Source organism: Pseudoduganella sp. UC29_71, assembly GCF_042693265.1.
Classification (GTDB): Bacteria; Pseudomonadota; Gammaproteobacteria; order Burkholderiales; family Burkholderiaceae_D; genus Rugamonas.
The window spans coordinates 115,343-225,374 of the sequence record NZ_CP170549.1 but is presented as its reverse complement, the minus strand read 5'-3'; the positions used below and the strand labels follow the sequence as shown (position 1 = coordinate 225,374).

The window sequence follows — 110,032 nt, the reverse complement described above, 5'->3', positions numbered from 1 at the left end:
GCTGGTGCAAAGCATGCTGTTCGGCTACGCCGCCACCTTCGACCTGACCGACGCGCCCTATGTGCTGCTGGACCAGAGCCGCAGCGCCGCCTCCACCGAGCTGGTGGCCAGGCTGGAAGGCAGCGGCGTGTTCCGCCGCGTGGCCACCTTGCGCAGCCAGGAAGGCATGGCGCGCGCCATCGAAACGCACCAGGCCATGCTGGCCGTGCAGATCGGCCCGCGCTTCGAACAGCAGCTGTACGCCGGCGAAGCCGCCCCGGTACAACTGATACTGGACGGCCGCAACTCCAACACGGCCGGATCGGCCGCCGGCTTCGTCAGCCAGGTGGTAGCAGCCTACAACGCCGACTGGGCGCGGCGCCACGGCGGCAGCGGCGCCGCGCTCACCGTGGACGCGCGTGCCTGGTACAACCCCAACCTGGAAACGCGCTGGAACATGCTGCCCGGGATGGTGGCGGCGCTCAGCATGCTGCAAACGCTGCTGCTGTCGGCGCTGTCGGTGGCGCGCGAGCGCGAACAGGGCAGCTTCGACCAGCTGCTGGTCACGCCCATGTCGCCGCTGGAAATCATGGCCGGCAAGGCGCTGGCGCCGGTGCTGATCGGCCTGGCGCAATCGACCATCATCCTGCTGGTGACGGCGCTGTGGTTCAAGGTGCCGCTGGCTGGCTCGCTGCTCACGCTGTACGCGGGCCTGGGCCTGTTCACGCTGGCCAGCGTCGGCATCGGCCTGTCGATCTCGGCGGTGTCGCTCAATATGCAGCAGGCCATGCTGTACACCTTCGTGCTCATCATGCCGATGATGCTGCTGTCCGGCCTCACCACGCCGGTGCGCAACATGCCGCCGCTGCTGCAGACGCTCACGCTGGCCAACCCGCTGCGCTTCGCCATCGACCTGGTGCAGCGCGTCTACCTCGAAGGCGTGGGCCTGCGCGTGGTGGCGCTGGACCTGCTGCCCATGCTCGTCATCGCCGCGCTGACGCTGCCGCTGGCGGCCTGGCTGTTCCGCAACCGGCTCGCCTAGGACCGTGGCCGAAAGGCAATTTTGCGCCCGGATCGCCCGCGTCGGATAAGATGTAGGTTTCAACTACGGTCGCGCAAGCGATTTATATGGCTAATTTACTGCTGGTCCTGTTGGCGCTATTCCTGGTGGCGCTGAACGGTTTCTTTGTTGCCGCCGAATTCGGCATCGTCACTTTGCGCCGCACCCGCGTGCGCGCCATCGCCAAGACGCAAGGCCTGCGCGGCCGCATCCTGGCCAAGGTCCACGGTGAACTCGATGCCTATCTGTCGGCCTGCCAGCTGGGCATCACCCTCGCATCGCTGGGCCTGGGCTGGGTCGGCGAACCGGCTTTCGCCTCGCTGCTGGAGCCGGTGTTCTCGGCCCTCGGCGTCACCTCCCCGCAGCTGATTCATGGCGTGTCCTTCGTGTTCGCCTTCGTCACCATCTCCTTCCTGCACATCGTGGTGGGCGAGCTGGCGCCCAAATCGCTGGCCATCCGCCTGCCCGAAGCGGTGGGACTGTGGAGCGCCATCCCGCTGTACGGCTTCTACTGGGCGATGTACCCGGCCATCTGGGTGCTCAACGCCAGCGCCAACATGGTGCTGCGTCTGGCTGGCCTGTCCGGCGCCGGCCACGGCGATTCGCACTATTCAACCGAGGAGCTGAAGCTGATCCTGCGCACCAGCCAGCCCGGTGAAAAATTCAACAAGGACGAGCGCAACATCCTGGCGCACTCGCTCGACTTCAGCCAGCTGTCCGTGTCTGACCTGATGCGCCCCATCCATGAGGTGATCGCGCTGCACGCGTCCAAGTCCATGGAAGAAAACCTGCAGACCGTGGTGCGCAACCGCTTCAGCCGCTATCCGTACTACGACGAGGACGGCGAGACCGTGCTGGGCATGGTGCACCTGAAGGACCTGTTCTTCGCCGAGCAGTCCGGCAAGGCCATCACCTCGATGGCGCCCTTCCTGCGCCCGGTGGAAACCTATTCGGCGCGCACCCCGGCGCTGGAACTGTTCCGCCGCTTCAAGGACGGCGCGCCGCACTTCGCCCTGATCGGCGAGAAGGGCAAGCGTCCGGTGGGCTTCCTGACGCTGGACAACCTGCTGGGCGCCATGGTGGGCGAGATCCACGATGAGTTCCGCCTCAACGAAAACGACTGGCTCAAGCAGCCGGACGGCGCGCTGGTCGGCAAGGCCAGCCTGCCCATCGTGTCGCTGGAACGCGCGCTGGGCCTGGACATCGAAAACGAGGAGATGGGCCTGGAAGACATCGAATCGGTGGGCGGCATGGTGATGCTGAAGCTGGGCGACATTCCGAAACAGGGCCAGCGGGTGGAATTCAACGGCTTCGACATCGTGGTCAAGAAAATGACCGGCCCGCGCATCCTGCTGGTGAAGGTCATCCCGCGCCAGGCCCGCCACAGCGAGTCCGACGAACAGGATTAAACCCTACGCCGCGGTGCGTTCGTGATGTTCGAACGCGCTGGCCAGCACGCCCAGCACATGGGCGTCGTCGTCCGGCGTGGCAATGAATTTGAACACCGCGCCCAGATTGATGGCGTCGGCCAGCATGGCGGCGCTGTCGTCCCCCGTCAGCAGCACCCGCGCGGCGCGCGGATAGAGGCGCTTGATGCGTTCGAAGAAGTCCACCCCGCTGCCGCCCTCCGGCCCCTGCCCCGACACCACCACCCCGATTTCCCGGCTGGCCAGGATCTCGTATGCGTCCTCCAGCTTGCGCGCCGACAGCAGCTCGTACGGCGTGCCGTCCAGCAGGCGGCGGAAATGCGCCTGCACGCGCGGCTCGTGGTCCACCAGCAGCACCATGCGGTGCTTGCTGCGCTGCCCCATCAGCGGCAGTTCCAGCGCGGCGCCGCTGCGCAGCATGGCCACGATGCCGGGTTCGGCCAGCGGGCGGCTGAAGTAATAGCCCTGGATCTCGTCGCAACCCTGGCGCGCCAGCAGCTGCACCTGCCCTTCCGTCTCCACGCCCTCGGCAATGGCGCGCAAGCCCAGGCTGTGCGCCAGCCGTATCACCGAGGTCACGATGGAGCGGTCTTCCGGGTCGCTGGCCACGCCGCGCGTGAAGGACTGGTCGATCTTGAGCTTGTCGACCGGGAAGCGCTTCAGGTAGCTCAGGTTGGAATAGCCGGTGCCGAAATCGTCGATCGACATGGTGATGCCGATCCGCTTCAGGCGGTGCATCAGCGCGATCGACGCTTCCGGGTCCACCATGGACAGGCTCTCGGTCAGCTCGAATTCGATCAGCCCCGGTTCCAGGCGGTGGCGCTCCAGCACGTCGCACAGCATCTTTTCCAGGTCCTGGTGCGCGAACTGCGTGGCCGCCACGTTCACCGCCACCGGCACCACCGGCACGCCGGCGTCGATCCAGCCGCGCAGCGTGGCGCACACCTTGTCCAGCACCCAGCTGCCGATGGCGGTGATCAGGTTGCTTTCCTCGGCCACCGGGATGAACTGCATCGGCGGCACCAGGCCCAGTTCGGGCGACTGCCAGCGCAGCAGCGCCTCCAGGCCGATCACCTTGCCGGTGGCCAGTTCCACCTGCGGCTGGTAGTGCAGCACGAATTCGTCGCGCTGCAGGGCGCGCATCAGGCCCTGCTCCAGCGACACGCGCGCGTCCAGGCGCTGCTGCATCTCCTGCGTGAAGAACTGGAAACCGTTGCGGCCGGCCTCCTTGGCGCGGTACATGGCGATATCGGCTTGGCGCAGCAGGTCCTCGGCCTGGTCGCCGTCCTCCGGGTACAGGCTCAGGCCCATGCTGCCGGTAATGACGTGCTCCTGCCCGGCCAGCATCACCGGCCGCGCCAGCTGGTCGCCGATGCGTTCGGCGATCATGCCGGGCGTGGTGTCGCCCAGCGGGCTGTCAAGCAGCAGCACGAACTCGTCGCCGCCCAGGCGCGCCACGGTGTCGAAGTCGCGCACGCTGTGGCGCAAGGTCGAGGCCACCAGGCGCAGCAGCTGGTCGCCCACCGCGTGGCCCAGCGTGTCGTTGACCTGCTTGAATTTATCCAGGTCGAGGAAGACCACGGCCAGCCGCTCCTTGCGGCGCTCGGCGCGCCGGATGGCGTGCGCCAGGCGGTCCAGGAACAGCGCGCGGTTCGGCAGGCCGGTCAGCTGGTCGTGCGTGGCCTGGTGTTCCACGGCCTTCTGCTGCTGGCGGCGCTCCGTCACGTCGTGCGCCACGCTCATCACCGACTCGGCGTTGTTGAACCACAGGCGGCAGCCGAAATACTCCACGTCCACCAGCGAGCCGTCCAGGCGCAGCAGCTGCACCGCGCTGCGGGGCTGTTGCTGCGCCAGCGCGATATCGCTGTACAGGCCTTCGGCCAGCTGCGCGCGGAACTCGGCGGGAACGCGCGCCTCCGCCGCCGTGCCGAGCAGGCTATCCGCCGACGCGGCGCCGAACAGCAGCTGCGCGGCAGGGTTCATGAAAACGATGGTGCCGCCGCTGTGTATCCAGATCGCGTCGGGGATCAGTTCCACCAGCGAGCGGTAGCGCGCTTCGCTTTCCTCGATGTGGCTATTGAGCTGGCGCAGGTTCTGGTTGATGTCGTACAGCTCGCGGCTCTTCTGTTCGAGCAGCGCTTCCGCTTCCTTGCGCGCGGCGCGTTCGCGCAGCAGGCTGCGCGAAGCGACGGTGCTGACCGGCGTATCCGGCTGCATCACGCTGCCGCAACGGCCATGTGGAAGCGCGTGCGGTGCAGATTGTCTTGCCTCGGCAGGTCGGTGCGCGTGACGGTGATCGATTCGCCGAAGTGGGCGATGCAGCCGTCGATCAGGCCTGCGGCGAGGTCGGCGAAGCCGCGCGGGGAACTGTACAGCAACACCAGTTCGCCCGGCGCCGGCCGCTCGCAGGCCAGCTTGGGCAGCTCGGCGTCCGGATACAGCTTGCGCACTTCAACATGGATCACCTCGTCGATGCGGCTCAGGAAGTCGTAGGCATTCGTGGCGTCGGCGAACAGCGCCGGGTAGCCCACCGAGAAGCGCTGGAACAGGTGCTGGCCGAACATGTGCACCAGCGCCGGGATGGCCAGCCCGGTGGCGCTGGACAGCGCCATCACCAGCCGCACCAGCTCCGCGTGGTCGTAGGTGCCGACCGAGGTGTAGGCGCCGTCGTTGGGCAGCTGCGCTTCGGTGATGATGCGGTCCAGCATGTCGAGCCCCATGCGGGACTCGACCAGCTCCATAAATTCGGTGAATACGACGCCTTTCATGCGGCCTCCGGGTGCGAAACAGCGCCAAGTATAAACCGTGATTTAACAATCTGTCAGACCGGACGTCAGGCGGGCTTGCCGGTCCAGTTGCGCAGCAGCCCAAGCGCCACCGCCAGCAGCGTCGGCCCGATGAACAGGCCGACAAAGCCGAAGGCCAGCACGCCGCCCATGACGCCCAGCAGCACCAGCAAAAACGGCAGGCTGGAGCCGCGGCTGATCAGCATGGGCTTGACCACGTTGTCCACCCCGCTGATCAGGAACATGCCCCACACCAGCATGAAGATGCCCCAGCCGGTGCTGCCCTGGTTGAACAGCCAGATGGCGGCGCCGCCCCAGATCAGCGGCGGGCCGACCGGCACCAGCGAGAACAAGAAGGTGGCCACCGACAGCAGCGCCACGGCCGGCACGCCGGCGATCAGGAAGCCGATGCAGGCCACGGCCGCCTGCGCCAGCGCGGTGCCCAGCAGGCCGTACATCACGCCGCGCACGGTGCGGCTGACGGTGTCGGCCACCTCCACCGCGTGCTCGCCCATGATCTTTTCCATGCCCACGCGCAGCGCGCCGAGGATGGCGGCGCCGTCGCGGTACAGGAAGAAGCTGACGAAGGCGGCCAGGCTGACCTGGGCCACGCCGGTGCCCAGCACCACGCCGCTGCCCAGCAGGAAGTGGCGCGCCGGCTCCATGTAGCGCTTGGCCAGCGCCACCAGCTCCTCGCGGCTGCCGATGATCTTGCGCACGTAGGCGTCCGCCGCCTCGCCCACCATCGGAATCTCGCGCAGCCAGGCAGGCGGCGCCACGGTGCCGTCTTCCATGGCGGTGCGCAGGTGCTCGTATACTTCGCGCGCGCTGTCGGCAATGTTCCAGGTGACCAGGGCCAGCGGCAGGATGATGACCAGGATCAGCGACAAGGTCATGACGATGGCCGACAGCGTGTGCCGCTGGCGGCAGCGCCCCAGCAGCATCTGGTACAAGGGCCAGCTGGAGATGGTGATGGCGGCGGCGAACAGGATCGCGGCCAGGAAGGGGCGCAGCACCGCCAGGCAGCCGATCACCAGGAAGACGATCGCGGCCAGGCGGGTGTATGGTTGAAAGCGTTTTTCCATCGAGCCCCCGAAATGTTGTATCGGGGGCTAGCTTATCAGGAAAGCAGAAGTTTCAGGTCATGCGCGATAGGGGCAGGCCCCTGGCCGTGGCGCAGGAACAGGCGGATCTTGCCGTTCTTGTCGAAGACATAGCTGCCGGCGGTGTGGTCGATGGTGTAGCTGTCCGGGGTCTTGCCTTCCACCTTGTTGTAGATGACCTTGAATTCCTTGGCCACCTTGGCGGTCTGCTCGGGGGTGCCGTACAGGCCGACGAAGCGCGGATCGAAGGTCGGCGCGTACTGGGCCAGCAGTTCCTTGGTGTCGCGCGCCGGGTCCAGGGTGATGAACAGCACCTGCACCTGGTCGGCCTGCGGGCCGAGTTCCTTCATCACGCCGGCCATCTCGGCCATGGTGGTCGGGCACACGTCCGGGCACTGGGTGTAGCCGAAGAAGACCACCACCACCTTGCCCTTGTAGCTCTCCAGCGTGACCGGCTTGCCGGTGTGGTCGTTCAGCGAAAAACCCTGCGCGTAGCTCAGGCCCGTCAGGTCGGTGTTCTTGAAGGCCAGGCCGGAACCGGGGGCCTGTTTCTGGCAGCCGCCCAGGGCGAGCGCGATGCACAGCACGGCGAATAGTTTTTTCATGCTCAGATCTTCACGTAATGGTCCACCAGCAGCGCGGCGAACAGCAGGGACAGATAGATGATGGACCAGGTGAACGCCTTGCGCGCCACCAGGTCGGTGTAGTGACGGTGCACGCGCCAGCTGTGCCACAGGAACACCACGTTCAGCGCCACCGCGCTCACCAGGTAAATCACGCCGCTCATCTTCACGGCGAACGGCAGCAAGGTGGTGGCGGCCAGCGCGATCGAATACAGCCACACGTGGAAGCCGGTGAAGGTCATGCCGTGCGTGACGGGCAGCATCGGCAGGCCGGACTTGGCGTAGTCGTCGCGGCGGTACATGGCCAGCGCCCAGAAGTGCGGCGGGGTCCAGATGAAAATGATCATCACCAGCAGCCAGGCCTGCATCGGCACGTCGTTGGCCACAGCGGCCCAGCCCAGCGCCGGCGGCATGGCGCCGGACAGGCCGCCGATGACGATGTTCTGCGGCGTGGCCGGCTTCAGGATCATGGTGTAAATGACAGCGTAGCCGACGAAGGTGACGAAGGTCAGCCACATGGTGAGCGGGTTTACCAGCGCATACAGTATCCACATGCCCAGGCCGCCGATCACGGCGGAGAACACGGCGGTCTGCGCCACGCTGATTTCGCCCTGCGCCATTGGACGGCGCGCGGTGCGCGCCATGCGCGCGTCGATCTCGCGCTCGGCCAGGCAGTTCACGGCGAAGGCGGCGCCGGCCAGCAGCCAGATGCCGAAGGTGGCCGCCACCACCACGCGCCAGCTGGGCAGCTCGTCGGTGGCAAGGAACATGCCGATCACGGCGCAGAACACCGCCAGCTGCGTAACGCGCGGCTTGGTCAGCGCCCAGTACTGGGCGATGCGGTTGGTCGGTTTATGGAGGGCTGTGTGGGTCGTCATTGGCGGTGTCTGGCTGGCGCAGCGCCTTGCTGTGCCGTGTCGTATTGGTGCTTAGCCCGATAGTTTAACATGGTAAGCAAAAGCACCAGCAGCGCCGCCCCGGCGTTATGCAGCACGGCGATGGCGAGCGGGAAGCTGAAGTAAATGGTGGACAGGCCGCTGGCCATCTGCAGCGCCAGCACGGCGGCGATGCCGCGCGCCAGCCTGGTCATGCCGGCCAGATTCCACGCGCGCCAGGCCGCGTAGCCGGCCAGCAGCAGCACCACGAAGGCGAAATTGCGGTGCACCCAGTGGATCGCGGTCAGCGCGGAAAACGGCAGGTAGTGGCCGGCGGCGGTCTTGCCCAGCTCGCGCCACAGGTGGAAGCCGTGCTCGAAGTCCATCTCGGGCACCAGCTTGCCGGCGCACAGCGGGAACTCGGTGCAGGCCAGGGTGGCGTAGTTAGTGCTCACCCACCCGCCCAGCGCCAGCTGCGCCAGCAGCGCGGCGGCGGCCGCCAGCGCCAGCCAGCGGATGGTGCGCAGCACCGGCAGCGGCGCGATCGGCCCCGCGTGCGCGGCCGCGCGGCGCGGCGGCATGGATGGCTGCTGAGGCGCCGCGCCGGCGGCCAGCAGCGCATGGTGCACCGTATCCTGGCGGCAGCCGAACCAGACCAGCATGGCCAGCAGGCCCATGCCCAGCAGCAGGTGCATGGTGACGATGACCGGCTGCAGCTTGAGCGTGACGGTCCAGGCGCCGAACGCGCCCTGCAGGCAGACGAAGAAGAACAGCGCCACCGGCAGGCCGGGCGCGTAGGCCCAGCGCATGGCGGCCGCGTTGGCGACGGCGGCCGCGGTGGCGGCGGCGCCCTGCTGCGCCGGCTGCGCCGCCAGCCTGCGCGCCTTGCGCGACTGCAGCAGCGCCACCGCCATCATGGCCACGATCAGCACGCCGATGCCCATGGCCAGGTAGCGGTGGATCATCTCCACCCAGGCCTTGAACACGGTGACCGGGCCGGTCGGCTGCAGGGCCTCGGCGGCGGTGATCTCCGCGTGCGCCAGGAAGGGGTTGGCCAGGCCGTAGCAGCCCGGCCAGTCCGGGCAGCCCAGGCCGGAGTCGGTCAGGCGCGTGAAGGCGCCGAACACGATCAGGTCGAAGGTCAGGAAGACGCTGATCCAGACCAGCTTGCGGTACTTGTTCTCGTCCGACGACACCCAGACCATGGACAGCGGCAGCAGCGCCACCAGCAGTCCGGTGACGGCCATCTGGGCCAGCGTGGTGCTATGCATCGCGCCCCCTCAACCGATGGCCGAAGCCTTGAGCACCTTGGCGATATCCTTCTTCACCTTGCTCGGGTCCGGGTCTTTCGGGAAGCGCATCATCAGGTTGCCCAGCGGGTCGATCAGGTAGATATGGTCGGACGCCTGGCCGCCCTGCTCCACCGGCAGCCATTTCGCCACCGCGTCGGCCGGGGCGCGCAGCATGCGGGTGCCGTCGTTCACGCGCAGCAGCACCGTCTCCAGCGGCTGGTTGTCGGTGATCAGCCAAACGCGCTCGATGCGCTCCATCTCCTTGCCCTGCATGGTGCGCAGCTGGCGCATGGCGAACAGCTGGTCCTGGCAGGCCTGCTGGCAGTCCGAGCCGCCCACCTTGAGCATGATCCACTTGCCCTTGTAGGCATCGAGCCCGGTGGGCTTGCCGTCCAGCGTGGCGCTGGCCATGGCCGGGATGGGATGCTGGCGCGGGTCGATCAGCGCGCCGTAGTTGGTGCGGCCCTCGGGCTTGATGAAATAGTAGGTGATATACGATGCGATCAGCGGCGCCGCGCACACGGCCAGCACCGCCATCAGTTTCCAGCGGCCGCGGCCGCGCGATTGCTCAGTTTTGTTTTCCACGTCTGAATCCCGTTACGACGAAAAAGAGTGCGGCCATGGCTGCCAGCGCATACCACTGGAAGGCATAGCCGCGATGTTTGTCCACGCCCGATGCGGGCGCCGGCCAGTCGTGCGACAGGCCGCTGTCCTGCGCGCCGGCGGGCGCGCTTTGCTCGATGATGAAAGGCTGCAGGCGCAGGCCGGCGGCGGCGGCCACGCCGTCCACGCTGGCGTTCTGCACGATGGCGCCCGGCTTGAGCGGCGGCGCGGTCCCCAGCTGCATCACATGGCCGGGGTTCAGGCGCGCCACGCCTTCCAGCGTGACGGTGCCGGACGGCGTGCCGTACAGCGGCAGCTGTTCGCGCACCGCCATATTGCGCGGCAGCCAGCCGCGCGCCACCAGCACGTGGCGGTCGGTGCCGGCGATGTGGAAAGGCATCAGCAGGTAGAAGCCCACGCCCCTGGCGGAGGGGCGGTTGTCCAGGTACAGCGGCCAGTCGGCGACGAATTCGCCGGTCACGCGCACGCGGCGGAATTCCGCTTCGGCGGCCGGCACGGTGGCCGCGCCCAGCACCAGCGGTTCTCCCGCCAGGCCGGCCTGCAGGCGCGCCTCGGCCGCGCTCTTTTCGGCGGCGCGGCGGTCCTGCCACTGGCCCAGCGACACGCCCAGCGCCACCAGCAGCACGGTGGCTGCGAAGGGAACCCATTTGAAGCGGAAGGCCATTACAATGGGGCCTTATTCCCGACCTGCGGTGCTGCCAATTCCATGAAAATCCTCGTTGCCATTGCCTTCATCCTGATCCTTGCCAGCCTGGGTTCGGCCCTGTACTACATGATGCGCCAAAAGGGCAAAAACGACCAGCGCATGGTGCGCTCGCTGGCCATGCGGGTCGGCTTCTCGATCGCGCTGTTCATCCTGATCCTGGTGGCGCACAAGCTGGGCTACATCCAGCCGACCGGCATCCGCTAAGAAAAAAGCCGTACGCGGGCTGACCCTGCGTACGGCTTTTTTCCTGCTGCGGCAGCGGCGGGCCGGAGCCCCGGCCGCCGCCGATTATACCGCTTACAACCAGTAGACGACGACGTACAGGCCGAGCCAGACCACGTCCACAAAGTGCCAGTACCAGGCCGCGCCTTCGAAGCCGAAGTGGTGCTCCGGCGTGAAGTGGCCCTTCATGACGCGGAACATCACCACCGCCAGCATGATGGCGCCCATGGTCACGTGGAAGCCGTGGAAGCCGGTCAGCAGGAAGAAGGTGGAACCGTAGATGCCCGAGGTCAGCTTCAGGTTCAGTTCGCTGTAGGCGTGCATGTACTCGTATACCTGGAAGCACATGAAGATCGCGCCCAGCGCCACGGTGGCGGCCATCCAGCCGACGGTCTTGGCGCGCTTGCCCGCGATCAGCGCGTGGTGGGCGATGGTCAGGGTCAGGCCGGACAGCAGCAGCAGCGCGGTGTTGAGGGTCGGGATGGGGAACGGACCCATGGAGGTGAACGGTTCCACCACGCCGGCCGGGGTGTTGCCCCACTGCGCGTTGAAGTCGGGCCAGATGAATTTGTGGTCCAGGTCGCCCAGCCATGGCAGGGTGATGGTGCGGGCGTAGAACAGCGCGCCGAAGAAGGCGCCGAAGAACATCACTTCCGAGAAAATGAACCAGCCCATGGACCAGCGGTAGGAGTGGTCGATGCGCTTGCTGTACAAGCCGCCTTCCGATTCCCTGATGGCGTCGCCGAACCAGAAGTACAGCACCACCAGCGTGGACAGGATGCCGATGATGTTGACGGTGGAACCCCAGGAAGCGTCGTTGACCCAGGCCGACGCGCCTACCATGGTGATGAGCAGCGAAATGCCGGCCAGCATGGGCCAGCGGGACGGACCAGGCACGAAGTAGTACGGTGCCGCGTTATGTGAACTCATCTTCATCTCCTAATAATCTTAAACAGTTACTGTGAAACTGCGAACTTCACTATTGTTATCAGCAAGCCGATGAACAGCGCCACGCCTATCAGGGCAGCGATGATGACGTGGAAGGGGTCCAGCTTGGCCCCGTCCTGGTCAAAATCCTTCTTCCTGCGCAGGCCGAAAAACGACCAGATCACCGCTTTCATCGAATACATGAACGAAGCCTTTTGCTTCTTCTCTTCCATCGTCGCCACCCCTTAGTTGGAGGCCAGCCCTGCAATCTCGAAGAACGTGTACGACAAGGTGATGGTCTTCACGTCCTTCGGCAGCGCCGGGTCGATGAAGAACACCACCGGCATCTGCCGCGCCTCGTTCGCCTTCATGGTCTGCTGCTTGAAGCAGAAGCACTCCACCTTCTTGAAATACGGCGTCACGCTGTTAGGCGCGTAGCTCGGGATGGCTTGCGCGTTCACCGTGCGCGGCTGCGTGTTGACCACTTCGTACACCACCGTGGCCAGCTCGCCCGGATGGACCTGGATGCTGCGCTGGGTGGCGCGGAAACGCCATGGGCCGTGCGCATTGCTGTCCAGCTCCACCGTCACCAGCCGGCTGCTGTCGACCTGGGTGTTCGTCGGGTCCAGCGACACCGTGCCGTCCTTCTGGGTGATCATGTTAATCCCGAGTACTTCGCAGATATGCTTGTACACCGGGATCAGCAGGTAGCCGAAGCCGAACATCATCACCGCGATGATGATCAGCTTGCGCAGCATGCGCAGGTTCTCGGCCTTGACGCCGCCCATGCTCATCTCAGCCCAGCCAGCTGCGCTTGATGAACACGGACGCGAAGAACACCAGCGCGATGGACGCCAGGATCAGTGCCAGCCGCAGGTTGCCCTGCTTTTTAGGGTGGGCCATGATTATTTCACGTGCGGTGGCGTTTCAAAGGTGTGGAACGGCGCCGGCGACGGCACGGTCCACTCCAGGCCTTCGGCGCCTTCCCAGGGCTTGTCGCCCGCAGGCTTGCCGCCGCGGATGGTCGGCAGCACCACGAAGAACAGGAAGAACACCTGCGACAGGCCGAAACCGAAGGCGCCGATCGAGGCGATGGCGTTGAAGTCGGTGAACTGCGCCGCGTAGTCGGCGTAGCGGCGCGGCATGCCGGCCAGGCCCAGGAAGTGCATCGGGAAGAAGGTGATGTTGAAGGTGATCAGCGACAGCCAGAAGTGGGTCTTGCCCATGGTCTCGTTGTACATGTGGCCGGTCCACTTCGGACCCCAGTAGTAGAAGCCGGCGAACAGCGCGAACAGCGAACCTGCCACCAGCACGTAGTGGAAGTGCGCCACCACGTAGTAGGTGTCCTGCAGCTGGATGTCGATCGGGGTCACGGCCAGGATCAGGCCGGTGAAGCCGCCGATGGTGAACACGAAGATGAAGCCCACCGCGAACAGCATCGGGGTTTCAAAGGTCATCGAACCCTTCCACATGGTGGCGATCCAGTTGAACACCTTCACGCCGGTCGGCACCGCGATCAGCATGGTGGCGTACATGAAGAACAGCTGCGAGGTCACCGGCATGCCGGTGGTGAACATGTGGTGCGCCCAGACGATGAAGGACAGGATGGCGATGGACGCGGTGGCGTACACCATCGAGTGGTAGCCGAACAGGGTCTTGCGGGCGAAGGCCGGGATGATCTGCGAGACGATGCCGAAGGCCGGCAGAATCATGATGTACACCTCGGGGTGGCCGAAGAACCAGAAGATGTGCTGGTACATGACCGGGTCGCCGCCGCCGGCGGCGTTGAAGAAGGACGTGCCGAAGTGGCGGTCGGTCAGCGTCATGGTGATGGCACCTGCCAGCACCGGCATCACGGCGATCAGCAGGTAGGCGGTGATCAGCCAGGTCCAGCAGAACATCGGCATCTTCATCAAGGTCATGCCGGGCGCGCGCATGTTCAGGATGGTGACGATGATGTTGATCGAACCCATGATCGACGAGGCGCCCATGATGTGCATGGCGAAAATGCCCATGTCCATGCCGGGTCCCATCTGGGTCGACAGCGGCGCGTACAGCGTCCAGCCGGCGGCGGTGGCGCCGCCCGGCACGAAGAACGAGCCGGCCAGCAGCAGCGCGGCAGGCGGCAGCAGCCAGAACGAGAAGTTGTTCATGCGCGCAAAGGCCATGTCCGATGCGCCGATCTGCAGCGGGATCATCCAGTTGGCGAAGCCGACGAAGGCCGGCATGATGGCGCCGAACACCATCACCAGGCCGTGCATGGTGGTGAGCTGGTTGAAGAACTCGGGCTGGAAGAACTGCAGGCCGGGCTGGAACAGCTCGGTGCGTATCATCAGCGCCAGCACGCCGCCGGACAGCAGCATGGTGAACGAGAACCACAGGTACAGCGTGCCGATATCCTTGTGGTTGGTGGCGAAGAGCCAGCGGCGGAAGCCGGTCGGGTGATCGTGGGCGTGGTCATGGCCGTGGTCGTGGCCATGGTCATGCGCGTGATCGTGTGCGTGATCGATAGTCGTGCTCATGATGTGCAACTCCTAATTACTTGCGTGCAGCCAGGACTTCGGCCGGTTGAACGATGTTTTCGGCCGGCTTGTTCGACCAGCTGTTGCGCGTGTAGGTGATGACGGCGGCGATGTCGGTGTCCGACAGCTGCTTCCAGGCCGGCATCTCGGCCGGGAACTTGCCGCTCTTCTGGCCGTTCAGCAGCACGTGGATCTGGCCGGCCTTGTCGCCGTTGACCACGGCCGAACCGTCCAGCGCGGCGAACGCGCCCGGTACGCCTTTGCCGGTGGCCTGGTGGCACACCGCGCAGTTGGCCGCGTACACTTTCTCGCCCTTGGTCTTCAGTTCGTCGATGGTCCAGGTCTTGTTCGGATCGTCCGCCAGGGCGGCCAGTTCCTTTTTCTTCTTGTCGGCCCAGGCGGTGTATTCCTCGGCGGTGACGACGCGCACCACGATAGGCATGAACGCATGGTCCTTGCCGCACAGTTCCACGCAGGTGCCGCGGTAGACGCCGGTGTGCTGCGCCTTGAACCAGGTGTCGCGCACGAAGCCGGGGATGGCATCCTGCTTCACGCCGAAGGCCGGAATGGTCCAGGCGTGGATCACGTCGTTGGCGGTGGTGACGATGCGGATCTTCTTGTTGACCGGCACCACCACCTCGTTGTCCACTTCCATCAGGTAGGTGTCGCTGCGCTTCTCGGTCGGCGCCACGCCCGGCGCGCCCACTTGCGAGCGCGGCGTGGTCAGGTTGGAGACGAAGGTGATGCCCTCGCCCTCGCCCTTCAGGTAGTCGTAGCCCCATTTCCACTGCATGCCGGTGGCCTTGATGGTGATGTCGGCGTTGGAGGTGTCCTTCATGGCCACCACGGTCTTGGTGGCCGGCAGGGCCATGCCGATGACGATCAGGAACGGCACCACGGTCCAGGCGATTTCCACTGCGGTGGACTCATGGAAGGAGGCCGATTTGTGGCCCAGCGATTTGCGGTGCTTGAGGATGGAGTAGAACATCACGCCGAACACGGCGACAAAGATCACCAGGCAGATGACCATCATCAGGTTGTGCAGGCTGTAGATATCTGCGGCGATGGCGGTGGCGGGCGCCTGCAGGTTCAGCTGGTTGACCATGGGACCGCCGGTACCGCCGGTGGCCTTCGAGTATTCAGTAACCGCTCCAGCCGTCTCCGCCGCCCAGGACGGGACAGCGGCGGCTGTCATCGACAGCGCGAGCATCAACGATTGAAATCGCTTTGCATGTTTCATGTTTTCCCCAACCACCCAAGAAATAATTAATATTTTTAAAGGCAGCCGTCCGATGTTCTGAATAGCCGCCGTACGCTACAACACCTAAAGTCCCCCCGCCCTGCATTTGGTAATACTTATACAAGACGAAATGATGGCAAAATTAGTCAAGGATTATAGTCAACACCCCTAGGGGCATCAAGGAAATTATCTGTTACGCAAGCCCAAACTTCAGTGCTTTGGCGTTATTTGCCACATATGCGCCGGCGTATTCCGGCTATGTCTGCCTATTTATTAGGCTCACCACCGGGCTTGCGCGGCAGGTCGAAGCGGATAATCGACTCGCCCTGGCTGGTGGTGCGCGGCGCCGGGCGGAAAGCGTGTCCGTACAGCACCTCGAAGGTCAGGCCCAGCTTGCCGTCCGGCCGGCGCTGGCGCTCCAGGCCGGCCAGCAGCCGGGCCTGGCCGGCCCGGCCCAGCAAGCCCTGGCGGCGCGTGGCCAGCGGATTGCCGCCCCAGGCGCGCACGTCGGCCAGCAGCGCCTGCGGCGTGTCGTAGGTGACGGTGATCTTCTCCATGTCCAGCACGGGGGTGGAAAAGCCCGCCTCCACCAGCTGGTCGCCGAAATCGTGCATGTCCACGAAGGGCAGCGCGTGCGGCAACAGGTCCACGTCGGCGAAGGCGGTGCGCAGCTCGGTGAAGGTATCGGGGCCGAAGCACGAAAACATCAGCAAGCCCTCCACGCGCAGCACGCGGCGCCACTCGGCGAACACGCGGTCCGGCTGCGGATGCCAGTGCAGCGCCAGGTTGGACCACACCAGGTCCATGCTGTGCAGCGCCAGCGGCAGCTCGGCGAAGTCGCCGCACACCAGGTCCACCCCGGTTTTCGACGGCAGCAGCTTGCTGATCAGCTGATTGAAACCGCCCTTCGGGGCCGGCCCGGCGGCCGCCTGCGCCGCGCGGGCCATCGGCTCGGACGCGTCCACGCCCAGGATCTGGGCGGCGGCATACATTTTTTGCAACATCGGCAAATCCGCCCCCGCCCCGCAGCCCGCGTCCAGCACGCGCTGCGGCACGATTTTCACCAGCTGCAAACGGTCCTGCATGCGCGACGACACCTCGCGGCGCAGGAAATCGGATGGCGCGACGCGCTCCGGGCGAGAAAACAGCGCGCGCACGCGCTCGATATCGATGGGCGCGCTCAGTTTAGGCGGCTTGGCGGGAACTTGCATGGTCATGGCAGGATGGGTGAGATAATGGCGGCAGTTTACATGGTTAAGGGAAAGTGCGATGCCTGGCGCCCAATCCGGACCCGTCCCCCCCGCACGCCGCGCCGCCGCGCTGCTGGCCCGCCTCGGCCACGCGCTGCTGCCCGGCGCCTGCGTTCTGTGCGGCGGAGAGGCCGGCATCGGCACGCAAACCTGTGCGGAATGCCATGCGCAGGTATTCGGCACGGCGCGGCCGCGCTGCCGGGTGTGCGCCAACCCGCTGCCGGCGCAGTGGCACGCCGGCGCCGACTCAGCGCATCGTGACGGCGGCGGCATGGCATCGGCTATCGGCGCGCACGGCGGCGCCGTCTGCGGCCGCTGCCTCGCGCATCCGCCCGCGTTCGACGCCACCGTGGCCGCCGCCGACTACGCCATGCCGCAGGACCAGCTGGTGCTGCAACTGAAATTCGGCGGCCGCCTGGCGCTGGCCGCGCTGTTCGGCCGCACGCTGGCCGACGCCGCATCGGCCGCGCCCGGCTTGGTGCGCCCCGCCCTGCTGTGTCCCGTGCCGCTGGGGCCGCAGCGGCTGGCCGAGCGCGGCTTCAACCAGGCGCTGGAAATCGCCCGCGCGCTGGGTCGCAGGCTGGACATCGCCGTCGCCCCGCGCCTGGCCGTGCGCGTGCACGACACGGTTGCGCAAAGCCTGGTGCAGCCGTCCGAGCGGCGCGCCAACATCGCGCACGCCTTCGCCGTGCCGGACCGGGCGCTGGTGGAAGGACGCCACATCGGGCTGGTCGACGACGTCATGACCAGCGGCCAGACGCTGGACGAGCTGGCCGCCACATTCAAGCGGCACGGCGCCGCGCGCATCACCTGCCTGGTGTTCGCGCGCACGCCGCCGCATAACAGTTAACAGGAGAAAACGCAGTGTTCCACGTAGTACTAGTCAACCCCGAGATCCCGCCCAACACCGGCAACGTCATCCGCCTGTGCGCCAACACCGGCGCCCAGCTGCACCTGATCGAACCGCTCGGCTTCCCCCTCGAAGACAGCAAGCTGAAGCGCGCCGGCCTCGACTACCACGAATACGCCAGCATGAAGGTGCACAAAAGCTGGGACGCCTTCCTGGCCAGCGAACAACCCGACGCCGCGCGCATGTACGCGATGACCACGCACGGCTCCTCCCCGTTTGCCGCCTGCCGCTTCCAGCCGGGCGACTACTTCGTCTTCGGCTCCGAGACGCGTGGCCTCGACCCCGCACTGCGCAACAGCTTCCCCGACAGCCAGCGCATCCGCCTCCCCATGCGTCCCGACAACCGCAGCCTCAACCTCTCCAACACCGTCGCCGTGGTCGTCTTCGAAGCCTGGCGCCAAAACAGCTACACCGGCGGCGCCTGACCAGGAAAAAAAGAGCAGCCTGAGCCGCATTCGGGGTCAGACCCCGAATGCGGCTCAGGCTGCCTGCACAACCGTTAAGCAAGATCAAGATGGGGGCGGGGCAGCGCCTGTACATTGGCGCAATGAGCCGACCACCACGCATCCAGGCGCCCGGCGCCCTCTATCACGTCACCTCGCGCGGCAACCGCCGCGACCGGATCTTCGTTGACGAGTTCGATTACGCCACATGGATCGGCATGCTGGGCGAGGCCACGGTCCGCTTCGAGCTGGTGGTGCATTCGTATTGCCTGATGCCGAACCATTTTCACTTGGTGATCGAAACGCCGCACGGCAATATTGCCAGCGGCATGCACTACCTGAACGGAAAATACTTTCAATTCTTCAACCGGAAATACCAGCTAACGGGACACGTATCTCAGGGCCGGTATCATGCCGAACTCGTGCAGCGGGAACTGTATCTGCTGGAACTGGCGCGTTACGTGGTGCACAATCCGGTGCGTGCCGGCCTGGTGCATTCGGCCGAGGACTGGGCATGGAGCAGCTACCGCAGCGCGCTCGGCATGACGCCGCCCCCGCCGTGGCTGACGGTGCAGTGGATACTCAGCCAGTTCAGCGGTGCGGATGACGCGCAGCGCACCACCGCCTACCGCAAATTCGTGGAACAAGGCCGCGGCCGCCCCAATCCGCTGCCGCCCGTGCGCAAGCCCGGGCAGCGCAGCCGGATAGACGATCCCGCCCTGCTCGCATCCCTTGCAGGATACTTCAGCCGCTTCGCCGACCCGCTGGACGCCGCCCTGCAAGCCTATCTGACCTCAGCCTATTCCATTCGCGCCCTCGCGCGCTACCTCGAGATGTCCCCCCGCAGCCTGATGCGTCTGCTGCGCGCCCGCGCCAGCCAGCAAGCAAGCTGAGCCGCATTCGGGGTCTGACCCCGAATGCGGCTCAGGCTGCCAGCGTATGGTGTTGGCGTGGCTGAGCGCTTCGTCGTATAAGGACGTATCGGGCGCCGCTGGGAGGGCTTATGTTTGAGATGGAGTTGCCTTGGTGGGAGTTTGTCGCGCGCGGTGCGATTATCTATGCCGTACTGCTGCTGATGGTGCGCGTGGCCGGCAAGCGCACCGTGGGGCAGTTCACGCCTTTCGACTTGCTGGTGGTGATGCTGCTGAGCGAGTCGGTGTCGAACTCGCTGTCCGGCGGCGATAATTCCGTGCCCGGCGGCTTGCTGATCGCCGCCACGCTGATCTGCCTGAACATCCTCATCGCCTTCCTCACCTCGCGCAGCCGCAAAGCTGCCGAGCTGATCGATGGCATACCGGTACTGCTGGGGCGAGACGGCAAGGTCTTCGAGGAAGTGGTGAAGAAAAACCGCGTCGCCGAGGGCGATGTGGAACAGGCGCTGCGCGAGCAGGGTTGCGACCTGTCCGAGATGCAGTGCGCCTTCCTCGAGGCGGATGGCAAGATCACCATCCTCAAGAAGAAATAGCTCAGCGGCCGTAGGTGCGCACCTTGGCCAGCAGCTTGGTGGTGGAGCGGTCGTGCTCGAAATCGATCGCCACCGCCTGGCCGCCGTAGGCGATCACGGCCTGCCCTTCGGGAATGGCCGTCATGTCGTAGTCGCCGCCCTTGGCGTAGATTTCCGGCCGCGCTTCCTGCACCACTTCCAGCGCCGTGTCTTCGTCGAATGGCACCACCAGGCTCACCGATTCAAGCGCGGCCAGCACGGCCATGCGGTCGTCGCAGGCGTTCAGCGGGCGGTCGTCGCCCTTGCCCAGGCGCTTCACGGAGGCGTCGGTATTGGCGGCCACCACCAGCGAAGCGCCCAGCGCGCGCGCCTGCGCCAGGTAGGTGACGTGGCCGCGGTGCAGGATGTCGAACACGCCGTTGGTGAGCACCACCGGCTTGGGCAGGGCGGCCACGCGCGCTGCCAGGTCGGCGCGGCTGCAGATTTTTTCTTCGAATTGGGGCATAGGTTCCGTGGGTTAGTGGCCGGGTTCGGCGTCTTCTTCTTCCTCGTCGATTTGCATGCTCAGCTCGCCGGCCGCGCGGCTGGCGCCGCCCTCGCCCGGTTCCTTGCGGTCGCCGCGCAGCTTGATCTGCAGCCGCAGGCCGTTGGCCGAGTCGGCGTTGCGCAGCGCTTCTTCGTAGGAGATGTAGCCCTTATTATAGAGCTCGTACAGCGCCTGGTCGAAGGTGCACATGCCCAGCTCGCGCGACTTGGCCATGATTTCCTTGATCGAGTGGAAATTGCCCTTGAAGATCATCTCGGCGATGGTCGGCGTGTTGAGCAGGATTTCGATGGCGGCCTTGCGCCCCTTGCCATCCTCGGTGCGCACCAGGCGCTGCGAGACGATGGCCTTCAGGTTGGACGACAAGTCCATCAGCAGCTGGTTGCGCCGCTCCTCCGGGAAGAAGTTGATGATGCGGTCCATGGTCTGGTTGGCGTTGTTCGCATGCAAGGTGCCCAGGCACAGGTGGCCGGTCTCGGCGAAGGCGATGGCGTGCTCCATGGTTTCGGTGTCGCGGATCTCGCCGATCAGGATCACGTCCGGCGCCTGGCGCAAGGTGTTCTTCAGCGCGTTGTGCCAGGAATGCGTGTCCACGCCCACTTCGCGGTGCGTGACCAGGCAGCCCTTGTTCTTGTGCACATACTCGACCGGGTCTTCCACCGTGATGATGTGGCCGGCCGAGTGGCTGTTGCGGTAGTCGATCATGGCCGCCAGCGTGGTTGACTTGCCGGACCCCGTGCCGCCAACCACCAGCACCAGCCCGCGCTTGGTCATGATGACTTCCTTGAGCACTTCGGGCAGGTCCAGCTTTTCAAAATTCGGAATCTCGGAGGCGATGGTGCGGATCACCATGGCCACGTTCTGCTGCTGCACGAAGACATTGACCCGGAACCGGCACACGTCCGGCAGCGAGATGGCGAAATTGCATTCCATCTCGGCGGCGAACTCGTTGCGCTGCTTGTCGTTCATGATGGCCATGGCCAGCGCGCGCGTGACTTCGCCGGTCAGGCGTTGCTGGCTGAGCGGCTTCATGGCGCCCTGCGACTTGATGCTGGGCGGGAAATCGGCGGAAATGAACAGGTCCGAGCCCCCGGTCTGGTGCATCACCTTGAGCAGTTTGTGGATGTAGGCCAGCGCTTCTTCGTGGCCAAATGTGGATGACATGCTTGCCTCGCCAGGTTATTCGGCCGGGGGCGCCAGCCGTTCCGGGCAATTATAGCCATCCCCTTACGCTACAATAGGGTTTCTTGCACTGGACAGTCGGCCCGGATTTCGGCATTGCACCCATTCATTGCCTGTGTTCAAATACATTCATGACACTGACCGAACTGAAATACATCGTCGCTGTTGCGCGAGCGAAACACTTCGGACACGCCGCCGAAGCCTGTTACGTGGCCCAGCCTACGCTCTCGGTTGCCATCAAGAAGCTCGAAGACGAGCTGGGTGTCGTACTGTTTGAACGGGGCGGCGCCGAGATTTCCGTCACGCCGCTGGGCGCGCAGATCGTGGCCCAGGCCGAGCGCGTGCTGGAGCAGACCGCCGCCATCAAGGAACTGGCCAAGCAAAACAAGGACCCGCTCGCCGGCCCGCTGCGCCTGGGCGTGATCTACACCATCGGCCCCTATCTGCTGCCCCCGTTAGTGAAGGCAATGATAGAGAATGTGCCGCAAATGCCGCTCATCCTTCAGGAAAACTTCACGGTAAAGTTGCTGGAAATGCTACGCCAGGGCGAACTGGACGCGGCCATCATGGCGCTGCCGCTGCCCGAGCACGGCATGTCGACGCAGGCGCTGTACGACGAACCCTTCGTGGTGGCCATGCCGCGCCAGCATCCGTGGGCCGCGCGCAACACTATTCCTGCCGAGGACCTGAAGACCGAAACCATGCTGTTGCTGGGCAACGGCCATTGCTTCCGCGACCAGGTGCTGGAAGTGTGCCCCGAGATGGCGCGCTTCTCGTCGCCGGGCAACGGCATGCAGCGCACCTTCGAGGGCTCCTCGCTGGAGACTATCCGCCACATGGTGGCCAGCGGCATCGGCCTGACCGTGCTGCCGCGCGCCTCGGTGCCGGACATGGCGGCCAAGGACGGCATGCTGCAATTCCGTCCTTTCGAGCAGCCCGAGCCGTCGCGCCGGGTGGTCATCGTCTGGCGCAAGAGTTTCACGCGCAAGGCCGCCATCGACGCCATCTGCCAGGCCGTGGCCCAGTGCGCGCTGCCGGGCATCACGCCGCTGTGCCAGGATGAGCCGTCCGCATAAGGACTATAATCGCGGTTTTGCTTTGACGTGAACGCGATGAACAAGCTGCAGCTCTACTTCCGCCTGGTACGCCTCGACAAACCCATCGGCACGGTGCTGCTGCTGTGGCCCACCCTGGGCGCGCTGTGGCTGGCCAGCGGCGGCGTGCCGGACTGGCGTCTGCTGGTCATTTTCTCGCTGGGCACCCTGCTGATGCGTTCGGCCGGTTGCGCCGTCAACGACTACGCCGACCAGGATATCGACCGCCACGTCAAGCGCACCGCCGAACGCCCCATCACGAGCGGCCGCATCAGCGGCAAGGAAGCGCTGGCCGTGGCGGCCACGCTGGCGGTGCTGGCTTTCCTGCTGATCCTGCCGCTCAACGCGCTGACCAAGCAGCTCAGCGTGGCGGCCGTCATCATTGCCGGCACTTATCCCTACTTCAAGCGCTTCTTCGCCATTCCGCAGGCTTACCTGGGCATCGCCTTCGGCTTCGGCATCCCGATGTCGTTTGCCGCCGTGCAGGGCACGGTGCCGGCCGTGGCGTGGTGGATGCTGGCGGCCAATGTATTCTGGGCCGTGGCCTACGACACCGAATACGCCATGGTGGACCGCGATGACGATTTGAAAATCGGCATCAAGACCTCGGCCATCACCTTCGGCAGCTACGACGTGGCCATCGTCATGCTGTGCTACGCGGTGAACCTGGGCATGCTGCTGGTGGCGGGCCGCCAGTTCGGCCTGGGCTGGCCCTTCCACCTCGGGCTGGCGGTGGCGGCCGGCATCGCGGCCTATCACTACACGCTGATACGCGGCCGCGAACGTGCGCCCTGCTTTGCCGCGTTCCGGCACAATAACTGGCTGGGGGCGGCGGTGTTTGCGGGCATCGCGCTGGATTACGCGCTGCGCTGACATGCGGCTTGCAAGGCAGCCATCCCTGGCTTATCCACCACAGCATAGAGGCTATCCATGGACCAGACTACCACCCAAGCCAGCGGCAGCACCTTGCGCAGCGAGGCCAGCGCCGACCGCGAACGCCTGCTGAGCCACCTGCGCGACGCCGTCACCGACGCCGAACAATGGCTGAGCACAGCCGCCAAGGACGGCACTGCGGACATCGAGCACGCCAAGACGGCGTTCAAGGAAACCCTGCAGACCGCCAAGACCGATCTGCTGCGGCTGGAAAACAGCATGCTGGCGCGCAGCAAGCTGGCCGCCCAGGCCACCGACACCTATGTGCATGACCACCCATGGGGCGCGGTGGCGTTGGGCGCCGCCGTCGGCGTGCTGGCCGGCCTGCTGATCGGCGCCAATCAGCGCTGATGGTTCGCTTCGGCGGGTTACGCAAAGCTAACCCGCCCTACGCACCAGGCACCACATCGCCCCTCGTATCAGCGTCACGTCATCACGTCATCACGTCGTTACATCGTTACGTAGGGCGGGTTAGCGTGGCGCGCCACGCGTAACCCGCCGGCGCCGCCCGCTGCCTCAATTGGCCCCGCCAAACTCCCGTCCCAGCTCCTGGCCGCGCGCGGCGGCCGCCTGCATGGCGCGTCCAATCGCCTCGGCCACGCCATCGCTTTGCATGCTGGTCAGCGCGGCATACGTGGTGCCGCCCTTCGACGTCACGCGCTCGCGCAGCAGCGACACCGGCTCGTCCGACTGCGCCGCCAGCTGCGCCGCGCCCGTGAAGGTGGCCAGCGCCAGTTCCTTGCCCTGCTGCGCGCTCAGGCCCAGCTCCTCGGCCGCCTTCTGCATCGCTTCAATAAAATAAAACACATACGCCGGCCCGCTGCCCGACACCGCCGTCACCGCATCGATCTTGCCCTCGTCGTCCAGCCACACCGTGCCGCCCACGGCTTTCATGATGGCATCCGCAGCCGCCTTCTGCTGCGCGCTCACGCCGTCCGACGCCGCCATGCCGGTGATACCCATGCCGATCAGCGCCGGCGTGTTCGGCATGCAGCGCACGATGGCCGCGTAGCCGCCCAGCCAGCGCGACAAGTCGGCGGCCCGGATACCGGCCGCAATCGACACCAGCAGCGGGCCGCCGTCCACGCCCTTGGCCGGCAGCAGCGGGCGCAATTGCTCGGCCACTTCGCGCATGCTTTGCGGCTTCACCGCCAGCACGATCACGTCCGCGCTGGCCACGGCCTGGTAGCCGGCCCCCGATGCCTCGGCCTGCGCCGCGGTCGGAATAACGTCGCCCGGCGCCGCCTGGCTGGCCGCCAGCGCGCCCGGCAATGCGGACGACGTGCTCACGCCGAACTGCGCATGCAGCTTCTCCAGCGCCGCCGCGTTCGGGTCCACCACGTGGATATTGGCGCCCGCCGTCAGCTTGCCGGCCAGGCCGGCGATCAAGGCGGTGGCCATATTGCCGCCGCCGATAAATGCTATTTTCATACCGTCCCTTTATTTGGATAGCTGCGTTGGATAGCTGCGCGCGCCGAAGATGGCGCTGCCTACCCGCACGATGGTGGCGCCTTCCAGCACCGCCGCCCGCATGTCGCCGGACATGCCCATGGACAGCGTATCGAGCGCCAGGCCTTGCGCGCGCAGCGTGTCGTACAGTTCGCGCACGCGGCGGAATGCCGCGCGCTGCTTGTCGAAATCGTCTTCCGGCTCCGGAATCGCCATCAGCCCGCGCAGGCGCAGCCTGGGCAGCCCGGCCACGGCCTGCGCCAGCGCCAGTACCTGGTCCGGCGCCGCGCCGCTCTTGCTGGCTTCCCCGCTGATATTCACTTGCAAGCAAATATTTAACGGAGGCAGTGCCGCCGGGCGCTGTTCATTCAGGCGCAGCGCGATCTTCTCGCGCTCCACCGTGTGCACCCAGTCGAAATGCTCGGCGATGGGGCGCGTCTTGTTACTTTGTATAGGTCCGATGAAATGCCACTCCAGTGCCTGGTCCGGCATGGGCGTGACCGCAGCCAGCGCGCGGATCTTGTCCACGCCCTCCTGCAGGTAGTTTTCGCCGAAGGCGCGCTGCCCGGCCTGCACCGCTTCCAGCACCGCGTCCGCGCCGAAGGTCTTCGACACGGCCAGCAAACGCACCGACTGCGCCGGGCGGCCGGCCTCGTGTTCTGAGGCAACAATTGTACTGATCACTGCTTGCAAGTTCTGGGCTATTCTGGACATAATCATTGAGCTGGCTGGTTGGGCCGGTTCCGCAGGCCTTCCTCCGAAACGCAGCACTGGGATTATAAATGGACATCTCCGAATTACTCGCATTCTCCGTCAAGAACAAAGCCTCCGATCTCCACCTGTCCGCCGGCCTGCCGCCGATGATCCGCGTGCACGGCGATGTGCGCCGCATCAACCTGCCGCCGCTCGAGCACAAGGACGTGCACGGCATGATCTATGACATCATGAATGACGGCCAGCGCAAGGCCTACGAGGAAATGCTGGAGTGCGATTTTTCCTTCGCCATTCCGGGCCTGGCGCGCTTTCGCGTCAACGCCTACAACCAGGAACGCGGCGCGGCCGCCGTGCTGCGCACCATTCCATCCAAGATCCTCAGCCTGGAAGAGCTGAACGCGCCCAAGATCTTCGCCGAATTCGCGCTCAAGCCGCGCGGCCTGGTGCTGGTGACGGGGCCGACCGGCTCCGGCAAGTCCACCACGCTGGCGGCCATGATCAACCACCTCAACGAAAACGAGTACGGCCACATCCTCACCATCGAGGACCCGATCGAGTTCGTGCACGATTCCAAGAAGTGCCTGATCAACCAGCGCGAAGTGGGGCCGCACACGCTCTCGTTCAACAACGCGCTGCGCTCGGCGCTGCGGGAAGACCCGGACGCCATCCTGGTGGGCGAACTGCGCGACCTGGAAACCATCCGCCTGGCGCTGTCGGCAGCCGAAACCGGCCACCTGGTGTTCGGCACCCTGCACACCTCCTCCGCCGCCAAGACCATCGACCGCATCGTCGACGTGTTCCCGGCCGAGGAAAAGGAGATGGTGCGGGCCATGCTGTCCGAATCGCTGCAGGCCGTTATTTCGCAGACGCTGCTCAAGACCAAGGACGGCTCCGGCCGCGTGGCCGCGCACGAGATCATGGTCGGCACGCCGGCCATCCGCAACCTGATCCGCGAAGCGAAGATCGCGCAGATGTACTCGGCCATCCAGACCGGCAGCAACGTCGGCATGCAGACGCTGGACCAGAACCTGACCGACCTGGTACGCCGCAACCTGATCTCGTCCGCCGCCGCGCGCAACGCGGCCAAGATCCCCGATAATTTCCCTGGCTAAATAATGGGGTCAGGTCCGGCATCGCGCCATGGCGCGATGCCGGACCTGACCCCAAAGGATAAAACACAGATGGAACGCGACCAGGCCTCAAAATTCATGTTCGACCTGCTGCGCCTGATGGTCAGCAAGAATGGTTCGGATCTGTTCATCACGGCCGGCTTTCCGCCGGCGATGAAAATCGACGGCAAGATGACGCCGGTGTCGGCCCAGCCGCTGACGGCGGCCCACACCTCGGACCTGGCCCGCTCCATCATGAACGACAAGCAGACCGCCGGCTTCGAGCTGACCAAGGAGGCCAACTTCGCCATCAGCCCCGGCGACCTGGGACGCTTCCGCGTCTCGGCCTTCGTGCAGATGAGCGCCGTGGGCATGGTGCTGCGCACGATTAACAGCGCCATCCCCAAGCTGGAGGACCTGGGCCTGCCGGAAGTGCTGAAGGACGTGGTGATGTCCAAGCGCGGCCTGGTGATCATGGTGGGCGCCACCGGCTCGGGCAAATCGACCACGCTGGCGGCCATGGTGGGCTACCGCAACGAGAACAGCTACGGCCACATCATCACCATCGAGGACCCGGTGGAATTCGTGCACCCGCACCGCAACTGCATCGTCACGCAGCGCGAAGTGGGCGTGGACACGGAGGACTGGGAGGTGGCGCTGAAGAACACGCTGCGCCAGGCGCCGGACGTGATCCAGATCGGCGAGATCCGCGACCGCCAGACCATGGACCACGCCATCGCCTTCGCCGAAACCGGCCACCTGTGCCTGGCCACCCTGCACGCCAACAGCGCCAACCAGGCGCTCGACCGCATCATCAACTTCTTCCCCGAGGAACGCCGCCAGCAGCTGCTGATGGATTTGTCGCTCAACCTGAAGGGCATGATTTCGCAGCGCCTGATCCCGCGCAAGGAAACCAAGGGCCGCGCGGTGGCCATCGAGATCATGCTCAATTCGCCGCTGATTTCGGACCTGATCTTCAAGGGCCAGGTGCACGAGATCAAGGAGCTGATGAAAAAATCGCGCGAGCTGGGCATGCAGACTTTCGACCAGTCGCTGTTCGACCTGTTCGAGGCGGACGTGATCAGCTACGAGGACGCGCTGCGCAACGCCGATTCCGTCAACGACCTGCGCCTGGCCATCAAGCTCGAAGGCAAGGCCGCCAAGACGCGCGACCTGTCGGCCGGCACCGAACACCTGAACATCATATAAGGACGCACATGAGCACTGTATTCGATTTCAAGGCCGATACCCTGTCCGGCGCGCCGGCCGACCTGGCGCAGTACAAGGGCAAGGTGCTGCTGATCGTGAACACCGCCAGCAAGTGCGGTTTCACGCCACAGTACCAGGGCCTGGAAGCGGTGTACCAGCAGTTCAAGGACCAGGGCGCAGTGGTGCTGGGCTTCCCCTGCAACCAGTTCGGTGCGCAAGAACCGGGCACGGCCGACGAGATCGGCGCCTTCTGCGAAAAGAATTACGGCGTGAGCTTCCCCATGTTCGCCAAGGTGGACGTGAACGGCAGCCATGCGCACCCGCTGTACCAGTATCTGAAAAAAGAATCGCCCGGCCTGCTGGGCACCGAAGGCATCAAGTGGAACTTCACCAAGTTCCTGATCCGCAAAGACGGCACGGTCTACAAACGCTACGCTCCCACCACCAAGCCGGAAGAACTGACGGACGATATCGCGCGCCTGCTGGCCGAATGAGTCCGCCCCGGCTTGACCCCGGCGGGGCCTGCCCCGCCTGAATATGATGGTTATAGACTACCTGGCGCAGCTGTTCTCGCCCCCCACCGATCCTTCCATGCTCAGCTACGGGACCTACGACCTGTGGCTGGTGGCACTGTCCGTGCTGGTGGCTTCCTTCTCTTCCTGGATGGGCTTGCAGATGGCGGGCCAGGCCGCCGCCGCCACCACCGCGCGCCTGCGCAGCGCCGCGCTGCTGACCGGCAGCCTGGCGCTGGGCAGCGGCGTCTGGGCCATGCACTTCATCGGCATGCTGGCCTTCGACCTGTGCACCAGCGTCGATTACGACCGCGCCATCACCATCTGGTCCATGCTGCCCAGCGTGGCGGCGTCCTTCGTGGCGCTGTCCATCATCAGCCGCCAGCAGATCGGCCGCTGGCAGCTGCTGGCCGGCGGCGTGCTGGTGGGCGCGGGCATCGGCGCCATGCACTACACCGGCATGGCCGCCATGCGCATGCCGCTGGCGCTGCGCTACGACCCGGCCATGTTCGGCCTGTCCATCGTGGTGGCGGTGGCGCTGGCCACGCTGGCGCTGTGGGTGCGCTTCGGCCTGAGCGCGCTGGGCGACCGCGTGAGCAACGGCACGCGGCTGGCCCTGGCCGGCGTCATCATGGGGTGCGCCATCGCCGGCATGCACTACACCGGCATGGCCGCGGCGCGCTTCGTCGGCGTCGTGCCGCCCGGCTCGGCCGGCGGCATCGGCAACACCGGCTTCCTGGCGCTGGCCATCACGCTGATCACCGTGTCCTTCACCTTGCTGGTGCTGTCGGCCAACGGCATGCTGCGCTACCGCGCGCTGTTCCGCCAGCTGAGCCAGAGCGAATCGTGGATGCGCGCGCTGCTGGCCACCGCCGTGGACGGCGTCATCACGCTGGAATCGGACGGCACCATCCGCGAATTCAACGCCGCGGCCGAGCGCATCTTCGGCTGGCGCCGCGCCGACATCCTGGGCCGCAATATCCGCGTGCTGATCGGCGACGTGGCGCGCTCGCAGCGCGACGGCATCCTGAGCCACCTGAACGACGGCCGTGAAGGCGTGATCGGCGAAAGCCAGGACGTGATCGGCCTGCACAAGAGCGGCGCCCAGGTCCCCATCCGCAACGCCTACGGCCACGCGCGCCTGGCCGACCGCGACCTGTATGTCTGCTTCGTCACCGACATCAGCGAGCGCAAGGCCATGGAGCAGCAGCTGCGCGCCAGCGAACAGCAGTTCCGCTCCCTGATCGGCAACATCCCCGGCATTTCCTACCGCAGCCTGATGGCGCCCGGCTGGCCCATGGTGTTTGTCAGCGCGGCGGTGGAGAACCTGACCGGCTATCCGGCCGCCGACTTCCTCGGCTCGCCGCCCGAGCGCTGCTTCGGCGACCTGATCCACCCGGACGACCATGGGCAAGTGGCGCGCGGGCTGGACGCGGCGGTCGAGCACGGCACCTCCTTCCTGCTGGAATACCGCCTGCTGCACAAGGACGGCAGCATCCGCTGGATGTGGGAGAACGGCAGCGCCATTCTCAACGAGCACGGCAAGGTGCAATGGCTGGACGGCGTGATCCTGGACATCACCGGCCGCCGCACCATGGAGGAGGAACTGCGCGCAGCCAAGGAGCGCGCCGAGCAGGCCGCCGCCGCGCGCGCCGCCTTCCTGGCCAATATGAGCCACGAAATCCGCACGCCGATGAACTCCATCCTCGGCTTTACCGACGTGCTGCTGCAGGGCGAACTGGCCAACGACCAGCGCCGCCACCTGAACACGGTGCGCAACTCGGCGCGCTCGCTGCTGCGCCTGCTCAATGAAATCCTCGACACGGCCAAGCTGGACAAGGGCGCGGTGGAGCTGGAACTGGCCGACTACAACCTGCTGGCCCTGATCGACGAGCTGTCCTCCACCATGGGCAGCAACGCCAGCGCGAAAGGCCTCAAGCTGTCGATCGCCTACGACCCGGCGATGCCGCACTGCCTGCACGGCGACGAGCTGCGCGTGCGCCAGGTGCTCAGCAACCTGCTGGGCAACGCCATCAAGTTTACGGCCGAGGGCAACGTCTCGCTGGCGGTGGCGCGCGAGAACGGCCCCGATGGCGACCGCGTGCATTTCACCGTCAGCGACAGCGGCATCGGCATCCCGGCCGACCGCCTGGCCGCCATCTTCGAGCCGTTCACCCAAGCCGACGCGTCGATGAACCGGCGCTTCGGCGGCACCGGCCTGGGCACCACCATTTGCAAGCAGCTGGCCGAACTGATGGGAGGCCAGATCTGGGCCACCAGCACCGAGGGCCACGGCAGCGCCTTCCACGTGGTGCTGCCGCTGACGCCGGGCGTGAGCCAGCCGGCGCAGCAGCGCCCGGCGGCGTCCATCAAGCTGCCGCCGCTGAACATCCTGGCGGCCGACGACGTGCCGCAAAACCTGGAACTGCTCACGCTGCTGCTGGGCAAGCAGGGCCACAGCATCACCGGCGCCAGCGACGGCGCCATCGCCGTGCAGCTGGCCGCCGAGGGCCGCTTCGACGTGATCCTGATGGACGTGCAGATGCCCGGCATGGACGGCCTGGAAGCGACGCGCCGCATCCGCGCGCAGGAGGAAAAACTGGGCCGGCCGCGCGTCCCCATCATCGCCATGACCGCCAGCGTGCTGGAGAAGGACCGCGAAGCGACCAGCGCGGCCGGCATGGAAGGCTTTGCGCCCAAGCCGGTGGACTTGCACGTGCTAGGCCGCGAACTGGCCATGGTGCTGGGCCTGGCCATCGACGAGGAAGTGCCGGAGGCCGGCGAGGACACGCTGCTGCAGGTGCTGAACCACACGCACGCGCTGCACCGCTGGGCCGGCGAGGAGCGCGCCTATCACCGCGCGCTGGGCAGCTTCGCGGCCGACCGCGCGCAGGCCATCGGCGAACTGCGGCGGCGCGCCGAGGATGCCGAGGAAAGCGCAGCGCCGGCCGAAGCAGCGGCGCTGGCGCACCAGCTCAAGGGCGCGGCAGGCAACCTGGGCCTGGAACAGCTGGCCGCGGCGCTGGACCGGCTTGAACTCGCATGGCGCAGCAACCCGGCGGCGCCGCCCGGCACGGCGGCGCCGTTGCTGGACACGGCGCAGCGGCGCCTGGAAGAAGCGCTCGCCGCCATCGGCGCCCTGCTCGCCGCCGCATCGACCGCCACATCGGTTCCCTCGGCGGCGGCCGCCGCACAGGCGGCCGCGCCCCTGGACGAAGAGCGGGTGCGCCGCCTCGGCGCCATCCTGCACCGCTCGATCGACAGCGGCGCCTTCGATGAAGCCACCATGGACCAGCTGGCGCAAGCCCTGGCCTCGCACGTTGCCCCGCAGCGCCTCCAGGAGCTGCAGCAAGCCATAGACGATTTCGATTTCAGCGCGGCCCATGCGCGGCTGGAGGCGCTGCTGGCGTCCTGCCTGCCCGCGACGGCCGGGAGTACACCATGAACCCAGCACCAAAACGCCTTCCCGTCATTCTCGCCGTCGACGACGAATCGACCAACCTGCAGCTGCTGCGCCAGATCCTGCAAGACCGCTACAGCCTGCTGTTCGCCAAGGACGGCCCGCGCGCGCTGGAGCTGGCAGCAAAGGAGCAGCCGGACCTGATCCTGCTCGACGTGATGATGCCGGACATGACGGGCTACGAAGTGTGCCGCCGCCTGAAGGCCGATCCCGCCACCGAGGCCATCCCCGTCATCTTCGTCACCGCGCTCACCGATATCACCGACGAGGTGGACGGCTTCGAGGCCGGCGCGGTGGACTACATCACCAAGCCGGTCAGCCCGGCCGTGGTGAAGGCGCGCGTGCGCCTGCACCTGTCGCTGGTGCGGCTGGACGAGCTGAAGGCGAGCCGGCTCGAGATCGTGCAGCGCCTCGGCCTGGCCGCCGAATACAAGGACAACGAAACCGGCCTGCACGTGATCCGCATGAGCCACTACACGCGCCTGCTCGCCATTGCCTGCGGCCTGGACGAGGACGACGTGGACGACCTGTTCAACGCCGCCCCCATGCACGACATCGGCAAGATCGGCATCCCGGACCGCATCCTGCAAAAGCCGGCCAAGCTGGACGAGGAAGAGTGGCGCGTGATGCAGGGCCACCCGAACATCGGCGCCGACATCATCGGCCGCCATGCGACCGGCATGCTGGCCGTGGCCTGCCAGGTGGCGCAGAACCACCACGAAAAATGGGACGGCACCGGCTATCCGAACGGCCTGAAAGGCGAGGAGATTCCACTGGCCGGCCGTATCGTCGCGGTGGCCGACGTGTTCGACGCGCTCACCTCGGTGCGCCCGTACAAGCAAGCGTGGAGCGTGGAACAGGCTTGCGACTATCTGCGCGCCCAGCGCGGCCTGCATTTCGAGCCCAGGCTGGTGGACCTGTTCCTGACCCAGCTGCCCGCCATCATCGAGGTGATGAAAAAATGGGCAGAGCGTTAAAAAGGGTGTGCATTAATTAACTTTTGCGTAATAATGGGAATGGGAATGATTTAGAGCCAGACGGAAACCTATGCCACTGTTGGGGAAACTGTTGTCGTTGTGGATGCGCATGGGAATTTACGCCAGGCTGTTCCTCCCTATCCTGCTGCTGGTGACCGTGGTGGTCAGCGTGCGCTATACGCTGATGACCGGATCGGAATCCGCCGCCGCGCGCCAGCGCTATGAAATCGAAGCGCAGCAGCTCGGCCAATACCTGGCCTCCGCCCTCAAACCCCTGCAACGCGAACGCAACGACCTGGCCATCGCCGCCCTGCTGGCCGCGGCCGCCGCGCAAGACCCCGACCTGGCCATGGTGCGCTGGGAACACGGCGCCGCCGCCAGCGCTGCCGCCAGCCCGGCCCCATCCGATGTGGACCACCCTTCCTGGCTGGGCAATGTTACCGCCATCGAACCGCTGTACCTGAACCTGCGCGTGCCGCTGCAGGACGGCGGCGCCGGCGCCAGCCTGGCTCCCGGCAATCTGGCGCTGTGGTTCCATCCCACGCAGCCGCTGAACCGCGTGTGGCGCGCGCTGCGCCAGCAGGCCGTTATCTCGGCGCTGAACATCATCACCATCTATGTGCTGCTTGGCCTGCTGATTTTCCTGAACCGCCGCATGCAGCTGCGGCTGGAGAGCGCCACCGGCCGCTTCCAGACCGGCGACCTGGGCGTGCGCATGGCGGTGCGCGGCTCGCCCGAAGCGCGCGCCATGGCCACCACGTTCAACAGCATGGCCAGCCAGGTGCAGGCGCTGGTGCAGTCGCTGCAGGAACAGAAGGAGCGCATCGAAGTCACCCTGTCCTCCATCGGCGACGCCGTCATCACCACCGGCCTCGATGGCCGCATCGGCAGCATGAACGAAGCGGCGCAGCAGCTCACCGGCTACAGCGAAGAGCAGGCGCGCGGCAAGCAGCTCAACGCGGTGTTCGCGCTGGCCAACAACTTCGGCCACCAGGCGCTCAAGCGCACCATGCAGAACATCTACGCCGGCGGCGCGGCGGTGCGGGCCAAGAACCAGACCTTGCGCCAGCAGTCCGGTGCCAGCTTCGTCATCGAATACACCATCGCCCCCATCCGCCGCAACGTGAACGCCCGGGAAGGCGCAGTGCAGGAGGGCATGCAGGAGGGCGTGCAGGGCATCGTGCTGGTGTTCCGCGACGTGAGCGAAAAGAAGCAACTGATCCAGCAGATGTCCTGGCAAAGCCAGCACGACCTGTTGACCGGCCTGCCCAACCGCAGCGCGCTGGCGGCGCGCTTCGAGCACGAGCTGGAGATGGCGCGCCACGCCGACGGCAGCCACACCATGCTGGCCGTGTGCATGCTGGACCTGGACCACTTCCAGCAAGTGAACGAGCGCGGCGGCCACGCGCTGGGCGACGAGATCCTCAAGCAGGCCGCCGGCCGCCTGCACAGCTTCGCCGGCCCGCGCCACTATGCCGCGCGCCTGGGCGGCGATGAATTCGCGCTGCTGCTGCCCGACCAGCCCGACCAGGCCGCCGTCGAACGCACGCTGGCGCAGCTGCTGGCGCTGCTGGCGCGGCCCTACCATTGCGAAACGCAGACCGTGTCGGTGCCGGCCAGCGCCGGCGTTGCGCTATACCAGGGCGGCGACATCAGTGCCGACAACCTGCTGCGCCATGCCGACCAGGCGCTCTACCAAGCCAAGCTCACCGGCCGCAACAAGGTGCACTACTTCGACGCCCACCTGGACGAGCAGGTGCGCACCCACCACAACCGCCGCACCGAGATCCGCGCCGCGCTGCGTGCCGGGGAACTGTGTTTGTACTACCAGCCCAAGCTGGACATGCGCGCCGGCCGCATCATCGGCATGGAAGCGCTGCTGCGCTGGCGCCATGCACAGCGCGGCATAGTCGGGCCGATGGAGTTTTTGCCGGTGGTCGAGCACACCGACCTGATCGTGGAAATCGGCGACATGGTACTGCGCCATGCGCTGCGCCAGCTGGAGCTGTGGCGCGCCAGCCATCCGGACTGGGTGGTGAGCGTGAACATCGCCGCGCGCCATTTCCAGCGCACCGACTTCGTGCCGCGCCTGACCGCCATCCTGGCCGAATTCCCCGCTGTGCCGCCGCGCATGCTGGAGCTGGAAATACTGGAATCGTCGGCGCTGGCGGACATCGGCCACGTGCGCGCCATCATGCTGGAATGCCAAGCGCTCGGCATCCGCTTCGCGCTGGACGATTTCGGCACCGGCTATTCATCCATGTCCTACCTCAAGCGCCTGCCTGCGGAAGTGCTGAAGATAGACCAGAGCTTCGTGCGCAACATGCTGGTGGACCGCGACGACCTGCACCTGGTGTCGGCCGTGATCGGCCTGGCGCGCGCCTTCAACCGCAGCGTGATCGCGGAAGGCGTGGAGACGGTGGAACACGGCGCCCAGCTGATGCGCCTGGGCTGCGACCTGGCGCAAGGCTACGGCATCGCGCGCCCCATGCCGGCCGACGACGTGCTGCCGTGGACCGCCAGCTTTGCCAGCACGCCCGCCTGGCAGCGCGCCTCCCTGCTGCCCATCGACGGCATGGGCGGCGCCCCCAGCATTCCATCGCCTGCCCTGCCCGCCCCCAGCGCCTGACCGATCAGCGTAGGGCGGGTTAGCGCTCCGCGCGTAACCCGCCGTCCCCCAGCGCCTGATCGATCAGCTCAATCCAATGCTGCACCGGCATCTCCGTGCCCGACTGCAGATGCGTCAAACAGCCGATATTGGCCGACACGATCTTCCGCGCACCGGTCGCCTCCAGGTTCTCCAGTTTGCGGTCGCGCAGCTGCTTCGACAGCTCCGGCTGCAGCATTGAATACGTGCCCGCCGAACCGCAGCACAGATGGCTGTCCGCGCACAGCACCACGTCCACGCCGACCGCGCGCAGTACGCCCTCCACCTTGCCGCGTATCTGCTGCCCGTGCTGCAAGGTACAAGGCGGATGGAATGCGACGCGCTCCGCGATCCGCCCCCGCATCTTCTGCGCCAGTTCCGCCTCGAACGCCGGCATCACCTCGCTCAAATCCCTGGTCAGTTCCGAAATGCGCAGCGCCTTCTCCGCGTAGGCCGGATCGTGCGCCAGCAGGTGGCCGTACTCCTTGACGGTCACGCCGCAGCCGGACGCCGTCATCAGGATGGCCTCCACCTGCGCCGCGCCGGCCTCGCCCGACACTTCGCCTGACACATACGGCCACCACGCATCAATATTGCGGCGCATGTCGTCCAGCCCGCCCTCCTGGTCGTTCAGGTGATAGCGCAGCGCGCCGCAGCAGCCCGCCTTGGGCGCGGCGATCAGCTGCACGCCCAGCGCATCCAGCACGCGCGCCGTGGCGGCGTTGATGTTGGGCGCCATGCCGGGCTGCACGCAGCCCTCCAGCACCAGCATCTTGCGCGTGTGGCTGCGCGTGGGCCGGCGGCCAGCCGGTGCGGCCGGCGGCAACTTGTCCTGCAAGGACGGCGACAGCACCGGCTTGAACAAGCGCCCCATGGCCAGCGCCGGCTCGAACAGCCAGCGGCGCGGCAAGGCCTCCTTCAGCACATAGCGCTTGATGCGGTCGCCCAGCGGCCGCTGCACGCGCTGCTCCACCACCTTGCGGCCGATGTCGGCCAGGCGGCCGTACTGCACGCCGGACGGACAGGTGCTTTCGCAGTTGCGGCAAGTAAGGCAGCGGTCCAGGTGCGTCTGGGTCTTCTGCGTCACCTGGGCGCCCTCCAGCACCTGCTTGATCAGGTAGATGCGGCCGCGCGGGCCATCCAGCTCGTCGCCCAGCAGCTGGTAGGTGGGACAGGTGGCGGTGCAGAAGCCGCAGTGCACGCAGGCGCGCAGGATGGCTTCCGCCTCGTCGCCGTCGCGCGTGTTCTTGATGAAGTCTGCCAGATTGGTTTGCATGGGTTGTCAATGCGCTTTGCGCTTACAAACGGCCGGGGTTGAAAATGCCGGCCGGGTCAAAGGCCTGCTTGAGCCGCTGGTTGATCTTCGCCACGGCCGGGGCCAGCGGGTGGAACGCGCCGGGGCGCTTGTCCTCGGCGCGGAACAGTGTGGCATGGCCGCCCGCCGCCGCCACGGTGCGGCGGATATCCTGCGCCGCCTCCGCACTAACTGCCGCATCGACCTTCAGCCAGCGCTGCGCACCGCCCCACTCGATCAGCTGTTCGCCTTTCAGGATGATGGCGCTGGCCGCCGGCGGCACCGACAGCCGCCACAGCGCGCCGCCGCCGAAGTAGCCGTGAGACTGGTCCCGCAGCCCGGCCCAGAACGCAGCCGCCTCCGCGTCCTCGACACGCGCGCCCGCAGCGGTGCCGTCCGCTGTGCCAGCCGCCGCGCCCATGCGCGCCAGCGCGGCGCGCACCGCCGCTTCCGCGCCGGATAGCCGCAGCGTCAGCACGCCCTGGTGCCAGCAGCTGCCCGACACCGGCAGCGGCTGCCCGGCCCACTCGTTCAAGCGGCGCAGCGCATCGATCTCGCTCGCCTCGAAACGCAGGGTAGCCTCGCAGACCGGCAGCGGCAGCACCTTGAGCGACACTTCCAGTATCAGTCCCAGGGTGCCCATCGACCCTGCCAGCAGGCGCGACACGTCATAGCCGGCCACGTTCTTCATCACCTGCCCGCCGAAGCTGAGCACCTCGCCCTTGCCGTCCATGAGCTTTGCGCCCAGCACGAAATCGCGCACGCCGCCGGCGCTGGCGCGGCGCGGCCCGGCCAGCCCGCTGGCCGCCACGCCGCCCATGGTGGACGCCGGGCCGAAGCGCGGCGGCTCGAACGCCAGCATCTGCCCATTGGCCGCCAGCAGCGCCTCCACCTCGGCCAGTGGCGTGCCGCAGCGCACCGTGATCACCAGCTCGGTCGGTTCATAATCCACCACGCCCGCGTACGCGCGGGTATCCAGCACCGCCGCGTGCGGCGCTGCCGCAGGCGCGTTGCCATACCAGTCCTTGGTGCCGCCGCCGCGCACGCGCAGCGGCGTTCCCGCCTCGACGGCCGCCAGCACCTGGTTGCGGAATTGTTCTACGATCGCTTGCAAGATAGCTCCGATTAAAAACGCGGCAAATCCGCATGCGGCAGCAAGCCCGCCGTCACGCGCATCTTGCCGAACTCCGCGCAGCGGTTCAGGGTGGGAATGGCCTTGTTCGGATTGAGCAGCATGGCCGGGTCGAAGGCGCGCTTCACGCCGAAGAAGGCCTCTAGCTCGGCGGGCTTGAACTGCACGCACATGGAATCGATCTTCTCGATGCCCACGCCGTGCTCGCCGGTGATGGTGCCGCCCACCTCCACGCACAGCGCCAGGATCTCCGCGCCGAAGGCCTCGGCGCGATGCAGCTCGTCCGGCTGGTTCGCATCGAACAGGATCAACGGATGCAGGTTGCCGTCGCCCGCATGGAACACATTGGCGCAGCGCAGGCCGTACTTGGCCTCCATTTGCTCGATCCCGATCAGCACCTGCGCCAGGTTCTTGCGCGGAATGGTGCCGTCCATGCAGTAATAGTCCGGCGAAATGCGTCCCGCCGCAGGGAATGCGTTCTTGCGGCCGGACCAGAACTTCAGCCGCTCCGCCTCGCTCTGCGACACCTGGATGGCGCTGGCGCCAGCCTCCTCCAGCACCGCCGTCATGCGCGCGATTTCCTCGTCCACCTCTTCCAGCGTGCCGTCCGCCTCGCACAGCAAGATGGCGGCGGCGTCCGTATCATAGCCGGCCTTCACGAAAGGCTCGACCATACGCGACGACGTGCGGTCCATCATTTCCAGGCCGGCCGGGATGATGCCCGCGGCGATCACCTTGGCCACCGCATTGCCGCCGGTGACCACATCGTCGAACGAGGCCATGATCACGCGCGCGCAGGCCGGCTTGGGCACCAGCTTCACCGTCACCTCGGTGACGATGCCCAGCATGCCCTCTGAGCCGATAAAGGCCGACAGCAGGTCCAGGCCAGGCGCGTCCAGCGCTTCGCTGCCCAGTTCCACCACGTCGCCCTCGATGGTGGCCATGCGCACGCGCAGCACGTTGTGTACGGTCAGGCCGTATTTCAGGCAATGCACCCCGCCGGAGTTCTCCGCCACGTTGCCGCCTATGGTGCAGGCAATCTGCGACGAAGGATCGGGCGCGTAGTACAGCGCATGCTGCGCCGCCGCCTCGGAGATGGCCAGGTTGCGCACGCCGGGCTGCACCACGGCGGTACGCGAGTACGCGTCCATGCGCACGATCTGGTTCATGCGCGCGGTGGACAGCACCACGCCGTCCGCAATCGGCATGGCGCCGCCGGACAGGCCGGTGCCCGCGCCGCGCGGCACGATGGGCACGTTCATGTCGCGGCACACCTTGAGCACGGCGAGCACTTCCTGCTCGTTGGCCGGCAGCGCCACGATCATGGGCGGCTGGCGGTAGGCCGACAGGCCGTCGCATTCATAGGGCCGGGTATCTTCGAGGGCGGACAGGATGCTCGCTGCCGGCAGCACCGCGCGCAGGGCCGCCGCGACGCTGTGCTGGCGCTCGGCCGTAAAGGCAGGCTTGAGGTTGGCTGTGGTCATGGGTGGGAAGCAGATCGCCGATGAAGTACCGATTGTAAGGCAACCGGCCCGAATTTATCGTATGCTCGCTGTCATTCCAGAAATAAGGAGCAATACCATGGGCAACCGACTCTCGAAAATCGCCACCCGCACCGGCGACAACGGCACCACCGGCCTGGGCGACGGCAGCCGCACCGACAAGGACAGCGTGCGCATCCACGCCATCGGCGACGTGGACGAGCTGAACTCCAACCTCGGCCTGCTGCTGAGCGAAGCCATGCCGGAGGAGATGCGCGACGAGCTGGTCGGCATCCAGCACGACCTGTTCGACCTGGGCGGCGAGCTGTGCATCCCCGGCTACCAGATGATCAAGGAAGAGCACGTGGAGAAGCTGGATGCGCTGCTGGCCAAGTACAACGCCACCCTGCCCGCGCTGACCGAGTTCATCCTGCCGGCCGGTTCGCGCGCCGCGTCCATCGCGCATGTCTGCCGCACCATCTGCCGCCGCGCCGAGCGCAGCATCGTCACCCTGGGCAAGGCCGAAACCATCCACGACCACCCGCGCCAGTACGTGAACCGCCTGTCCGACCTGATGTTCGTCCTGGCCCGCGTCCTGAACCGTTTCGCCGGCGGCAGCGACGTGCTGTGGCAGCACGAACGCAGGAACAAGAAGAACTAAGCCTCAAACCCAGCCATTTCCGGAAAGCGCCCCTGCAGGAAATCCATGAACAGGCGGGCGCGCAGCGGCTGGTGGCGGCGGGAGGGGTAGAGCAGGCTGAGATCTTGCGTTGTGCCCTCCCAGCCGGGCAGCACGCGGGTGAGCTTGCGGCTTGCCAGCAGGTCTTGCACCAGCCAGGCCGGGCACAGGCCGATGCCGCCGCCCATGGCCAGGCTTTCGCGGATGGCCAGGGCGTTGTTGACGCGGTAGCGGCCGTGCGTTTGCACTTGCACGCGGCGCTCGCCCTGATGCAGTTCGACCATGCCGCCGGTGCTGAGCCAGGCGAAGCGGATGTAGTCGTGCGCGGTCAGGTCTTCCGGCTGGCGCAGCCTGGCGCGGCCTTTCAGGTAGGCTGGCGCGGCCACCAGCCAGCGCGGCGAGCTGGCGATCTTGCGCGCGATGGCGTTGGGCGGCAGTTCGCTGCCCAGCCGCAGCGCGACGTCGACGCCCTCTTCCACCAGGTCCACCATGCGGTCGTTCAGTATCAGTTCAATTTCCATCTCGGGATATTGCGCGAGAAACTCCTGCACCAGCGCATTGAGCAGGAACTGGCCGAGCGCCACCGGGGCGTTCACGCGCAGCAGGCCGGACGCGGCTTGCGTCTCGCCGCGCGCGTCGGCCACGGCCTGCGCGTAGTCTTCCAGCACGCCCTTGCTGCGTTCGTAGAAGCGCAGGCCTTGCACCGTCGGCGACAGGGAGGAGGTGCTGCGTTCGAGCAGGCGCACGCCGAGGCGGTCCTCCAGCGCGGCGATGGCCTTGCTGACCGTGGGCTGCGTGGTGCCGTGCTCGCGCGCGACGGCGGACAGGCTGCCCAGTTCGACGGCGCGCACCAGGTATTGCAGGGAGCGGATGGTGTCCATGGCTGGCATTCATTCGATATTGGAATGAATCATAGTCCAAGTTGCCTGCTTCCGCTTGAAGTTGGAATGAATGAACATGGCTGCACACTTTTTCAGGGAGCAGACCATGTTCAAGACTATTTCCACACTCGGGCTGGCGGCAGCGGTCGCATCGTCGGCCATGGCGGCAGAGCAGTGGCAGACCAGCTGGTACGCGGCGCCGCAACCCGGCTGGGACGCGGGCTTCGCGCTGCCAACCAATATGCCGCCTGCCTTGCATGATCAGACCGTGCGGGAAGCGCTGCGGCTCAGCGCGGGCGGACGGCGCGTGCGGGTGGTGCTGTCGAACCGCTACGGCACGGAGCCGCTGGTGATCGGCGAAGCGCGGTTGGCGCGCGCCGGTGCCGGCGCGGTGGACAGCGCGCCCTTGTCCTTCGGCGGCAAGCGCTCTGTGACGGTGGCGCCCGGCCGGCAGGCGGTCAGCGATGCGCTCGATTTCAGCGTGCAGCCACTGGAGCGGCTCAGCGTATCGACCTATTTCCCGCAGCGGACCTTGCCTTCCACGTTCCACTGGGGCGCGCAGCAGACCGCGTATATCGCCACCGGCAACCAGACCGCCGCGCGCCGGCTCGCCCGCGCTGAAGCGCTGCATGGGCGGGTGTTCCTGAGTGCGGTGCATGTGAGCGGAGGCGAGGCAGCCACGCACGGCGGCGGCGGTGGCGGCGGCGGCGCGACGGAGGCGAGCGGCTGCGGCGCTGCGGCAGGCGGCGGCGGAAGCTGCGCGGCGGAGGCGGTGGGAGGCGGCGGCGCGGCGGAGACGAGCGGCGGCGGCGCGGCGGCAGGCGGCGGAAGCTGCGCGGCGGTGGGGCGCGGCTGGGCCGGCGGCACCGTGGTAGCGCTTGGCGACTCGATCACGGATGGCAACGGTTCCACGCCGGACCAGGACCGCCGCTGGCCGGACTACCTGGCCAGGCTGGCGGCGCCGCGCGGCATGGGCGTGGCGAACGCGGGGATCTCGGGCGCGCGCATGCTGGGGGACCGCATGGGCGAACGTGCGGCGGCGCGCTTCGAGCAGGACGTGCTGGCGCAGCCGGGCGTGGACAGCGTGATCGTCGCGCTGGGCATCAATGACATCGGCTGGCCCGCCAGCGCCTTCGCGCCGCACGATCCGGCCATGGAGGCGGACACGCTGATTGCCGGCTACCGCAAGCTGATCGAGCGCGCCCGCGCGAACAAGGTGCGGGTGATCGGCGCCACCATGGCGCCATTCGAAAACGCGCTGCAAGGCACGCCGCTGTCGGACCACTACAGCCCGGCCAAGGACGCCGTGCGGCGCCAGGTCAACGACTGGATACGCAGCAGCGGAGCTTTCGACGCTGTGGTGGACTTCGACGCAGTGCTGCGCGACCCCGCGCATCCATCCCGCCTGCTGGCTGCCTTCGACTCCGGCGACCACCTGCACCCCGGCGACGCCGGCTACGAAGCCATGGCGCAGGCGGCTTATGCGGCGCTGGAGCGCCGTAGGGCGGATCAGGCGGAACGCCGTAATCCGCCGGCGTCGCGGCGGCTCATGGCGGATTACGCGCTCCGCGCTAATCCGCCCTACGGTTCGAGCAACCGCGCCATGCCGCGCGACATGCTGATGCGGGAGGCGTGCGAGGGATGGCTGGCGATCAGCGCCTTGCCGGCGCCGAGGGCGGCGTCGGCATCGGCCAGCTTGCGGTAGAAACTGAGCATGGCCGATACCGGCAAGCCGGTGCGGTGCGCAATCACCATGCCCAGCTGGTCCGCCTCGCGCTCCTGCATGCGGGCCAGGCTGGCCAGGCGCAGTTGCAGCGACAGGTCGCTGTCCAGCCGCAGCATCACCACGTCCACCGGCACCAGCGGGCGATACGCCAGTTGCGCTTCGGACAGAAACTCGCGCGAATGTTCGGCAATGGCGTGCGCCACTTCGTGCGCCAGCAGCACGGCCAGTTCGTCGTCGGTCAGCGCCAGGCGCCGCACGAACTCCGCACCGACCAGCAGCTTGCCGCCCGCCAGGCAGACCGCGTCGATATCCGGCCCGCCGGCGAGATGCACTTCCCACGCCCAGGACGCCGCCTCCGGCTTCAGCTCGACGGCGGCGGCAATCAATTCCGCGCTCAGGTAGCGCAGGCGGTGCAGCAGCGTGCGGTCCGCATCGAGCTTGCCGGCGGCGGCCAGTTCCACCACTTGCTCGATGTAGCGGTCCTCCATCTGCTCGCCCACTTCGTCCGCGCCGAAACGCAGTTCCTGCCAGCGCCCTGACTCGGGCACCTGGGCCGGGACCGAACCGGCCCCGCATAGCAGGCCGGCAAACAGCACAGCGAGACGGCGCATGGCGGCCCCCTCCATATTGGCATAAACCGTTTATACCAATATAGGAGAGCGCGGGCGCCGCCGCAAGGCGGACTTACTTGGCGTGGTTGTTTTTGACGCGAACGTAGTGTTCGGCCGAGTACTTCAGGTAGGCGATTTCTTCATCGGTGAGCTTGCGCACGCGCCGCGCCGGGCGGCCGACGTACAGGTGGCCGCTTTCCAGCACCTTTCCGGGCGACACCAGGCTGCCCGCGCCCACCATCACATGCTTCCGCACCACCACGTCGTCCATGATGATGGAACCCATGCCGATCAGGCATTCGTCGCCGATCTCGCAGCCGTGCAGGATGACGGAGTGGCCGATGGTGACGTAGTTGCCGATCCTGAGCGGCGAGCCGTCCGGCTTGGCGGCATTCTTGTGCGATACGTGGCCCATGGCGAAGTCCTGCACATTGCTGCATTCGCCGATGGTGATGCGGTTCACGTCCCCGCGCAGCACGGTGTTGCACCACACGGAGGAGTCGCGCCCGATGCGTACGTCGCCGATAACCTGCGCGGTGTCGTGCAGGTAGACGCCCTCGCCCAGTTCGGGCGAGGTATCGAGGTAGGAGCTTACTGGCATGGCGCTTACCCTCAGCCCTTGTTGACCACGACCAGGCGCGGCTCTTCGCCGGCGCCGGCGCCGCCGAAGCGGGCCTTGATGGAGGCGGCGATGCCCCCCGCGTCCAGGCCCACGCTGGCCAGCAGCTTGGCCGGGTCGCCATGGTCGATGAACTTGTCCGGCAGGCCGAGCATCAGCACCGGCTTGACGACGCCTTCTGCAGCCAGCGCCTCGGCCACGGCGGCGCCCGCGCCGCCCATGATGCAGCCCTCTTCCACCGTCACCAGGCTATCGTGTTCGGCGGCCAGCTGCTTCACCAGCTCCACGTCCAGCGGCTTCACGAAGCGCATATTGGCCACCGTGGCGCCCAGTTGCGCGCCCGCCGTTACCGACGGCGCCACCATGGAGCCGAAGGCCAGGATGGCGATCTTCTCGCCCTTGCGCTTGATCTCGCCCTTGCCGAGTTCAATCGACGTCAGCGCAGGATCGATGGCCGCGCCGATGCCGGCACCGCGCGGATAGCGGATCGCGGCCGGACCGGGATAGTGGTAACCGGTGGTCAGCATCTGGCGGCATTCGTTTTCGTCCGACGCGGCCATCACCACCATGTTCGGAATGCAGCGCATGAAGGCCAGGTCGTAATTGCCGGCGTGGGTGGCGCCGTCGGCGCCCACCAGGCCTGCGCGGTCCAGCGCGAATGTCACGTCCAGGTTTTGCAGCGCCACGTCGTGGATCATCTGGTCGTAGCCGCGCTGCAGGAAGGTGGAGTAGATCGCCACCACCGGCTTCAGGCCCTCGCAGGCCAGGCCGGCGCCGAAGGTCACCGAGTGCTGCTCGGCGATGCCGACGTCGAAATAGCGGTCCGGGTATTCCTGCTCGAAGCGCACCATGCCCGAGCCTTCGCGCATGGCCGGCGTGATGCCCACCAGGCGCTTGTCGGCCTTGGCCATGTCGCACAGCCAGTTGCCGAACACTTCGGTGTAGGTCATCTTGGACGGCGCGGTGGCCGGCTTGATGCCCTCGGCAGGGTTGAACTTGCCGGTGCCGTGGTACAGGATAGGTTCGGCCTCGGCCAGCTTGTAGCCCTGGCCCTTCTTGGTCACCACGTGCAGGAACTGCGGGCCTTTGAGCTTCTTGATGTTTTCCAGCGTCGGGATCAGCGATTCCAGGTCATGGCCGTCGATCGGGCCGATGTAGTTGAAGCCGAATTCCTCGAACATGGTGGCCGGAACCACCATGCCCTTGGCATGCTCTTCGAAGCGCTTGGCCAGCTCCAGCACGGGGCCGGGCAGCACCTGCTTGCCGACGTTCTTGGCGGCCGCGTAGAACTGGCCGGACATCAGGCGCGCCAGGTAGCGGTTCAGCGCGCCCACCGGCGGCGAGATCGACATGTCGTTGTCGTTCAGGATCACCAGCAGGTTCACGTCGTCCTGCACGCCGGCGTTGTTCAGGGCCTCGAAGGCCATGCCTGCGGTCATGGAACCATCGCCGATGACGGCGATGGCGTGGCGGTGCTCGCCCTTGATCTTGGCCGCCTGCGCCATGCCCAGCGCGGCCGAAATCGAGGTCGACGAGTGCGCAGTGCCGAAGGTGTCGTACTCGCTCTCCACGCGGCGCGGGAAGCCGGAAATGCCGTCCAGCTGGCGCAGCGTGTGCATCTGCTTGCGGCGGCCGGTGAGGATCTTGTGGGTGTAGGTCTGGTGGCCCACGTCCCACACGATGCGGTCGTGCGGCGTGTTGAAGACGTAGTGCAGCGCGACGGTCAGTTCCACCGTGCCCAGGTTGGACGACAGGTGGCCGCCGGTCTTGGACACGGAATCGAGCAGGTAGTTGCGCAGCTCGTGCGCCAGCGGCGTGAGTTGGGTGCGCGCCAGCTTGCGCAGGTCCGCCGGGTCGTTGATATTGTCTAGCAAGTTCATTCTTATGCCTTCCGCTGCACGATCAGGTCCGCGAGTTCGCGTAACCGCAGAGCTTTCTCTCCAAACGGCGCGAGCGCTGCGTGCGCGTCGAGCCGCAATTTTTCCGCCAGCTCGCGCGACGGCTCCAGGCCCAGGATGGACACATAGGTCGGCTTGTTGTCGGCCGCGTCCTTGCCGGCCGTTTTGCCCAGCGTGGCCGAATCGGCGGTCGCGTCAAGCACGTCGTCCACCACCTGGAAGGCCAGGCCGATGGCGCGCGCGTAGTCGTTCAGCGCGGCCAGCTCGGTGTCGCTCAAGTCCTTGCCGGCCAGCGCGCCCAGCACCACGGACGCGCGCAGCAAGGCGCCCGTCTTGAGCTGGTGCATGCGTTCCAGCTGTTCCAGCGTCAGGCTGAGGCCCACGCTGTCCAGGTCGATGGCCTGGCCGCCGCACATGCCGGCCGAGCCGGATGCGTGCGCCAGCAGGCGCAGCATGGCCGCCAGGCGGGCCGGCGGCAGCGCCCCGGCACCGGCAGCACCGGCAGCACCGGCGGCGTCGGCCAGCACCAGGAAGGCTTGCGATTGCAGCGCGTCGCCCACCAGCAGCGCGGTGGCTTCGTCGTAGGCCACGTGCACGGTGGGCTTGCCGCGCCGCAGTTCATCGTCGTCCATGCAGGGCATGTCGTCGTGCACCAGCGAGTAGGCATGGATCATTTCAACGGCGGCCGCGGCGCGGCTCAGCACCGCCGCGTCCGCGCCGAACAGCGCGCCGGCCGCGTACACCAGCAGCGGGCGCACGCGCTTGCCGCCGCCCAGCAGCGCATAGCGCATCGCTTCATGCAATTTGGCCGGCACGGCGTCGGCGGCAGGCAGGTACTCGCCCATGTCCTGCTCCATGCCGGCCTGGATGGTCTTCATCCAGTCGTGGAAGGCGGCGCTCATGCCAGCTCCTCCGCGTCGGCGAAAGGCTTGAGCATGCCGCCTTCCAGCACCTTGACCTGGGCTTCCACCTTGTCCAGCTGGCCGGCGCAGTATTTAACCAATTCCGAGCCGCGCGCATAGGCCGCGACGGACGCTTCCAGCGGCAGCTGGCCCGCCTCCATTTGCGTTACCAGTTGCGCAAGCTCCGCCATCGCTTCCTCGAAGGACGCGGGCGCAGGCAGCGAATCGGCTGAATCAGCATTCAATTTCTTAGACATAAGCACTCAAATCGGTAAGGCCGGGCGGCGTTCAGGGGCCGCCAGCCCAGTGTAGCCCGTTATTTTAGATCAAACCAACCAATGCAGTGGAATTAACAGTCCGGTACAAGCGCGACCGCCGCTTACAGTGTTGCAAAGCAGTCTACCCTGTCGGGGAGGCAATCGGGCGCCCTTGTCGGGAAAGCCAGCGGAATATAGGCATTTCACGGTATAATCTCCGGTTCTGTCCGAAATACCGTTTCAAAAACTGAATTCAGGTCTTTACGGATTCTGTCTCTTCTTGGTTTGCAGCACTTTAATTAAGGGGGGTTGGGATGTCCGATCTGGCTACCCACGCCAAGCTAGCGCGCTCCAACGCGCAACTTCCGGTTAACGTCTATTTTGACGAAGCGCTACTGCAGCGTGAAATGCAGCAACTGTTTAAGCCAGGTCCGCGATATGTCGGACATGAACTGATGGTGCCGAATGCCGGCGACTTTGCGACCCTTGTTTCCGAAAACGAAGGGCGTATGCTGGTGCGCAACGCCAATGGCCTCGAGGTATTGTCCAACGTCTGCCGCCACCGCCAGGCGCTGATGTTCAATGGGCGCGGCAACAGCAACACCATCGTCTGCCCGCTGCACCGCTGGACCTACGACCTGAAGGGGGAGCTGATCGGCGCGCCGCACTTCCCGGAAACGCCCTGCCTGAACCTGCCCAGGACCCGGCTGCAAAGCTGGAACGGCCTGCTGTTCGAGCAGAACGGCTACAACGTCATGGAAAAGCTGAAGCAGATGTCGGTCTCCAAGGACCTGGACTTCAGCGGCTATATGTTCGACCACGTGGAAGTGCACCAGTGCGACTACAACTGGAAGACCTTCATCGAGGTCTACCTGGAGGACTACCACGTCGAGCCCTTCCACCCCGGCCTGGGCGGCTTCGTCAATTGCGAAGACCTGCGCTGGGAATTCGGCGCCGACTACAGCGTGCAGACCGTGGGCGTGAACCGCAGCCTGCGCAAGTCAGGTTCGCCGGTGTACGAGAGATGGCACGAGCAGGTGCTCAAGTTCCGCGGCGGCGAACCGCCGGAATACGGCGCCATCTGGCTCACGCTCTACCCCAACATCATGGTGGAGTGGTATCCGCATGTGCTGGTGGTGTCCACGCTGTGGCCGGACGGCCCGCAGAAGACGCGCAACGTGGTGGAATTCTACTACCCCGAGGAGATCGTGCTGTTCGAGCGCGACTTCGTCGACGCCGAACGCGCGGCCTACATGGAAACCTGCGTGGAGGACGATGAAATCGCCCTGCGCATGGACGCCGGCCGCAAGATCCTGATGCAGCGCGGCGAAACCGACGCCGGCCCTTACCAGTCGCCGATGGAAGACGGCATGCAGCACTTCCACGAGTGGTACCGCAGCAAAATCGCCTTGTAAAGAACCCGCCCTCTATGCAATCGCTCTGGATGCTGTTTGCCAGTTTCATGTTCGCCGCCATGGGCGTATGCGTGAAACTGGCCTCGGACATTTTCTCCACCTCCGAAATCGTGCTGTGCCGGGGCGTGATCGGGGTCTCGGTCCTGTTCTGCATGATCCGCCTCCAGGGCGGCAGCTTCAAGACCAGCATGCCCTTCGCCCACCTGTGGCGCGGCTTTATCGGCGTGGTCTCGCTCTGGCTGTGGTTCTACGCCATCGCCCACCTGCCCCTGGCCACCGCCATGACGCTGAACTACATGGCGCCGATCTGGATCGCGCTGTGGCTGTTCATGCACGGCTGGTGGCACGCCAAGAACCATATCGAATGGCCGCTGATCCTGGCCGTGTTCATGAGCTTTGTCGGCGTCACCTTGCTGCTGCAGCCGGCCTTCAACGCCAACCAGCTCTCCCCGGCCCTGGTGGCGTTGATCTCCAGCATGCTGTCGGCCATGGCCTATATGCAGGTACGCAAGCTGGGCCTGGCCGGCGAGCCGGAATACCGCGTGGTGTTCTATTTCTCGGTGGGCAACCTGCTGGCCGGCGTGGGCGGCAATATCCTGGAAGCGGGCGCCGGGCCGGTGATCTGGCATCCCGTCGACAGCTGGTACAAATTCTTCCTGCTGCTGGGCATCGGCCTGTCCGCGACCGCCGCGCAGATGGCCATGACGCGCGCCTACCGCGTCGGCAAGACGCTGGTGGTGGCCAACCTGCAGTACACCGGCATCGTCTTCTCCAGCTTCTGGGGCGTGATGGTGTTCAGCGATTCCTTCGACTGGCACAGCTGGCTGGGCATCGGCATCATTCTGGCCTCCGGCATCGCCGCAACGTTCTACAATACCCGCAGCACGGAGCGCGGCAAGGCCATTGCCACCACCGATCCGATCGCCAGCGAAGTGTAAACGTGTCACGAACCAGAAGAGGAGCGCCATGCACACCACCCTGATCACCGCCGCCGACCTGGCGCAGCACCTGACCGACCCGGACTGGGTCATCCTGGACTGCCGCCACGACCTGATGAATCCGAACGCGGGCCGCGACGGCTTCGCCATCGGCCATATCCAGAACGCGCAGTTCGCCAGCATCGACGACGACCTGTCCGGCGCCAAGGCGGCGGCGGGCGTGCACTTTACGGGCCGCCACCCGCTGCCCGAGCGCGGCGCGCTGATCGATACCTTGCGCAGCTGGGGCATCAGCGACCACACACAAGTGGTGGCTTACGACGCGCACGGCGGCATGTTCGCGGCGCGCCTGTGGTGGCTGCTGCGCTGGATCGGCCACCCGGCCGTGGCGGTGCTGGACGGTGGCCTGGCCGCGTGGCAAGCGCAGGGCCTGCCGCTGGTGACGCCGGTGGCGCAGCGCGCGCGCGGCCACATCACCGAGCGCCCTACCCTGACCCATACCGTGTCCGTGAGCGACGTGGTGGAAAACCTGTCCACGCAGCGCCGCACCGTGGTGGACGCGCGCGCGGCGGACCGCTTCCGCGGCGAGAACGAAACCATCGACCCGGTGGGCGGCCACATACCGGGCGCCAAGAACCGCTTCTTCAAGGACAACCTGCAGCCGGACGGCCGCTTCAAGCCGGCCGCGCAGCTCAAGCAGGAATTCGCGCCGCTGTTCGCCAGCGCGCCGGCGGCCATCATGCAATGCGGCTCGGGCGTCACCGCCTGCCACAACCTGCTGGCGATGGAAGTGGCCGGCCTGCCGGGCGCCTCGCTGTATCCGGGCTCCTGGAGCGAATGGTGCGCCAACCCGGCCCGCCCGGTCGCCACCGGCGCCTGATCAGCCCCGCCTGCGGCGCTGGCGGTACCGACGCACCACCAGCACTCCGCCGGCATCCGTGCGGTACTCCAGCGTGTGTCCCGTTGGGCACGGCAAAAACCGCCTGACTTTGACGTCTGCGCTTGGCGTACCCCGTGCTGGCTGGGCGATCAATGCAGCAAGCGCCTGCGCCACTCTTTGCTGAAATGCTGCGAGTGTTCCAATGTCCTGCGTGGCAATGCGGCGTAGCGTGTCATTGTAGGCTCTCCGCGCGCCGGCGGTCCAGCTGGCCTCATTTGGCGTTCGAGGCCCGGCTGGCATAAAACTCAACCATCCGACGGGCTTCTTCCATCACCTCGTCGTGGGGGATAACCCGCCCTTGAGCAATGTCCTGGTCAGCTAGCATGGATGCCTGTATGCATTCCTCACATTCCTCGAAACCGTCCCGTTGCACGTAGTACAGCATATCCAGGGGCGTGCGCCCCTCCCAATTCGGCCAGGCGCTCCAGGCGGGCGCGGTCGGATGGGGACAGCGCTTGCAGGTCATGTTCGGTAGCCATGATTGCCTCCTTGGCGGCCAAAACATCACCTTAGCACAGGCCAGGCCGCGCGGTTTGCGCGGGCGCAAAGCGGCCGGGTGGCCGCTTAGTGCCTGTGGGCGGTGAGGAAGAGGACGATGCCCACGCCAATGGCGATCAGGATGACTTGCGGCACGGTCTCGCGCATGGTGGCGCGGCGCTGCATCTGCGGCATCAGGTCGCTGACGGCGATGTAGATGAAGCCGGACGAGGCGAATACCAGCACGTAGGGGATCAGGTTGCTGGCCTGGTCCAGCGTGTAGTAGCCCAGCAGGCCGCCGGCAATCGCCATCATGCTGCATAGCAGGTTGTAGACGTAGGCGCGCGTGCGCGAGAAGCCCGCGTTCAGCAGCACGATGAAGTCGCCGATCTCCTGCGGGATCTCGTGCGCGATGATGGCCAGGCCGGTCACCAGGCCCAGGCCCGGGTCGGCCAGGAAGGCCGCCGCAATCAGGATGCCGTCGGTGAAATTGTGCATGCCGTCGCCCACCAGGATCATCCAGCCGGCCTTGCCCGCCTCGCGCTTGTCGTGCCCGTGGTGATGGTGGTGGCCGTCGTGCTCGTGGTGGTGCGAGTGGCGCAGGATGGCCAGCTTTTCCAGCATGAAGAAGGCCAGCAGGCCGCCCAGCAGCGTGGCGAACAGCGTGCGCGGGTCCGCGCTCGATTCAAACGCCTCCGGCAGCGCGTGCAGCAGCGAGGTGGACAGCATGATGCCGACCGACAGGCTGACCATGCGCTCGACCACCTTGGACAGCAGGGTAAACGAGAAGATGGCCGCAGCCGTCAGGCTGATCACGCCGCCGATGGTGGTTGCCAGCAGTATGGAAATGAGTGTGGAATCGATTTTATTGCCTCTTGAGCACTGCCAGGGAGCGCAGCCGGGGCCCGGCGCCTGCTGCGCTCCGCGCCTGGATTCCGGCGCAAACCGGGCATTTTACCGCCCGGCCCGATTTTCTGCTCAGTTATGCAACGCCGTTGGCCTTGAACCAGGCCACGGCGCGCGCAAAACCGTCCCTGGCGTCGGCCTCGTTGTAGCTGGGACGGTAGTCGGCATGGAAGGCGTGGCCCGAGTTGGGATAGACCACGAAGGTGGATTTGGTGTTGCCGGCCGCCGCCAGCGCCGCTTTCATCTTGTCCAGCGACTCCACCGGGATGCCGGTGTCCTTGGCGCCGTACAGGCCCAGCACCGGCGCCTTGATCTTGTCGGCCACGTCGATCGGATGTAGCGGGTTGATGGCGGTCTTCTCGCCCACCACGCGGCCGTACCAGGCCACGCCGGCCTTCACATGCGGATTGTGCGCGGCGTACAGCCAGGTCTGGCGGCCGCCCCAGCAGAAGCCGGTAATGCCCAGTTTATCGGTGTTGCCGCCGTTGGCCTTGGCCCACGCCACCACGGCGTCCAGGTCGGCCATTACATCGCTGTCCGGGGTCTTGCCAACGATGTTTTTCATCAGCTCGGCCTGCGAGGGGGCCTTGGTGGCGTCGCCCTGGCGCACAAACAGGTCCGGCGCCAGCGCCAGGTAGCCCAGCTTGGCGAAGCGGCGCGCCACGTCGGCGATGTGCTCGTGCACGCCGAAGATTTCGGAGATGACCAGGATGACCGGCAGGCCGGTCTTGCCGGCGGGCTGGGCGCGGTAGACTGGCACGGCGGTGCCGTTCACCGTCACCGAGACGGTGCCGGCGGTCAGGCCTTCGGTGTCGGTCTTGATCACGTTCTGCGCCACCACCGGCAGGGCAGCGGCCGCGAAGCCGGTGCCCAGGGCCACTTTCAGGAAGTCGCGGCGGGCGACGCCGTCGTTCAGGTGTTTTTCGTTCAGGCTTGCTGCGTCGTTCAACAAATCTTTCATCTGCTTCCCTCCAGTGGTTGCGTTACAGTTTGCGGCGGCGCACGGCGGGTTACGGCTGCGCCTGACCCGCCCTACGGTCTTGCGTACGGCCTTCTATCGTAGGGCGGCTTAGCGCGTAGCGCGTAAGCCGCCGTTAGTGCGCCTCCTCCCAGTTTTTGCCGACGCCGACTTCCGCCAGCAGCGGCACTTTCAGCTGCGCCACGCCGGCCATCAGCTGCGGCAGCTTTTCGCGCACCAGCGCCAGTTCCTCGTCCGGCACTTCCAGCACCAGTTCATCGTGCACCTGCATGATCATGCGGGTCTTCAGGCCGTCCTTCTCCAGCCAGTCCTGCACCGCGATCATGGCCAGCTTGATCAGGTCAGCCGCCGTGCCCTGCATCGGCGCGTTGATCGCGGCGCGCTCGGCGCCCTGGCGGCGCGGGCCGTTCGGCGAATTGATCTCGGGCAGCCACAGGCGGCGGCCGAACACGGTCTCCACGTAGCCCTTGGCCTTGGCCTGCAGGCGGGTGTCGTCCATATAGGCCTTCACGCCGGAGAAGCGCGCGAAGTAGCGGTCGATGTAGTTCTGCGCGGCGGTGCGGTCGATGCCCAGGTTGGACGCCAGGCCGAAGGCGCTCATGCCGTAGATCAGGCCGAAGTTGATCACCTTGGCGTAGCGGCGCTGCTCGCTGGTCACCTCGGCCGGCGCCACGCCGAAGATCTCGGCGGCGGTGGCGCGGTGGATGTCCTCGCCCTCGGCGAAGGCGCGCAGCATGTTCGCGTCTTCCGAGATATGCGCCATGATGCGCAGCTCGATCTGCGAATAGTCGGCCGACACGATGTGGCTGCCCGGCGGCGCGACGAAGGCTTCGCGGATGCGGCGCCCTTCCGCCGTGCGGATCGGAATGTTCTGCAGGTTGGGATCGTTCGAGGCCAGGCGGCCCGTCACCGCCACCGCCTGCGCGTAGTTGGTGTGCACGCGGCCGGTGGCCTTGTTGATCATCAGCGGCAGCTTGTCGGTGTAGGTGGACTTGAGCTTGGCCATGCCGCGGTATTCCAGCAGCACTTTCGGCAGCGGGTAGTCCTCGGCCAGCTTTTGCAGCACTTCCTCGTCGGTGGACGGCGCGCCGCTCGGGGTCTTTTTCACCACCGGCAGCTTCAGCTTCTCGAAGAAGATTTCGCCGATCTGCTTGGGCGAACCGAGGTTGAAGGGCTGCTCGGCCAGCTCGTGCGCCTTCGCTTCCAGCTCCACGATGCGCGCGCCCAGTTCCTCGGACTGCGTCTTGAGCAGGGCCGCATCGATCATCACGCCGTTGCGCTCGATCTTCTGCAGCACGATGGCGGTCGGCAGTTCGATCTTGCTGTAGATGTGGGTCAGCTTCTCGTCGGACGAGACGTTGCCGTGCATGGCCAGGTGCAGGCGCAGCGTGATGTCGGCATCTTCCGCCGCGTACTCGGTGGCGCGGCCGATTTCCACCTGGTCGAAGGTGATCTGCTTGGCGCCCTTGCCGCACACGTCCACGAAGGGGATGGTGGTGTGGTTCAGGTGGCGCAGCGCCAGGCTGTCCATGTCGTGCGAGCGGTGCGACTCGAACACGTAGGATTGCAGCAGCGTGTCGTGCACGACGCCGCGCAGCGTCACGCCGTGGTTGGCGAAGATGTGCGCATCATATTTCAGGTTCTGGCCGACCTTGGCCTTGCTGGCGTCTTCCAGCCAAGGCTTGAGCTTTTCCAGCACCAGCTCGCGGCTCAGCTGCTCCGGCACGCCCTGGTAGCGGTGCGCCACCGGGATGTAGCAGGCCTGGCCCGGCTCGGTAGCCAGCGAGATGCCGACCATTTCGGCCGTCATTGGCTCCAGCGAGGTGGTTTCCGTGTCCACCGCCGTCAGGCCGGCGGCGCCGATGCGGGCGATCCATTTGTCCAGGTCCGCCTCGGTCAGCACGGTTTCGTAGTGGATGCTGGCAGGCGCGCTGGCGGCGGCGAACAGGTCGCCGTTCGCGCCGCCGGCGGCGATGGCGCCCGCCGGGGCCGCACCGGCGCCCGTGGCTGCGGCCGGGGCACCGGCGCCGCCTGCGCCGATGGGCGCGGCCGGCGTCATGCCGCCCAGCTCGCGCAGCAGCGTCTTGAAGCCGAACTTGCCGAAGAAGGCCAGCAGCGCTTCCCGGTCCTCGCCCTTGGCCACCAGCGACTCGGAAATCGACATCATGTGCGCGCTCAGGTCGCAGTCGGTTTTCACGGTGATCAGCTCGCGGCCTTTCGGCAGCCATGCCAGCGCATTGCGCAGGTTCTCGCCGACCGCGCCGGTGATCTTGTCCGCGTTGGCGATCACGCCATCCAGGCTGTCGTAGGCGGTGAGCCACTTGAGCGCGGTTTTCGGGCCGCACTTGGCCACGCCCGGCACGTTGTCGACGGTGTCGCCGATCAGGGTCAGGTAATCGATGATGCGGTTGGGCGGCACGCCGAACTTGGCCAGCACGCCCGGCTCGTCCATTTTCTCGTTGGTCATGGTGTTGATCAGCATGACGTGCGGATTGACCAGCTGCGCCAGGTCCTTGTCGCCGGTGGACACCACCACTTCCAGGCCCGCCTTCACCGCGTCCACGCACAGCGTGCCGATCACGTCGTCCGCCTCCACGCCCTCCACCATCAGAATCGGCCAGCCCATGGCGCGCACCGCCTCGTGGATGGGCTCGATCTGCAGGCGCAGGTCGTCCGGCATGGAAGCGCGGGTGGCCTTGTATTCCGGGTACATATCGTCGCGGAAGGTCTTGCCCTTGGCGTCGAACACACAGGCGATGTAGGCGGCGGGGAAATCGGCGCGCAGGCGGCGCAGCATGTTGACCATGCCGTGCATGGCACCGGTCGGGTGGCCGTCCGGGCTGCGCAGGTCGGGCAGCGCATGGAAGGCGCGGTAGAGGTAGCTGGAACCGTCAACCAGCAGCAGGGTCTTTTGCATATTAGAAAATTAAGCGTTCCGGCGTTATAACAATGTAGTCGGTCATTATCGCAGACTATTTTAAAACCGGAACCGTGTCGGTTTGTTACAATGAGCACATACAGAATCTAGCAATTCACTTAACAGGGCGGTATACATCATGCGTGCATCCACAATCTGGCCAGTCCTCATTCTCGCCCTGAGCAGCGTCGCCCAGGCTCAAACGCCTTCGGCCGCGCCCCCCAAACTCGACAAAATCGAAGAAGTTGATACGCCGATCACGGTTACCACCAAGCCGGCCAACGAACGCAAGATCACGGAAAAGCGCGAAGGCGGCCGGGTCACCGAGGCCAAGGTCAAGAGCGGCCCCAGCACCTACACCGTCAAGGCGCAGAACACCACCAGCACCACGGCCCTGCCCGGCGACGCCGCCGGCCAGGCCAACCGCGGACCGCAGTGGACCGTGATGGAATTCGACATCGGCAAGAAGAAGACCAAGCAGAAGGAAGACGAGGCCGCCGACGAGGCGCCAGCCCCGCCTCCGCCAGCCAAGCGCTGAGCCTGCGCCGGGTCATCGACTTCTTGCTCCCGCAGCTTAATTTCAACCACATCGCTTCTCATGGCAGTTTTTACCCCGGTCAGCCTGGATGACGTCAGCCAGTGGATCACGCAATTTCCTCTCGGCAAGCCGGTCGCGATCAAAGGCATCGCGTCCGGCATCGAAAACAGCAACTTCTTCCTCACTACCGAGAGCGGCGAATACGTCCTCACGATTTTTGAGAACCTGTCTTTCGAGCAGCTCCCCTTCTATTTGAACCTGATGCGCCACCTGGCCGACCGCGGCGTGGCCGTGCCGGCGCCGATCGCCAACGCGAACGGCGAACTGGTGGTGGCCCTGCACGGCAAGCCGGCCTCCATCGTCACCAAGCTGGCCGGCAAGTCGCAGCTGGACCCGCAGCCGGTGCATTGCGCCGAAGTGGGCGCCATGCTGGCCAGGATGCACGTGGCCGCGCTCGACTACCCGGGCAAGCAGCCCAATCTGCGCGGCCTGGACTGGTGGAACTGGGCCACGCCGCAAGTGCTACCCTTCCTGAGCGAAGCCGAAGCGCATCTGCTGCGCGCCGAAATGCATTTCCAGGAAGCGTTCTACGGCTGCGACACCTATAAACAGCTGCAGCAAGGCCCGGTGCACGCCGACCTGTTCCGCAACAACGTGATGTTCGACGGCGACAAGCTCACCGGCTTCTTCGACTTCTACTTCGCCGGCTGCGACAGCTGGCTGTTCGACGTGGCGGTGACGGTCAACGACTGGTGCATCGACCTCGACACCGGTGTGCTCGACACGGCCCGCGTGCGCGCCATGCTGGACGCCTACCACGCCGTGCGCCCGTTCACCGAAGCCGAGCAGACCGCGTGGCAGCCCATGCTGCGCGCCGGCGCGCTGCGCTTCTGGCTCTCGCGCCTGTACGACCTGCACCTGCCGCGCGAAGCCGAAATGCTCACGCCGCACGATCCCACCCACTTTGAACGCATCCTGCGCGAACGCATCGCCGTTCCGGCACCGGCGCTGTACTGATAGACTGATATGGGCAAACTCCCCGCAAGCACTGGCTGGCTCTGGATCAAACAGGGCTTTGGACTGTTCAGGCAGCAACCCGGCGGCCTGACCTCGCTGGCCATGCTGTACGCCATGCTGAACCTGGTGCTCAGCATCGTGCCCTTCATCGGGCAGCTGGCCGCCATCGTGCTGATCCCGGCGTTCTCGGTGGCCTTCATGCAGGCGTGCGCGGACGTGGAACAGGGCAAGCGGGTGCTGCCGGCGCTGCTGCTGTCCGGCTTCCGCAAGCCGGCCTTCCCCAAGCTGCTGGCGGTGGGGCTGCTGTACGTATCGGCCGCCGCGCTGGCCATCGGCCTGGCCTCGCTGGCCAGCGACGGCATGCTGGTCAAGCTGCTGACCGGCAAAATCGCGCACGACTCGCCCGAAGCGCGGGACGCCAACCTGGGCAGCGCGCTGCTGCTGATCATGGCGATCGGCCTGCCGGCCGCCATGGCCTTCTGCTTCGCCGCGCCGCTGATCTACTTCCAGAACATGGGCGTGGGCAAGTCCATCTTCTTCAGCTTCTTCGGCGTGCTGCGCGCCTTCAAGACCTTCGTCGTGTTCGCCATCAGCCAGTTCGGCCTGATGCTGCTGCTGTCGCAGATCGTCGGCCTGATCTTCGGCCGCAGCCCCACGCTGTTCGTGATGGTGATGCAGATCGTGCTGGTGCTGTTCTCGGTGCTGTTCCACTGCGCCTTCTACGCCAGCTACCGCCAGCTTTTCGGCAGCCCGGTGGCGCCCAAGGAGGCGCAGCAAAGCGCGCCTGAAGACGCGCCTTGACCGCAGCGCCGCAGCGCACGCTGGCCGACGCGGCGGCTGCGCGCGATAACGGTTTCAATCTGGTGCGGCTAGTTGCCGCGCTGGGCGTGGTGGTCCACCATGCCTACCTGCTGGCCCCGGTCGCCGCCGGCGACGATCCTATCAGCCGCCTGCTCAAGCCGGCCACCAACCTCGGCCTGCTGATGGTGGGGGTCTTCTTCCTCATCAGCGGCTTCTTCATTACCCGCAGCTGGATGCACGATCCCAGCCTGCTGCGCTTTGCCGTGCGGCGCTGTGCCCGTATCTTCCCCGGCCTGGCCGCGACAGTGCTGCTGAGCACGCTCGTAGCGGTGCTGTTCTTCTCCGGTCCCGAGGCGGATAGCCTGTTTAGCCAAGGCACCTGGCAATATATCCTGAGCAATATCTCGCTGCACGGATTGCGCTACGCGATACCGGACGCGGAATGGCAGATCGCCGGCGTGCTGGGCGGGCAGCACCTGAACGGCTCGCTGTGGACGCTGTACTGGGAAGGGCGCATGTATGTGATGGTGGCCCTGCTGGGCGCGGCTGCCGCCCTGCCCTTGCGGCAGTGGCTGATGGGCGCCGCCGCCTTCCTGCTGCTGGCGGCAAACCTGTTCCCCGACGTGGCCGGCAATTACATCTGGGAGCAGCGGCTGTGGTCGATGTTCCTGGCCGGCATGCTGTGCTGCACGCTGGCGGCACAGTTGCGCATCGGCCCGGTACAGGCAGCTTGCGCCTGCGCGCTGCTGGCCCTGAATTTCACCCGGGCAGAAGACCAGACCGGCACCGGCTTCACCTGGTTCGGCATTGCGCTGGCCGCCGGCGCCGTGGCCCTGTGGGCCGGCAGCGCGCAGCTGCGCGGCTGGCGGCATGTGCGCCGCCATGACTACTCATATGGCCTGTACCTGTGCCACTGGCCTGTCATCCTGATGCTGAAGACGGCGCTGCCGCAGCTGAGCGCATTGCCGCTGCTGGCGCTGACGCTGCTGCTGGCAATACCGCTGGCCATGCTCAGCTGGCACTATGTTGAAGCGCCAGCCATGCAGCTGGCGCAGCGCTGGCTCAGTGCGCGCAGCGCCGCTTCGAAGGTAACTCTGCGGCCTTGAGGCGCCTGGAAGCACGGCGGGTTACGCTGCGCTAACCCGCCCTACCCGCCCTACCGGCCCAGCCGCTCCAGCTTGGCCACGCTCAGGTCCAGCACCTTCATGCCGAAGCTGCCGAAGTTGATTTGCGCGCGGCAGTTGGCGCCGCTGCCTTCGATGTTGACGATCACGCCTTCGCCGAACTTGCCGTGCGAGACCGATTCGCCGATGCGCCAGCCGCTGCCGCCGCCGGACTTCTGCGCCATGCGCTGGGCCAGCGCGTTGTCGCTGCCCAGGTTCAGCGGCGCCTCGTCCCAGGCCGATTTCTTGTTGGCGAACCAGTGCGACTGCACCTTGGGCGACAGCCACTTCAGCGATTCCTCGGGCAGCTCGTCAAAGAAGCGTGACTTCATGTTGTAGCGCGTCTGGCCGTGCAGCATGCGGGTCTGCGAGAAGCACATGTACAGGCGCTTGCGCGCGCGCGTGATGGCCACGTACATCAGGCGCCGCTCCTCTTCCACGCCACCGTCCTCCTTCGAGCTGCTCTCGTGCGGGAACAGGCCTTCTTCCAGGCCGGTGATGAAGACGTTGTCGAATTCCAGGCCCTTGGCCGAGTGCACCGTCATCATCTGCAGCGCGTCCTGGCCGGCTTGCGCCTGGTTGTCGCCCGCTTCCAGCGAGGCGTGCGACAGGAAGGCCGACAGCGGCGACATGACGGTGGCCAGCGGCGCGTCCGCGTCCAGGATCTCGATGCCGTCCTGGTTCACGATGGGCGAACCGGCTTGCGCGTCTGCGCGCGGTCCCAGGTGCGCCGGCGCGCCCTGGCCGTAGCCTTCTTCGGACACGAACTGCGTGGCCGCGCTCACCATCTGCTCCAGGTTCTCGATGCGGTCGGCGCCCTCTTTCTCGGTGGCGTAATGGGCCAGCAAGGTACTGCCCTCCAGCACCACGCGCACCAGTTCGGGCAGCGCCATCTGCTGGGTTTCAAAGCGCATGCCTTCGATCATCTTGACGAAGCCGGCCAGCGAGGTGCCGGCCTTGCCCGTCATGTAGGGCACGGCCGCGTACAGCGAAATGCCGTACTGCTGCGCCGCGCCCTGCAGGTTCTCGATGGTGCGCACGCCGATGCCGCGCGTGGGGAAGTTCACCACGCGCAGGAAGGCCGAGTCATTGTGCGGGTTGTCCATCAGCTGCAGGTAGGCGATGGCGTGTTTGACCTCGGCGCGCTGGAAGTAGCGCAGGCCGCCGTATACGTGATATGGAATGCCGGCCGAGAACAGCGCGTGCTCGATCACGCGCGACTGCGCGTTGGAGCGGTACAGCACCGCGATCTCGCTGCGCGAGGCGCCTTCGGCGATCAAGCTCTTGGCCTCTTCGATGATCCACTGCGCTTCCTGCAGGTCCGAGCTCGCTTCGTACACGCGCACCTGCTCGCCGTGCCCGGCGTCGGTGCGCAGGTTCTTGCCCAGGCGCTTGCTGTTGTTGGCGATCAGCATGTTGGCCGAGTCCAGGATGTGGCCGTGCGAGCGGTAGTTCTGCTCCAGCTTGATCAGGTTCTTGACGTTGAACTCCTGCTCGAAGGCGCGCATATTGCCGACATTCGCGCCGCGGAAGGCGTAGATGCTCTGGTCGTCGTCGCCCACCGCGAACAGGGCACTGCTGCCCTGGCTCTGGCCCTGGCCGGAGAGCAGCTTGAGCCACTTGTACTGCAGGTCGTTGGTATCCTGGAACTCGTCCACCAGGATGTGCTTGAAGCGCTGCTGGTAGTGCTCGCGCAGCGGCTGGTTGCGGCTCAGCAGCTCGTAGCTGCGCAGCAGCAGTTCGGCAAAATCCACCACGCCTTCGCGCTGGCACTGGTCGTCGTACAGCTGGTACAACTCCACCATCTTGCGCTCGTTGGCGTCGTAGGCTTCCACGTCGGCCGCGCGCAGGCCGGCATCCTTGGCGCCGTTGATGAAGTACATCACCGACTTGGCCGGGAACTTCTCGTCGTCGATATTGAAGGCTTTCAGCAGCCGCTTGATGGCCGACAGCTGGTCCTGCGAATCGAGGATCTGGAAGGTCTGCGGCAGCGCCGCGTCGCGGTAGTGGGTGCGCAGCAGCCGGTTGCACAGGCCGTGGAAGGTGCCGATCCACATGCCGCGTGTATTAATCGGCAACATTGCCGACAAACGCGTCAGCATTTCCTTGGCGGCCTTGTTGGTAAAGGTGACCGCCAGGATGCCGGCCGGCGACACCTGCCCGGTCTGGATCAGCCAGGCGATGCGGGTGGTCAGGACGCGGGTCTTGCCCGAACCGGCGCCTGCAAGGATGAGGGCGCTCTGCGCTGGCAGCGTGACGGCGGCAAGTTGCTCGGGATTCAGGTTGTGGAGGAGATTTTGCATCCCGTGATTATACCGGGGCCGCCTGCGGCCCGGTATAAAACACTGGATATCCGATCAGCCTTTGGGCGCGGGGACCGGCTCGGCCTGGCCGTTGCGCACGGCTTCCTGGATCAGCGCGCGCACGGTCTGGTCGGCTTCGCGGCTGAGGCGGCCTTGTTCGCGGCCCAGCTCGCTCAGCTGCCTGCCCAGTTCCCGCATGGGCTTGCTCGCCTCGCGTATTTCCGCGCTGAGCGCCTTCAGCGGCGCCTGCTGTCCGGCCGTTTCCTCGTGCTGCTTGCGCAGCTCGGCCGTCAGTTGCTTCATTTGCTGCTTGAATGGCTCCATCTGGGTTTTCAGGGTGTCCATTTCGCGCTGCAGGGCTTCGCGGTCCGCGCCATTGTCGCGGTTGCGTTCCATCTTGCGCGCCACCGCTTCCATTTTGCGGGCCACGGCTTCCTGCTCGCGCGCCAGCTGCTCGATCTTGTCGTGCTGCCCGGCGCGTTCCTGGCGCGCCGCCTGCTCGGACGCGGCGCGCATTTTCTCGCCCAGCGCTTCCATGGCCTTGCTGTGCTGTTCCATGACCTTGTTGCGCTCCTTCATCTGGGCGTTCAGCGCGTCGGCGGACGCCCAGGCAGCGTTGGCCTTGGCCAGCAAGGCAGGGTCCTTGATCAGCCAGGCCTGGCTGCCGTCGCGGTACCAGATGAAGTCACCCTTCACCGTGTTTTCCAGGCGGCTCATTTCCGCCATGTCGCCACGGCCGGAGTAGATCGCCGTGTAGCCTTCGCCGCGCTTGATGGCGTAGGCGTCCCTGGCGTTGTCGTTCATGGTCAGGCGGCCGAAGTTCATGCGTACGCGGCCTGGCGTGCGGGCGGTGGATTGATCGCCCGCCATTGCCGGAGCTGCCGGCGCCGGCGGGGCCGGCGGAGCAGCCAGCGCTGGGGGCGCCGCAGGAGCGGCCGGGGCAGCGGGAGCAGCCAGGGCTGCCGGGGCGGCTGGCGCGTGCTTGGCGAGCGGCGCCGGGCGAGGTGCCGGCGCGGGACGCGGCGACGGCGCCGGTGCGGCGGCTGGCGCTGGCGCCGGAGCCGGTGCGGCGCCAGGCGCTTCGGGTGCGGGCGGCACCGGCGGCACGGGCGGCACGGGGGACGCGGCGGCCAGCATCAGGGCACGGGCGGCACGGGCGGGAGCGGCGGGTGCAGCGGGCGCATCAGGCGCTGGCATGGCAAGAGCCGGCGCCGCCGGCGCATTCAGCGCGGGGACAGCGGGCGCTGCGGGCAGCACATCGGCGGCGGCCGGTTGCGGCGCGGCGTGGGCGTACAGCACGGCGCAGGCGGTGCACAGGCCGAACAGGGGCGCGGCGATCTTCCAGCTCAGCGGCTGGCAGTCTGGACGCACCAGACGTTTGATACGGGACATGAGGTTTCCTCCTTGAGCCCCCAGCGCAGGCTGGGGGGTGGCGAACTGGAAGCGGTCCAGTTCGGACAATGCAAGGGCCAGGCGCCGCGGTTCGCCGAGCGTGCTTGCGGCTAAATCATCTGCAATCTGCTCCCGCTCGTCGCGGATGTGCCGGGACAGCATCCACACGCTCGGGTGGTAGAACAACAGTATCTCGATCGCGCTCTGGACCAGGTTCACCAGGTAGTCGTGGCGTTTGATGTGGGCCAGTTCGTGCGCCAGCAGCGCTTCCAGCAGGTCGGCCGGCATGCCGGTCAGCAGCGAGGCCGGCAGCAGCACCACCGGCTTCCAGCAGCCCGCCGTCATGGGCGTATCCAGATGGTCGGCCACGGCCAGCCGTACGGGGCGGTCCAGCCCGAGGCGCAGCGCCAGGCGGTCCAGGCGCCGCTGCCAATGGGCGTTCGGTACCTGCTGCGCCTCCAGCGTGCGTTCGCGCACCCACAGCAGGCCCAGCGACAGGCGCAAGGTCATGAAGGCGGCGCCGCAGGCCCACAGCAGCACCAGCCAGGGCAGCTGGCGCTGCAGCATGTACTGCCAGGAGATCAGCCGGTCGCCGTCCAGCGCGGGCATGGCCATGGCCGGAGTGCCCAGTGCACCCGAACCGGCCATCAGCAGCACCGCCGGATCGGCCGCCGGCGCGGCGTTGGCCGCGTCCAGCACGCGCCACGCGATGCCCGCCAGCGGCAAGGCCGCGCATAGCAGCATGGCGCCGCACGCGACCGCGTAGCGCGCTTGCGGGCGGGCATTGCGCAACAGCTGCAGTGCCAGCGATGCCGCCCAGCCGATCAGCAAACCCTGCCACACGAAGTGCAGCAGCGACCAGCCTATGGCTGGCATCAGCAGGGACAGCAAGTCGGCCATGGAGAACTCCTTGAAATATGCAATGTAGATTAAATGATCTAGAACGTGGTGTCTAGAACTTTTTTTCTACTTCCAGCCACGAGTGGCCCAGCATCAAGGTAGCGCGAAGCAGCAGGGAGAGCGAGGGATTTGCGACAGAATGCCGCCTGCGCGGAGCAGGCGGCGGAATGGCGGAGGGTGAGGCGCTTAGAACTCGACCACGGAACGGATCGATTCGCCCGATTTCATCAGGTCGAAGCCCTTGTTGATGTCTTCCAGCTTCAGCTTGTGCGTGATCAGGTCATCGATATTGAGCTTGCCTTCCATGTACCAGTCGACGATCTTCGGCACGTCGGTGCGGCCGCGCGCGCCGCCGAAAGCGGACCCCTTCCACACGCGGCCGGTCACCAGCTGGAACGGACGGGTGGAGATTTCCTGCCCCGCCGCCGCCACGCCGATGATGATGGACTGGCCCCAGCCCTTGTGGCAGCACTCCAGCGCCTGGCGCATGGTGGTGGTGTTGCCGATGCACTCGAAGCTGTAGTCGGCGCCGCCGTCGGTGAGCTGGACGATGGCGTCCACCACGTTTTCCACCTTGGTCGGGTTGATGAAGTGCGTCATGCCGAACTTGCGCGCCATCTCTTCACGCGCCGGGTTGATGTCCACACCGATGATCTTGTCCGCGCCCACCATCTTGGCCGCCTGGATCACGTTCAGGCCGATGCCGCCCAAGCCGAACACCACCACATTGGCGCCCGCCTCCACCTTGGCGGTGAACAGCACCGCGCCCACGCCGGTGGTGACGCCGCAGCCGATGTAGCAGACCTTGTCGAACGGCGCGTCCGAGCGGATCTTGGCCAGCGCGATTTCCGGCACCACGATGTAGTTGGAGAAGGTGGACGTGCCCATGTAGTGGAAGATGGGCTTGCCGTCGATGGAAAAACGGCTGGTCGCATCGGGCATCAGGCCGCGGCCCTGGGTCGAGCGGATCGACTGGCACAGATTGGTCTTCTGCGACAGGCAGAATTTGCACTGGCGGCATTCCGGCGTGTACAGCGGAATGACGTGGTCGTCCTTCTTCAGCGTCTTCACGCCGGGACCCACGTCCACCACCACGCCGGCGCCCTCGTGGCCGAGAATGGCCGGGAAGATGCCTTCCGGATCGGCGCCGGACAGGGTGTAGTAGTCGGTATGGCAAATGCCGGTGGCTTTGATCTCCACCAGCACTTCACCTTCGCGCGGGCCGCCCAGCTCCACTTCTTCAATGGTCAGCGGAGCGCCGGATTTCCATGCAACGGCTGCTTTGGTTTTCATGCTTGTGTCCTGTTATGACGGGTTAAACGGGAATACCCCGCATCATAACAAGGAAAACAAGATTACAGCGGCAGCAAGTTTCCGCTCTGTTCGTCCCACAGGCGGCGCACCTGGCCGGCCAGGCGCAGCGGCTCGAGCGGCTTGGCGATTATGCCGGCCGCGCCGGCTGCCACGTACAGCGCCATGTCGGCGGCCGACACCAGGCCGGTGACGAACATGGCCGGGGTGCGGCACAAATGCGGCATGCGGCGCAGCTGCGCCAGCGTGGCCACGCCTTCGTTGCCGGGCACCTGCACGTCCAGCAGGATCAGGTCGGGATGGAAATCGGCCGCCGCCAGCAGCGCGGTGCGGCCGGAACTGCACTCGCGCACCTGGAAGTGGCCTATCACCTCCAGCGCCATCTTGGCCACGCCGCGCACGTGCGGGTCGTCCTCCACGTACAGTATGCTGCTCAGCGCGCCGCTCATGTGGTTTCCTCCTGGATGGCCACCGGCTCGATGCCCAGCATGTGGGACACGGTGCGCCACAGCTGGCGCGGGGAAGTCCATGGCTTGGGCAGGAAGGCGTGCGCCTGGGTGCGCAGGCCGGGATGGCGGGCCGAGTACAGCAGCACCTGCGTGTTCTCCGCGCGCTGCCTGAGGCGCTGCAGCAATTCGCCGCCGTCGCCGTCCGGCAGGTCCGGGTCCAGCACCACCAGCGCAAAGCTGGCCTGCTCCACGGCGCGCACCGCCTCGGCCAGCGTGGCCGCATGCAGCACTTCGGTTTCCGGCACCAGCAGCGTAGCCAGCACCAGCGCCGCGTCGCCGTCGCCGTCCACGTGCAGCACGCGCGGCACTTCGCGACACACCGCCGCCACTTCTCGCAGGGCGTCGCCCAGCGCACTCAGATCGTCTTTCATCGTCATCTCCGCCCGCAACCATGCCGGCTGCGGTTTGCTGTAGGGTGCAGAGCCTGAAACCGGTGAGGCGCGCGCGCAACAACACGGCGGTCTGATCGGTGGATTCAGGGTGCAAGGTCGGCGGAGCTGGGCCGAAATTCAGATACAGCGGCAGGGAACGGGCGCGCTGCGGGGGAAGCCTGCGGGGGCGGTTCAGGACCCCGGGCTGATGAGCATAGTTTAGCGTATTTCCGAAAGGCAGTAGCCGTTATTTTTTTAACCGCGTGTTGAATGCAGCATGCAAGCCATTCAAGGTTTCCTCGGCGGTCAGCAGCTGGTCGGCTATCTCGTTGATCTTGCGGCGGCTCGAACGCGCGTGGTCGCGCAGCACCTCGAAGGCGGTGTTGCGGTCGGTCTGGAATTTGCACATCAGCAGGCCCACGGCCAGGCTGGTCTCGCGCCCGGCCGCCAGCGCGGCATTCAGGTTCAGTTCGGTGCGCCGCAGCTGGCGGATCTCGTCGGCGCGCGCCAGGCCGGCTTCAAAGGCCGGCATCAGGTGCTGCTCGTCCACCGGCTTGACCACGAAGCCCACCGCGCCATAGGCGGCGGCCTGCTTGGCGGCGTCGCTGTCGCCGCGGCCGGACAGGAACATGAAGGGCACCGAGGTGTTGCGGTTGAGCTGCTTGGCCAGCTCCAGGCCGGACATGCCCGGCATGTGGATGTCGAGCAGCGCCATGTCCGGCTCGCGCTCGGCCACCTGGGCCAGCGCCTGGTCGGCCGAGTAAGCCTGCACCGTGTCGTAGCCGGCATGGCGCAGCACCTCGCTAAGGAAGGCGGCCAGCAGCTGGTCGTCGTCTACTATCAGGATCAGGCGCTTCGCCGGGGTAGGTGCATTCATGGTCGCAACCTTGAGCGGATGATAATGCGACCGATTATAAAACGATCACGCAGCGTTGGAGCGATTTTCTTCCGCCATGAACAAGGCATTGAATTCGCGCACCGCGCGGGCCGGGTCCGGCGCCATGTAGACGCCGCTGACGCAGGCCACCATCTGCACGCCGCGCGCCACCAGCGGCGCGGCGTTGCCCGGCGTCATGCCGCCGATGACCACGCGCGGCAGCTGGATGCGCAGGCGCGCCTCGTCCAGGATGGACGGCGGCGTGGTGACGGCGTATTTCTTCACGCGCGACGGGTAGAAGCCGCCGAAGGCGACATAGCTGGCGCCGGCGTCCTGCGCATCCAGCGCCAGCTGCATGTCGCCGTAGCAGGAGGCGCCGATGAGGGTGTCCGGCCCCAGCAGCGCGCGGGTGCGGCCGATGTTGGCGTCGGTGCCGCCGAGGTGCACGCCGTCCGCGCCGATCAGCAGGCACAGGTCCACGTGGTCGTTGACGATGAAGGGCACGCCGTAGCGGCGGCACAGCGCCAGCAGCGCCGAGCTCTGCTCCATGCGCAGTTCGGGGCAAGCTTCCTTGTGGCGGTATTGCAGCAGGGCCACGCCTTCGGCCAGCGCCTGTTCGCTGACGGCGAGCAGGCGGGCAGTGTCGTCCCAGTCGGGGGTAACCAGATAAAGTCCTTGCATGGCGTCTCTCTCTTTCTCGTTGTGGTGATGGTGCTAGCGTTGTGGAATCCGCTGGCCGGGGGCAATGGCGAAGGCGCCGGCCAGCGCGCGGTGCGTGTAGCCTTGGGCGCGCGCCAGCGCCTGCTGCATGGGGTAGCCGTGCGCCAGCAGGCCGGCGATGGCGGCAGCCAGGGTGCAGCCGCTGCCGTGGAACTCGCCGGGCAGGCGCGCCCAGCTCCAGCCGTGGCCCTGGCCGAAGCCGGCGCCCTGCCCGGCCGCATCACTGAACCAGCGGTTGATGACGGTGTCGCCACTGCCATGCCCGCCGGTGATGAGCACGTTGCGGCAGCCCTGCGCCAGCAGGGACTGCGCGGCTCGCCGGATGTCTGTGCTGCGGTCCGCCTCCTCGCCGCAGTCCTCGCCGCAGTCCTCGCCGCCGCGATCCTCGCCGGCGCGGCCAGCGCGCGCCAGCGCCGCCGCCTCCGGTTCGTTGGGCGTGACCAGCGTGGCCAGCGGCAGCAGCACCGCCAGTGCCTGCACCGCATCATCGCGCGACAGCAGGTCGCCGTGGCCGCTGGCCAGCACCGGGTCCAGCACGACCGGCAGGCTGGCCGAACTTGCGCCCGGCAGCGCGCGCAGTTCCTGGATCAGCTGCGCGATGGCGCGCGCATTGGCCGCGCTGCCGGGGATGCCGATCTTGACGGCGTCGATGGTGCCCTTGGCCGCCAGCGCGCGCGCCTGGCGCAGCACCACCTCCGGCGCCACCGGCAGCACCTCGTACACGCGGTCGTTGTCCTGCACCGTCAGTGCGGTGATGACGGGCAGCGCGTGCGCGCCCTGCGCATGGATGGCCAGGATGTCGGCCGCCATGCCGGCGCCGCCGGAGGGGTCGGCGCCGGAAAACACCAGCACGCAGCGCTGGCGCGCGTTCGCCTCAGCTGCGGCCACACCTGTGCTCAGCCCTGCCGTCATACCATGCGGCCCGCCATCGGCGACGACGGCGAAGCGGCGAACTTGCGCGCAATGCGGCCGGCCAGGAAGGCCTCCCGGCCCGCCTGCACGCCCAGCTTCATGGCGCGCGCCATACGCACCGGGTCCTGCGCGCCGGCGATGGCGGTATTCATCAGCACGCCGTCGCAGCCCAGTTCCATGGCAATGGCCGCATCCGAGGCCGTGCCCACGCCCGCGTCCACCAGCACCGGCACCCTGGCCTGCTCGATGATGAGCGACAGGTTCCACGGATTGAGGATGCCCATGCCGGAGCCGATCAGCGAGGCCAGCGGCATCACCGCCACGCAGCCGATATCCTCCAGCATGCGCGCCTGGATCGGATCGTCGCTGCAGTACACCATCACATCGAAGCCATCCTTCACCAGCTCCCTGGCCGCCACCAGCGTTTCCGGCATGTTGGGGAACAGGGTCTTCTCGTCGCCCAGCACTTCCAGCTTCACCAGCTTGTGGCCGTTGAGCAGCTCGCGCGCCATTTGCAGCGTATACACCGCGTCCTTGGCCGAATAGCAGCCGGCCGTGTTGGGCAGGATGGTGTACTGCGACGGCGGCAGCACGTCCAGCAGGCTGGGCGCCTTCGGGTCCTGGCCGATGTTCACGCGGCGGATCGCCACGGTGATGATTTCCGCCGCCGCCGCGTCGGTCGCTTCGCGGGTCTGCTGCAGGTCCTTGTACTTGCCGCTGCCTACCAGCAGGCGCGAGTTGTAGCTTTTTCCTGCGATGGTCAGCAGGTCGTCGTTTTGATACTGGTCACGCATCTTTTTCTCCATGTTGTTTTGGGCCGCGTGGTGGCGGGTTACGGCCGGCGCACATACGGCGCATGTCTGTACGTAGGGCGGGTTAGGCGGCACGCCGTAACCCGCCAACTCAGCCGCCGCCAATGGCGCGCACGATGTCCACCTTGTCCCGCGCCTGCAGGGCGCGTTCGCCCCAGGCCTGGCGCGGCACCACGGTGCGGTTCACCGCCAGCGCCAGCGCCTGGTGCGCCAGCCCCAGCTCCTCCACCAGCGCCTGCAGGCTGTGCTGCGGCGGCACGCTGCGCGGCTCGCCGTTCAGTTCAATCGCGATATCGGTCATGCATCCCTCCCGCTTACGCCTTGCTGTAGAGCTGCGCGCCCTTCTTCACGAACTCCACCGCCTTCTCCTGCATGCCCTGCGCGGCGTAGTCGCGCACTTCCTGCGTGATCTTCATGGAGCAGAAATGCGGGCCGCACATGGAACAGAAATGCGCCACCTTGGCACTGTCCTTCGGCAGCGTCTCGTCGTGGAATGAACGCGCCTTGTCCGGGTCCAGGCCGATGTTGAACTGGTCTTCCCAGCGGAACTCGAAGCGCGCCTTGGACAGGGCGTTGTCGCGGATCTGCGCGCCCGGATGGCCCTTGGCCAGGTCGGCCGCGTGCGCCGCGATCTTGTAGGTGATGATGCCGTCCTTGACATCGTCCTTGTTCGGCAGCCCCAGGTGTTCCTTGGGCGTGACGTAGCACAGCATGGCCGTGCCGTACCAGCCGATCAGCGCCGCGCCGATGCCGGACGTGATGTGGTCGTAGCCCGGCGCGATGTCGGTGGTCAGCGGTCCCAGCGTGTAGAACGGCGCTTCGCTGCACTGCTCCAGCTGCAGGTCCATGTTCTCCTTGATCAGCTGCATCGGCACGTGGCCGGGGCCTTCGATCATCACCTGCACGTCGTGCTTCCACGCGATCTGGGTCAGCTCGCCGAGCGTTTTCAGTTCGCCCAGCTGCGCCTCATCGTTGGCATCGTAGATCGAGCCCGGACGCAGGCCGTCGCCGAGGCTGAAGGACACGTCATAAGCCTTCATGATCTGGCAGATTTCTTCGAAGTGCGTGTACAGGAAGGATTCCTTGTGGTGCGCCAGGCACCACTTGGCCATGATGGAGCCGCCGCGCGAGACGATGCCGGTCAGGCGCTTGGCCGTCAGCGGCACGTAGCGCAGCAGCACGCCGGCGTGGATGGTGAAGTAGTCCACGCCCTGCTCCGCCTGTTCGATCAGCGTGTCGCGGAAAATTTCCCAGGTCAGGTCCTCGGCCTTGCCGTTCACCTTCTCCAGCGCCTGGTAGATCGGCACCGTGCCGATCGGTACCGGACTGTTGCGGATGATCCATTCGCGCGTTTCGTGGATATGCTTGCCGGTGGACAGATCCATCACGTTGTCGCCGCCCCAGCGGATGGCCCAGGTCATCTTCTCCACTTCCTCGCCGATGGACGAGGTGACGGCGGAGTTGCCGATGTTGGCGTTGATCTTGACCAGGAAATTGCGGCCAATGATCATCGGCTCCACTTCCGGGTGGTTGATGTTGGCGGGGATGATGGCGCGGCCGCGGGCGAGTTCCTCGCGCACGAATTCGGGCGTGATCTCAGCGGGAATGGAGGCGCCGTAGTTCTGGCCCGGATGCTGGCGGCCCATCATTTCAGCCATGCGCTCGCCCATCGGGCCGGACGCCTTCAGCTCTTCCAGGTATTCGCGGCGGCGCAGGTTCTCGCGGATGGCGACGAACTCCATTTCAGGCGTGATGATGCCCTGGCGCGCGTAGTGCATCTGCGAGACGTTGCGGCCAGCCTTGGCGCGGCGCGGCTTGCGCGTCAGGTTGAAACGCAGTTCGGCCAGCGCGGGATCGTTCAGGCGCTCCTGGCCGTATTCGGAGCTCGGGCCGTCCAGTTCTTCGGTGTCGTCGCGGTCCAGTATCCACGGCAGGCGCGGCGTGGCCAGGCCGGAGCGAATGTCGATCTGCACGTCCGGGTCGGTATAGGGGCCGGAGGTGTCATAGACATAGATGGGCGGATTTTTCTCGTGGCCGAACGAGGCGGAGGTGTCGGACTGCGAAATCTCGCGCATGGGCACGCGGATATCCGGGCGGCTGCCCTCGACGTAGATCTTGCGGGAATTGGGAAGCGGCGCGATGGCTGCGCTGTCCACTTCGGCGGTGGCGGACAGGAATTTCGGATTGGCGTTCATTTGGCTCCTTTGTTAGCTACAGGAGCCAGCAAAGGAGGATTCGGCAAATCCGTGCAGCGTCGCACAACCCAAAAGCGCGGGCGCGCGGCGTGGCGGATGGAGGCCTAAAGCTTCCCTTCGCTGGCATTATCCAGATCAGGTTCGGAGGGTATTTCTCACCCGCGCCGCTTTCGCGACGCAGGACCCCTAGCGTGTGCCGCCTTGCGGCAGCGATTCGAATTATACATCTCCCGCAGCTGCGTACAACTTATATTCGAAACAATAATTCGGCAATACCACCTATTGCGACTACCTATTGCGGGCGGTACGTTACCGTCAGGGTATAGCTGGAGGCGGCGTAGCCGTTCAGCAGCACGTAGACATCGCCGTTGGCGGCCAGGGTGATGGTACAGGCCTCGGTGCTGGTGGAGCCGTCGGACTTGCAGTCATAGCTGCTGGTGGTGGGCACGCTGGTCTTGCGCACGTACAGGTCGGCGTCTCCGCTGCCGGTGGTGGACGCCTTGAAACTGCCGGCGCCGGCCTTGAAGGGGCCGAAGCTGCGGGTCTGGCCGCGCGTCAGGCTGCCGCTGAAGGTTTCCACCTTGTCAGGCAGCGGCACCACGCCGGGGCCGTCGCTGCCCAGTTCCACCGCGAACGTCAGGCCCAGGCGCGCAAACTTGAGCGCGTGGTCGGCCTGGTTGCCGCTGTTGGCGTAGGTGTCGTTGGCGGTGTGGATGTAGGGGTTGTCCTGAATGAAGGAGGTCTCGAACGGCATCGAGGCCCAATAGCCTTGCGCAGTCCAGGAGGCGTGGTCCGAGCAGCCGTAGCCGCACTTGTCGTAGCCTATCGTCAGCGTGGGCTGGTAGGTGGTGATCAGGTTGGCGACAAAGGTGTTCTGCTGGCTGTCGGTGTAATCGGTGTAGAGGTAGATGTCGGCCGGGGAACCCTTGTAGTTGGTCATATCAAGCTGCATCACGCCGACCACGTTGACGTTGTTGGTCTTGTGGTACTGCGCGATTTCCTGCGAGCCGCGCAGGCCGACTTCCTCGGCGGCGTAGCCTATCATCTTGATGGTGCGGCGCGGCTTGTAGCCGCTGGCAATAATGACGCGCAGCGCCTCGGTCATGCTGGCGATGCCGGAGGCGTCGTCGTCCGCGCCGGGCGCGCGGGTCGATTCGCCGGTGCTGCTGCCGCTGATCGAATCCAGGTGGCCGCCCAGCACCACGACTTCGGACGCGTTGTCCGTGCCGGCGATGGTGGCGATGACCGACTTCTGCGGATAGGCCGCATGCGTGAACTGGGTCACCGTGATATCGCTGCGGCCGGCCGCCATGGTGGTCCACTTCTGCTTCAGCCAGTTCGACGCGGCCACGCCGCTAGTGGTGGTGTAGTAGCGGTTGGTGTGCGCGGACAGGTCGATAATGGTCTGGGCGATATTGGAGGCCTGCATTTGCGGCAGCAGCGGATTGATGACGGTCTGCTGGTCGATCACGTAGGATGGGCGCGGCACGGCCAGCGCCGCCAGCGTCGTCTTGGGCGCCAGCGCGGAGATGCCGGCCGCCTCGCTCACGTGCGCCATGAAGCCGCCGCAGCGGCGCAGCTCCTTGTGCACGGCCGCCGACAGCGTCAGCATCTGCTGCTCGCTCACCTCCACCAGGTGGACCTTTTCCTGCGCAGCCGCGAGTCCGTTAGGCGCGGTGACGCTGGTGACCAGCGTGGCGCGGCTTTCGCGCTTGACCACTTGCGGCGCGTCCTTCTTCAATTGCGCGTAGGCGGCCTCGCCCACGGTGATCCAGATTGTGCCGTTCTGCGCGAAGGCGCTGGCGGAAGCGCCGGCCAGCAAGCCGGCTGCGATCAATGCGGTGATACGAGCTGCCATGTCTGTCTCCAAGGGTCCGTTTTCAGGCGGCCCAAGTTAAACAGTGGCGGTGGGAGAGTCAAAAAAATTACAAAAATAGACACACTCCGGAGCAGTGTCTCAGGCTTAACACCTCCTCAGCGCGACACGGCGCAGCTGGCTATGCCTTCGATGGCGCCGCTCCACAGGCCCAGGTGCCCACGGTCCTTGGCATTGAATCTGCCTTGCACGCTGGCGTAGCGCAGGGTCTTGCAGCGCAGGTCAGGACTTTCCTTGCCGAACGTGACCCACAGGCCGTTACGGCGGATAGCATGATCGTAGTCGTCGCGGTGCAGGTAGATGGCATCGCCTTCGAATTCGCGCACCAGGTAGCCGGTGACGCGCACCAGCTTGCCGTCGAAGCGCGACGGGTTGGCGATCAGTTCGATCAGCGACACATCCTGCGGCGCGCGCGGGGCCGGCGCGGCCTGCACGACGCTCGCCGCGATCAACATTAAACCAGCCACAAATCCTCTCACTACCTGCTCCATCAACTATCCAGCCCTAATGATAACCGGGCATCGCGCAACGAAAAAGCCCCGCCGAAGCGGGGCTGATGCGATGCGCCGGGATTACTTGGCGGGGTGCGCAGGCGCTGCCGGTGCGGCTGGAGCCGCAGCCGTCGCTGGCACAGCCGGCGTGCCCTTCGCTGCAGGCGTCGCCGGGGTGGCCGGGCTAGCCGGAGTGGCTGGGGTTGCCGGCGCAGCCGCATGGCCATCCTTCTCGGCGTGCTTGCTTTCCTTGGCGTGCGCCTTCTCTTTCGACTTCTCAGCCTTCTCCACCTTCGCTTCGGCCTTGGCCGAAGGCGCAGGGCCGGTGGCCGGGGCTGGAGTTTGGGCGAAAGCTGCGGTAGCAAACAGGCCGGCGATCAGGGTAGCGATGGTCTTGGTCATGATATGTATTCCTTGATTAGTATTCGGGTTGTTTGTTCGGTGCTGCAATTACTTGGCTGCTGGCGCCGCGGCCGACGCGACTGCTGGTGCGGCTGGTGCCGCTGGAGTTGCCGGGGCGGCTGGCGTTGCAGGCGTCGCAGGGGTTGCTGCGCTAGCGGTCTTTTCCGCTGGCTTGGCGTCTTTCTCGGCCTTGGCATGGTGCGCCTTCTTCACGGCCTTCTTGTGTTCCTTCGCTGGCTCCGCCTTCACGTCGGTCTTGGCGGCTTCCTTGACTTCAGTCTTGGCGGCAACCGCTTCGGTCTTGGCCGAAGGCGCTGGCGCGGCGGCTGGGGCCGGGATTTGGGCGAAAGCTGCGGTAGCGAACAGGCCGGCGATCAGGGTAGCGATGGTCTTGGTCATGATGTATTTCCTCTGTAATGATATAAACGGTTTGGTTTGTTTTTACTGCTTACTTCACTGCAGGGGCAGCTGGCTTTGCTGCTTCCTCTATCTCGTGCACATTTGCCGTGTCACTGAGCAGAAAACGCGGCCCGCATCCCAGCAGTTGACGGCCTTTACACGTGCTTACAACTTGCTGTAATTGCTTACAGTTGGCGGCGATTCGGGAACTCATGTCCCCGCAGGCCGTAGAAGCCTGCTGATCGCGTTCACCCCACACATCGCTACTGGCTGCACGGCGCGTGCCTGAAGCTGGAAGGCAGCGACAAGATGTCGAAGTCCGAGGGCAGTTTTCGACGCCGCGGCCACTGCGCTCGACCGCCTGGGGCCGGCTACCGGGAAGCCTTGCAGGCCGGACTGAACCAGGACCTGAACACGGCCAGGGTGTTGGCGCTGATGTGGGAGCTGCTCAGGTCCGGCTTGCCGGGCGAGCTGGCCGCCGCGCGCGACCTGGCGCGGTCGGGGAAACGCTGGGCCGAGACCGACGCCACGCGCCGGGCCATCGAGCAGGCGGGCTACGCGGTGCGCGGCACGGCGGAGGAAACAGTGGTCGAACCGCTGTAGCGCCGGCCACTCCGGCTCAGCGGCCGTGCAGGTGCACGGCCAGCCACAGCGCGCCATCGGAAACGCACCGCACCGTGTGCGGTGTCCGGGAAGGCAGAAACAGATGGTCGCCGGATCCGAGCTGCACGCTTTGTCCGGCGACGTCGAGCGTCGCCTCGCCCTGCAGCAGGACCACCCACTCATCCTGCTCCTGCACGTATTCCTGCGACGCGATTTTCGACGAGCTGATGATGCGCTCCACCACGAGGCCTTTGTGGCTCAGCAGCGCTTCAAAGCGCTCGCCTTGCTGCGGTGGTGCCGCATCGGCATACAGGTTTGCTGGCGTCATGATCGGCTCCTTGAGGTTGTACCGATTGTACCGGCAAAAAAAATCCCCGCAGCAGCGGGGATTCGATCAAAGCGGAGGCTATTTATTTGGCGGCCGGTGCAGCAGCAACTTCAGCTGGCTTCACTTCTTTGTCGGCCTTGGCTTTGGCTTTGGCCTTGGTTTTTGCCGATTTCTCGTGCGCCTTCGCTTTCTCTACTTTGGCATCGGCTTTGGCGCTGGCCACTTCTTCGTGGGCGCTGGCAACAGCCTTGGCTTCCTTGGCTTCGGCTTTCACCACTTCCTTGTGCTCCTTGGCGTCGGCCTTGACGGCTTTGGCTTCGGCCTTGGCGGCAGGCACTGGCGTGGCCGGCGCTGCGGCGGGAGCTGGGGTCTGAGCAAATGCTGCGGTAGCGAACAGGCCGGCGATCAGGGTAGCGATTACGTTTTTCATGTTCAGAGTCCTCTATCAAGTTGTGGAGTTGGGCACGTTTGCCGTGTCACTGAGCGAAAAACGCGGCCCGTGCCGATGCAGTTGACGACCCTTACACGTGCTTACAACTTGCTGTATTTGCTTACAGGTGAACTTCCTTGGCACGGGCCTGCCGTTCGAAGCGGTTGTCGAAGTAGGCGCGGCGGCCGCGCAGCATCTGCCACAGGCTCTCAAGCGGATAGGCAGCGAGGAAGGCTGGTCCCCACCGCTCATACTGGCGCACGTGCTCGTGCTCGTGCGGCCGCAGACGCTCCAGCTCCCGCGCAGTGGTGCCGACGACGGCATGGCCAAAGGTGATGGCGGTGAAAGGCAGCGCGCGCAGCCAGGCGGCCCGCCCGTGCGCGGACAACGCCACTTCCACCACGCCGTCGGCGATGCAGGCCCTGGCGCCGAACAGGAAGGCGGGCGCAGCCAGGCAAAGGCCCAGCGCCGTGCAGGGGGAGGCCCAGGCGTAGCGCAGCAGGCGGATGGCGAATCGGGAGGCGGGCATGGCCGCATCTTAGCACCGGCGCCACCGCTCAGGACTATCCGGTCCAAGCAAGCTAAAAACGGCGGCCATCATTATCAATCTGACAGCATTATATGGCGAAAAAATTGTGCACTGCGGCGCCGGCGGCATGCGCTGGGGGCATTGCCCCTTTATAATGGTCGTTTTCGCTTACAACTCAGCCCAACATCATGGAATTAGCCAAGTCTTTCGAGCCCGCCGACATTGAACAGTTCTGGCGCAGCGAGTGGGAGAAGCGCGGTTACTACGCCGCCTCCCTCGACCTGTCCAAGCCTTCCTTCAGCATCCAGCTGCCGCCGCCGAACGTGACCGGCACGCTGCACATGGGCCACGCGTTCAACCAGACCATCATGGACGGCCTGACCCGCTACCATCGCATGCTGGGCCATAACACCGCCTGGATTCCCGGCACCGACCACGCCGGCATCGCCACCCAGATCGTGGTGGAGCGCCAGCTGGACGCGCAGAAGATCTCGCGCCATGACCTGGGCCGTGAAAAGTTCATCGAAAAAGTCTGGGAGTGGAAAGAGAAATCCGGCTCCACCATCACCGGCCAGATGCGCCGCATGGGCACCTCCCCGGACTGGGCGCGCGAATACTTCACCATGGACGAGCCGCGCTCGAAAGTGGTGTCCGAAGTATTCGTGCGCCTGTTCGAGCAGGGCCTGATCTACCGCGGCAAACGCCTGGTGAACTGGGACCCGGTGCTGGGCACCGCCGTGTCGGACCTGGAAGTGGTGTCGGAAGAAGAAGACGGCTCCATGTGGTACATCAAGTACCCGCTGGCCGACGGCACCGGCTTCCTGACCGTGGCCACCACCCGTCCCGAGACCATGCTGGGCGACGTGGCCGTGGCCGTGGACCCGACCGACGAGCGCTACGAAGCGCTGGTGGGCAAGATGCTGAAGCTGCCGCTGACCGGCCGCGAAATCCCCGTCATCGCCGACTCCTACGTGGACAAGGCCTTCGGCACCGGCTGCGTGAAGATCACCCCGGCGCACGACTTCAACGACTACGCCGTGGGCCAGCGCCACAAGCTGGAGATGATCACCATCCTGACGCTGGACGCGAAGATCGCCGACAACGCGCCGGCCGCCTACGTGGGCCTGGACCGCTTCGCCGCGCGCAAGCAGATCGTGGCCGACCTGGACGCGCAAGGCCTGCTGGAGCAGGTCAAGCCGCACAAGCTGATGGTGCCGCGCGGCGACCGCACCGGCGTGGTCATCGAACCGATGTTGACCGACCAGTGGTTCGTGGCCATGAGCAAGCCGGCGCCGGAAGGCACGTTCAACCCGGGCAAATCGATCACCGACGTGGCGCTGGAAAAAGTGGCCAACGGCGAGATCAAGTTTGTGCCCGAAAACTGGAGCACCACCTACAACCAGTGGCTCAACAACATCCAGGACTGGTGCATCTCGCGCCAACTGTGGTGGGGCCACCAGATCCCTGCCTGGTACGATGAGCAGGGCAACATCTTCGTGGCGCGCACCGAAGCCGAAGCGCTGGCCAAGCAGCAGGCCGCCGGCAGCACCGGCGCGCTGCGCCGCGACAACGACGTGCTGGATACCTGGTTCTCGTCCGCGCTGGTGCCCTTCTCCACCCTGGGCTGGCCGGAAGAAACGCCTGACCTGAAGGCCTTCCTGCCATCGTCCGTGCTGGTGACCGGCTTCGACATCATCTTCTTCTGGGTGGCGCGCATGGTCATGATGACCGCGCACTTCACCGGCAAGGTGCCGTTCAACACCGTGTACGTGCACGGCCTGGTGCGCGACTCGCAGGGCCAGAAGATGTCCAAGTCCAAGGGCAACACGCTGGACCCGATCGACCTGATCGACGGCATCGGCATCGACGCGCTGGTGGAAAAACGCACCACCGGCCTGATGAACCCGAAAGCGGCCGAGAAGATCGCCAAGGCCACGCGTAAGGAATTCCCGGAAGGGATCGCCGCCTACGGCACGGACGCGGTGCGCTTCACGATGGCGTCCTACGCCTCGCTGGGCCGCAACATCAACTTCGACCTGGGCCGCTGCGAAGGCTACCGCAACTTCAGCAACAAGCTGTGGAACGCGACGCGCTTTGTCATCATGAACACCGAAGGCAAGGACTGCACGCCGAGCGAAGCGGACCTGTCGCAAGCGGACAAGTGGATCATCTCGCTGCTGCAAAAGGCCGAGGCGGACGTGGCCAAAGGCTTCGAAGACTACCGCTTCGACAACATCGCCAGCACCATCTACAAGTTCGTGTGGGACGAGTACTGCGACTGGTATCTGGAACTGGCCAAGGTGCAGGTACAGAACGGCACCGAAGGCCAGCAGCGTGCCACCCGCCACACGCTGCTGCGCGTGCTGGAAGTGGTGCTGCGCATGGCGCACCCGATCATCCCCTTCGTCACCGAGGAACTGTGGCAGACCGTGGCGCCGCTGGCCGGCAAGGACAGCGCCGGCAAGTCCATCATGACCCAGGAATACCCGCTGCCGAACCTGGCCAGGATCGACGAAGCGGCCGAAGCCTGGATGGGCGAGCTGAAGACGCTGACCGACGCCACCCGCAACCTGCGCGGCGAAATGAAGCTGGCGCCGTCGCTGCGCGTGCCGCTGATCGTGGAAGCGTCCTCGCCGGCGGACAAGGAGCGCCTGGCCGTGTTCGCCCCCTACATCCAGTCGCTGGGCAAGCTGGCCGACGTCACCATCGTCGACGCGCTGCCGGAAACCACGGCGGCCGTGTCCATCGTCGGCACCACCAAGCTGATGCTGAAGGTGGAGATCGACGTCGCGGCCGAGCGCGAGCGCCTGTCGAAGGAAATCGCCCGCATCGACGCGGAGATCGCCAAGGCCAGCACCAAGCTGTCCAGCGAAAGCTTCGTCGCCCGCGCACCGGCGGCCGTAGTTGCCCAGGAAAAAGACCGCCTGGCCAACTTCACCGCCACCATCGAAAAGATGCGCGAACAGCTGGCCAAGCTGCCCGCCTAACCCCTCCGCACTCCCAAAAGCCGGCTTCCCGCCGGCTTTTTTCATACGGGGTCAGGGTTAATATTCCGCTGTGCGAAATATTAACCCTGACCCCATTTCGGACCCCATTTCGAGAAAAATCGAACGACTACTCTATTTTTTGGCGGTACACTCCGGAGACAAACATAATCTTTTGGAGACTACCTTATGCGTAACTGGATCAAAGCCGGCGGCTTGGCCGCTGCCGTCATCATGGCCCCGGCCTTTGCCGATGATGGTTCGCCCGTCGGGCTGTGGAAAAATATCGACGATGTGACCGGCAAGCCGAAAGCGCTGATCCGCATCAGCGAGAACAACGGCGTGCTGCAGGGGAAGATCGAGAAGCTGTTCCGCGCTGCGGACCAGGAGCAGAATCCCAAGTGCGATAAGTGCACCGACGCGCGCAAGGACCAGCCCATCCTCGGCATGGTGTTCATGTCCGGCCTGAAGAAGGACGGCGATGAATACACCGGCGGCGAGATCCTGGACCCGGACAACGGCAAGGTCTACAAGAGCAAGATGGAGCTGGCCGACGGCGGCAAGAAGCTGAAGGTGCGCGGCTACATCGGCGTGCCGATGCTGGGCCGTTCGCAGACCTGGGTGCGCCAGGAATAAGCCCCGGCACCAGGCGGCCGCCCCGCGCGCCAGCCTAGGCTTTGGCCTTGCCGGACAGCCGCAGCGAGTTGGCGTCGCTGCGGAACACCAGCGGCTGCACCGACCCCGCCGCCTGCGCGCGGTGCGCGTGCACCACGATCTCTTTCAGCTCGCCGTGCCGGGGCGACTTGGCGCACACCGGGTCGGCGTTGGCTGCGTCGCCGGTCAGCGCCAGCGCCTGGCAGCGGCAGCCGCCGAAGTCCTTGTGCTTGTCCTCGCAGCTGCGGCACGGCTCCTTCATCCATGCGTCGCCCCTGAATTTATTGAACGCTTCGCTGTGGTGCCAGATGTCGCGCAGGCTGTGCTGCGCCACGTGCGGGAACTCCAGGCCGGGGACGCTGCGCGCCGCGTGGCAGGGCAGCGCGGCGCCGTCCGCCGCCACCGCCATGAACATCGATCCCCAGCCGTTCATGCATGCCTTCGGCTTGCCCTCGAAATAGTCCGGCACCACGAACAGGATACGCAGGCGGCTGCCCACCCGCTCGCGGTAGGCGTTCACCACCGCCTCCGCCCTGTGCAGCTGCTCCTGCGTCGGCATCAGCTGCGCGCGGTTCACCAGGCCCCAGCCGTAGTACTGGGTGTTAGCCAGCTCCAGGTATTCCGCGCCCATGTCCAGCGCCATGTCGATGATGCGGTCCACGTGGTCCAGGTTGTAGCGGTGCAGCACCACGTTGAGCACCATCGGGTAGTCAAAGCGCTTGATCAGGGCGGCCACGCGCGACTTCAGCTCGTAGGTGCGGGTGCTGCTGAGGAAGTCGTTCATCTCGCGCGTGGAGTCCTGGAACGAGAGCTGGATGTGGTCCAGGCCGGCGTCCGACAGGCGCCGCAGACGCTCCTCGGTCAGACCGATGCCGGAGGTGATCAGGTTGGTGTAGTAGCCCAGCCGCCGCCCTTCTGCCACCAGCTCTTCCAGGTCGTCGCGCAACAACGGCTCGCCGCCGGAGAAGCCCAGCTGCGCGGCGCCCAGTGCGCGCCCCTGGCGCAGCACGTCCAGCCATTGCGCGGTGCTCAGCTCATTGCGGTTGGTGGCATAGTCCACCGGGTTGTAGCAGAACGCGCAATGCAGCGGGCAGCGGTAGGTCAGCTCGGCCAGCAACCACAAGGGCGGCGCCACCGGCGCCTCGCCAGCCTGCCGGGTGGCCAGCTCAGACAAGCCAGCCCCGCTGCCGCGCGTCGGCCACGAAGGCCTGCACGTCCGCTGCCAGCCCGCTGGCGTTGAAGGCCTGCTCCAGTTGCGCCACGATGTCGCCCAAGCTGCTGCGGCCGTCGCAGCGCTTGAGGATTTCGGCGGCGCTGCCGTTCAGCTTCACCATGCCTTCCGGGTACAGCAGCACGTGCGCATGCTGCGCTTCTTCCCACTGCAGCCGGAACAGGCGCGACAGCTTCGGTTGGTCGGTCATCGTTTCCATGCTTGCCTCACTTGGTTGACTAGCCGTAGGCGCGGTCAATCGCGTCCATCATCGACCACAGTACATCGAGCTTGAATTGCAATATCTCCAGCGCCCGCTCCTGCTGCTCGCGCGTGACGAAGTGCGACAGCGTGACCTTGAGGCCGTGCTCCACGTCGCGCTCGGCCAGCGAAATGCGGCTGCGGAAGTAGTGCAGGCCGGCCGGGTCTATCCACGGGTAGTTCTTCGGCCAGCTGGCCAGCCTGTCCTTGTGAATCTTCGGCGCGAACATCTCGGTGAGCGAGGAGCACACGCCTTCCTGCCAGGACGACTGGCGCGCGAAGTTGACGTAGGCGTCCACCGCGAAGCGCACGCCGGGCAGCACGTGCTTCAGCGACCACAGTTCGGCGCGCGGGATGCCGACCGCCTCGCCGAGCCGGGACCAGGCTTCGATGCCGCCCTCGTTGTCGCCCCAGCCGTCGTGATCGAGGATGCGCAGCAGCCAACGCCGGCGGGTTTCGCGGTCCGGGCAGTTGGCCAGGATGGCGGCGTCCTTCTGAGGAATGCGGATCTGGTAGTAGAAGCGGTTGGCGACCCAGCCGCGGATCTGCTCCGGCGTCAGCTCGCCCTCCTGCATCCGCACGTTGAAGGGGTGGTGGATGTGATAGTGCTTTTCCTTGGCCAGCAGTTGCGCCTGGAAGGTGGCCGGGTCCCAGCGTGGCGCCATGGTCATAGCAGTATCTCCATGCCGTCATACGCCAGCTCGATGCCGTGCCCGCACAGCGTGGCGTGCTGCGGCGAGTCTTCGTCGAGGATGGGGTTGGTGTTGTTGATGTGGATGAGGATCTTGCGGCTGGCCGGCAGCCCGTCCAGCACCTCCATCATGCCGCCGGCGCCCGATTGCGGCAGGTGGCCCATGGCGGCGGCAGGCTTGCTGGAAAAGCCCAGCGCTATCATTTCGTCCTCGGTCCAGAAGGTGCCGTCCACCAGCAGGCAGTCGGCCTCGCGCATGGCGGCTGCCGTCAGCGGCGCGATGGCGCCCAGGCCCGGCGCGTAGAACAGCTTTTTACCGGTGACCAGATCGTGCGCCAGCAGGCCGATATTGTCGCCCGCCACGGGCTGCTCGCGGTGCGGGGAATACGGCGGCGCCTTGCTGTCGAGCGGCACGGCCGTGAAACGGATGCCGTCCAGCTGCGGCACGGTGAAGCTGCAATGCTCGCCGTCCGCCACGGCCAGCTCGCGCCAGTCCACGCCGCAGTAGTGCGCCAGTACTGTGGCCAACGGGAAGCCGGCTTGCAGGTCCTGCCACACGGGCGCGCTGCAGTACAGCGGTATCGGCCGTCCTTCGCGCAGCATCATCAGGCCGGTGACATGGTCGACCTGCGCGTCCATCAGCAGCACGGCGGCGATGCCGCTGTCGCGCGCGGCGCGGGCCGGCTGCAAGGCCGGCGTGGCGCGGATTTGCGCCAGGATGTCGGGCGAGGCGTTGACCAGGAGCCAGTCGCTGCCGTTGGCGGAAATCGCGATCGACGACTGGGTGCGCGCGCGGCTGCGGATGGCGCCGCGCCGCAGGCCGTCGCAGTTGCGGCAATTGCAGTTCCACTGCGGGTAGCCGCCGCCTGCAGCCGAGCCTAGTACGATGATTTTCATGATGCGTCCGATCGGACGCTGCGGCCGCCGCCTGCAGGGGCAACCGCAGCATGCCTTTAGCGGTTGAACACGTACAGCGTGATTTCGAAACCGAAACGGAAGTCGATGAACTCAGGTTTGCTCCATTGCATAACAGTCTCCTAGTAGATTTGATGGATTGAAGCCCCGCAGCCAGCGCTCCGGGACGTTCACCACTATCTACGCAACTTCCGTGCCGCGGCGTTTTGAGCCGCGCGCCGGGCACGTGCACCGTTATGCATTGAGACGTTTTGAGACAGGTGCTGCAAAATGAAACAACTCAGCCGTGGCCTGCAACAGTAGGCGTCAGGCCGGGCCGGGGGCGCGCAGGCTGGCGGCCTTGACCTTGGCCAGGTGGCGGTCCAGCGTGTTGGCGAAGCTCTGGCGGTCGGCCTGGCTGAACGGCGCCGGGCCGCCGGTGTCGACGCCGCCGCTGCGCAGTTCTTCCATGAAGGCGCGCATGGTCAGCATCTGGGCGATATTGTCGTTGGTGTAGAACTCGCCGCGCGGGTTGAGCGCCAGGCCGCCCTTCTTCAGCACGTCCGACGCCAGCGGGATGTCGGCGGTGACGACCAGGTCGCCGGGCGCCAGCAGGCGCACGATCTCCTGGTCCGCCACGTCCGCCCCGGACGGCACTTGTACCGAGCGGATGAAGCGCGACGGCGGCACCCGCATCAGCTGGTTCGCCACCAGGGTAACGTTCATCTGCGTGCGCTCAGCCACGCGGTACAGGATCTCCTTGATCACGGCGGGACATGCGTCCGCGTCCACCCAAATCTGCATCCACTGCTTTCTTAAAAAGGTATATAGGCCATGCCGTTTTCGATGGCGCCGATGACCTGGGCCATGTTTTCCGCGCTCTCGCTGAAGCCGACCAGCAACTCGGCGCGCGTGGCGCCCTGGTCAAGTTTCGTCATCCAGTGCGCCAGACCGGCCTGCTCAGGATCACGGTGCAACACGTTATGATACAGCTCCGTGACGAATTGCTGGTTCTGCAAACCGGTGCCGTACAGCCGTCCGTATTCGGCGCTGTCCAGGAAACGGCCCGCGACGTCGCGCAGAGTCCACCCCTCATCCAGATGCGAGATCCAGAAACCCAGGCCAGGCAGATCGGGCTGGCGGTCGAACGCGGCCTGGTAGAGCCGGTAGGCCTGGCCGGCATTGCCGTTCACATCCAGCGCGATATTCTGGTCGGTGAACGCCAGCCGCTCCACATTGGCCAGCGTCTGGTTGACGCCCCCCCCGTCCGTGACCAGGTAGCTGCCGACGCCCTTGCGCACCGTGAACTGCGTGCTGGCCGCCGCATACGCGACTTCATCGATGCCCGCGCTGCCGTTGATGGCTGTGGGAGCGGGCAGCGGCCCGCCTTGCGGGTCGCCGTTCCTGACCTCAAACTGGGTGGTGATGCCCATCGCCTGCAGCTGGGCGGCGGTGTACTCCGTCGCGTTGCCGCTTTGATCGGTGACGACCGCGCCCAGCAGGTTGTATATGCCCTGGTCCGTCGCCGCCCCCATCTCGCCGGTGTAGGCGGCTGAGTTCAAGGTGCCGTCGAAGAAGGTATCGCTGCCGCCGACAAAGCCGCCTATGGAGACCTGCGGGCCGGTGAACGTGTCGAGATAGAAATCGTGGTCGAAAATGAGGTCCACGCCCGCCACGCCGCTGCCGCCGGCGTCCTGTGCATGGGCGGTGAAACTGAGTTCCGTGGCGCCGCGGCTCAAGTCGATCACGCTCGGCAGCACCAGGCCGGTCAATACCGGCGCCGTGGTATCGGGCACGCCGCCCGTGACGGTGACTGCCGTGTTGAAGCCCATGGCCTGCAGGTCGCTTTCGAAGTAGTGCTTGACGTTGCCGGCCAGGTCGAACACTTCCACCTCATAGACGCGATACACGCCCGGTGCCGTGGCGGTACTGACCGGGAACACGCGGCTGGCCGAGCCGTCGCTCAAGGAGTCGGCGCTGCCAGGCAGGCCGATGCCGATGGCTTGGGCCGGGCCGAGCGGCGAGAGCACAGCCTGCTGCATCCAGACCTGCGCCCATCCGGGGCCGGAGCCGCCGACCTCGTCGCGCGCATCGACGCGCAGCGCGAGGTTGCGCACGCCCAGGCTGAGGTCCAGCGTGGATGACATGGAAAAGCTGACGAGACGCGGTACGGTAATGTCCATATGGAATGTCCGATCGAACTGAAGAAGTGGCGCTGGCGGCTTTGCGAGAATAGTGCCGCATGGCAATACTCATCAGGCTAACCGCCCGCACTGCAACATTCAATGACGCTCCATTACTACCATTGGTCACTGTCGCAGCCTGTCCACACGGCCAGGCCGCGCGCAGTTGGCGACCTGTTATCGCCTGTTGCAACTTGATTATTTACGTTTCAGTTCAATTTCGAACAGCTTCGGCCATAGCTTTCCGGTTACAAACAGGCGGCGCTTGGCGCTGTCGTAGGCGATGCCGTTGAGAACGTTGTCGCTGCCCGCTTCGATGCCGGCCTTGGCAGCCAGTCCGCTCAAATCGATCCAGCCCAGCACGCGGCCGCTGAAGGGGTCGATGCGGGCGATCTTGTCGGTTTGCCAGATGTTGGCGTAAATCTGCCCTTCCACCCATTCGAGCTCGTTGATCTGCGTGACGGGCTCGCCGTCGGCGGTGACGCGGATGCGGCGCGTCTGCTGCATGGTTTTCGGGTCCAGCACGCGGATGTAGGCCGTGCCGTCGCTCATGTAGAGGCGCTCGCCGTCGGTGGCCAGCGCCCAGCCCTCGCCGGGGTAGCTGAAGGTTTGCTTGAGCTGCAGGGTTTCGCTGTCGAAGATGAAGCCGGTCTGGCTGGTCCACGTCAGGCCGATGATGACGTTGCCCACCGCCGTGATGCCTTCGCCGAAGAACTGCTGCGGAATGTCGGTCTTGAGCAGCACCTTGCCGGTCTCCAGCGCCACCTTGCGCACCGACGACCGGCCGTTCAGGCCGGTACTCTCGTACAGGATGCCGTTCTGGAACAGCAGGCCCTGCGTGAACGCCTGCGGATCGTGCGGATAGCTGCGCTTGATTTCATAGCCGTACACGGGCACGGCGGCCTGAGCGTCAACCATGGGCGCAGCCAGCGCGGCAAACAGCGCCGCGCCGGCTGCCGCCAGGCGTCCTACTGCAATGGTGCTACTCCATCGTTGCATGGTGGTTCCATAATGAATCGATCAGCCATGCAGTATAACGCCTGCCTCAGGTAGCCTGCTTGGTCGGCATCACCACCACTTGCATCAGGTTCACGCGCGGCGGCTGCACGGCCAGGAAGCCCACCACCTCGGCCACGTCTTGCGGCTGCAGGAAATCCATGGTCTGCGCAGCCTGGTCCAGCCAGTCCAGCACGCCCTGGTGGGTGACGTGGCTTTGCAGTTCGGTCGCGACAATGCCCGGCTCGATCATGGATACGCGGATATTCTTTTGGCCCAGTTCGGCGCGCATGTGGCGCGTCAGGTGGCTGACGTAGGCCTTGGTCGCGCTGTAGACGGCGAAGTAGGGATAAATATACTGGCCGGCGATGGAAGACGTGTTGATCAGGTCCACCGTCGCGCCCTGCCCGGCCGCCTGCACCAGCTGCGGCACGAAGGCGTGGATGATGCGCATGACGCCGTCCACGTTGATGTCGATCTGGCGGGTCCATTCCTCCAGCCGGTTTTCCTCGATGGCGCCGGGCAGCATCAGGCCGGCGTTGTTAAAGACCAGGCTGGCCGGCCCCCAGGCTGCCAGCACGGCGGCAGCCGCGGCATCGATGGACGCCTGGTCGGTCACGTCGACCGCCAGCGCCATGGCAGTGCCGCCGGCCTGTTCGATCTCCGCCACCAGGCTGTCCAGCGCAGCCTTGCGGCGCGCCAGCACGGCCACCTTGGCGCCCCTCGCGGCCAGCAGCCTGGCGGTGGACAGGCCGATGCCGCTCGAGGCGCCGGTGATGACGGCCACGCGGCCGGACAGTTGGTTTGCTTGGTTCATGCTGTTCTCCTTGGGGGTGAATGCCGGCGGTGCGGCGACAGGGAGAACTGTAGATTTTTACGAACAACCGAAGTAGTCCATAAAACACGATTTAAAGACAACCAGCAGTTGCTAATTGCCGGCCAGCGCCAGCAACTCGGCGCGCGGCACCGAATAGGTCGTGCTGCCCTGCAGCCGCTCGACGGCAAAGTCGATGAAGCGCCGCACCCGCCCCGGCATGTCGGCGCGCTGCGGGTAGTAGAGGTGCAGGCCCATGCGCTCGCTCACCGTGGACGCCAACAGCGGCACCAGCAGGCCGCTGCGCAGCGCGGCGGCGGCGTTGATGCTGTCGACCTGGCCAATGCCCATGCCGGCCAGCACGGCGTGCATGTCCGCCTCCGGATCGTTGCTGCACACGACAGTGGGCATGTGCTGGAACACGGTGCCGCCGTCCACCTCGAACTCCCAGGGCATGGCGCGCCCGCTGCCGGGCTGGCGGTAAGCCGTGCAGCGGTGCGCCTGCAGCTCGGCGATGCTGCGCGGCGCACCGTGCTGCGCCAGATAGGCAGGCGTGGCGCAGACAATCTGCTGCACGGCGAACAAGGTGCGGCCGATCACTTGCAGGTCGGGCGGATTGCCGGCGCGGAAACCGACATCGATGCGGTCATCGACCATGTCGCTAAAGCCTTCCGACAGCAGCAGTTCGAACTGGATCAGAGGATAGCGCTGCTGGAACTCGGCCAGCAGCGGCATCAGCACCTTGCGGCCGACCGCGCCGGGCGCGGTGATGCGCACCAGGCCCTGGTCGTCCAGGGCGGCGCTGCGCGCCCGGCTGAGCGCACCGACCAGCCCATCCAGGCCGGGCTTGACGGAGGCCAGCAGGCGCAAGCCTTCTTCGGTGAGGGCGCTCTTGCGGGTGGTACGGTGGAACAGGCGCACGCCGAGGTGCTGCTCCAGCTGCCGTATGGTCTTGCTGACCGCTTGCGGCGTAGTGCCCTGCGCTTCGGCTGCGCGGTTGAAACTGCCCAGCTCGGCAGCCCGCACGAAGGTGGCGATGGCGCGCAGTTCGTCCATCAGGCGGCCGGCGGAACGCTTATTGGTCCCACAAATCGCCAGTCGGATTGGTGCGCGGCGGCGTCACGCCGAAGTGCTGGTAGGCGGCCGCGGTGGCGACGCGGCCGCGCGGGGTGCGCTGCAGATAGCCTTGCTGGATCAGGTACGGTTCCAGCACGTCCTCGATGGTGTCGGCCGCTTCGCCGATGGCGGCGGCCAGGTTGCCGATGCCGACCGGCCCGCCGCCGAATTTGTACAGCACCGCTTCGAGCAGCTTGCGGTCCATCACGTCGAAGCCGACCGTGTCCACGTCCAGCATCACCAGCGCGGCGGCGGCCACGTCGCGCGTGATGTCGCCGTTGCCCTTCACTTCGGCGAAGTCGCGCACGCGGCGCAGCAGGCGGTTGGCGATACGCGGCGTGCCCCGCGCGCGGCGCGCGATCTCGGTCGCGCCTTCGACGTCGATGCTCGCCTTGAGCAAGGCCGCGCTGCGGCTGACGATCTTGGTCAGTTCGGGCACCGTGTAGAACTCCAGCCGCGCCACGATGCCGAAGCGGTCGCGCAGCGGGTTGGTCAGCATGCCGGCGCGCGTGGTGGCGCCCACCAGCGTGAACGGCTGCAGGTCCAGCTTGACAGAACGCGCGGCCGGCCCCTCGCCTATCATGATGTCGATCTGGTAGTCTTCCAGCGCCGGGTACAGGATCTCCTCGACCACCGGCGACAGGCGGTGGATCTCGTCGATGAACAGCACGTCGTTCGCTTCCAGGTTGGTCAGGATGGCGGCCAGGTCGCCCGGGCGCTCCAGCACCGGACCGGAGGTCTGGCGCAGGTTCACGCCCATTTCGCGCGCGATGATGTTGGCCAGCGTGGTCTTGCCCAGGCCCGGCGGGCCGAACAGCAACGTGTGGTCCAGCGCCTCCTTGCGGTTGCGCGCGGCGGCGATGAAGATTTCCAGCTGGTCGCGGATCTTGGCCTGCCCGACGTATTCCTCAAGGTGCTTGGGGCGCAGCGCGCGCTCGATTGCCTCCTCGTTCGGCGACGAGGGGGCGGCATCGATGATGCGCTGTTCGGTGAAATTGTCGGTCTGGATGCTCATTACTGGTTAACCCTTGGACAGCGCCTTCAGCGCCTGCTTGATGCCGTCCGACACGCCGGCGCCGGCGGGGACGGTCTTCAGCGCCAGCAGCGCTTCCTTGTCAGAATACCCCAAAGCGATCAGCGCGTTCAGGATGTCCGCTTGCGCGTCGTGCACCGGGTGGGCGTGGCCGGCCCCGATGTCGGCGCCCAGCTTGCCCTTCAGCTCCAGCAGCAGGCGCTCGGCGGTCTTCTTGCCGATGCCGGGCACTTTCACCAGGCGGCCCGATTCCTGCAGCGTGACGGCTTGCGCCAGGTCGGCGATCGACATGCCGGACAAGATCGACAGCGCGGTGCGCGCGCCGACGCCGCTGATTTTAATCAGCTGGCGGAACACGGCGCGCTCCTCGGCGTTGCCGAAGCCGAACAGCAGGTGTGCGTCTTCGCGGATGGCCTGGTGCGTGAACAGCACCACCTTCTCGCCCACGCCGGGCAGGTTGTAGAAGGTGCTCATGGGCACGTCGACCTCATAGCCTACGCCTTGCACGTCAACCAGCAGTTGCGGGGGATTTTTTTCAAGCAGGATGCCGGAGAGACGTCCGATCATGTGTGAACCTTCAGTATGTGGTTAATCGACCAGGCGGCCGCGGCGCATGCGCAGGCCCGCCAGCTGGCCACCCGCTTTGCCGGGCAGTGCGCCGGCCAGCGCAATCATGGCCAGCGCATCGTGGCTGTTGGCGTGGCAGATGGCCACGCCGAGCGCGTCGGCCGCGTCCGAGCCGGGCAGGCCGGGCAGCGCCAGCAGGCGCGCCACCATGTCCTGCACCTGGGCCTTGGCGGCCTTGCCGGTGCCGACCACGGCTTGCTTGAGCTGGGTGGGCGAGTATTCGGCCACCGACAGGCCGTTGCTGACCAGCGCGCAAATGGCCGCGCCGCGCGCCTGGCCCAGCAGCAGGGTCGATTGGGGATTGACGTTGACGAAGACTTTTTCTATGGCCGAGCAGTCCGGCTGGTAGGTGGCGGCCACTTCGCTCACGCCATCCAGGATGACTTTGAGCCGGGTCGGCAGGTCGCCCTCGCCGGACTTGATGGTGCCGGACGCGATATAGCGCAGCTTCGCGCCCTGCTTGTGGATGACGCCGAAGCCGGTGGTGCGCAAGCCAGGGTCGATGCCGAGAATAATCATGCTGGGATTGTACATCAACAACATGGCTGGCAAGCAGCAAAAGCTGTATATACGCACAGTGCAATAAAAAACCGGGGCCGGACAGGTTTCACCGTCCGGCCCCGGTTCGGCAGCGCTTAGCGCGGATTAATGGCGGAAGTGGCGGGTGCCGGTGTACAGCATCACCACGCCGCGCTCGTCGGCGGCGTCGATCACTTCCTGGTCGCGCATGGAGCCGCCCGGCTGGATAACGCAGGTGGCGCCGGCATCGACCACCACGTCCAGGCCGTCGCGGAACGGGAAGAAGGCGTCCGAGGCCACGACCGAACCGGTCAGCGTCAGGCCGGCGTTCTGCGCCTTGATGGAGGCGATGCGCGCGGAGTCGATGCGGCTCATCTGGCCGGCGCCCACGCCCAGGGTCATATTATTGCCGCAGAAGACGATGGCGTTGGACTTGACGTACTTGGCCACGCGCCAGGCGAACATCAGGTCCTGCAGCTGCTGCTGGGTAGGCTGCAGCTTGGTCACCACTTTCAGGTCCGCCAGCAGCACGTTCTTCGCGTCGGCCGACTGCACCAGCAGGCCGCCGCCCACGCGCTTGAAGTCCATGGCGTTGACGCCGTTGCCCAGCGGGATTTCCAGCAGGCGCACGTTCTGCTTGGCCGACAGGATCTGCTTGGCTTCAGCGGTGAAGGACGGCGCGATCAGCACTTCCACGAACAGCTTGGCCAGTTCGGTGGCGGCGGTGCCGTCCACTTCCACGTTGAAGGCGATGATGCCGCCGAAGGCCGAGGTCGGGTCGGTCTGCAGCGCGCGCTTGTAGGCGTCGGCCGCGTTGGCGCCCAGCGCCACGCCGCACGGATTGGCGTGCTTGACAATGACGCAGGCTGCCGACTGGTCGAAGCCGCCCATCGATTTCACGCATTCCCACGCGGCGTCCGCGTCGGCGATGTTGTTGTACGACAGTTCCTTGCCCTGCAGCTGGCGGTAGTTGGCCAGCGCGCCGGCCACCGGTGCCAGGTCGCGGTAGAAGGCGGCCGACTGGTGCGGGTTTTCGCCGTAGCGCATGTCCTGCACTTTTTCAAAATGCGCGTTCAGGGTTTGCGGATAGGCCGCGCGGGTGGCGTGCTGGCGGTCCGGACCCAGGCTGGACAGGTAGTTGGCGATGGCGCCGTCGTACTGCGCGGTGTGCGCGTAGACCTTCTTGGCCAGCATGAAACGGGTTTCGTAGCTGACGTAGCCGGGCGCGTTGTCCGTGGTCTTCATCTCGGCCAGCACTACGCCATAGTCGGACGGGTCGCAGATCACCACCACGTCCTTGTGGTTCTTGGCCGACGAACGCAGCATGGCCGGGCCGCCGATGTCGATGTTTTCAATCGCGTCGTCCAGCGAGCAGTCATCCTTGGCCACCGTGGCCTGGAACGGGTACAGGTTCACCACCACCATGTCGATGGTCGGGATGCCGTGCTCTTCCAGCTTGGCCATGTGCTCCGGGAAGTCGCGGCGCGCAAGGATGCCGCCGTGCACTTTCGGGTGCAGCGTCTTCACGCGGCCGTCCAGCATTTCCGGGAAGCCGGTGTAGTCGGCCACTTCGGTCACGGCCACGCCGTTGTCGGCGAGCAGCTTGGCGGTGCCGCCGGTGGACAGGATGTTGACGCCCATGGCGGACAGGGCACGGGCGAAGTCCAGGACGCCGGTCTTGTCGGAAACGGAGATGAGAGCTTGTTTAATCATGGCTGTGGCTAGGTTGTTGAATGTTCTGTGGGACAAAGGTCAACTTACCGGCCGCATGGGCCGGTCACAGCCATGCAAGCCGGGACGTCAGCGGACCGTTACAGCAGGCCGTGCTCCTGCAATTTCTTTCGCAGGGTATTGCGGTTGATGCCCAGCATCTGCGCGGCATGCGACTGGTTGCCGTCGGCGCGGGTCATGACCACTTCGAGGATCGGACGTTCCACGGTCAGCACGACCATGTCATAGATGTTCGACGCCTGCTGCTCGCCCAAATCGTTGAAGTAATCTTCCAGCGATTTCTGGACGACTTCCTGAATGCTTTCTTTGCTCATTTTTATATATTTCTGCTAATTGATCTGCCACGCTGGCGCCGTTCAGGCGGCCAGCTTTTCTTCGGCGAGGCGGTATTGTAACCGCTCGCCATACTTCCATTGGGATTCGAAAAATTCTTTAACCGACTGCAACTGTTCCTGCGTGGACTCCAGGCGGTTCATGCGCTGGCGGAATTCCTCGCCGCCTTCCAGGTCGCGCACATACCAGCCGATGTGCTTGCGCGCCGTCAGCATGCCCTTGCGCTCGCCGTAGAAGGCGTAGTGCGCCTGCAGGTGCTCGTCCATCAGCTGCGCCACTTCGGCCACCAGCGGCGCCGGCAGATGGGTGCCGGTGCGCAGGTAATGGTCGATCTCGCGGAAGATCCACGGGCGGCCTTGGGCGGCGCGGCCCACCATGACGGCGTCGGCGCCTGTTTTGTCCAGAACAAATCGGGCCTTCTCGGGCGACGTGATATCGCCGTTGGCCACCACCGGGATGGCGACCGAGGCCTTGACGGCGGCGATAGTGTCGTATTCGGCGTCGCCGGTATAGCCGTCGGCGCGGGTACGGCCGTGCAGCGTCAGCATCCGGATGCCGGCCTGCTCGGCAATGCGCGCGATGCGCAGCGCATTCTTGTTTTCGCGGTCCCAGCCGGTGCGGAATTTCAGCGTGACAGGCACGTCCACCGCGCCCACCACCGCGTGCAGGATGCGCTGCACCAGGTCCTCGTGCGGCAGCAAGGCCGAGCCGCACCAGTTGTTGCACACTTTCTTGACCGGGCAGCCCATGTTGATGTCGATAATCTGGGCGCCCTTATCCACATTGAATTTGGCGCAATCGGCCAGTTCCTGCGGGTCCGAGCCCGCGATCTGCACCGCTTTCGGCTCCATCTCGCCGGCATGGTCGAGGCGGCGCGCGCTCTTCTCGGAGGCCCACACGCGCGGGTTCGACGCCGCCATCTCCGACACCGCGTACCCCGCGCCCAGCTCCTTGCACAGCTGGCGGTACGGCCTATCCGTCACGCCCGCCATAGGGGCGACGAAGACATTGTTGCGAAGAATGTGAGGACCGATTTGCACTGGGTAAGCCTGAAAGTGGAGCGGGGAAACCGTTTATTCTAACCGATGACATGCTCAAATAATAAGCACTATTTATTCTGATTCCCGCACTTGTGCAGCTTAGCAGTTATGAAACTGCGTTTCCTTGTGGAATTTATACGCACGGGCGTGCCAGGCAGCCTGAGCCGCATTCGGGGTCTGACCCCGAATGCGGCTCAGCTTGCTAATGAGACTAAGTCAGACGATGTCGTCCAGGACGAGTTGTTCGAGGTGGGCGGTTTCGCCCCAGCTGTGCAGCGCCAGTTTGCCGTTGGCGACAGTGAAACGGTTGATGCTGGCGTTCTTGACCTGGAAGTCGCGCGGGCTGTCCAGGCCCATGCCGGTGGCGGCCCGGTAGGCGCACTCCAGCACGCCGCCGTGGGCGACGATGGCGATACTGCGCCCGGCGTGGCGCTCGGCCGAAGCGGCGATGCCGCCCATGCAGCGGTCGTAGAACTGCCGGAAACTCTCGGCCACGCGCTCGCCGGCCGGCGGCACGGCGTCGATGTCGCGCGCCTGCCAGGCGGCGAACTCGGCCGGATAGGTGCGCTCGATGTCGGCGTACAGCATGCCCTCGAATACGCCGTAGCAACGCTCGCGCAGCTGCACGTCCTGGTGCACCGTGCGCCCGGGGCCGGCCACCGCCTGCGCGGTCTGCAGCGCGCGCTGCAGGTCGCTGGAGATGATGGCGTGCAGCGGCTCGGCCGCCAGCGCGCGCGCCAGCGCGTCGGCCTGGCGCTGGCCTTCCGGGTTCAAGGGGATGTCGATGTGGCCTTGCAGGCGGCGCACGGCGTTCCACGCCGTCTCGCCGTGGCGTATCAATAAAATGCTGGTAGTCATGTAACCCTGGTTTAGCGCGCCTGCGAATTCAGGCGGTAGGTGCCGATGATTTGTGCTTCGTCCAATATGTGGCCGCGCATGGCTTCGCATGCCTGTGCGCAGGTGAAGCGGCCTTCGAGCGGCAGGCGTGGCACGTCCAGCGCGTACAGCCGGAATACATAGTGGTGCACCCGCAGGTCGTTCCACGGCGGGCAGGGGCCATCATAACCGAAATAGTCGCCCGCCATGGCGGGGTCGGCGGCGAACCAGCTGGTGTAGTCGTTCACGCCCTGGCGCAGCTGGTGCGTCGCGCCGTTCTGGGCGGTCAGTATCGCGTCCGGCCCGGATTTGCCCTTGGGCACGACGCCGTCGGCCAGCTGGCCGGCTGCGATGGCGGACAGCACGGGCGGAATGTCGGCCAGCGCCCAGTGGTAGAAGTCGGCGCGCTCGTCGGAGGCATCCAGCGTCTTGCCTTCCTGGTTGACCTTGGCGCCGTCGGCGGGCGCGTCGCCGTCTATGCACAGCAGCAGCAGCGACTCGGTGCCGTTGGGCACGTCGTCCCAGGCCAGGTGCGGATTGCGGTTGCCGGCCAGCTTGACGCGGTTGTGCGGGTCCGGCTCGGCAAATGCGAACTCGGCAGGGATCACACCGCCGTTTTTGAAAGAATCGCTCCAGAGTTTCAACGCCACCTCCGCATCATTGTAGTTTGGGCTCGACCTGCAGCCAGAACGTCACCGGGCCGTCGTTCGTCAGGGACACTTGCATGTCCGCGCCGAACTGGCCGGTTGCCACTTGCGGATGCCTGAGCCGCGCCTGGCGCACGAAATACTCGAACAGCCGCGCGCCGTCGGCCGGGGCAGCCGCAGGCGTGAACGACGGGCGCGTGCCGGACTTGGTGTCCGCCGCCAGCGTGAACTGCGGCACCAGCAGCAGGCCGCCGGCCACGTCCGTCACGCTGCGGTTCATCTTGCCCGCCTCGTCCGCGAATACGCGGTAGCCCAGCAGCTTGTGCAGCAGGGCGTCCGCTTCCTTCTCGGTGTCGCCGCGCTCGGCGCACACCAGCACCATCAGGCCAGCATCGATGGCGCCCACCTGCACGCCATCGACCACCACGGCCGCGCTGCTGACCCGCTGCAGCAGCCCTATCATGCCGTCAGCGTGACACGCGCAAACTTGCGCTTGCCCACTTGCAGCACGAACGTGCCGGCGTCCAGCTTCAGCGCCTTGTCGCTGATGACGGCGCCATCCACGCGCACGCCGCCCTGGTCCACCATGCGCGCCGCTTCCGACACGGAAGCGCACAGGTTGGACTGCTTGAGCAGCTGGGCAATGCCGGCCGGCGCGCCGGCCAGCGTGATTTCCGGCACGTCATCCGGGATGCCGCCCTTGGAACGGTTGACGAAGTCGGCCAGCGCATCCTCGGCCGCCTGGCGCGAATGGAAGCGCTCGACGATTTCCTGCGCCAGCGCCACCTTGGCGTCGCGCGGGTTGCCGCCCTGCTCCACGGCGCGCTTCAGTGCCGCCACTTCTTCGATCGATTTCCACGACAGGAGTTCGTAGTAGCGCCACATCATCACGTCGGAAATGCTCATGATCTTGGCGAACATGGTATTGCCCGGCTCGGTGATGCCGATGTAGTTGTTCTTCGACTTGGACATTTTTTCCACGCCGTCCAAACCTTCCAGCAGCGGCATGGTCAAAATACACTGAGGCTCCTGGTCCCAGTCTTTCTGCAGTTCGCGGCCCACCAGCAGGTTGAATTTCTGGTCGGTGCCGCCAAGTTCCAGGTCAGCCTTCAGGGCCACCGAGTCGTAGCCCTGCATCAACGGGTACAGAAATTCGTGCACGGAAATCGGCGTGCCGTTCTTGAAGCGCTTGGTGAAGTCGTCACGCTCCATCATGCGCGCCACGGTGTAGCGCGAGGCCAGCTGGATCATGCCGCGCGCGCCGAGCGGGTCGCACCACTCGGAGTTGTAGCGGATTTCGGTCTTGGCCGGATCGAGCACCAGCGAGGCTTGCTTGAAGTAAGTGGCGGCGTTCGCTTCGATCTGCTCGCGCGTGAGCGGCGGACGGGTGGCGTTGCGGCCGGACGGGTCGCCGATCATGGAAGTGAAGTCGCCGATCAGGAAGATTACCTGGTGGCCCAGGTTTTGCAGCTGGCGCATCTTGTTCAGCACCACGGTATGGCCCAGGTGCAGGTCCGGCGCGGTCGGGTCCAGGCCCAGCTTGATGCGCAGCGGCACGCCGCTCTGCTCGGAACGCGCCAGCTTTTGCGCAAACTCGGATTCAATCAGCAGCTCATCGACACCGCGTTTGGTGATGGCCAGGGCTTCCTGCACGCGGTCGGACAGCGGCAGAGCGGGTTGGGTTGCAGTTACCATAAGGGGAGCACAATTCTCGTGAAAATGTAGGATGAGTCCGATAGTTTGATATAATTCGCGATCCCATCAATCTTGCCGCATGAAAACTCGATAAGACGACAATTACAAAAACATCAAAGTTCGGAACAGTTCAAGCGGTAAATTTTAACTGATTGCATGAACCCTATAAACAAATTCACAAGCCAAGGCTTGGTCAACTTGCTAGGTTCGACGCGCAAGGCGCGCATCATGAGTGCATCGGCAATTTTCCTTGCTGTGTGCGCTTTTGGTGCGGCCGGCGTCGCTCCGCTCGCGCCTGACGCGGCGGACTTGCCAGTCAAGTCGGTCTCCACAGCCCTCGAACTTCCGAACATCTCCGCGCAAATCGGCGCCCTCGAACAGCAAGAATCCACCGAAAAATACGTCCACGAAGAACGCATCCGCGCCGGCGACACGCTCGCCACGCTGATGACCCGCCTCGGCGTGGAAGACGACGCAGCCGAAACCTTCATCAAGAAGGACAAGGTCGCCAAAGGTGTGATGCAGCTGAAAACCGGCAAGCGCGTGCAGGCGCAGACGGACGAGAACGGCAACCTGGTGTGGCTGCGCGCCACCGTGCTCGACAGCCAGGACACGCCGGTCAAGAACATCCTGGTCAGCCGCAAGGGCGACGGCTTCGTCGCCAGCGAAGAGGCGGCCAAGCTGGAGCGCCGCGTGGAAATGCACGCGCGCACCATCAATTCCTCGTCCCTGTACGCGGCCACCGACGCCAGCAACGACGGCTCCAAGCTGCCGGACTCGGTGGTGCGCCAGATCGTGGAAATGTTCTCCACCAATATCGACTTCCGCTCCGACCTGAAGCGCGGCGACCATTTCAACGTGGTCTACGAAACGTTCTGGCAGGATGGCGAGTTCATCCGCGCCGGCCGCATTTTGGCGGGCGAGTTCACCAACCGCGGCGTGACCTACCAGTCGGTGTGGTTTGAAGACCCGAACAGCAGCCAGGGCGGCGGCTACTACAGCTTCGACGGAAAATCGCTGAAAAAAGCCTTCCTGAAGTCGCCGCTGGAATTCTCCCGCATCTCGTCCGGCTTCTCGATGCGCGTGCACCCGATTTCGGGCAACTGGAAGGCCCACAAAGGCATCGACTTCGCGGCGGCCACCGGCACCCCGATCCGCGCCTCCGGCGACGGCGTGGTGGACTTCGCCGGCACCCAGGGCGGCTACGGCAACCTGGTGGTGCTGAAGCACTGGGCCAACTACACCACGGCCTACGCCCACATGAGCCGCTTTGCGCCGGGCCTGAAAAAAGGCGCCAAGGTCAGCCAGGGCGACGTGATCGGCTACGTCGGCAGCACCGGCTGGTCCACCGGCGCCCACCTGCACTACGAATTCCGCGTCGGCGGCGAAGCCAAGGACCCGAGCAAACTCAACGTGCAAGCCCAGGCCCCGCTGACCGCAGCCGAGCTAAGCCGCTTCAAGACCGTCTCCGGCGACATGATGCACCGCTTCGCGCTGCTGCGTCCCACCAACGCCAACGCCTCCAGCCTGGCCGCCAAATAAGCAAACTGCTCCGGCGAAAAAATGGGGTCAGGGTTAATTTTTCAGGAAATATTTCCTGAAAAATTAACCCTGACCCCATTTTCATTTTCATTACAATAGCGGGAATCTATTGGGGAGAAGCGTATGAGCTTGTATATCGGCTTGATGTCGGGGACCAGCCTGGATGGCGTGGATGGGGTGCTGGTGGATTTCTGGGCCGGCGCGGCGCGCACCCTGGCGGCGGCCTATGTGCCGTTTCCGCCGGCGTTGCGCGAGGAGCTGATGGCGCTGCAGGCGGCCAGCCCGAACGAGCTGGAACGCGAGGCGCTGGCGGCCAATACGCTGGCGCAGTATTACGCGCAGTGCGTGGCCGATGTGCTGGCGCAGACGGAGATGAAGCCGGCCGATGTGCGCGCGGTCGGCTCGCACGGGCAGACCATACGCCACCGCCCGGAGCTGGGCTTTACGCGCCAGACCGGCAATCCTGCCCTGCTGGCCGAGCTTTGCGGCATCGACGTGGTAGCGGACTTCCGCAGCCGCGACGTGGCGGCCGGCGGCCAGGGCGCGCCGCTGGTGCCGGCTTTCCACCAGGCGATGTTCAGCCAGCCGGGCAAGACCCGCGTGGTGGCCAATATCGGCGGCATCGCGAATATCAGCGTGCTGCGCGGCGACGGCAAGGCGAGCGGCTTCGATACCGGCCCCGGCAATGTGCTGATGGATGCGTGGATCGCCCGCCACCAGGGCAAGGCTTACGATGAGGATGGCGCCTGGGCCGCGTCCGGCACCGTGATCCAGCCGCTGCTCGACGCGCTGCTGCGCGAGCCGTATTTCGCCCTGCCGGCGCCGAAAAGCACGGGGCGCGACCTGTTCCACGCGCAGTGGCTGGACGCGCAGCTGGCGCCGTTCGCCTCCGCCGCGCCGCAGGATGTGCAGGCCACGCTGACGCAGCTGACCGTGCGCTCGCTCTCCAACGCGATCAGGGAGCATGCGCCGAGGACGGAGGCGGTGTATGTGTGCGGGGGCGGCGCCTACAATGGCGTGCTGATGCGGGGACTGGCGGCGGAACTGGGCGTGGCTGTGGAATCGACCGCCGCGCTGGGCGTGGAGCCGAACCGCATGGAGGCGCTGGCCTTTGCGTGGCTGGCGTTCCGCTTCAATGAGCGGCTGGCGGGGAATCTGCCGGCCGTCACGGGTGCGCGCGGGGAACGGGTGCTGGGGGCGCTGTATCCGCGCTGAATGCGGCGGCGGCGGGTTACGCCCCGCTAACCCGCCCTACGCGATGCTGGGCGGAGTAGCGTAACCCCGCAGGTCCGGTTTAGGCCGAGAACGAGGAGCCGCAACCGCAGGTCGAGGTGGCGTTCGGGTTCTTGATGACGAATTGCGCGCCTTCCAGGTCGTCCTTGTAATCGATTTCGGCACCGATCAGGTACTGGTAGCTCATGGAGTCGATCAGCAGCTGCACGCCGTTCTTGTCCATGGTGGTGTCGTCTTCGTTGACGATTTCATCGAACGTGAAACCGTACTGGAAGCCCGAGCAGCCGCCACCCTGCACGAATACGCGCAGTTTCAGATCTGGATTGCCCTCTTCTTCGATCAGCTGCGCAACTTTCTGCGCGGCGCTGTCGGTGAATACGATAGGGGCCGGGATGACTTCGTCTTGCACTTCGGCTACTGCATTCATGTGGTACTCCTAAAAATTCATACGGCCATTATAGACCTTAGTGGGATCTCGCGCTGTCGAGGCGCGAGTTTCCTTACGGCAGCAGCGCGATATTGTTCAGTCCGAGGCCTTCTTCCAGGCCGAACATCAGGTTCATGCACTGCACGGCCTGGCCGGATGCGCCCTTGACCAGGTTGTCCTGCACCACCAGCACGATGACGGTGTTGCCGTTGTCCGGACGGTGCAGCGCCAGGCGCAGCATGTTGGCGCCGCGCGTGCTGCGGGTTTCCGGGTGCGAGCCAAACGGCATCACGTCCACGAAGGGCTGGTCCTGGTAGGCGTCTTCGAACAGCGCCTGCAGCTCTTCGTTGCTGACGTCCTTGGTCAGCCGGGCGTACAGCGTCGAGTGCATGCCGCGTATCATCGGCACTAGGTGCGGGGTGAAGATCAGGTTGACCTTGTCGCTGCTGAAACGTTGCAGCTGCGCCACCGTCTCCGGGGTGTGGCGGTGGCCCGACACGCCGTAGGCCTTGAAGTTGTCGCTGGACTCGGAGAACAGGATGCCGATCTCGGCCTTGCGGCCGGCACCGGACACGCCGGATTTGCAGTCGGCGATCAGGTTGCCCGCGTCGATCACGCCAGCCTTGAGCAGCGGCACGAAGCCCAGCTGCATGGTGGTCGGGTAGCAGCCCGGGTTGGCGATCAGCTTGGCGGCCTTGATGTCGTCGCGGTTCAGCTCGGGCAGGCCGTACACGGCTTCCTCGATCAGCTGCGGCGCGGTGTGCGGAATCTTGTACGTCTTTTCAAATACGGCCTGGTCCTTGATGCGGAAATCCGCCGCCAGGTCGATCACTTTCACGCCGGCCTTCAGCAGCGCGGGCGCCTGCTCCATGGCCACGCCGTGCGGGGTGGCAAAGAACACCACGTCGCACTGGGCCAGGTCGACCTTGTCCGGCGCCGAGAACGCCAGGTTCACGCGGCCGCGCAGGGAAGGATACATGTCAGCCACCGGCAAGCCATCCTCTTTGCGCGACGTAATCGCGGTCAGCTGCACTTGAGGGTGGACGGCCAACAATCGCAGCAGTTCCACTCCGGTGTATCCGGTGCCGCCGACGATGCCAACTTTGATCATGTTCTTTCCTTGGGAGTAAATGAAGAGAGGACGCCCATTTTAGCAGGGCTGAAAAAAAGCCGCCCGGCGTACCGGGCGGCTTTCTCGACAGCATGTGCCGTAGCACACGCTGCATAATGCAGATTAACGCTTCGAGAATTGCTTTGCGCGACGTGCTTTGCGCAGACCAACTTTTTTACGCTCAACTTCGCGCGCATCGCGAGTGACGAAGCCGGCACGTGCCAGGTCGCCCTTCAGAGCTGCATCGTAGTCGATCAGTGCGCGGGTGATGCCGTGGCGCACAGCGCCTGCCTGGCCGGACTCGCCGCCGCCGTGAACGTTGACTTTGATGTCGAAACGCTCAACGTTGCCGGTCAGTTCCAGTGGTTGACGGATCACCATCAGGCCGGTTTCGCGGGAGAAGTACTCAGCCGCTGGCTTGCCGTTAACGATGATTTGGCCAGTGCCTGCCTTGATGAACACGCGAGCCACTGCACTCTTGCGACGGCCGGTGCCGTAGTTGTAGTTACCGATCATGTCAGTTCCTTAGATTTCGAGTGCTTTAGGTTGCTGAGCAGCGTGCGGGTGCGAACCCTCGGCGTACACTTTCAGCTTCTTGATCATTGCGTAGCCCAGTGGGCCTTTTGGCAGCATGCCCTTGACGGCTTTTTCCAGAGCACGGCCTGGGAAACGCTGTTGCATTTTCAGGAAGTTCGTCTCGTAGATGCCACCTGGGTAGCCCGAGTGACGGTAGTAGGTCTTCTCGGTTGCTTTGGTGCCGGTCACGCGCAGTTTGCCTGCGTTGATGATGACGATGAAGTCACCGGTGTCGACGTGAGGGGTGAACTCTGGCTTATGCTTGCCGCGCAGTCGGCGTGCCACTTCGCTGGCAACACGGCCGAGGACTTTGTCCGTCGCGTCAATCACGAACCAATCGCGCTGGACTTCATGGCCCTTAGCGGAAAAAGTTTTCATGTTATGACTTTCTGTGAAAGATAAAAACGCTCATCTGGTGGTTCCGCCCCAGTGTTGCAGCGGACGCATCCTTGTTGTTTACTTTCCCTGAGCGAATGGGAAAGCCGGCAATTATAGCCCGGCTTGCGCATTCCGGTCAATAGCTGTATACGTTGACGACGTTGAAGGTGGTGTCCGGCACGTAGACGTTGCCCTTGTGCGCATAGATGAAGAACGGCATCCACACGCCGCCCGCCTCCGGGTATTTCTTGAACACCAGGTCGCCGGTCTTGTAGGCCAGCGTGTCGTCGCCGATCTTGAACACTTTCAGCGCGCGGTTCACCAGGTCGTTGACAATCAGGTTGTCGTCCTCGTCGATGCACAGGCTGGCGGGCAGGTAGAAGTTTTCATAATCTTTCGCCAGGTCGTCGCAATAGCCGGCCCGGCCGTAGCTCCACAGGCTCTTGCCTTCGCGGTCGAACACGCGGATGCAGTTGTTGAACTGGTCGCACACGAACAGGCGGTCCTGCGAGTCCACGTCCATGTCGCAAGGGGTGAACGTGGCCAGCGGCTTGCCATCCTCCTCCCAGACGAAATTGCTGACGAAGGTGACGATGCCGGTGGCTTGCAGCTGCCATTTGGAGATGCGGTTGTTGAGCGAGTCGGCGATATAGATTTCGCCGTGGCTGTTGACGGTGATGCCTTGCGGCGCCTTCAGCGTGCCTTCGCCGCCCACGCCTTCGCGGCCGAATGGCACGCCGTAGTTCAGCAAGTGCCCGTTCGGGCCGTACTGGTACATGGACACCGTGCACATATTGAAGTTGGTGATGAAGATCAGCGGCGTGCCGGGGCACACCTGGCCCAGCAGCGGCTGCGACGGGTAGTAGGCCGTCATGGCGATGTCGCCGGGGGTGAAGAAGCCGCGCACCATGTCCTGCAGCTGGGCGTAGGGATCGACGGCGGTGTTGAAGGTCTTCAGGCACCAGTTGCCCGAATCAATGTTGTACGAGGCGGTGCCGACGTGGGCCAGCGGGTCCAGCCCGGCCGGCTTGAGCAGGTGGTCGTACCAGTACTGGTAGACCCCAGCCGTGGTCTTGGCCCAGCCGTCCCACCAGTTTTTCACCGGCAGCACGCCTGAGCCCTTGCGGTTGGGGTCGACGCGGATCACCGAGGTCATGCAGTTGAACTGCGAGGTGGCCAGCGCGCTGGACGCGTTGTCGCGCCGGTGGCCGACCGAATCGAGCAGCACGGCCACGGTGGGCAGGCTGTCGTCGATGATGTTGATGCTCACGTGCAGCACCGTGGAGGCGAACGGTTCGCTGATGTAGTAGGTGTTCTTGTCCTTGCCGGCGCAGATCTGGTAGGGGCCGACGAAGACGCGGTCTTCCAGCGCGCCGTAGATCAGGTCGGTGTAGGAATGCACGGGCTCGGGCTCGTGGTTCCACATGGGCAGCATGCCTACCACTTTTTCCTGTAGCTTGCCTTCCGGGTTGTAGACCATGATGGCGTTTTCCACCTGGCCGGGCACGAACACGTAGTCGTCAATCACGCACACCGAGCGCATCACGTTGAACTTGCCGATGCCGGTCGGCTGGCCGAAGCCGTGCAGCAGCGCGGTCTCGCGGCTGGCCTGCACGGTTTCGTTCTTGATGGGCCAGGCGGTGTCGATCTTGAGGATTTCGTAGTGACCGGTGTTGGCCAGGTACAGGTTGCCTTTCGAGTCGCTGGCCAGGCCTTGCGGCCACAGCAGCTCGTGGGTGCTGTTCACGTCCTTCACGGCGCGGAACTGCAGCACGAACTCGCCTTCCAGCGTGAACTTCACGCAGCGGCTGCGCACGTCGCCTTCGGTGTGGAAGAACTCGTCGGCCACGTAGAGGTAGTGCTGGCCGTCCGCTTCCTTGACGATGGCGATGCCGTTCGGGTCGGACAGCGGCAGGAAGGTCTTGCCATTCGTTTTGCTGGCCACGTTGCCAAAGGCGAAGTGGAAGTCCGCGCTGTGCTCGTCGTATTCGAACGCCACCACGCGGCCGTTGCCCATGTCGGTGCAGTACATGATGTCGTCGGTGGGGTGCGGGCACAGGTGGAAAGGCATGAGCAGGCGCTGGTCCAGGCCTGTGCTGTGCGGGTCGCCGTCGATCACATGCAGCAGGGTGCCGAAATCGGCCGTGAACACCAGCACGCGGCTGTTGCCGGTGTCGCACACCCACACGTGGTTGTAGTTGTCGCGCGCAACGCCGACCGGGGAATTCATGGTGAAATTGTCCGGCAGTTCGCCGCTTTTCGTCATGCCGGGCACGGCCAGCTCGCCGTAGTGGCACAGGTGCTTGAAACTGGTATTGGATGCAGTAGCGTGGCTCATGAGTTCCTACCTGTTTGAAAGGGATTGACGGGAGGCAAATTGTTAAATCGGAACCATCTAGTATGCGAGATTGCGCAGCCGGGGGCAAGCGCCAAGCGCGGCCAGCTTTGCTCCATTACAATAGTCGCAAAGTTTTTTTACGGAGAGATGAAATGGAATGCAAAGTCAGCTGGAACGGCCCGTCCGGGATGAGCTTTTTGGCCCAGACCGGCTCCGGCCACCTGGTGAACATGGACGGCGCGCCGGAAGGCGGCGGCCACAACCTGGCGCCGCGCCCGATGGAGATGGTGTTGCTGGGCACCGGCGGCTGCACCGCTTATGACGTGGTGCTGATCCTGAAGCGCGGCCGGGAAGACGTGCGTGGCTGCGAGGTGACTTTGAAGGCTGAACGCGCGGACACCGATCCGAAGGTGTTTACCAAGATCCACTTCCACTTTACCGTCACCGGCAAGAACCTGAAGCAGACCACGGTGGAACGCGCCGTGTCGCTCTCGCACGACAAATACTGCTCGGCGTCCATCATGCTGGCCAAGACCGCCGAGATCACGCACTCCTACGAGATCGTGGAAGGCTGATAGCGGCGGGTTACGTGCTGCGCACTAACCCGCCCTACGTGCCGATCGCTGAGGCGGCACTTTCAAATGTAGTATGCCGTGCCGGTCATGAGCTTGCCCATGGCCGACATGGCCAGCCGCGCCGGCAGGGGCGCGGCGGCCGCCCCCATCTGCTGCGCCGCTTCGCCGTGCGCTACCTATCCACCCGCATCTGCTCGACAATGGCGCGCGACTTGGCGTCCTGCGGCGGCAGCTTGTCCAGGTGGCTGGCCAGGTGTTTTTCCACCTGGCGTTCCGTTTCCACCACAAAGCCCAGGCTGCGCGCGTCGCCCAGCACGGCGGCGGCCGTGCCCAGCGCGTAGGCGCCCGCGTAGAACAGCGGATTGAGCACGCTGATCTGCGAGCCGAGCTCGCCCAGGCGCTGCGCGGTCCAGGCCAGGTGGTCCTCTTCCTCGCGCGAGGCGTGCTCGAACTGCGTGCGGATCTCGTCGCTGCGCGCGAAGCGGGCCTGCGAGTTGTACAGCGCCTGCGCCATCACTTCGCCCACGTGGTTCACGCGCATCAGGCCGGCGGCGTGGCGCTGCTCCGCTTCGGTGAGCGCCGCGTCCGCCGCGTGCGCGGCCGGGTTCGGGCGCGACGCCGACGCGACGCCGGCCATGACGCGCAGCGCCTTGTCGGCGCTGGCAATAAAACGGTCCAGGGGAGTGTGGAAATGGTTGGCTGCCATGGTGTTCTGCTCAAGCTGGTTCGGAAAGCATCATTATAGGCCCGGATTTCCCAGCGCCACCGCTTCCCTCTCCTCGCGCAGGATGCGCTGGCGCTCGATCCAATCCGCCACCGGCCCGCGCACGTCGATGCCGGACAAGTCCTTGGCCACGCCCAGGTTCAAGCCCAGCAGGAAGGGAATGCTGTCGACAGGCACCGCATCGCAGTGTTCGCCAAAAGCGCGCAGGAAACGCGGCGAATCGACTACCTTGATGACTTTCTCGCCGCTCATGTACTGCAGGATGCTGGTGATGCTGTGCCCCTTGCCGATGGCGTGGTAGATGAAGCGGTTGTATTCCTTGTCCAGCTTCTTGAAATCCAGGGTTTCCTTGGTCATCAGGCCGGACAGGTAGTGCAGGCCCAGCGCCACGCGGAAGAAGCCGGTGGCCTCGGACACGGTGGTGCCGCAGCGCGTGACGGCAAGGATTTTCTCTTTGGTGGCGCTATCGATCAGCTGGCTGTTTTTCATGGTGGTTTGACTATAGCAAGACAAAACGCTTTTGTACCTTGCACGTCAGAATTTTTGCATGCTACCCTTGCTCACCATCTTTACAACAGGATAACAAAATGCTCGAAGTTCAGGGCTTGGCCAAGCGCTTTCCTCTGCACGGACACAAGGGGCAGGCGCCGGCAACGCGCGACCCGCGCGGCCACGATGGCTGGTTCCACGCGGTGCGCGACGTGAGCTTCAGCTGCGCGCCCGGAGAAGTGCTGGGCCTGCTCGGCCCCAACGGCGCCGGCAAGACCACCACGCTGCGCCTGCTGTCCACCGCGCTCACGGCCGACGCCGGCAAAGCCCTGGTCAACGGCGTGGACCTGTTGCAAAACCCGCTGCTGGCGCGCCAGCAGATCGGCTTCCTGTCCGGCTCCACCGGCCTGTACGGGCGCCTGACGGCGCGCGAGAACGTGGAGTACTTCGGCCGCCTGCACGGCATGGATGGCGCCGAGCTGAAGCGCCGCTGCGACGAGCTGTTCGAACTGCTGCAGATGCAGGACTACGGCAGCAAGCGCGCCGACCACCTGTCCACCGGCATGAAGCAGAAATGCGCCATCGCCCGCACCGTGGTGCACAACCCGCAGATCGTTATCCTGGACGAGCCGACCACGGGCCTGGACGTGATGTCGTCCAAGATCCTGCTGGACTTTATCGCCAGCTACAAGGCGCTGCGCATTCCGCTGGTGTTTTCCACCCACCACCTGCACGAGGTGGAAAAGCTGTGCGACCGCGTGTGCATCATCAACCACGGCAAGACCGCCTTCAACGGCACCGTCGACCAGCTGCGCCACCTGGGCGGCAGCGCCGACCTGTACGACGCCTTCATCGACGTCATCAACCGCGAGGGCTGAGCCATGTGGACCATTTATCTCAAGGAAATCCTGGAACTGGCGCGCGACCGCAAGACCCTCATCTTCACGGTACTGATCCCGGTGCTGGCCATGCCGCTGATCCTGGGCGGCTTCAGCTATCTGTCCACCAATATGTTCAACAAGGCCCGCACCGCCGAGCTGACCTACGCCGTGTTCGGCAAGGCATACGCGCCCGGCCTGGCCGAGCGCTTCACGGCCGAACACGGCTTCCGCGAAGTGGCGCTGGCCACGCCGGACGAGATCCGCAACGCCATCGACAAGGACGTGATCAAGTTCGCGCTGGTGATCCCGCCCACCTTCCAGCAGCAGCTGGACAGCAAGCAGCAGGCCAGCGTGGTGCTGCATTACAACAGCGCCGTCATGGTGGACGTGATCCGCAAGCGCGTGTCGGCCGAGCTGGAAGCCCATAACGCCAGGCTGCGCGAGGATGAGCTGTCGGCGCTGAACCTGAGCAAGCACCAGCTGCGCTTCGCGCTCAACCCGGTCACGCTGCAGGAGCGCTCCACGGCGGGCAAGCGCGAGCAGATGGGCGCCCTGCTGGGCGGCGTGCTGCCCTACCTGCTGCTGATGGGCTGCTTGATGGCGGCCATGTATCCGGCCATCGACCTGGGCGCCGGCGAGAAGGAGCGCGGCACGCTGGAAACGCTGCTGCTGGCGCCGGTGCCGCGCAGCGCCATCGTGCTGGCCAAGTTCCTGGTGCTGTTCACCATCGGCCTGACCTCGTCCGTGCTGATGGTGGTCAGCATGAGCGTGCTGCTGTTCTTTTTCGGCGGCACGGCCTCGCCCGACCTGGCCGCCATGGTGCGCGCCATCGGCGTGCTGGACATGGCCATGCTGGCGCTGATGCTGGCGCCCACCGCCGCCATCTTCGCTTCCGTGCTGCTGTCGCTGTCGATCTACGCCAAGAGCTACAAGGAGGCGGCCGGGCTGATCTCGCCGCTGATGCTGCTGTCGCTGCTGCCGGTGATGGTGGCGCTGCTGCCGGGCGTGGAGCTGAACTGGTTCTGGGCCATGGTGCCGCTGACCAATGTATCGCTGGCCATGAAGGAACTGGTCAAGGGCACCATGGATTACCGCATGTTCGCCGTGATCCTGGTCTCCACCACCGCCACCGCAGGCGCGCTGCTGGCCCTGTGCCGCTGGTGGTTCAGCCGTGAACAGGTGCTGTTCCGAAATTAACATTCCATGGCAAAGCGCCTGCTTTCGGCAATCTGGAACCCCAATTTTGCCGACTGTCGCAATGAAGCCACCGCTCAGCCGCATTTTCAATACAATGCCAACATTGAATAGTGGTATGTCCTGTTGCAGTGCAGCAGGACACGACAGGAGTCAGCATGGAATTACGCATCCGCAATTTGTCCAAGACTTATGCCAACGGGGTGGTGGCGCTGGACAATATTTCGCTCACGATACCGGCCGGGATGTTCGGCTTGCTGGGGCCTAACGGCGCCGGCAAGTCCACCCTGATGCGGACGCTGGCGACGCTGCAGGAATGCGATTCCGGTTCGGTGTTCCTGGGCGACCTGGACGTGCTGGACGAAAAGGACGAGATCCGCCGCCTGCTGGGCTACCTGCCGCAGGACTTCGGCGTGTACCCGAAGGTGTCGGCCTACGAACTGCTGGACCACTTCGCGGTGCTGAAAGGCCTGTCCAACCGCGCCCGGCGGCGCGAAGTGGTGGACGGCCTGCTGCAGCAGACCAATCTGTTCGAAGTGCGCCACCAGAAGCTGGGCACCTATTCCGGCGGCATGCGCCAGCGCTTCGGCATCGCCCAGGCGCTGCTGGGCGACCCGAAACTGATCATCGTCGACGAACCGACCGCCGGCCTGGACCCGCAGGAACGCGTGCGCTTCCACAACCTGCTGTCGGACATCGGCGAGGACCGCACCGTCATCCTGTCCACCCACATCGTCAGCGACGTGGCCGACCTGTGCGCCAACATGGCCATCATCAACAAGGGCCACCTGCTGCTCACCGGCCAGACCCAGCAGCTGATCGACGACATCAGCTGCAAGATCTGGGCACGCTTTGTCGACAAGCGCGACCTGCAGCAGTTCCAGACCCGCCACGCCGTCATTTCCACCCGTTTGCTGTCCGGCCGCACCCTGATCCACGTCTACAGCGACGACGATCCGGGCGACGGCTTCGAGGAAGCCATCGGCGACCTGGAAGACCTCTACTTCGCCACCATCGCCGGCCGCCACAACGCGGCCGATCGCTGCGATTAAGGCGGCCACCATGTTCGCCATCGCCCTGTTCGAAGCGCGCCAGCGCTTGAAAATGCTGTCCACCTGGGTTTATTTCGGCATGTTTCTGCTGCTGGCCATGCTGTGGATGGCGGCTGCCGGCGGCGTGTTCAAGGAAGCCGTCGTCACCTTCGGCGGCCGCGTGTTCATCAACGCGCCGCGCTCCATCATGTTCACCGCCAGCTTCCTCGGCTGCCTGGGCGTGATCGTGGTAGCCGCCATGATGGGCCGCTCGGTGCAGCAGGACTTCGAATACGATATGCACCACTTCTTCTTCAGCGCGCCGATCCGCAAGTACCAGTACATGCTGGGCCGCTTCATCGGCGCCTACCTGACGCTGGCGGTGGTGTTCGCGTCCATCCTGCTGGGCGCCTGGCTGGGCACCTTCATCCCCGGCATCGATCCCGAGCGGCTGGGCCATCCGCCGCTGGCGGCCTGGCTGATCCCCTACTTCACCACGCTCTTGCCCAACCTGTTCATCTTCGGCGCCATCTTCTTCGTGCTGGCCGCGCTGACGCGGCGCATGCTGCCGGTCTATATCTCCAGCGTGGTCATGCTGATCGGCTACATCGTCGCGCCCGGCCTGGCGCGCGACCTGGACTACAAGACGCTGGCCGCGCTGATCGACCCCTTCGGCACGGCGGCCGCCATCAACCTCACCGAATACTGGCCCATCGCCGAGCGCAACACGCGCCTGGTGCTGCCGGAAGGCGTGTACCTGCTGAACCGCGTGATCTGGACCTCGTTCTCGCTAGTAGTACTGCTGCTGGGCTACTGGCGCTTCCGCTTCGTCAGCAGCATCGACAGCGGCAAGGCCGACGCGCGCGGCGACGCCGAACCGGCGCTGCGCATCAGCCACAGCGCCAGCCACACGCACGAAACGCCGGACTTCCAGTCGCGCAGCCTGGGCTTGCTGCTGCTGAAAAACCTCTGGCTGAACCTGCGCGAAACGGTGAAGAACGTCTACTTCCTGGTGATCGTGCTGGCCGGCGTGCT

General features: G+C 65.6%; 110 protein-coding genes, 2 pseudogenes and 1 riboswitch (2 of these 113 cut by a window edge). Of the genes and pseudogenes, 35 read left to right on the top strand and 77 right to left on the bottom strand.

Annotated elements, in window-relative coordinates; translation table 11 throughout:
- Both ACFJI2_RS01035 and ACFJI2_RS01030 read left to right on the top strand, forming a co-directional pair.
- Positions 1-1,021: the 3' portion of an ABC transporter permease gene (locus ACFJI2_RS01035; protein WP_377703369.1), read on the top strand. Its footprint begins 110 nt before the window's first position; only the last 1,021 of its 1,131 coding nucleotides appear in the window; its start codon lies off the left edge, out of view; it ends in the stop codon at positions 1,019-1,021.
- 86 nt (positions 1,022-1,107) lie between these two features.
- Entirely contained in the window at positions 1,108-2,448 is a 1,341-nt protein-coding gene (locus ACFJI2_RS01030) for a hemolysin family protein (protein ID WP_377703368.1), read from the top strand.
- Between the two features lie 3 nt (positions 2,449-2,451).
- Here ACFJI2_RS01030 and ACFJI2_RS01025 read toward each other — a convergent pair whose 3' ends face one another.
- From ACFJI2_RS01025 to ACFJI2_RS00990, 8 genes are all read right to left on the bottom strand, one after another.
- Positions 2,452-4,683, bottom strand: a complete 2,232-nt coding sequence (locus tag ACFJI2_RS01025) for an EAL domain-containing protein (protein WP_377703367.1) — start codon at positions 4,681-4,683, stop codon at positions 2,452-2,454.
- Entirely contained in the window at positions 4,683-5,234 is a 552-nt protein-coding gene (locus tag ACFJI2_RS01020; RefSeq protein WP_377703366.1) for a heme NO-binding domain-containing protein, read from the bottom strand. The genes ACFJI2_RS01025 and ACFJI2_RS01020 overlap by 1 nt, the downstream gene beginning before the upstream one ends.
- Positions 5,235-5,299: 65 nt before the next feature.
- Positions 5,300-6,337, bottom strand: a complete 1,038-nt coding sequence (locus tag ACFJI2_RS01015; RefSeq protein WP_377703365.1) for an AI-2E family transporter — start codon at positions 6,335-6,337, stop codon at positions 5,300-5,302.
- Positions 6,338-6,372: 35 nt separating this feature from the next.
- Entirely contained in the window at positions 6,373-6,960 is a 588-nt protein-coding gene (locus tag ACFJI2_RS01010) for an SCO family protein (protein ID WP_377703364.1), read from the bottom strand.
- A 2-nt stretch (positions 6,961-6,962) separates the two neighbouring features.
- On the bottom strand, positions 6,963-7,856 hold the full coding sequence (cyoE, locus tag ACFJI2_RS01005; RefSeq protein ID WP_377703363.1) for a heme o synthase: 894 nt from the start codon (positions 7,854-7,856) through the stop codon (positions 6,963-6,965).
- A complete protein-coding gene (locus ACFJI2_RS01000) occupies positions 7,853-9,124 on the bottom strand; it encodes a heme A synthase (RefSeq protein WP_377703362.1) in 1,272 nt (423 codons plus the stop codon). Before ACFJI2_RS01000 ends, cyoE begins: the two co-directional genes overlap by 4 nt.
- 9 nt (positions 9,125-9,133) lie before the next feature.
- Entirely contained in the window at positions 9,134-9,682 is a 549-nt protein-coding gene (locus ACFJI2_RS00995) for a cytochrome C oxidase subunit I (protein WP_132136795.1), read from the bottom strand.
- A 31-nt stretch (positions 9,683-9,713) separates the two neighbouring features.
- Positions 9,714-10,439 carry an SURF1 family protein gene (locus ACFJI2_RS00990; RefSeq protein ID WP_377705778.1) on the bottom strand — a complete coding sequence of 242 codons (726 nt, stop codon included), beginning with the start codon at positions 10,437-10,439 and terminating at the stop codon, positions 9,714-9,716.
- 36 nt (positions 10,440-10,475) lie between these two features.
- On the opposite strand from ACFJI2_RS00990, the gene ACFJI2_RS00985 reads away from it, so the two are divergent.
- The gene (locus ACFJI2_RS00985; RefSeq protein ID WP_107877254.1) at positions 10,476-10,679 is read left to right on the top strand and encodes a twin transmembrane helix small protein; all 204 of its coding nucleotides are present in this window, start codon (positions 10,476-10,478) and stop codon (positions 10,677-10,679) included.
- A gap of 93 nt (positions 10,680-10,772) precedes the next feature.
- Here ACFJI2_RS00985 and ACFJI2_RS00980 read toward each other — a convergent pair whose 3' ends face one another.
- The 7 genes from ACFJI2_RS00980 to ACFJI2_RS00950 form a co-directional block, all read right to left on the bottom strand.
- On the bottom strand, positions 10,773-11,627 hold the full coding sequence (locus ACFJI2_RS00980; RefSeq protein WP_377703361.1) for a cytochrome c oxidase subunit 3: 855 nt from the start codon (positions 11,625-11,627) through the stop codon (positions 10,773-10,775).
- Positions 11,628-11,653: 26 nt separating this feature from the next.
- Positions 11,654-11,857, bottom strand: a complete 204-nt coding sequence (locus tag ACFJI2_RS00975) for a DUF2970 domain-containing protein (RefSeq protein ID WP_107877258.1) — start codon at positions 11,855-11,857, stop codon at positions 11,654-11,656.
- A gap of 12 nt (positions 11,858-11,869) precedes the next feature.
- Positions 11,870-12,412: a cytochrome c oxidase assembly protein gene (locus ACFJI2_RS00970; protein WP_377703360.1), complete on the bottom strand. Its 543-nt coding sequence runs from the start codon at positions 12,410-12,412 to the stop codon at positions 11,870-11,872.
- Positions 12,413-12,419: 7 nt separating this feature from the next.
- Complete coding sequence (locus ACFJI2_RS00965) at positions 12,420-12,527, bottom strand: cytochrome oxidase small assembly protein (protein ID WP_377703359.1); 108 nt, start codon at positions 12,525-12,527, stop codon at positions 12,420-12,422.
- A 2-nt stretch (positions 12,528-12,529) separates the two neighbouring features.
- Positions 12,530-14,146 (bottom strand): cytochrome c oxidase subunit I, encoded by a 1,617-nt coding sequence (ctaD, locus tag ACFJI2_RS00960; protein ID WP_377703358.1) that lies wholly within the window; start codon positions 14,144-14,146, stop codon positions 12,530-12,532.
- Positions 14,147-14,162: 16 nt separating this feature from the next.
- Entirely contained in the window at positions 14,163-15,386 is a 1,224-nt protein-coding gene (gene coxB / locus ACFJI2_RS00955) for a cytochrome c oxidase subunit II (RefSeq protein ID WP_377703357.1), read from the bottom strand.
- Between the two features lie 266 nt (positions 15,387-15,652).
- Positions 15,653-16,597 (bottom strand): methyltransferase domain-containing protein, encoded by a 945-nt coding sequence (locus ACFJI2_RS00950; RefSeq protein ID WP_377705777.1) that lies wholly within the window; start codon positions 16,595-16,597, stop codon positions 15,653-15,655.
- A gap of 58 nt (positions 16,598-16,655) precedes the next feature.
- Here ACFJI2_RS00950 and ACFJI2_RS00945 point away from each other — a divergent pair, with 58 nt between their 5' ends.
- From ACFJI2_RS00945 to ACFJI2_RS00930, 4 genes are all read left to right on the top strand, one after another.
- Positions 16,656-17,486 carry a double zinc ribbon domain-containing protein gene (locus ACFJI2_RS00945; RefSeq protein WP_377703356.1) on the top strand — a complete coding sequence of 277 codons (831 nt, stop codon included), beginning with the start codon at positions 16,656-16,658 and terminating at the stop codon, positions 17,484-17,486.
- Between the two features lie 14 nt (positions 17,487-17,500).
- Positions 17,501-17,971, top strand: a complete 471-nt coding sequence (trmL, locus tag ACFJI2_RS00940; RefSeq protein WP_377703355.1) for a tRNA (uridine(34)/cytosine(34)/5-carboxymethylaminomethyluridine(34)-2'-O)-methyltransferase TrmL — start codon at positions 17,501-17,503, stop codon at positions 17,969-17,971.
- A gap of 47 nt (positions 17,972-18,018) precedes the next feature.
- A complete protein-coding gene (locus ACFJI2_RS00935; RefSeq protein WP_377703354.1) occupies positions 18,019-18,882 on the top strand; it encodes a transposase in 864 nt (287 codons plus the stop codon).
- Between the two features lie 110 nt (positions 18,883-18,992).
- Complete coding sequence (locus ACFJI2_RS00930; protein WP_377703353.1) at positions 18,993-19,454, top strand: DUF421 domain-containing protein; 462 nt, start codon at positions 18,993-18,995, stop codon at positions 19,452-19,454.
- Position 19,455: 1 nt separating this feature from the next.
- Here the strand turns inward: ACFJI2_RS00930 and rfaE2 are convergent, their stop codons facing one another.
- The gene (gene rfaE2 / locus ACFJI2_RS00925) at positions 19,456-19,938 is read right to left on the bottom strand and encodes a D-glycero-beta-D-manno-heptose 1-phosphate adenylyltransferase (protein WP_377703352.1); all 483 of its coding nucleotides are present in this window, start codon (positions 19,936-19,938) and stop codon (positions 19,456-19,458) included.
- Positions 19,939-19,950: 12 nt separating this feature from the next.
- Positions 19,951-21,141 carry a PilT/PilU family type 4a pilus ATPase gene (locus ACFJI2_RS00920; RefSeq protein ID WP_377703351.1) on the bottom strand — a complete coding sequence of 397 codons (1,191 nt, stop codon included), beginning with the start codon at positions 21,139-21,141 and terminating at the stop codon, positions 19,951-19,953.
- A 149-nt stretch (positions 21,142-21,290) separates the two neighbouring features.
- Between ACFJI2_RS00920 and ACFJI2_RS00915 the strand changes: the two genes are divergently transcribed.
- The 3 genes from ACFJI2_RS00915 to ACFJI2_RS00905 are packed head-to-tail and all read left to right on the top strand — an operon-like array spanning position 21,291 to position 23,537.
- Positions 21,291-22,235: a hydrogen peroxide-inducible genes activator gene (locus ACFJI2_RS00915; RefSeq protein WP_107877275.1), complete on the top strand. Its 945-nt coding sequence runs from the start codon at positions 21,291-21,293 to the stop codon at positions 22,233-22,235.
- 36 nt (positions 22,236-22,271) lie between these two features.
- A complete protein-coding gene (ubiA, locus tag ACFJI2_RS00910; protein WP_377703350.1) occupies positions 22,272-23,126 on the top strand; it encodes a 4-hydroxybenzoate octaprenyltransferase in 855 nt (284 codons plus the stop codon).
- Positions 23,127-23,183: 57 nt separating this feature from the next.
- Positions 23,184-23,537, top strand: coding sequence for a YqjD family protein (locus ACFJI2_RS00905; protein ID WP_377703349.1), 354 nt, complete (start codon positions 23,184-23,186; stop codon positions 23,535-23,537).
- A gap of 165 nt (positions 23,538-23,702) precedes the next feature.
- Here ACFJI2_RS00905 and proC read toward each other — a convergent pair whose 3' ends face one another.
- Positions 23,703-24,617 carry a pyrroline-5-carboxylate reductase gene (gene proC, locus ACFJI2_RS00900; protein WP_377703348.1) on the bottom strand — a complete coding sequence of 305 codons (915 nt, stop codon included), beginning with the start codon at positions 24,615-24,617 and terminating at the stop codon, positions 23,703-23,705.
- Positions 24,618-24,626: 9 nt separating this feature from the next.
- Positions 24,627-25,349, bottom strand: a complete 723-nt coding sequence (locus tag ACFJI2_RS00895) for a YggS family pyridoxal phosphate-dependent enzyme (protein ID WP_377703347.1) — start codon at positions 25,347-25,349, stop codon at positions 24,627-24,629.
- A 68-nt stretch (positions 25,350-25,417) separates the two neighbouring features.
- Between ACFJI2_RS00895 and ACFJI2_RS00890 the strand changes: the two genes are divergently transcribed.
- From ACFJI2_RS00890 to ACFJI2_RS00865, 6 genes are all read left to right on the top strand, one after another.
- The gene (locus ACFJI2_RS00890) at positions 25,418-26,461 is read left to right on the top strand and encodes a type IV pilus twitching motility protein PilT (RefSeq protein WP_107877283.1); all 1,044 of its coding nucleotides are present in this window, start codon (positions 25,418-25,420) and stop codon (positions 26,459-26,461) included.
- 69 nt (positions 26,462-26,530) lie between these two features.
- Entirely contained in the window at positions 26,531-27,667 is a 1,137-nt protein-coding gene (locus ACFJI2_RS00885; RefSeq protein WP_132136366.1) for a PilT/PilU family type 4a pilus ATPase, read from the top strand.
- Between the two features lie 8 nt (positions 27,668-27,675).
- Positions 27,676-28,161 (top strand): glutathione peroxidase, encoded by a 486-nt coding sequence (locus ACFJI2_RS00880; RefSeq protein ID WP_377703346.1) that lies wholly within the window; start codon positions 27,676-27,678, stop codon positions 28,159-28,161.
- 43 nt (positions 28,162-28,204) lie between these two features.
- Positions 28,205-31,624 carry an MHYT domain-containing protein gene (locus ACFJI2_RS00875; RefSeq protein ID WP_377703345.1) on the top strand — a complete coding sequence of 1,140 codons (3,420 nt, stop codon included), beginning with the start codon at positions 28,205-28,207 and terminating at the stop codon, positions 31,622-31,624.
- Positions 31,621-32,616, top strand: a complete 996-nt coding sequence (locus tag ACFJI2_RS00870) for a two-component system response regulator (protein ID WP_107877291.1) — start codon at positions 31,621-31,623, stop codon at positions 32,614-32,616. Before ACFJI2_RS00875 ends, ACFJI2_RS00870 begins: the two co-directional genes overlap by 4 nt.
- Before the next feature lie 109 nt (positions 32,617-32,725).
- Entirely contained in the window at positions 32,726-35,245 is a 2,520-nt protein-coding gene (locus ACFJI2_RS00865; protein WP_377703344.1) for a putative bifunctional diguanylate cyclase/phosphodiesterase, read from the top strand.
- Positions 35,246-35,264: 19 nt separating this feature from the next.
- Here ACFJI2_RS00865 and glcF read toward each other — a convergent pair whose 3' ends face one another.
- Genes glcF through ACFJI2_RS00850 form a run of 3 tightly spaced genes read right to left on the bottom strand, consistent with a single transcriptional unit; the run spans position 35,265 to position 39,173 of the window.
- Positions 35,265-36,539 carry a glycolate oxidase subunit GlcF gene (gene glcF, locus ACFJI2_RS00860; protein WP_377703343.1) on the bottom strand — a complete coding sequence of 425 codons (1,275 nt, stop codon included), beginning with the start codon at positions 36,537-36,539 and terminating at the stop codon, positions 35,265-35,267.
- 22 nt (positions 36,540-36,561) lie between these two features.
- Complete coding sequence (gene glcE, locus ACFJI2_RS00855) at positions 36,562-37,671, bottom strand: glycolate oxidase subunit GlcE (RefSeq protein WP_377703342.1); 1,110 nt, start codon at positions 37,669-37,671, stop codon at positions 36,562-36,564.
- Between the two features lie 11 nt (positions 37,672-37,682).
- Complete coding sequence (locus ACFJI2_RS00850) at positions 37,683-39,173, bottom strand: FAD-linked oxidase C-terminal domain-containing protein (protein WP_377703341.1); 1,491 nt, start codon at positions 39,171-39,173, stop codon at positions 37,683-37,685.
- Positions 39,174-39,270: 97 nt separating this feature from the next.
- Here ACFJI2_RS00850 and ACFJI2_RS00845 point away from each other — a divergent pair, with 97 nt between their 5' ends.
- Complete coding sequence (locus ACFJI2_RS00845) at positions 39,271-39,831, top strand: cob(I)yrinic acid a,c-diamide adenosyltransferase (protein ID WP_377703340.1); 561 nt, start codon at positions 39,271-39,273, stop codon at positions 39,829-39,831.
- Here the strand turns inward: ACFJI2_RS00845 and ACFJI2_RS00840 are convergent.
- Positions 39,828-40,730, bottom strand: coding sequence for a LysR substrate-binding domain-containing protein (locus tag ACFJI2_RS00840; protein ID WP_377703339.1), 903 nt, complete (start codon positions 40,728-40,730; stop codon positions 39,828-39,830). The genes ACFJI2_RS00845 and ACFJI2_RS00840 overlap by 4 nt on opposite strands.
- 106 nt (positions 40,731-40,836) lie before the next feature.
- Here ACFJI2_RS00840 and ACFJI2_RS00835 point away from each other — a divergent pair, with 106 nt between their 5' ends.
- Entirely contained in the window at positions 40,837-42,435 is a 1,599-nt protein-coding gene (locus ACFJI2_RS00835; protein ID WP_377703338.1) for an SGNH/GDSL hydrolase family protein, read from the top strand.
- Here ACFJI2_RS00835 and ACFJI2_RS00830 read toward each other — a convergent pair.
- From ACFJI2_RS00830 to ACFJI2_RS00810, 5 genes and pseudogenes are all read right to left on the bottom strand, one after another.
- Positions 42,405-42,944, bottom strand: a pseudogene (locus ACFJI2_RS00830) (M48 family metalloprotease); the annotation flags it as partial. The gene ACFJI2_RS00835 and the pseudogene ACFJI2_RS00830 overlap by 31 nt on opposite strands.
- Before the next feature lie 196 nt (positions 42,945-43,140).
- Positions 43,141-43,668: a gamma carbonic anhydrase family protein gene (locus ACFJI2_RS00825; RefSeq protein ID WP_377703337.1), complete on the bottom strand. Its 528-nt coding sequence runs from the start codon at positions 43,666-43,668 to the stop codon at positions 43,141-43,143.
- 11 nt (positions 43,669-43,679) lie between these two features.
- Positions 43,680-45,566 carry a 1-deoxy-D-xylulose-5-phosphate synthase gene (gene dxs, locus ACFJI2_RS00820; RefSeq protein WP_377703336.1) on the bottom strand — a complete coding sequence of 629 codons (1,887 nt, stop codon included), beginning with the start codon at positions 45,564-45,566 and terminating at the stop codon, positions 43,680-43,682.
- A 2-nt stretch (positions 45,567-45,568) separates the two neighbouring features.
- A complete protein-coding gene (locus tag ACFJI2_RS00815) occupies positions 45,569-46,486 on the bottom strand; it encodes a polyprenyl synthetase family protein (protein ID WP_377703335.1) in 918 nt (305 codons plus the stop codon).
- Positions 46,483-46,743 (bottom strand): exodeoxyribonuclease VII small subunit, encoded by a 261-nt coding sequence (locus ACFJI2_RS00810; protein ID WP_107877309.1) that lies wholly within the window; start codon positions 46,741-46,743, stop codon positions 46,483-46,485. Before ACFJI2_RS00810 ends, ACFJI2_RS00815 begins: the two co-directional genes overlap by 4 nt.
- A gap of 314 nt (positions 46,744-47,057) precedes the next feature.
- Between ACFJI2_RS00810 and ACFJI2_RS00805 the strand changes: the two genes are divergently transcribed.
- Genes ACFJI2_RS00805 through ACFJI2_RS00795 form a run of 3 tightly spaced genes read left to right on the top strand, consistent with a single transcriptional unit; the run spans position 47,058 to position 49,976 of the window.
- Positions 47,058-48,158 (top strand): aromatic ring-hydroxylating dioxygenase subunit alpha, encoded by a 1,101-nt coding sequence (locus tag ACFJI2_RS00805; protein WP_377703334.1) that lies wholly within the window; start codon positions 47,058-47,060, stop codon positions 48,156-48,158.
- A 14-nt stretch (positions 48,159-48,172) separates the two neighbouring features.
- A complete protein-coding gene (locus ACFJI2_RS00800; RefSeq protein ID WP_377703333.1) occupies positions 48,173-49,096 on the top strand; it encodes a DMT family transporter in 924 nt (307 codons plus the stop codon).
- A 28-nt stretch (positions 49,097-49,124) separates the two neighbouring features.
- Complete coding sequence (locus tag ACFJI2_RS00795; RefSeq protein ID WP_377703332.1) at positions 49,125-49,976, top strand: sulfurtransferase; 852 nt, start codon at positions 49,125-49,127, stop codon at positions 49,974-49,976.
- A gap of 271 nt (positions 49,977-50,247) precedes the next feature.
- Here ACFJI2_RS00795 and ACFJI2_RS00790 read toward each other — a convergent pair whose 3' ends face one another.
- From ACFJI2_RS00790 to polA, 4 genes are all read right to left on the bottom strand, one after another.
- Positions 50,248-50,502 carry a hypothetical protein gene (locus tag ACFJI2_RS00790; protein ID WP_377703331.1) on the bottom strand — a complete coding sequence of 85 codons (255 nt, stop codon included), beginning with the start codon at positions 50,500-50,502 and terminating at the stop codon, positions 50,248-50,250.
- A 98-nt stretch (positions 50,503-50,600) separates the two neighbouring features.
- On the bottom strand, positions 50,601-51,353 hold the full coding sequence (locus ACFJI2_RS00785; protein ID WP_132136307.1) for a ZIP family metal transporter: 753 nt from the start codon (positions 51,351-51,353) through the stop codon (positions 50,601-50,603).
- A 142-nt stretch (positions 51,354-51,495) separates the two neighbouring features.
- A complete protein-coding gene (locus ACFJI2_RS00780; protein WP_377703330.1) occupies positions 51,496-52,380 on the bottom strand; it encodes a dienelactone hydrolase family protein in 885 nt (294 codons plus the stop codon).
- 133 nt (positions 52,381-52,513) lie between these two features.
- Positions 52,514-55,315: a DNA polymerase I gene (polA, locus tag ACFJI2_RS00775; RefSeq protein ID WP_377703329.1), complete on the bottom strand. Its 2,802-nt coding sequence runs from the start codon at positions 55,313-55,315 to the stop codon at positions 52,514-52,516.
- 139 nt (positions 55,316-55,454) lie between these two features.
- Here polA and ACFJI2_RS00770 point away from each other — a divergent pair, with 139 nt between their 5' ends.
- Genes ACFJI2_RS00770 through ACFJI2_RS00755 form a run of 4 tightly spaced genes read left to right on the top strand, consistent with a single transcriptional unit; the run spans position 55,455 to position 58,777 of the window.
- Complete coding sequence (locus ACFJI2_RS00770; protein WP_377703328.1) at positions 55,455-55,853, top strand: hypothetical protein; 399 nt, start codon at positions 55,455-55,457, stop codon at positions 55,851-55,853.
- Positions 55,854-55,913: 60 nt separating this feature from the next.
- A complete protein-coding gene (locus ACFJI2_RS00765) occupies positions 55,914-56,870 on the top strand; it encodes a homoserine kinase (RefSeq protein ID WP_107877326.1) in 957 nt (318 codons plus the stop codon).
- A gap of 9 nt (positions 56,871-56,879) precedes the next feature.
- Entirely contained in the window at positions 56,880-57,671 is a 792-nt protein-coding gene (locus tag ACFJI2_RS00760) for a BPSS1780 family membrane protein (RefSeq protein WP_377703327.1), read from the top strand.
- Positions 57,668-58,777, top strand: a complete 1,110-nt coding sequence (locus ACFJI2_RS00755; protein WP_377703326.1) for an acyltransferase family protein — start codon at positions 57,668-57,670, stop codon at positions 58,775-58,777. Before ACFJI2_RS00760 ends, ACFJI2_RS00755 begins: the two co-directional genes overlap by 4 nt.
- Positions 58,778-58,827: 50 nt before the next feature.
- On the opposite strand, the gene ACFJI2_RS00750 is transcribed toward ACFJI2_RS00755, so the two are convergent.
- The 15 genes from ACFJI2_RS00750 to ACFJI2_RS00680 all read right to left on the bottom strand — a co-directional run bounded on the left by ACFJI2_RS00750 (position 58,828) and on the right by ACFJI2_RS00680 (position 74,304).
- Positions 58,828-61,137 carry a UvrD-helicase domain-containing protein gene (locus ACFJI2_RS00750; RefSeq protein WP_107877332.1) on the bottom strand — a complete coding sequence of 770 codons (2,310 nt, stop codon included), beginning with the start codon at positions 61,135-61,137 and terminating at the stop codon, positions 58,828-58,830.
- 54 nt (positions 61,138-61,191) lie between these two features.
- Entirely contained in the window at positions 61,192-63,429 is a 2,238-nt protein-coding gene (locus ACFJI2_RS00745; protein ID WP_377703325.1) for a M56 family metallopeptidase, read from the bottom strand.
- Positions 63,430-63,615: 186 nt separating this feature from the next.
- A complete protein-coding gene (locus ACFJI2_RS00740; RefSeq protein ID WP_107877336.1) occupies positions 63,616-64,722 on the bottom strand; it encodes an S-(hydroxymethyl)glutathione dehydrogenase/class III alcohol dehydrogenase in 1,107 nt (368 codons plus the stop codon).
- A gap of 62 nt (positions 64,723-64,784) precedes the next feature.
- A complete protein-coding gene (locus ACFJI2_RS00735) occupies positions 64,785-65,189 on the bottom strand; it encodes a response regulator (RefSeq protein ID WP_107980817.1) in 405 nt (134 codons plus the stop codon).
- Positions 65,186-65,620, bottom strand: coding sequence for a response regulator (locus ACFJI2_RS00730; protein ID WP_377703324.1), 435 nt, complete (start codon positions 65,618-65,620; stop codon positions 65,186-65,188). Before ACFJI2_RS00730 ends, ACFJI2_RS00735 begins: the two co-directional genes overlap by 4 nt.
- Positions 65,621-65,867: 247 nt before the next feature.
- Positions 65,868-66,497, bottom strand: a complete 630-nt coding sequence (locus ACFJI2_RS00725; protein ID WP_056398479.1) for an ANTAR domain-containing response regulator — start codon at positions 66,495-66,497, stop codon at positions 65,868-65,870.
- Positions 66,498-66,542: 45 nt separating this feature from the next.
- The gene (gene thiE / locus ACFJI2_RS00720) at positions 66,543-67,178 is read right to left on the bottom strand and encodes a thiamine phosphate synthase (protein ID WP_377703323.1); all 636 of its coding nucleotides are present in this window, start codon (positions 67,176-67,178) and stop codon (positions 66,543-66,545) included.
- A 33-nt stretch (positions 67,179-67,211) separates the two neighbouring features.
- Positions 67,212-68,129, bottom strand: coding sequence for a hydroxymethylpyrimidine/phosphomethylpyrimidine kinase (locus ACFJI2_RS00715; protein ID WP_377703322.1), 918 nt, complete (start codon positions 68,127-68,129; stop codon positions 67,212-67,214).
- Entirely contained in the window at positions 68,126-68,923 is a 798-nt protein-coding gene (locus ACFJI2_RS00710; RefSeq protein ID WP_377703321.1) for a thiazole synthase, read from the bottom strand. Before ACFJI2_RS00710 ends, ACFJI2_RS00715 begins: the two co-directional genes overlap by 4 nt.
- A 109-nt stretch (positions 68,924-69,032) precedes the next feature.
- Positions 69,033-69,242 (bottom strand): sulfur carrier protein ThiS, encoded by a 210-nt coding sequence (gene thiS / locus ACFJI2_RS00705; RefSeq protein WP_377703320.1) that lies wholly within the window; start codon positions 69,240-69,242, stop codon positions 69,033-69,035.
- A 13-nt stretch (positions 69,243-69,255) separates the two neighbouring features.
- Positions 69,256-71,136: a phosphomethylpyrimidine synthase ThiC gene (gene thiC, locus ACFJI2_RS00700; protein WP_377703319.1), complete on the bottom strand. Its 1,881-nt coding sequence runs from the start codon at positions 71,134-71,136 to the stop codon at positions 69,256-69,258.
- Positions 71,137-71,231: 95 nt separating this feature from the next.
- A riboswitch (TPP riboswitch) is annotated at positions 71,232-71,334 on the bottom strand.
- Positions 71,335-71,428: 94 nt separating this feature from the next.
- Positions 71,429-72,994 carry a M20/M25/M40 family metallo-hydrolase gene (locus ACFJI2_RS00695; RefSeq protein WP_377703318.1) on the bottom strand — a complete coding sequence of 522 codons (1,566 nt, stop codon included), beginning with the start codon at positions 72,992-72,994 and terminating at the stop codon, positions 71,429-71,431.
- 116 nt (positions 72,995-73,110) lie between these two features.
- Entirely contained in the window at positions 73,111-73,467 is a 357-nt protein-coding gene (locus ACFJI2_RS00690) for a hypothetical protein (RefSeq protein ID WP_377703316.1), read from the bottom strand.
- A gap of 117 nt (positions 73,468-73,584) precedes the next feature.
- The gene (locus ACFJI2_RS00685; protein ID WP_377703315.1) at positions 73,585-73,905 is read right to left on the bottom strand and encodes a hypothetical protein; all 321 of its coding nucleotides are present in this window, start codon (positions 73,903-73,905) and stop codon (positions 73,585-73,587) included.
- Positions 73,906-73,953: 48 nt separating this feature from the next.
- Entirely contained in the window at positions 73,954-74,304 is a 351-nt protein-coding gene (locus ACFJI2_RS00680; protein ID WP_377703314.1) for a hypothetical protein, read from the bottom strand.
- A 309-nt stretch (positions 74,305-74,613) separates the two neighbouring features.
- Here ACFJI2_RS00680 and ACFJI2_RS00675 point away from each other — a divergent pair, with 309 nt between their 5' ends.
- The gene (locus tag ACFJI2_RS00675) at positions 74,614-74,907 is read left to right on the top strand and encodes a hypothetical protein (protein ID WP_377703313.1); all 294 of its coding nucleotides are present in this window, start codon (positions 74,614-74,616) and stop codon (positions 74,905-74,907) included.
- Between the two features lie 16 nt (positions 74,908-74,923).
- Here ACFJI2_RS00675 and ACFJI2_RS00670 read toward each other — a convergent pair whose 3' ends face one another.
- The 3 genes from ACFJI2_RS00670 to ACFJI2_RS00660 all read right to left on the bottom strand — a co-directional run bounded on the left by ACFJI2_RS00670 (position 74,924) and on the right by ACFJI2_RS00660 (position 76,194).
- Positions 74,924-75,235, bottom strand: coding sequence for a cupin domain-containing protein (locus ACFJI2_RS00670; RefSeq protein ID WP_377703312.1), 312 nt, complete (start codon positions 75,233-75,235; stop codon positions 74,924-74,926).
- Positions 75,236-75,317: 82 nt separating this feature from the next.
- Entirely contained in the window at positions 75,318-75,665 is a 348-nt protein-coding gene (locus ACFJI2_RS00665) for a hypothetical protein (protein WP_377703311.1), read from the bottom strand.
- A gap of 121 nt (positions 75,666-75,786) precedes the next feature.
- Complete coding sequence (locus ACFJI2_RS00660) at positions 75,787-76,194, bottom strand: signal peptide prediction (RefSeq protein WP_377703310.1); 408 nt, start codon at positions 76,192-76,194, stop codon at positions 75,787-75,789.
- 188 nt (positions 76,195-76,382) lie between these two features.
- On the opposite strand from ACFJI2_RS00660, the gene ACFJI2_RS00655 reads away from it, so the two are divergent.
- Both ACFJI2_RS00655 and ACFJI2_RS00650 read left to right on the top strand, forming a co-directional pair.
- Positions 76,383-79,181 carry a valine--tRNA ligase gene (locus tag ACFJI2_RS00655; RefSeq protein ID WP_377703309.1) on the top strand — a complete coding sequence of 933 codons (2,799 nt, stop codon included), beginning with the start codon at positions 76,383-76,385 and terminating at the stop codon, positions 79,179-79,181.
- A gap of 186 nt (positions 79,182-79,367) precedes the next feature.
- Entirely contained in the window at positions 79,368-79,814 is a 447-nt protein-coding gene (locus ACFJI2_RS00650; RefSeq protein ID WP_377703308.1) for a DUF2147 domain-containing protein, read from the top strand.
- A 34-nt stretch (positions 79,815-79,848) separates the two neighbouring features.
- Here the strand turns inward: ACFJI2_RS00650 and pqqE are convergent, their stop codons facing one another.
- The 20 genes from pqqE to tyrS form a co-directional block, all read right to left on the bottom strand.
- A complete protein-coding gene (gene pqqE, locus ACFJI2_RS00645) occupies positions 79,849-81,006 on the bottom strand; it encodes a pyrroloquinoline quinone biosynthesis protein PqqE (protein WP_377703307.1) in 1,158 nt (385 codons plus the stop codon).
- Positions 80,999-81,262, bottom strand: coding sequence for a pyrroloquinoline quinone biosynthesis peptide chaperone PqqD (gene pqqD, locus ACFJI2_RS00640; protein ID WP_377703306.1), 264 nt, complete (start codon positions 81,260-81,262; stop codon positions 80,999-81,001). The genes pqqE and pqqD overlap by 8 nt, the downstream gene beginning before the upstream one ends.
- A 19-nt stretch (positions 81,263-81,281) precedes the next feature.
- Positions 81,282-81,974 carry a pyrroloquinoline-quinone synthase PqqC gene (pqqC, locus tag ACFJI2_RS00635; protein ID WP_377703305.1) on the bottom strand — a complete coding sequence of 231 codons (693 nt, stop codon included), beginning with the start codon at positions 81,972-81,974 and terminating at the stop codon, positions 81,282-81,284.
- Positions 81,971-82,891, bottom strand: a complete 921-nt coding sequence (pqqB, locus tag ACFJI2_RS00630; protein WP_377703304.1) for a pyrroloquinoline quinone biosynthesis protein PqqB — start codon at positions 82,889-82,891, stop codon at positions 81,971-81,973. Before pqqB ends, pqqC begins: the two co-directional genes overlap by 4 nt.
- A 56-nt stretch (positions 82,892-82,947) precedes the next feature.
- Positions 82,948-83,022 (bottom strand): pyrroloquinoline quinone precursor peptide PqqA, encoded by a 75-nt coding sequence (pqqA, locus tag ACFJI2_RS00625; RefSeq protein WP_093552962.1) that lies wholly within the window; start codon positions 83,020-83,022, stop codon positions 82,948-82,950.
- A 193-nt stretch (positions 83,023-83,215) separates the two neighbouring features.
- Positions 83,216-83,692 carry a YaiI/YqxD family protein gene (locus ACFJI2_RS00620; RefSeq protein ID WP_377703303.1) on the bottom strand — a complete coding sequence of 159 codons (477 nt, stop codon included), beginning with the start codon at positions 83,690-83,692 and terminating at the stop codon, positions 83,216-83,218.
- An 11-nt stretch (positions 83,693-83,703) separates the two neighbouring features.
- Positions 83,704-85,071 carry a DUF4214 domain-containing protein gene (locus ACFJI2_RS00615; protein WP_377703302.1) on the bottom strand — a complete coding sequence of 456 codons (1,368 nt, stop codon included), beginning with the start codon at positions 85,069-85,071 and terminating at the stop codon, positions 83,704-83,706.
- A gap of 198 nt (positions 85,072-85,269) precedes the next feature.
- Entirely contained in the window at positions 85,270-86,070 is an 801-nt protein-coding gene (locus ACFJI2_RS00610; RefSeq protein ID WP_107877739.1) for a glutaminyl-peptide cyclotransferase, read from the bottom strand.
- A gap of 46 nt (positions 86,071-86,116) precedes the next feature.
- A complete protein-coding gene (locus tag ACFJI2_RS00605) occupies positions 86,117-86,884 on the bottom strand; it encodes an SDR family oxidoreductase (protein WP_377703301.1) in 768 nt (255 codons plus the stop codon).
- A 111-nt stretch (positions 86,885-86,995) separates the two neighbouring features.
- Complete coding sequence (locus ACFJI2_RS00600; RefSeq protein ID WP_377703300.1) at positions 86,996-87,937, bottom strand: LysR family transcriptional regulator; 942 nt, start codon at positions 87,935-87,937, stop codon at positions 86,996-86,998.
- A 19-nt stretch (positions 87,938-87,956) separates the two neighbouring features.
- Positions 87,957-89,012 (bottom strand): Holliday junction branch migration DNA helicase RuvB, encoded by a 1,056-nt coding sequence (gene ruvB, locus ACFJI2_RS00595; RefSeq protein ID WP_377703299.1) that lies wholly within the window; start codon positions 89,010-89,012, stop codon positions 87,957-87,959.
- A gap of 6 nt (positions 89,013-89,018) precedes the next feature.
- Positions 89,019-89,597, bottom strand: coding sequence for a Holliday junction branch migration protein RuvA (gene ruvA, locus ACFJI2_RS00590; protein ID WP_056398405.1), 579 nt, complete (start codon positions 89,595-89,597; stop codon positions 89,019-89,021).
- A 21-nt stretch (positions 89,598-89,618) separates the two neighbouring features.
- Entirely contained in the window at positions 89,619-90,176 is a 558-nt protein-coding gene (gene ruvC / locus ACFJI2_RS00585; RefSeq protein ID WP_377703298.1) for a crossover junction endodeoxyribonuclease RuvC, read from the bottom strand.
- A gap of 126 nt (positions 90,177-90,302) precedes the next feature.
- Positions 90,303-91,889: a bifunctional phosphoribosylaminoimidazolecarboxamide formyltransferase/IMP cyclohydrolase gene (gene purH / locus ACFJI2_RS00580; RefSeq protein WP_377703297.1), complete on the bottom strand. Its 1,587-nt coding sequence runs from the start codon at positions 91,887-91,889 to the stop codon at positions 90,303-90,305.
- A gap of 98 nt (positions 91,890-91,987) precedes the next feature.
- Positions 91,988-92,221, bottom strand: a complete 234-nt coding sequence (locus tag ACFJI2_RS00575; protein WP_056398400.1) for a helix-turn-helix domain-containing protein — start codon at positions 92,219-92,221, stop codon at positions 91,988-91,990.
- A 42-nt stretch (positions 92,222-92,263) separates the two neighbouring features.
- Positions 92,264-93,280, bottom strand: coding sequence for a tRNA dihydrouridine synthase DusB (gene dusB / locus ACFJI2_RS00570; RefSeq protein WP_377703296.1), 1,017 nt, complete (start codon positions 93,278-93,280; stop codon positions 92,264-92,266).
- 216 nt (positions 93,281-93,496) lie between these two features.
- Positions 93,497-94,138: a histidine phosphatase family protein gene (locus ACFJI2_RS00565; protein WP_377703295.1), complete on the bottom strand. Its 642-nt coding sequence runs from the start codon at positions 94,136-94,138 to the stop codon at positions 93,497-93,499.
- Positions 94,139-94,149: 11 nt separating this feature from the next.
- Positions 94,150-94,800, bottom strand: coding sequence for a YbhB/YbcL family Raf kinase inhibitor-like protein (locus ACFJI2_RS00560; RefSeq protein WP_377703294.1), 651 nt, complete (start codon positions 94,798-94,800; stop codon positions 94,150-94,152).
- 13 nt (positions 94,801-94,813) lie between these two features.
- Positions 94,814-95,266, bottom strand: coding sequence for a D-aminoacyl-tRNA deacylase (gene dtd / locus ACFJI2_RS00555; protein ID WP_377703293.1), 453 nt, complete (start codon positions 95,264-95,266; stop codon positions 94,814-94,816).
- Complete coding sequence (tyrS, locus tag ACFJI2_RS00550; protein WP_377703292.1) at positions 95,263-96,498, bottom strand: tyrosine--tRNA ligase; 1,236 nt, start codon at positions 96,496-96,498, stop codon at positions 95,263-95,265. Before tyrS ends, dtd begins: the two co-directional genes overlap by 4 nt.
- Before the next feature lie 156 nt (positions 96,499-96,654).
- Between tyrS and ACFJI2_RS00545 the strand changes: the two genes are divergently transcribed.
- Both ACFJI2_RS00545 and ACFJI2_RS00540 read left to right on the top strand, forming a co-directional pair.
- Positions 96,655-98,040 (top strand): peptidoglycan DD-metalloendopeptidase family protein, encoded by a 1,386-nt coding sequence (locus ACFJI2_RS00545; RefSeq protein WP_377703291.1) that lies wholly within the window; start codon positions 96,655-96,657, stop codon positions 98,038-98,040.
- 123 nt (positions 98,041-98,163) lie between these two features.
- Entirely contained in the window at positions 98,164-99,255 is a 1,092-nt protein-coding gene (locus ACFJI2_RS00540) for an anhydro-N-acetylmuramic acid kinase (RefSeq protein WP_377703290.1), read from the top strand.
- Positions 99,256-99,334: 79 nt separating this feature from the next.
- Here the strand turns inward: ACFJI2_RS00540 and erpA are convergent, their stop codons facing one another.
- The 5 genes from erpA to ACFJI2_RS00515 form a co-directional block, all read right to left on the bottom strand.
- Entirely contained in the window at positions 99,335-99,700 is a 366-nt protein-coding gene (gene erpA / locus ACFJI2_RS00535) for an iron-sulfur cluster insertion protein ErpA (protein WP_107877760.1), read from the bottom strand.
- A gap of 73 nt (positions 99,701-99,773) precedes the next feature.
- The gene (argC, locus tag ACFJI2_RS00530; RefSeq protein WP_377703289.1) at positions 99,774-100,811 is read right to left on the bottom strand and encodes an N-acetyl-gamma-glutamyl-phosphate reductase; all 1,038 of its coding nucleotides are present in this window, start codon (positions 100,809-100,811) and stop codon (positions 99,774-99,776) included.
- A gap of 123 nt (positions 100,812-100,934) precedes the next feature.
- Positions 100,935-101,327 carry a 30S ribosomal protein S9 gene (gene rpsI, locus ACFJI2_RS00525; protein WP_056398368.1) on the bottom strand — a complete coding sequence of 131 codons (393 nt, stop codon included), beginning with the start codon at positions 101,325-101,327 and terminating at the stop codon, positions 100,935-100,937.
- Positions 101,328-101,336: 9 nt separating this feature from the next.
- Complete coding sequence (gene rplM, locus ACFJI2_RS00520) at positions 101,337-101,765, bottom strand: 50S ribosomal protein L13 (RefSeq protein WP_056398365.1); 429 nt, start codon at positions 101,763-101,765, stop codon at positions 101,337-101,339.
- Positions 101,766-101,901: 136 nt separating this feature from the next.
- On the bottom strand, positions 101,902-104,103 hold the full coding sequence (locus ACFJI2_RS00515) for an NHL repeat-containing protein (protein ID WP_377703288.1): 2,202 nt from the start codon (positions 104,101-104,103) through the stop codon (positions 101,902-101,904).
- 152 nt (positions 104,104-104,255) lie between these two features.
- Here ACFJI2_RS00515 and ACFJI2_RS00510 point away from each other — a divergent pair, with 152 nt between their 5' ends.
- Positions 104,256-104,678 (top strand): OsmC family protein, encoded by a 423-nt coding sequence (locus ACFJI2_RS00510; protein ID WP_107877766.1) that lies wholly within the window; start codon positions 104,256-104,258, stop codon positions 104,676-104,678.
- A gap of 62 nt (positions 104,679-104,740) precedes the next feature.
- On the opposite strand, the pseudogene coq7 reads toward ACFJI2_RS00510, so the two are convergent.
- Both coq7 and ACFJI2_RS00500 read right to left on the bottom strand, forming a co-directional pair.
- Positions 104,741-105,384 (bottom strand): annotated as a pseudogene (gene coq7 / locus ACFJI2_RS00505) (2-polyprenyl-3-methyl-6-methoxy-1,4-benzoquinone monooxygenase).
- A 33-nt stretch (positions 105,385-105,417) separates the two neighbouring features.
- Complete coding sequence (locus tag ACFJI2_RS00500; RefSeq protein ID WP_377703287.1) at positions 105,418-105,891, bottom strand: hypothetical protein; 474 nt, start codon at positions 105,889-105,891, stop codon at positions 105,418-105,420.
- 98 nt (positions 105,892-105,989) lie between these two features.
- On the opposite strand from ACFJI2_RS00500, the gene ACFJI2_RS00495 reads away from it, so the two are divergent.
- From ACFJI2_RS00495 to ACFJI2_RS00480, 4 genes are all read left to right on the top strand, one after another.
- The gene (locus ACFJI2_RS00495; protein WP_377703286.1) at positions 105,990-106,769 is read left to right on the top strand and encodes an ATP-binding cassette domain-containing protein; all 780 of its coding nucleotides are present in this window, start codon (positions 105,990-105,992) and stop codon (positions 106,767-106,769) included.
- A 3-nt stretch (positions 106,770-106,772) separates the two neighbouring features.
- A complete protein-coding gene (locus ACFJI2_RS00490) occupies positions 106,773-107,969 on the top strand; it encodes an ABC transporter permease (protein WP_107877774.1) in 1,197 nt (398 codons plus the stop codon).
- A 155-nt stretch (positions 107,970-108,124) separates the two neighbouring features.
- Positions 108,125-109,018, top strand: a complete 894-nt coding sequence (locus tag ACFJI2_RS00485; protein ID WP_377703285.1) for an ABC transporter ATP-binding protein — start codon at positions 108,125-108,127, stop codon at positions 109,016-109,018.
- 10 nt (positions 109,019-109,028) lie between these two features.
- Positions 109,029-110,032, top strand: the 5' end (the start) of a protein-coding gene (locus ACFJI2_RS00480; RefSeq protein WP_377703284.1) for an ABC transporter permease/M1 family aminopeptidase. Its footprint extends 2,569 nt past the window's final position; 1,004 of the gene's 3,573 nt are visible here — the first part of the coding sequence; it begins with the start codon at positions 109,029-109,031; the stop codon falls past the right edge of the window.

What these genes read in the sequence shown, in the direction of transcription:
- ACFJI2_RS00515 (WP_377703288.1), bottom strand. Translation starts at nt 104,103, where the DNA reads ATGAGCCACGCTACTGCATCCAATACCAGTTTCAAGCACCTGTGCCAC.
- ACFJI2_RS00875 (WP_377703345.1), top strand. Translation starts at nt 28,205, where the DNA reads ATGATGGTTATAGACTACCTGGCGCAGCTGTTCTCGCCCCCCACCGAT.
- ctaD (WP_377703358.1), bottom strand. Translation starts at nt 14,146, where the DNA reads ATGAGCACGACTATCGATCACGCACACGATCACGCGCATGACCATGGC.
- ACFJI2_RS00800 (WP_377703333.1), top strand. Translation starts at nt 48,173, where the DNA reads ATGCAATCGCTCTGGATGCTGTTTGCCAGTTTCATGTTCGCCGCCATG.
- pqqB (WP_377703304.1), bottom strand. Translation starts at nt 82,891, where the DNA reads ATGAAAATCATCGTACTAGGCTCGGCTGCAGGCGGCGGCTACCCGCAG.
- erpA (WP_107877760.1), bottom strand. Translation starts at nt 99,700, where the DNA reads ATGAATGCAGTAGCCGAAGTGCAAGACGAAGTCATCCCGGCCCCTATC.
- glcF (WP_377703343.1), bottom strand. Translation starts at nt 36,539, where the DNA reads ATGCAAACCAATCTGGCAGACTTCATCAAGAACACGCGCGACGGCGAC.
- ACFJI2_RS00950 (WP_377705777.1), bottom strand. Translation starts at nt 16,597, where the DNA reads ATGCAAGTTCCCGCCAAGCCGCCTAAACTGAGCGCGCCCATCGATATC.
- ACFJI2_RS00980 (WP_377703361.1), bottom strand. Translation starts at nt 11,627, where the DNA reads ATGAGTTCACATAACGCGGCACCGTACTACTTCGTGCCTGGTCCGTCC.
- ACFJI2_RS00695 (WP_377703318.1), bottom strand. Translation starts at nt 72,994, where the DNA reads ATGGCAGCTCGTATCACCGCATTGATCGCAGCCGGCTTGCTGGCCGGC.
- ACFJI2_RS00985 (WP_107877254.1), top strand. Translation starts at nt 10,476, where the DNA reads ATGAAAATCCTCGTTGCCATTGCCTTCATCCTGATCCTTGCCAGCCTG.
- ACFJI2_RS00675 (WP_377703313.1), top strand. Translation starts at nt 74,614, where the DNA reads ATGTCGAAGTCCGAGGGCAGTTTTCGACGCCGCGGCCACTGCGCTCGA.
- ACFJI2_RS00870 (WP_107877291.1), top strand. Translation starts at nt 31,621, where the DNA reads ATGAACCCAGCACCAAAACGCCTTCCCGTCATTCTCGCCGTCGACGAC.
- ACFJI2_RS00995 (WP_132136795.1), bottom strand. Translation starts at nt 9,682, where the DNA reads ATGGCGGTGCTGGCCGTGTGCGCGGCGCCGCTGATCGCATCGTATATC.
- polA (WP_377703329.1), bottom strand. Translation starts at nt 55,315, where the DNA reads ATGCAAAAGACCCTGCTGCTGGTTGACGGTTCCAGCTACCTCTACCGC.
- ACFJI2_RS00765 (WP_107877326.1), top strand. Translation starts at nt 55,914, where the DNA reads ATGGCAGTTTTTACCCCGGTCAGCCTGGATGACGTCAGCCAGTGGATC.
- ACFJI2_RS01000 (WP_377703362.1), bottom strand. Translation starts at nt 9,124, where the DNA reads ATGCATAGCACCACGCTGGCCCAGATGGCCGTCACCGGACTGCTGGTG.
- cyoE (WP_377703363.1), bottom strand. Translation starts at nt 7,856, where the DNA reads ATGACGACCCACACAGCCCTCCATAAACCGACCAACCGCATCGCCCAG.
- pqqC (WP_377703305.1), bottom strand. Translation starts at nt 81,974, where the DNA reads ATGACCATGGCGCCACGCTGGGACCCGGCCACCTTCCAGGCGCAACTG.
- ACFJI2_RS00655 (WP_377703309.1), top strand. Translation starts at nt 76,383, where the DNA reads ATGGAATTAGCCAAGTCTTTCGAGCCCGCCGACATTGAACAGTTCTGG.
- ACFJI2_RS00665 (WP_377703311.1), bottom strand. Translation starts at nt 75,665, where the DNA reads ATGAAAAACGTAATCGCTACCCTGATCGCCGGCCTGTTCGCTACCGCA.
- ACFJI2_RS00495 (WP_377703286.1), top strand. Translation starts at nt 105,990, where the DNA reads ATGCTCGAAGTTCAGGGCTTGGCCAAGCGCTTTCCTCTGCACGGACAC.
- rplM (WP_056398365.1), bottom strand. Translation starts at nt 101,765, where the DNA reads ATGAAAACTTTTTCCGCTAAGGGCCATGAAGTCCAGCGCGATTGGTTC.
- rpsI (WP_056398368.1), bottom strand. Translation starts at nt 101,327, where the DNA reads ATGATCGGTAACTACAACTACGGCACCGGCCGTCGCAAGAGTGCAGTG.
- ACFJI2_RS00750 (WP_107877332.1), bottom strand. Translation starts at nt 61,137, where the DNA reads ATGCAAAATCTCCTCCACAACCTGAATCCCGAGCAACTTGCCGCCGTC.
- ruvB (WP_377703299.1), bottom strand. Translation starts at nt 89,012, where the DNA reads ATGAGCATCCAGACCGACAATTTCACCGAACAGCGCATCATCGATGCC.
- ACFJI2_RS01020 (WP_377703366.1), bottom strand. Translation starts at nt 5,234, where the DNA reads ATGAAAGGCGTCGTATTCACCGAATTTATGGAGCTGGTCGAGTCCCGC.
- ACFJI2_RS00600 (WP_377703300.1), bottom strand. Translation starts at nt 87,937, where the DNA reads ATGGACGAACTGCGCGCCATCGCCACCTTCGTGCGGGCTGCCGAGCTG.
- ACFJI2_RS00840 (WP_377703339.1), bottom strand. Translation starts at nt 40,730, where the DNA reads ATGGACACCATCCGCTCCCTGCAATACCTGGTGCGCGCCGTCGAACTG.
- ACFJI2_RS00790 (WP_377703331.1), bottom strand. Translation starts at nt 50,502, where the DNA reads ATGACCTGCAAGCGCTGTCCCCATCCGACCGCGCCCGCCTGGAGCGCC.
- ACFJI2_RS00735 (WP_107980817.1), bottom strand. Translation starts at nt 65,189, where the DNA reads ATGAGCGGCGCGCTGAGCAGCATACTGTACGTGGAGGACGACCCGCAC.
- ACFJI2_RS00650 (WP_377703308.1), top strand. Translation starts at nt 79,368, where the DNA reads ATGCGTAACTGGATCAAAGCCGGCGGCTTGGCCGCTGCCGTCATCATG.
- ACFJI2_RS00575 (WP_056398400.1), bottom strand. Translation starts at nt 92,221, where the DNA reads ATGAGCAAAGAAAGCATTCAGGAAGTCGTCCAGAAATCGCTGGAAGAT.
- ACFJI2_RS00540 (WP_377703290.1), top strand. Translation starts at nt 98,164, where the DNA reads ATGAGCTTGTATATCGGCTTGATGTCGGGGACCAGCCTGGATGGCGTG.
- ACFJI2_RS00660 (WP_377703310.1), bottom strand. Translation starts at nt 76,194, where the DNA reads ATGCCCGCCTCCCGATTCGCCATCCGCCTGCTGCGCTACGCCTGGGCC.
- ruvA (WP_056398405.1), bottom strand. Translation starts at nt 89,597, where the DNA reads ATGATCGGACGTCTCTCCGGCATCCTGCTTGAAAAAAATCCCCCGCAA.
- ACFJI2_RS00885 (WP_132136366.1), top strand. Translation starts at nt 26,531, where the DNA reads ATGGAACGCGACCAGGCCTCAAAATTCATGTTCGACCTGCTGCGCCTG.
- ACFJI2_RS00970 (WP_377703360.1), bottom strand. Translation starts at nt 12,412, where the DNA reads ATGGGCGGCGTCAAGGCCGAGAACCTGCGCATGCTGCGCAAGCTGATC.
- ACFJI2_RS00490 (WP_107877774.1), top strand. Translation starts at nt 106,773, where the DNA reads ATGTGGACCATTTATCTCAAGGAAATCCTGGAACTGGCGCGCGACCGC.
- ACFJI2_RS00510 (WP_107877766.1), top strand. Translation starts at nt 104,256, where the DNA reads ATGGAATGCAAAGTCAGCTGGAACGGCCCGTCCGGGATGAGCTTTTTG.
- ACFJI2_RS00615 (WP_377703302.1), bottom strand. Translation starts at nt 85,071, where the DNA reads ATGGACATTACCGTACCGCGTCTCGTCAGCTTTTCCATGTCATCCACG.
- ACFJI2_RS00815 (WP_377703335.1), bottom strand. Translation starts at nt 46,486, where the DNA reads ATGAGCGCCGCCTTCCACGACTGGATGAAGACCATCCAGGCCGGCATG.
- ACFJI2_RS00810 (WP_107877309.1), bottom strand. Translation starts at nt 46,743, where the DNA reads ATGTCTAAGAAATTGAATGCTGATTCAGCCGATTCGCTGCCTGCGCCC.
- ACFJI2_RS00845 (WP_377703340.1), top strand. Translation starts at nt 39,271, where the DNA reads ATGGGCAACCGACTCTCGAAAATCGCCACCCGCACCGGCGACAACGGC.
- thiC (WP_377703319.1), bottom strand. Translation starts at nt 71,136, where the DNA reads ATGAACGCCAATCCGAAATTCCTGTCCGCCACCGCCGAAGTGGACAGC.
- ACFJI2_RS00565 (WP_377703295.1), bottom strand. Translation starts at nt 94,138, where the DNA reads ATGACTACCAGCATTTTATTGATACGCCACGGCGAGACGGCGTGGAAC.
- ACFJI2_RS00890 (WP_107877283.1), top strand. Translation starts at nt 25,418, where the DNA reads ATGGACATCTCCGAATTACTCGCATTCTCCGTCAAGAACAAAGCCTCC.
- ubiA (WP_377703350.1), top strand. Translation starts at nt 22,272, where the DNA reads ATGAACAAGCTGCAGCTCTACTTCCGCCTGGTACGCCTCGACAAACCC.
- ACFJI2_RS00825 (WP_377703337.1), bottom strand. Translation starts at nt 43,668, where the DNA reads ATGCCAGTAAGCTCCTACCTCGATACCTCGCCCGAACTGGGCGAGGGC.
- ACFJI2_RS00745 (WP_377703325.1), bottom strand. Translation starts at nt 63,429, where the DNA reads ATGGCCGACTTGCTGTCCCTGCTGATGCCAGCCATAGGCTGGTCGCTG.
- ACFJI2_RS00905 (WP_377703349.1), top strand. Translation starts at nt 23,184, where the DNA reads ATGGACCAGACTACCACCCAAGCCAGCGGCAGCACCTTGCGCAGCGAG.
- ACFJI2_RS00975 (WP_107877258.1), bottom strand. Translation starts at nt 11,857, where the DNA reads ATGGAAGAGAAGAAGCAAAAGGCTTCGTTCATGTATTCGATGAAAGCG.
- ACFJI2_RS01030 (WP_377703368.1), top strand. Translation starts at nt 1,108, where the DNA reads ATGGCTAATTTACTGCTGGTCCTGTTGGCGCTATTCCTGGTGGCGCTG.
- ACFJI2_RS00865 (WP_377703344.1), top strand. Translation starts at nt 32,726, where the DNA reads ATGGGAATTTACGCCAGGCTGTTCCTCCCTATCCTGCTGCTGGTGACC.
- ACFJI2_RS00895 (WP_377703347.1), bottom strand. Translation starts at nt 25,349, where the DNA reads ATGTCCAGAATAGCCCAGAACTTGCAAGCAGTGATCAGTACAATTGTT.
- ACFJI2_RS00710 (WP_377703321.1), bottom strand. Translation starts at nt 68,923, where the DNA reads ATGCGTGACCAGTATCAAAACGACGACCTGCTGACCATCGCAGGAAAA.
- dtd (WP_377703293.1), bottom strand. Translation starts at nt 95,266, where the DNA reads ATGATAGGGCTGCTGCAGCGGGTCAGCAGCGCGGCCGTGGTGGTCGAT.
- pqqD (WP_377703306.1), bottom strand. Translation starts at nt 81,262, where the DNA reads ATGGAAACGATGACCGACCAACCGAAGCTGTCGCGCCTGTTCCGGCTG.
- ACFJI2_RS00690 (WP_377703316.1), bottom strand. Translation starts at nt 73,467, where the DNA reads ATGTTGATCGCGGCGAGCGTCGTGCAGGCCGCGCCGGCCCCGCGCGCG.
- thiE (WP_377703323.1), bottom strand. Translation starts at nt 67,178, where the DNA reads ATGCAAGGACTTTATCTGGTTACCCCCGACTGGGACGACACTGCCCGC.
- ACFJI2_RS00685 (WP_377703315.1), bottom strand. Translation starts at nt 73,905, where the DNA reads ATGACCAAGACCATCGCTACCCTGATCGCCGGCCTGTTTGCTACCGCA.
- ACFJI2_RS00730 (WP_377703324.1), bottom strand. Translation starts at nt 65,620, where the DNA reads ATGAAAGACGATCTGAGTGCGCTGGGCGACGCCCTGCGAGAAGTGGCG.
- ACFJI2_RS00915 (WP_107877275.1), top strand. Translation starts at nt 21,291, where the DNA reads ATGACACTGACCGAACTGAAATACATCGTCGCTGTTGCGCGAGCGAAA.
- ACFJI2_RS00725 (WP_056398479.1), bottom strand. Translation starts at nt 66,497, where the DNA reads ATGAATGCACCTACCCCGGCGAAGCGCCTGATCCTGATAGTAGACGAC.
- ACFJI2_RS00500 (WP_377703287.1), bottom strand. Translation starts at nt 105,891, where the DNA reads ATGAAAAACAGCCAGCTGATCGATAGCGCCACCAAAGAGAAAATCCTT.
- ACFJI2_RS01025 (WP_377703367.1), bottom strand. Translation starts at nt 4,683, where the DNA reads ATGCAGCCGGATACGCCGGTCAGCACCGTCGCTTCGCGCAGCCTGCTG.
- ACFJI2_RS00545 (WP_377703291.1), top strand. Translation starts at nt 96,655, where the DNA reads ATGAACCCTATAAACAAATTCACAAGCCAAGGCTTGGTCAACTTGCTA.
- ACFJI2_RS00680 (WP_377703314.1), bottom strand. Translation starts at nt 74,304, where the DNA reads ATGACCAAGACCATCGCTACCCTGATCGCCGGCCTGTTCGCTACCGCA.
- ACFJI2_RS00945 (WP_377703356.1), top strand. Translation starts at nt 16,656, where the DNA reads ATGCCTGGCGCCCAATCCGGACCCGTCCCCCCCGCACGCCGCGCCGCC.
- dxs (WP_377703336.1), bottom strand. Translation starts at nt 45,566, where the DNA reads ATGAACTTGCTAGACAATATCAACGACCCGGCGGACCTGCGCAAGCTG.
- ACFJI2_RS00770 (WP_377703328.1), top strand. Translation starts at nt 55,455, where the DNA reads ATGCGTGCATCCACAATCTGGCCAGTCCTCATTCTCGCCCTGAGCAGC.
- ACFJI2_RS00620 (WP_377703303.1), bottom strand. Translation starts at nt 83,692, where the DNA reads ATGCAGATTTGGGTGGACGCGGACGCATGTCCCGCCGTGATCAAGGAG.
- argC (WP_377703289.1), bottom strand. Translation starts at nt 100,811, where the DNA reads ATGATCAAAGTTGGCATCGTCGGCGGCACCGGATACACCGGAGTGGAA.
- ACFJI2_RS00965 (WP_377703359.1), bottom strand. Translation starts at nt 12,527, where the DNA reads ATGGCCCACCCTAAAAAGCAGGGCAACCTGCGGCTGGCACTGATCCTG.
- ACFJI2_RS00760 (WP_377703327.1), top strand. Translation starts at nt 56,880, where the DNA reads ATGGGCAAACTCCCCGCAAGCACTGGCTGGCTCTGGATCAAACAGGGC.
- thiS (WP_377703320.1), bottom strand. Translation starts at nt 69,242, where the DNA reads ATGACCGATATCGCGATTGAACTGAACGGCGAGCCGCGCAGCGTGCCG.
- purH (WP_377703297.1), bottom strand. Translation starts at nt 91,889, where the DNA reads ATGATTAAACAAGCTCTCATCTCCGTTTCCGACAAGACCGGCGTCCTG.
- ruvC (WP_377703298.1), bottom strand. Translation starts at nt 90,176, where the DNA reads ATGATTATTCTCGGCATCGACCCTGGCTTGCGCACCACCGGCTTCGGC.
- ACFJI2_RS00880 (WP_377703346.1), top strand. Translation starts at nt 27,676, where the DNA reads ATGAGCACTGTATTCGATTTCAAGGCCGATACCCTGTCCGGCGCGCCG.
- ACFJI2_RS01015 (WP_377703365.1), bottom strand. Translation starts at nt 6,337, where the DNA reads ATGGAAAAACGCTTTCAACCATACACCCGCCTGGCCGCGATCGTCTTC.
- ACFJI2_RS00805 (WP_377703334.1), top strand. Translation starts at nt 47,058, where the DNA reads ATGTCCGATCTGGCTACCCACGCCAAGCTAGCGCGCTCCAACGCGCAA.
- ACFJI2_RS00485 (WP_377703285.1), top strand. Translation starts at nt 108,125, where the DNA reads ATGGAATTACGCATCCGCAATTTGTCCAAGACTTATGCCAACGGGGTG.
- ACFJI2_RS01010 (WP_377703364.1), bottom strand. Translation starts at nt 6,960, where the DNA reads ATGAAAAAACTATTCGCCGTGCTGTGCATCGCGCTCGCCCTGGGCGGC.
- rfaE2 (WP_377703352.1), bottom strand. Translation starts at nt 19,938, where the DNA reads ATGCCCCAATTCGAAGAAAAAATCTGCAGCCGCGCCGACCTGGCAGCG.
- ACFJI2_RS00930 (WP_377703353.1), top strand. Translation starts at nt 18,993, where the DNA reads ATGTTTGAGATGGAGTTGCCTTGGTGGGAGTTTGTCGCGCGCGGTGCG.
- ACFJI2_RS00780 (WP_377703330.1), bottom strand. Translation starts at nt 52,380, where the DNA reads ATGAAAGATTTGTTGAACGACGCAGCAAGCCTGAACGAAAAACACCTG.
- ACFJI2_RS00715 (WP_377703322.1), bottom strand. Translation starts at nt 68,129, where the DNA reads ATGACGGCAGGGCTGAGCACAGGTGTGGCCGCAGCTGAGGCGAACGCG.
- proC (WP_377703348.1), bottom strand. Translation starts at nt 24,617, where the DNA reads ATGAAAATAGCATTTATCGGCGGCGGCAATATGGCCACCGCCTTGATC.
- ACFJI2_RS00920 (WP_377703351.1), bottom strand. Translation starts at nt 21,141, where the DNA reads ATGTCATCCACATTTGGCCACGAAGAAGCGCTGGCCTACATCCACAAA.
- ACFJI2_RS00850 (WP_377703341.1), bottom strand. Translation starts at nt 39,173, where the DNA reads ATGACCACAGCCAACCTCAAGCCTGCCTTTACGGCCGAGCGCCAGCAC.
- ACFJI2_RS00740 (WP_107877336.1), bottom strand. Translation starts at nt 64,722, where the DNA reads ATGAAAACCAAAGCAGCCGTTGCATGGAAATCCGGCGCTCCGCTGACC.
- ACFJI2_RS00610 (WP_107877739.1), bottom strand. Translation starts at nt 86,070, where the DNA reads ATGCAACGATGGAGTAGCACCATTGCAGTAGGACGCCTGGCGGCAGCC.
- ACFJI2_RS00795 (WP_377703332.1), top strand. Translation starts at nt 49,125, where the DNA reads ATGCACACCACCCTGATCACCGCCGCCGACCTGGCGCAGCACCTGACC.
- ACFJI2_RS00670 (WP_377703312.1), bottom strand. Translation starts at nt 75,235, where the DNA reads ATGACGCCAGCAAACCTGTATGCCGATGCGGCACCACCGCAGCAAGGC.
- ACFJI2_RS00605 (WP_377703301.1), bottom strand. Translation starts at nt 86,884, where the DNA reads ATGAACCAAGCAAACCAACTGTCCGGCCGCGTGGCCGTCATCACCGGC.
- ACFJI2_RS00835 (WP_377703338.1), top strand. Translation starts at nt 40,837, where the DNA reads ATGTTCAAGACTATTTCCACACTCGGGCTGGCGGCAGCGGTCGCATCG.
- tyrS (WP_377703292.1), bottom strand. Translation starts at nt 96,498, where the DNA reads ATGGTAACTGCAACCCAACCCGCTCTGCCGCTGTCCGACCGCGTGCAG.
- ACFJI2_RS00935 (WP_377703354.1), top strand. Translation starts at nt 18,019, where the DNA reads ATGCGGCTCAGGCTGCCTGCACAACCGTTAAGCAAGATCAAGATGGGG.
- coxB (WP_377703357.1), bottom strand. Translation starts at nt 15,386, where the DNA reads ATGAAACATGCAAAGCGATTTCAATCGTTGATGCTCGCGCTGTCGATG.